A 113,029-nucleotide genomic window follows, 5' to 3' on the forward strand; every position below is an offset into this window, starting at 1 on the left:
GGGGACCCCCCCCCGTGATAGTGGATCACGTGGCCCCCCGGTGGGGGCCGCCCGGGGGGAAGAGGGGCGGGCTGTGTCGGCGGCGGCGCGGGGGGCGCCCCGGGCGCCCCCTGGATCCGCGAGATCCCCCTGTACAGCGCCTGGCTCAGCAGCAGGTTGACCGTGATCAGCAGCACGGTCGAGGTCAGCAGGAACAATCCGGAGTAGATCAGCGTGAGCCGTACCCGGACCGTCGTCACAACACGTATCCCGCGCCGGGAACCGTCTGGATGCAGGCCGGTTCGCCCAGCTTCGCGCGTAAGCGGCTGATCACCACCCGCACCACCGTCGTGAACGGGTCCACGTTCTCGTCCCACGCTTCTTCGAGCAGCCGTTCAGAGCTCACGACCGCGCCGTCCGCCCTCATCAGCACCTCAAGGACGGCGAATTCCTTGAGCGACAGGTGCAGATGCCGCCCGTCCCGCGAGGCCTGCAGCCGGTGGGCGTCGAGCACGATCCCGTGCCGCGTCAGCACCGGCGGCACCTGCGCCTGGCTGCGCCGCCCCAGCGCCCGCACCCGGGCGACCAGCTCGGCGTAGTCGAACGGCTTGGGCAGGTAGTCGTCGGCCCCCATCCCGAGACCGGCCACCCGCTCCGGCACCGCCGCGGCCGCCGTCATCATCAGGATCCGCGTACGGCTGCCGCGCGCCACCAGCTCACGGCACACGAGGTCACCGTGTATCCCGGGCAGGTCCCGGTCCAGCACGAGGACGTCGTAGTCGCTCACCGCCAGCCGCTCCGCCGCGGTGGCCCCGTCGTACACCACGTCGACGGCCATGGCGTGGCGGCGCAACCCCACCGCCACGAGATCGGCCAGATCGCGTTCGTCTTCGGCCACCAGCACCCGCATGTCGACGTTCGTACCCGAATCGGGGTAACAGCGGCGTTAACGGATCCGTTCACGGCCGTGCAATCCGCTTCCCGTCACGCTGGCGGCCATGATCAGACTCCTCTGCACCGCCGTGCTGACGGCGGCCTGCGCCCTGGCCGCGCCCGCGTCCTCGCCGGCCGCCGCCTCAGACGACCGCTGCGCCGCCGCCACGTCGCCACCGCCGCAATCGGCGCCACCCACCTCGGTGAACACCCTCCGGCAGGCTTACTTCTGTGTGCTGGACCATTACTACAGCGGTCCGGCCATGGATCCGAAGGCCCTGCTGAAGAGCGCTTTCGCCGCCTACACCCAGGACCTGATGCGGCGCGACGCCGACCGGGCCGACCTCCGGCTGCCCGAACTGACCGGGAACCGCGACACCGACTGGGCCGCCTTCGCGCAAGTCCTCGGGGCCGGTGACGTGTCCGCGCTGCGCGCCGCGATCACCGGGATGATCGCCGGACTGCACGACAACCATGCCCGCGCGGTCCGGCCGACTCCCCCGCCGGAAGGGGGGCCGACCGGAACGGGCATCGTGGGCGTGTCAGCCGCGCAGGGCCCGCAGCTCGACCCGGCCGCCAAGCCGCCGTTGTTCATCACCCGCGTCCTGCCCGGCAGCCCCGCCGCCAAGGCCGACATCAGGCCCGGCGACATCATCGTCAAGGTCAACGGCATGCCGGCGTTCATCGGGAACACCGCGAACCAGAGCATCGTCAACGCCTTCGCCGCCGACACGGTAACGCTCACGCTCAAGCGCCCTACGACGGGACGGACCCGCACCATCGATCTCAAGGAGGGCCCCATCACGGTGCAGCCTCCGGGGGTGACGTCGAAGACGCTTCCCGGCGGCGTCGCGTACATCCAGCTGCCCGGGTTCTTCGAAGGCGCCGCCGACCAGGTCATCGCCAAGCTCCAGGGCAAACCGAAGGCGGTGGTCCTCGACCTGCGCGGCAACGGCGGCGGGTCGCCCCGTGAGGTGACGCGGCTGCTCGGCGCCTTCGCCCACGGCAAGGTCACCAGCTACTTCTGCCCGCTCCAGGGAGACTGCGTGCCCAACCGGACCGACGACAGCGTCCCGCTGCTCGGCCTGCGCCTCGTCGTCCTGACCGACCGGGCCTGCGCCTCGGCCTGCGAGGACTTCAGCGCGGCCGTCAAGGACAACGGACTGGGCACCCTCATCGGGACCCGCACCGCGGGAGCCATCTCCGGCCCCGCCGAAGGCTACCTCCTCGACGACGGCAGCCTCCTGCTGCTGCCCAAGGTCCGGCACCTCGGGCCCGCCCGCGAGATCATCGACACGATCGGTGTAGCGGTCGACCACTACGCGCCGATGACCGCCCTTGACCTGGCCACCGGCCGTGACCCGGGCGTGGCGAAAGCGCTCGCGTCGCTGTAGATCCGCGAGCCCGGACGTAGGATCTGCGGCCTAGTCCTCGTCCTCGTCGGCCTCGTCCCACGCCTTGTTGCGGTCGGCGGCGCGCTGCAGGGCGCCGGCCGCCTCTTGCTCGCTCTCGTAGGGGCCCATCCGGTCCTTGTTGGGGCAGCCCTGTTCGGGCTCGACGCGCATGTGCTTGAGGCAGAACCACCACTGGCCATCGCTCACGGGATCAATCCTGCCCCGTAGACTTGCCTTTCATGACGACATTGCTCCAGCCAGGGCGAGTTTCGCCCATTCGAAAGGTCCCCGCGCACATCCAGCGGCCGGAGTACGTCGGCAAGAAGCATCCCAAGACCGGCGAATCCGACGTCAAGACCCCGGAGACGATCGAGCGGATGCGTGTGGCCGGCCGGATCGCGGCGCAGGCGATGGCCGAGGTCGCCAAGCACATCCAGCCCGGTGTCACGACCGACGAGCTGGACCGGATCGGCCACGAGTTCCTTGTCGAGCACGGCGCCTACCCGAGCACGCTCGGCTACAAGGGCTACCCCAAGTCGCTGTGCACGTCGATCAACGAGGTGATCTGCCACGGCATCCCCGATGACACCGTGCTGCGCGACGGCGACATCGTCAACGTCGACATCACCGCCTTCATCGGCGGCGTCCACGGCGACACCGACGCCACCTACCTGGTGGGCGAGGTCGACGAGGAGTCACGGCTGCTGGTGGAGCGCACCCGCGAGGCGATGATGCGGGCGATCAAGGCGGTCGCGCCGGGCCGGCAGCTCAACGTGGTGGGCCGGGTCATCGAGGCGTACGCCAAGCGGTTCGGCTATGGGGTGGTGCGCGACTTCACCGGGCACGGCATCGGCACCACCTTCCACTCGGGCCTGATGGTGCCGCACTACGAGGACCCGTCGCTGCGGGTCGAACTGGTGCCGGGGATGACGTTCACCATCGAACCGATGCTGACGCTGGGCACGATCGACTACGACATCTGGCCCGACAAGTGGACCGCCGTGACCAAGGACCGCAAACGCACGGCTCAGTTCGAGCACACGATCGTGGTGACCGACACGGGCAGTGAGATCCTCACCCTCGCCTAGGCACCACGCCGCTGACAGTGGTGCCCTCGCCCTGCGTGCCGGTGACCGACAGGCTCCCGCCTAGTTCGGTGAACGTGGCCCGCATCCGCGCGATGCCGCGGCCCGCTCTGAGCGTGGTGAAGCCCCGGCCATGATCGCGGATCGTCATCCGGAGGCCGTCCCTGCCCGAGGTCACCGCGACGGAGACAAGGCTCGCGCCGCTGTGCGCCTCGACATTGCCGAGGGCCTCCCGCATGGCGGCCAGCACGCCCGCCCCAATGCGGGACGGCACGTCGGTCGAGGGCAGCGCCCACGTCTCGACGGCGATGCCCGTGCGCTCCGACCACTCCGTCAAGTAGGTCTCCAGCGCCTCCGCCAGGCTTTGCCCCCCGCGCATGCGCGTCTCTTTCGACAACTCTGATCGCCTCTCTGAGCACATGGGGCACACACCGGCCCCCATACCGATGTCCCCATGCGCGTGCGCGCATTTCCCCCCCTCGGGCCTTACGCACACAGCTCATGAGGTTATGCCCGTCTCCCCTGCGAGCAAGGCTACCCGGCGGTTCGGTTACGCGCGGGGGAGGATAGAAGGCCGTGGCCGAACGGCTACTCGGCCCTGTCACTTCTGTTGAGCTTGGCGAGATAGGCGTTGTAGGAGGCAAGTTCGGGGTCGCCCGCGCCGCCGCGATCGGCCTTGCGGTCCGCCCGCCGTGCCTGCCGCTCGTCGTCCTGGTACCACTGCATGGCGATCGCCAGCAGCACCATCAGGGTCGGGATCTCGCCGAACCCCCAGGCGATCGCGCCACCGTTCTGCTGCTCCTCCAGCAGTGGGCCGCCCCACGTACGGCCGAGCTGGTCGTACCAGCCGGAGGCCAGCACGGTGCCGGTCATCATCAGCGCGACGCCGAAGAACGCGTGGAAGGGCATGGTGACGAAGAGGACCAGCAACTTGCCCACGTACGGCAGGCGGTGCGGAGCCGGGTCGACCCCGATGATCGCCCAGAAGAACAGCGAGCCACTGAGCAGGAAGTGCAGGGTCATGAAGATGTGCCCGAGGTGTTCCTCCATTGCCGACTCGAACAGCGGCGTGAAGTACAGCGCGTACGTCGAGGCGATGAAGATGGCCGTCGCGATGCCCGGATGGCCGACGACCTTGACGAACCCGCTGTGCAGGATCGTCGTCAGCCACTCGCGCGGCCCCCGGTCACCGCGCTTGGCGGCCGGCCTGAGCGCGCGCAGCGCCAGCGTGACGGGACCGCCGAGGACCAGGAGGATGGGCACGACCATGGAGAGCGTCATGTGCTCGACCATGTGCACGTCGAACATGACCTTGGCGTAGCGGGCCACACCGCTCTGGGTGGCCACGACCAGCAGCGCCACCCCGCCGAACCAGGCGGCGGTGCGGCCCCACGACCAGCTGTCGCCGCGCCGCATCAACCTGATGACCCCGGCGGCGTAGAGGCCGCCCAGGACGGCGGCGACCACCGCGAAGAACAGGTCGAGCCACCACAGCGAGGCCAGGTTGCCGATCGTGATCGGCGGCGGCATCGGGAACCCGAGCAGGTCGAAGGCCCGGTCGGCGGGCACGCTGACCGGCGGCGGCGCGGTGCGTGAGAGGACGACGGCCAGGCCCATGGTGGCGGCCATGAGCAGCAGCTCACCGCAGGCCAGCCGGGTGAACGCGCCATGGCGGCCGGCGCCCATCCCGGCCAGTGTGCGCTGCCGGTGCCACCAGCCCACGTAGCCGAGCAGGACGAACGCGATGATCTTCGCCACGATCAGCACGCCGTACGCCGACGTCCAGAGATCGGAGACCGAGGTCAGCCGGGCGAGCACGCTGAACACCCCGGACGCGCCGACCCCGATGTAGCACCACAGGGCGAGCCTGGAGAACCTGGCCGCCGCGATCTCCAGCTGCGGCAGCTTCCGTACGGCGTGCAGGGCCACCACGGCGAGGCCGCCCACCCACAGCGACAGCGTGAGCAGGTGCAGCGCCAGCCCCGAGGTGGCCAGGTCGTGGTTGGGCGAGGAGGAGGAGTGACCGGTGAGCGCGGGCGGCAGCAGCGTGGCCAGCGCGAGCACCAGCAGACCGGCCGCGGCCCCGGCGGTGATGGCACCGCGCGAGAACAGCGCGATCGCCACCCCGAACAGCACCACGAGCGTCAGCGCGATGCCCTGGCCGAACTGGGTGGCGAAGCCGGTCAGGTAGTTGGACTCGAAGATCTCGGTGACCGGACGGGCGAAGAAGTCGGCCGCCCCGAACATGATCGCGGCGAACGCGGCGGCGGCCCAGGACAGCGCGCTCCAGGAGGCGGCCTTGACGTAGCCGAGCGCGGTCTTGCCCAGCAGGCCCTTGTCGTTGGGCAGCAGGAGGGCGGCGGTCAGCAGCAGGCCGATGGTGACCACGCCGGCCGCGTCCATCCACAGCTTGGAGACCGGCAGCCCCCATCGGGTGATCGGCCCGGCATCGGGCAGGCCGGCGATGATCCGGGGGAACGCCGCGCCGCCGGCGACCATGGCGATCACCAGGGCGACGAGCGCCGCCCCCACCGCCGCGAGCGCGAGACGCGCGGCCCTGGTCACGGTTTCTTCTCGTCTCTGGGCGAATCTGTACGCGGCCCGGTCGGCTTCTTGTTCCGCGCGCTGAGCAGGAAGCCGATGCCGACGCCGACGAGCGCGCCGACCACGACGATCAGCCACACGGGGAACGACGTCGAGGCGGCCCCCGCCTGATCGGCCGGCACGGCCGAAGCCGGGGCCTGGGCCTGGGTTTGGGCTGCCGGAGCCTCTGTGACGGGCGCCTGCGGCTGCGCGCTCGGCGACGGCGCACTCGGCGAGGGCGAGGGCGAGGGCGCCCCCTTGACCGTGAACGGGATCTCGCCCTCGATCGGGTGCCCGTCGGAGGAGACGACGCGGTAGGCGATCGTGTATTTCCCATCGGGCAACGCGCCCTTGAGCTCCTGCGTCACCACCTTGCCGTCGGCACGGGGATCGCCGCTCTGGTGAGCGGTGCCTTCGGCGCCGCGGACGACCACGACCGGGATGCGCACGCCCGAGGTGAATTCGAGCTTGACTTCGTCGACGGACTCGACGGTGGCGCCCTTGGCCGGGTCGCTGCTCTTGAGAGCATCGTGGGCCAGGGCCGGTCCGGCGGTGCCCAGCAGGACCAGGGCGGCGATGAACGCGGTGAGAGCCGCGAACGGGGATCTCTTCATGACATCCCCAAGGCTACCGACGTCGCCGCCCGGTCCCGACCTCGCTACAGGCCCGCGCAGGCCAGCGCGCGCTGGTAGGCCTTCACGGCGTTGTCGGCGTCGCCCAGCTGCTCCATGGTCTCGGCGGCGGCGTACCAGGTGGAGGCGACCTTGCCGGTGTCGGGCAGCGGGCTGATCCACTGGCGCACGATGTCGAGCTCATGCTGCGCCTCGCCGAACCTGCCGACCCCACCGTAGGTGCGGCTGAGCATGAGGCGCAGCTCGGCGCCCAGGGTCTTGGCGGTCTCGGGCAGCAACTCGGTGCCGGCCCGCACGTACCTGATCGCCTGCTCATAGTTGCCGTCGAGGATCTCGGCGCGGCCGAGCTCCACCAGGCAGCCGGCGCGGTCGGCCGTGCTGGCGGAAGACTGGGCCAGTTCCTGGTCGGCCTTGATGAGCAGCTGGCGGGCCTCCTTGCGGGCCGACGGCCTGACCCTGAGCAGCAGCGCGGCGTACGCGTTGCGCATCCTGGCGAGGTTGCGCGGCTGACCGTACTCCGACTGGACGGCCAGCGCCCGCTCGGCGAAGCCCAGGGCCTCCTCGCCGTGTCCGGTGGTCTCGGCGACGACGGCGGCATTCCAGCAGGCGGCGACCGTCGATCTCGGCGTGCCGAGCAGGTCGGCCGCGTTCAGCAGCTCGGCGGCGAACTGGCGGGCGCGCAGCAGATCCCCGCGCAACATGTACGCGCCCAGCAGGGTGGCGCCCAGCTCGATGGTCAGGTCGGACCAGGCCGGCCGGCTCGCGCCGCCCAGAATGCCTTCACCGATCGCGACGGCCTCGGTCAGCCTGTCGCTCCTGTGATAGAGACGGCACAGGGCGATGGACACCTCGATGCGGCGGTCGGCCGGGATGTCCTCCTCGTTGATCCGATCGAGGATGGCGATGGCTCCGGCAAGGTCACCGCATGCCTCGGTGGCCAGGGCGAGCCCGAATTCGGTGTCTTGACGTAGAGACGTGAGACCTGTCAGGTTATTGTTCGCCATCAGCTCGGCGAAGCGGGTGCGGGCCTCGGAGACTTCACCGTTCTCCAGGGCCAGCCGCGCGTAGCCGAGGGCGAGTTCGATGTCCTCCATCTGCTCGGCCGTCACGCCGTTGACCAGATAGGAGAGCGAGCAGTCCAGCTTCTGAGCCAGCAACTCCAGGACGGCGGGAGTCGGGGTACGCTTGCCACTCTCAATCAAGGAGACGTAGCTATCCGAGAGTTCGGGGTGCGCAAGTTGCGCCTGCGACAGGCCACGCTGTCGCCGAACCGTCTTAATACGGAGTCCGACCAGGTCAGATGTGGTCACAGTCGCCGCTCCTTGAGATGATGAAACGCTCTACCCATAGGCGAGGGAGACCCCACATGCGTATGCGTCTTATCTTGTCCGCACTTGCTGCCATGGCTGCGACCGTACTGGTCGCAGGAAGCAATGCTACGACTGCGAACGCCCAATCGTCTCCTGCTGTCAGCTTTGATGTCCCAATATGCTGCTAGGTGATCATTGGCCGCTTAACCGGATGATGCCATCAGCAACTCAGCGTGATCACCGTGCCGCTTGTCGTAATCGCTTTCAGCCTGCCCGGAGGGCCAGGAAGAAGTCGACCCGGTCTGTCATCGTCGACAGATCGCGGCCGGTCAGCTCCTCCACCCGCTTGATCCGGTAACGGACAGTGTTGACGTGCACGTGCATCCGCTCCGCGCACGCGTTCCATGAGCCGGCGCAGTCGAGGAACGTGCCGAGCGTACGCACCAGCTCCGACTGGTGCCGCCCGTCGTAGTCGAGCAGCGGCCCGAGCAACCGATCGGCGAACGAGCGCCGCACGTCGCCAGGGGTCGTGGCCAGCAGGAGGGCGTGCGTGTAGATCTCGTCACTCGTCACCACCCCGCCGCCGCGCACCTCCGCCAGCCGCCGGGCGTGCCCGGCCTCCTTGACCCCGCCCTTCACGGCCGCCGCGCCGGTGAGCGCGCCGCTCAGTCCGACGCAGATCCGCGTGCCGGGCAGCGCGGACAGCACCTCCGCCCCGGCGCTCAGCCGCTCGGCCACCCCGCTCACGGTCGAGCCCCGCAGCGGCACCAACCCCACCGCGCCGTCGGTCCGTACCGCGTCTTCCGCCCGCACCGTGCCTTTCGCCCGTGCTGCGCCTTCCGTCTGTACCGCGCCTTCCGTCTGTACCGCGCCTTCCGTCTGTACCGCGCCTTCCGTCTGTACCGCGCCTTCCGTCAGTACCGCGGCGACGATCTCGCGGTTCAGCAGCTCCTCCACGGCCTGCCCACCCAACATCGCCGCATCCGGATCACCTGGCCGGCCCGCCGTGAGGACGGTGGCGTTCACGATCGCGTACGGCTCGGCGGCGTCGAGCCCGCAGGTGCGGAGCCTGGCGTCCAGCTCGGCCGGGCCCGCCTCCGCCAGCGCGGCCGTGACGAGCTGCTCGGCCAGCCGCCGTTCGACCCGGCGCCCCTCCTCTATCCGGCTGTGCTCGACCGCGACGCAGGCCGCCAGCTCGTAGCCGAGGTCGGGCCGGTCCAGCAGGTCGCCGTCGCAGGCCAGCACCCAGCCCGCGGCCCGGTGGCCACGCCCGACGCTGAAGATCGTGTGCTCGCCGACGCGGCAGGGCAGCCGGGACGCCGTCAGGTACGCGCGGGCCAGTCGTACCGGATCCTCGGCGGAACCCACGATCACCCGGCCGGAGGCGGAGACGACGGCGCCCGTGACGCCCAGCTCCGCGGCGGTCAGCGCGAACAGCTCAGGCAGCGCGGCGCCCTCGGCCACGGCGGTGAGCAGCCTGCGGTGACGGCCGAGCGCGTCGCGCGCGTCGCCGGACAGGCGGGGCACGACGAGCTCCGCGAGCGTACGGAAGGAGACCTCGGTGGGCACCTCCACGAGCGTCAGCCCGGCCGCCGCGCACGCCGCCACGAGGTCTTCCGGAACATGACCGAGCCACGCCTGCCCCGCGCCGAGCGCGGCCACCCCGGCCTCTGCCAGCGCGGCGACGAAGCGGGTCGCGTCGTCCGGTGACGTGCGCCACATCATCCCCGTGAGCACCAGCTCGCCGCCCGACAGGTAGCGCCCCGGCTCGGGCAGGTCGGTGATGTGCACGCCGGTGAACTCCGTGGCCGGGTCGCCGGTCAGGAGCCTGAGGCGCAGCTCGCCGATGGCCAGCAGGTCACTGATGCGCACTTGGAGGAATATACAAGTCGGCCCGCCAAGCTCTGACCGGGATTTAACGTCACACGCATAGGACCGCCGCCACGCTGGTGCTCTACTCGGAGAATGACCGAAACGTCGAGCGAGACGCGGCGGCTCGAGTCCATGGGCGTGGGTGAGAGCGCCCAGCGGCCGGACGCCACACTGAAGGTGACGGGCGAGTTCGCCTACGCCTCCGACCTGTGGCTCGATGGCATGGCGTGGGGCGTGACGCTGCGCAGCCCGCATGTCTCTGCGTGGATCCGCTCGATCGACGTGGGGCCCGCGCTGGCGATGCCCGGGGTGTTCACGGTGCTGACGCACGAGGACGTGCCCGGCGAGAAGTTCTACGGCCTGGAGCTAAAGGACCAGCCCGTGCTGGCCATCGACCAGGTCCGCTACCAGGGCGAGCCGGTCGCGCTGGTGGCCGCCGACCACCCGGAGACCGCGCGCAGGGCCGCGGCGGCGATCGTGGTCGAGTACGAGCCCCGTCCCGCCGTAACAGACCCCCGTGAGTCCCGAAATTTCGTACGACATCAGCCGGTGCGGGTGGGCGACACCTTCGAGGCGGACGTCGTGGTGTCGGCCGAGTACGAGGTCGGCATGCAGGACCAGGCGTTCCTCGGCCCCGAGTCCGGCCTGGCCGTCCCCGCCGAGGACGGCGGCGTGGACCTGTACATCGCCACCCAGTGGCTGCACGTGGACCGCGACCAGCTCGCCCCCTGCCTCGGGCTGCCGCCGGAGAAGGTACGGCTGACGCTGTCGGGCGTCGGCGGCGCGTTCGGCGCCCGCGAGGACCTGTCGATGCAGGCGCACGCCTGCATGCTGGCGCTCCGGCTGAACCGTCCCGTGAAGATCGTCTACAACCGCGAGGAGTCGTTCTACGGCCACGTACACCGCCACCCCGCCTGGATGCGCTACGAGCACGGCGCCACCCGTGACGGCAAGCTCGTCTACGTCAAGGCCGACATCCTGCTCGACGGCGGCGCGTACTGCTCCTCCTCCCCCGCCGTCGTCGGCAACGCCGCCTCGCTCGGCGCCGGCCCGTACGAGGTGCCGAACGTCCGGATCGACGCCACCGGCGTCTACACCAACAACCCGCCGTGCGGGGCGATGCGCGGGTTCGGCGCGGTGCAGGCGTGCTACGCGTACGAGTCGCAGATGGATCTCCTGGCCGAGGCGTGCGGCCTGTCGCCGGTCGAGATCCGGGTGCGCAACGCGGTTTCGCAGGGCTCGTCCCTGGTCACCGGGCAGATCATCGACTCACCCGCGCCGCTGGCCGGCATGCTCCGCGACCTGGCCGCGATGCCCCTGCCGCCCTCCCGGGAGTCCGATCTGCGCGCGCTGCCGGGCGGTGTCTCGCAGACCACCCACGGCGAGTCCGTACGGCGAGGCGTCGGGTACGGCGTGGGCATCAAGAACATCTGCTTCTCCGAAGGCTTCGACGACTACTCGACGGCCCGGGTCCGGGCCGAGCTGATCGGCGGCGAGCCGCACGTCACCGTGCACACCGCGGCGGCCGAGGTCGGCCAGGGCCTGGTGACGATCCAGGCCCAGATCGCCAGGACCGAGCTCGGCGTCGAGAACGTGACCGTGGCGACGGCCGACACCACGGTGGGCTCGGCGGGCTCGTCGTCGGCCTCGCGGCAGTCGTACGTCACCGGCGGGGCGGTGAAGGCGGCCTGCGAGGCCGTTCGGGCGCGCTTCGAGGGGCTGCCGGCCAGGGAGGCGCTGGAGAAGTACGGGACGATCGAGGAGACGCGGGAGTATCGGCACCGGCCCACGTTCCCGATGGACCCCGAGACCGGGCAGGGTGACTCGCACACCCAGCTCGCCCTGTGCGTGCACCGGGCCGTGGTGGACGTGGACGTCGAGCTGGGCCTGGTCAAGGTGGTCGAGCTGGCGGCCGTACAGGATGTGGGACGGATCATGAACCCGCAGGCGCTGGAGGGCCAGATCCACGGCGGCTCGGCGCAGGGGCTCGGGCTGGCGCTGATGGAGGAGATCCAGATGCGTGACGGGCGACTGCTGAACCCGTCGTTCACCGACTACCTGATTCCCACCATTCTCGACATGCCGCCGATGGCGCTGAAGATCCTGGAAAATCCCGACCCCGCCGCTCCGTACGGGTTGCGTGGCGCGGGTGAGCCGCCCACACTCTCGTCCACGCCCGCCATCGCGGCGGCGGTGCGGGCGGCGACCGGACTGCGGTTGACGCGCGTTCCCATCAGACCGGAAGATATCGCCTTGGTTAATGGGCGGATCGACTACGGGGAGGAATCCGATGACCAGCGCACGTGACGCGGCCAAGGCAGAGTTCGAGCGGTACGACACCGACGGTGACGGCCTGCTGTCGACCAGCGAGATCAGGCAGGTCAACGCGGCCCTCGGCGGGCACGGCGTCACCGACGCGGAGATCAGCGCGTTCATCGACGCCATCGACAAGGACGGCGACGGCCGGATCGGCCTGGAGGAGTTCGTCGGCCTGGTGGGCGGCGGCAAGCACGAGGCGTGATCGGCGCCGTGTGGGACCGGCCGGAGGGATGATCACGTTCCCGGCCGGGTAGGGCACCCGGCACTCCCCCTTGATCGCGAGGGGGAATGGCCGTGCTCGACAGGTTCTTCGAGCTCTCCGGCCGGTCGACGACGGCCGGACGCGAGGTGCGCGGCGGCATCACCACATTCATGGCGATGGCCTACATCATCCTGCTCAACCCGATCATCCTGGCCGGGGCCCGTGACGTCACCGGCGCCAGGCTCTCGATCGTCCAGCTCACCACCTCGACCGCCTTGGCGGCGGCCGTCTCGACGCTGCTCATGGCCTTCATCGGCAACGCGCCGTTCGGGCTGGCGGCCGGGCTCGGCCTGAACGCGGTGGTGGCCTACCAGGCCGCGCCCCACATGACCTGGGCCCAGGCGATGGGCCTGGTCGTCCTCGAAGGACTCGCGATCGTCATCCTGGCCGTGACGGGCCTGCGTACCCTGATCATGAACGCGATCCCGCTGGCGCTCAAGCACGCGATCAGCGTGGGGATCGGGCTGTTCATCGCGCTGATCGGCCTGGTCGACGCGGGCTTCGTGGCGGCGGGCTCCGGCACGCCCGTGCAGCTCGGCGCGACCGGGCACCTGGCGGGCTGGCCGGTCACGGTGTTCTGCTTCGGGCTGCTCCTGATGATCGTCCTGTACGTACGCAGGACCCCGGCGGCCATCCTCATCAGCATCGCGGTGACTACTGTCCTGGCCGTGGTCGTGAACTCACTGGCCACCATCGACCCCAAGACCTGGGGCGTGGTGACACCCCGGGTGCCTGCGTCGCTGGTCGCGGCACCCGACTTCGGGCTGGTGGGACGGTTCGACCTGTTCGGCGGGTTCGTGAGCGCGGGGGCGCTGACGGCGGCCGTGGTGCTGTTCACGCTGATTCTGTCCGGGTTCTTCGACGCGATGGGCACGATCATCGGCGTCAGCGACGAGGCCGGGCTGGTGGACGAGCAGGGGCGGGTGCCGCGGCTGGGCGCGATCCTGACCGTGGACGGGGTCGCGGGCATGATCGGCGGTGCGACCAGCTCGTCGGCGAACACCGTCTTCGTCGAGTCGGCCGCCGGCGTGGGCGAGGGGGCCAGGACCGGGCTGGCCAGCGTGGTGACCGGGGCGCTGCTGGGCCTGGCCCTGCTGTTCACACCGCTGGCCGGGATGGTGCCCGCGGCCGCGGCGGCGCCCGCGCTGGTGCTGGTCGGGGCGCTGATGATGACGCAGAGCAGGAACGTGCCCTGGGAGGACCTGGAGCTGGCCGTGCCCGCGTTCCTGACGATCGCGCTGATGCCGTTCACGTACTCGATCACGAACGGGGTGGGGGCCGGGGTGATCTCCTACACGCTGATCAAGGCGGCTCGGGGGAAGTTCGCCGAGATTCCGTGGCTGCTGTGGGTGGTCTCGCTGATCTTCCTGGCCTATTTCGGGATCACCGCGCTGGAGGAGCTGTTCGGGTAGTTGTTTGGGTGGGTGTCAGCGGATGTCGGCGGTGTTGCAGGCCACGTTGTTCTTGTCGAGGTCGGGGTACCAGGCGTACTCGGGGTGGACGCCCTTGGTGTACGGGCCGTCGCCGGCGGCGACGGCCGCCTTGCAGCTCGCGTAGTGGGGGTCCAGGCTGCCCCGGACGGGAGAGGTGGCACGGCTGGCCGGGGCGGAGGCGCCTGAGGTCGGCGCTCCCGCGTTGGGCACGCCCGTCGTGCCCGTAGTGCCCGTGGGGGCCTGGCCTGTGGTGGTCGGCGCTCCACCGGTCGGCGCTCCACCCGTTGGGGCTCCACCCGTTGGCGCTCCACCCGTCGGTACCCCCGCGGTCGGGGCGGCGTCGGTCGGCGCTCCGTTGGTCGGCGCTCCGCCGGTCGGCGCTCCGCCGGTCGGCGCTCCGCCGGTCGGCGCTCCGCCGGTCGGTGCTCCGGGCGACGGCGAGGAGCCGAGCAGACTCGCGGCCAGGGCCTCGGCCGCCGCCTTGTCGAAGCCCACGATGCTCAGGCTGTCGCCGTCCATGGGCTGCGTGACGATCGGTGCCGCCAGAACGGTCTTGGGCACCAGGACGACCGCCACCTGCCGCTGGTCGGTCACCAGCTCGTCGATGAGGTCCGACACCTTCTGCTTGAACGCGGGCGCGATCGCGATGCGCACCGAGTAGGTGCCGTCCTTCTCGCGTACGGCCTCGATCCGCTGTACGGCGTTGACCGTGACCCCGTCCTCCAGCAGGTAACAGGTGGTCTGCTCCTTGTCGAGCACGGCCGTGATACCCGGGCACGGCGCCGGCTTGGTGTCTCTGACCGGCGCGAAGTGGATCGGCGTCGCCAGCCGCTGCGGCGGGACGCCCCCCAGGATCGGCGCGTCGGGGCTTCTGGTCATCAGGACGGCGACCGTCCCCAGCACGCCGGAGATGAGCACGACGATCACCAGCGAGACGATCAACACGATGGTGGTGAATCTGCTGGCCTTGGGTTCTCCGGGCTCTCCGGGCTCCGCGGGTGGCGGCTCTTCCGGCTTCTCCATCGTTGGCGACCCCATCCTGACGTTCGGGCTGCGGGTGAGCCTATCGAGGACCGGCTGTAGCGGGGTAATCAGGCGAACAATCCTCATCGTCCAGCAAGAAATGGGGAAGATTGGAGAAAGAGCTACAGATTGTCGATGGATCCTCACGGCAGCCAGGAAGAAGGTGCGGCCGTGATTCTCCCCCGCCTGAGGGCAGGGGTTTCCACGCTCAAGGAGTCTCGATGAAGGTCGGCGTTCCCCGCGAGGTCAAGGACAATGAATACCGCGTCGCGCTCACCCCCGCGGGCGTCCACGAACTGGTACGGCACGGCCACCAGGTCCACGTCGAGCACGAGGCGGGCCTCGGCTCGTCGATCCCCGACGCCGACTTCGCGGCGGCCGGTGCCGTCATACTCGACCAGGTCGACGACGTCTGGGCCGAGAGCGACCTGGTGCTGAAGGTGAAGGAGCCGATCGCCGAGGAATACCACCGGATGCGCAAGGGCCAGATCCTGTTCACCTACCTCCATCTGGCCGCCTCCCGGGCCTGCACCAAGGCGATGCTCGACTCGGGCGTCACCGGGGTCGCCTACGAGACCGTACAGACGCCGAACGGCGCCCTCCCCCTGCTCGCCCCCATGTCGGAGGTCGCGGGGCGGCTCGCGCCGCAGGTCGGCGCGTACCATCTGATGCGCTCGCAGGGCGGCAGAGGCGTGCTGATGGGCGGCGTGTCAGGTGTGCGCGCGGCCCACGTCGTGGTGATCGGCGCGGGCGTGTCGGGCATGAACGCCGCCGCCATCGCGCTCGGCATGCAGGCCGAGGTGCTCCTCCTCGACAAGAACATCGACAAACTCCGCCAGGCCGACATGATCTACCAGGGGCACTGCCAGACGGTCGCCTCCAACACCCTGGAGATCGAGAGCGCCGTACGCGAGGCCGACCTGGTCATCGGCGCGGTCCTGGTGCCCGGCGCGAAGGCGCCCAAGCTGGTGACCAATGAGCTCGTCAGCCGGATGAAGCCCGGCTCCGTGCTGGTCGACATCTCGATCGACCAGGGCGGCTGCTTCGAGGACTCCCGGCCCACCACGCACGCGGAGCCGACGTACCAGGTGCACGAGTCGATCTTCTACTGCGTGGCCAACATGCCGGGCGCGGTCCCGTACACCTCGACGTTCGCCCTGACGAACGTCACGCTCCCGTACGCCCTGGCCATCGCAGACCGGGGCTGGGCACCGGCCATGCGCCAGGACCGGGCGCTCGCGCTGGGGCTGAGCACGCACGAGGGCCGCCTGACCAGCCGGCCGGTGGCGGAGGCCCACGGGTTGGCATGGACGCCATTGGAAGACGTACTGACCCGAGCATGACGAGGCGACCGCCGAGCACCTCGCGGTGCCGGACGACTCCTTCGACACCGGCCTGGCGATCCTCATGGTCCACCACTGGAGCGCCCCGACCTCCTGGACCAGGGTCACACTCCCGCGGCGATTACCAACGACTACTGACCTATACGGCCGTCGATGCGCTCGCGCAGCAGGTCGGCGTGACCCATGTGTCGGGCATACTCCCAGATCATTCCCATCGCCGCCTCGCGCAGCGACATCAACCCTCCACCACTGCCATGCTGATTCGCGGCATCGTCGGCGGTGAGGTCGAGACTGGGCGCCTCGGCCAAGAACCGCTCGGCGAAGTCCACCTCCGCACGCCATGCCTCCCACGCCTCCGCTACGACCTTGGGGTCGGCGACAGCGCCGTCGAAATCACCGTCACGGTCGCTCTCGGAGGTGAACAGCCTGGGGACGTCCTGTCCGGCCATCAGCACCCGGAACGTCCCACGCTCTACCTCGGCCAGGTGCCGCACCAGGCCCAGGAGCGACATCGTCGACGGCTCAACGGCCCGCCGCGCCATGGCCTCCGCGTCGAGATCCGCGCATTTCATCTCCAAGGTGAGGCGTGCGCAGCGCAGGTTTTCGATCAGCGTGGCGCGCTCGTCGCCCAACGTTGGCCCGTTCTCACGTGGGTCGTCGTCAGATGGCTTGCCGTCCGCTGTGAACATGTCGGCTCGTCGTGTCGTTGCCATGGCCGCCATCATGGGTGATGCGCCTGGAGACCGACAACTTATTAACGGTCCCTAGACTCATGGTCAGCAAGTCCGGCAAATCGCTGCAACTCACGGAAGGACGACAGTGGCCAAGACCGCTCTCCTGGTGATGGATGTCCAACGGGTCATCGTGGACCGCTACCCGGACCCCGCCTACCTGCCGCGCCTGCGCGAGGCGATCGACGCCGCCCGGGCCGCCGGCCTCCCGGCGATCTACGCGGCCGTCGGGTTCCGTCCCGGATATGCGGAGATCAGTCCGCGCAACAAGATGTTCGGCGCGATCGCCCGCATGGGGGGAATCGCCGGAAACGAGCAGGCCATGGAGATCCATCCGGACGTGGCACCAGAGCCTGGCGACGTCGTCGTCACGAAGAAGCGGGTCAGCGCCTTCGCCGGCAGCGACCTCGACATGGTCCTGCGGGCAGGCGAGATCGATCACCTGGTCCTCACCGGCATCGCCACGAGCGGCGTCGTGCTGTCCACCCTGCGCCAAGCGGCCGACCTGGACTTCCAGCTCACCGTCCTGTCCGACGCCTGCCTCGACTCCGACCCCGAGGTGCACCGGGTGCTCGTGGAAAAGGTGTTCCCCGGCCAGGCGGACGTCACCACCGTGGCCGAGTGGGTAGCGACGACCAAGTGATCCGAGACCACTTCCCTGGCACCTGCGTGCCGACGGCCAAGTGATTCGCGGTTGCTTCACCGACACCTGGGTCCTGGCGGCCAGTGATCCGAAGCTGTTTCCCTGACACCCCGGCGGGTACGCCGGGGTGATGCACGAGCCCATGGCAGAGCGGATACGACGACGCGCCGAGCACCTGCTGCCCGAGGAACAGGCAGCAGGAAGCGACGACACCGAGAAGCAGGCGGCAAGCATCCTCGCCGACTCCGACGCCCGCGAGGAGTACGCGGAATCAACCCCCGATCTACGGATCGACCACCGCACCTCCGAGGAGACCGTCGACCCTTGACGCGCTCTCCGGTGCGAACGCCGGAGATTCAACCTGTGCGACTGGACGGGCGCTTCCGCACGTCTCGCGGTGGTGCCGATTGGGTGGCCGATTCCTGTCGACGTCGTCGATGGCCTGTCATTCGGCCGGGCAGATGGTGCCCGGCTTGGGCAGTCTCAGGTCGGTCAGGTACGTGGTGGCGTGTTGGATGGGGCACTTCTTGCCCGACAGGTACATGACAGCTCACCGCCGATCTGCCCGCAGATCTTCACCAAGCTCGACCTGTCTCCATCGGACAACGACCACCGCCGCGTACTCGCCGTCCTGCGCTACCTGCAAGCCTGACGGTCCTGCGCTGTCTGCGGTCCTCACGATGGCGGTACGCGCTCACGCGGGTCGGCCCAAGCCGCCCGCGCGCCGTTATGTTTGCGGACGTGATCCGCGCCGTAGTGATTGATGTGGACGACACGCTCTGCCTCACCGAGGCGGTGTGTTTCGAGCTGGAAAACGAGGTTTTGGCGCGCATCGGCCGCGAGCCGATGCCCCGAGCCGTGCACCTGTCCACATGGGGGCAGCCCTTGCTCGAAGCGATGCCACAGCGCTCGCCCGGCCTTGACCTCACGGCCTTCGCCCCTGTCCATCAGGCGGTGCTCCGGGAGTACGTGGTGGCCGGGCGGCTGGATGTCGTCGCACCGGAGAACCTCCGGGCGCTCGATGAGCTTGCCGCCGCAGGACGCAGCCTCATGCTGCTGACCTCACGCACCGAAGCGGAGGTGGCGCACCTCCTGGCCCCGGACCATGCGCTCACCGGCCGGCTCGCCGCTGTCTACCATGCGGGCAACATGCGCTTCAGCAAGCCCGACGGCCGCGCCTTCGACGAACTTCTGACCACCACCGGACTGGAGCCCCGCCAATGCCTGTACGTGGGCGACTCCCCCGGTGACGCGCAGGCGGCCAACGGAGCCGGCTTGCGCTTCATCGCCTGCATGCAGAGCGGCCTCAGGCAGCGCACGGAGTTCGACGCACATCGTGTCGACGCGTTCATCGACACGTTCCCTGAAATGGTCGACGCCATAACCCACCTGGAAGAAGCTCCGCCTTCGCCACGTCCAGCGCGGGGTCACTGAGGCTGCTGTAAAGGCAGGGGTCTTGCTCGGGCTCAGCCAGTGGCCGGAAGCGCGTACCCCACAGTGGTCAGCAGGTGTCGGGGGACGTGTGCCTGCCCAGTTTCATCGCTGAGATCACACATACCAAGAACAGCGGAAGGGGAATCCAGAGATCGTTTCTCCCTGGACAGGTAATCAAGGGGCTGTTGAGGTCATTACCAGGCGTGGACGATTCAAAGGCGCGACTCACCGCGCTGTATGAGAAGCACTACCGCAGCGTGCTCAGCTACGTGCTGCTGCGAGCCGATCAGGAGACGGCCGAGGACATCGCCAGTGAGACCTTTGTGATCGCGTGGCGAAAACTCGGCCGCCTACCGGAGCCGCCGCTGCCGTGGCTGCTCAGCGTGGCTCGCAACTTGGTACGGACGCAACGCCGCACCACCGCCCGCAGGCACAGCCTGGTCGCCCGGCTCGCCGAACTCGCCCCCGCTGACGACGTGGCCGAGCAGGTGGCCGAGCGGCAGGCAGCGCTGACAGCGCTCGCGGAGCTATCCGAGTTCGATGCCGAGGCCGTACTGCTGGCCAGCTGGTACGGGCTCACGCCGGCTGAGGCCGCGAAGATCGCCGGTTGCTCGGCTCGCACCTTCAACGTGCGACTGCACCGCGCCCGGCGCCGTCTCACCCACGCGCTCAACCTTGCCCAGCCGACGTTCCTGGAGCAGTCATGAACGACCTCAACGGCCTGATCACCTCCTTGCGCCCCAGCACCGAGGACGCCTACCAGCGCCGCCGCGAAGCCGACCTCGCGCGCGCCTTCGCCACCCGTCGCCGTCGCGACTTCTCCTTCCGGCTGCGGCTTGTGGCCGTGGCCGCACCTGTCGCCCTCGCCGGCATCGTGGCCGCGGTCGCACTGGCGCCCAGGGCTGCCCCGTCACCGGATCACACTGCCGCGACGGATCATGACGTCAGTGCGGCGAGCCTGCGCCAGTTCGTTCTGATGAGCTCGAAAGAGCTGGGAGTCAGGGTCTTTCTGTGCAAGCAGGACTCCCCATGGCCCGCGTGCGGAGGCATCATGGCCGACCCGCCGGGCAGGGGCAAGGCGATCACCGAACCGCAAAGGGCGAACGTCCAGAGAAGGCTGGGCGAACTACCAGGGGTCGTGCGCGTCACCTTCGAGGACCAGGCCGGCGCACTGGCCAGATTCCGCAAATTCGCTCCTCAAATGCCGGACGTAGGGATCAAGGACATGAACGCGTCGTTTCTCGTCACCATGGAGACCGGCGCGGACTTCAGTCCAGTGATCAGCAGGGCGAAACGCATGCCCGGGGTCTCGAACGCCTTCAAACAGGTTCCTGCTCCGCAGACGCCACCGCTATCCACAAGCCGGCCAGCAGAGTGAAGCCGTCCTCACCGCGCCTGCCAGCGGCAGTCGGAAGCCGGTTCTGCAGTCGCCTAGGGTGTGTTCGTGACTGCCAGTCCAGACCGCCGTGACCAGCTCAAAGAGTTCCTGCGTGCCAAGCGGGAAGCTCTTTCCCCCGCCGACGTCGGCATGCCCGCCGGAGGGCGCCGCCGTACTCCGGGACTGCGCCGGGAAGAGGTGGCAGTGCTCGCCGGGGTGGGAGTGTCCTGGTACACCTGGTTGGAGCAGGGACGCGACATCAAGGTCTCCGATGCCGTGCTGGATGCCGTCGCCCGCGTGCTGAAGCTTGACGAGGCGGAGCGGGCGCACCTGTACGTGCTCGCCGGGCTGAATCCACCGGACCCCGCAGGCCGGCCGGGTGCGCCGGTGAGCGAGCAGTTGCGTGCGGTGCTGGAGGCATGGATGCCCAATCCGGCGCACGTACTGGATCGGCACTACAACCTGGTGGCCATGAACGACGCGGCCAGGTGGGTGTTCGGATTCGACGACGATGTCCGGAACTGCATGGTGGCGTTCTTCACCCACCCGATCTACCGCGGCAGGTTCACCGAATGGCACGAGTTCGCCCCGGACATGGTGGCCGACTTCCGTGCCAGCGCGGCCCGCTATCACGACGATCCGGTCTTCGGGCAGATCGCCGAAGAGCTGTGCGGCGCCAGTGCGGAGTTCGCCGAGTTGTGGGCCCGGCCGGACGTACGCTCCCGCTCCCAGGGGATCAAGGCGATCACCCACCCCGAAGCCGGGAACCTCACCTTCGAGTACTCGCTGTTCCGGCTGCCGGATCGTACGGACCTCAACGTGGTGCTGCACACACCGCATCCCGACACCGACACCAAGCAGAAGGTCGAAAGCCTGGTGGTGGCACACCCAGGATGAGCTGACACTGCCTTCCCGAAAGCCTTCCCACCACGATGGAAGACATGAAGGCAATCACGATTCCCGAATTCGGCAGTGCTGATGTCCTCCGCCTCGACGAGATCGAGCTCCCCGAGCCCGGGCCGGGGCAGGTCTCCATCGACGTGGCCTACGCGGGCGCCAACTTCGCCGAGATCCTCTACCGGCAGGGCGTGGTGGACGTACCGCTTCCTTTCGTGCCCGGCATCGAGGTGTCCGGCCGCATCCGGGCGCTCGGCCCCGGCGTCGAGGGGCTGCGGGTGGGCCAGTCGGTCGCCGCGCTGACGATCGTCGACAGCGGCGGCTACGCGGAGGTGGTGACCACCTCCGCCGACCTGGTGGCTCCCTTGGACGGCTACGACCTGGGGCTGGGCATCGCGGCGGCGCTGCCTTCCAACAGCACCACCGCGTTCCTCGTACTCGACCGGGTGGCCCGCATCGAACCAGGCGAAACCGTGCTCGTGCACGCCGCCGCCGGAGGCGTGGGCAGCCAGCTCGGCCAGGCCGCCCGATTGCTGGGCGCGGGCCGCGTGGTGGGCACCGTGGGCAGCCCCGCCAAGATCGAGACCGCCAAGGCGTTCGGCTACGACGAGGTCGTGCTGCGCGAGCAGGTGGCCGAGGCCGGTCGGTTCGACGTCGTGGTGGACATGGTCGGCGGTGCGGCACGACGCACCAGCCTGGACCTGCTCGCGCCGATGGGCCGGATGGTGGTGATGGGCAACGCCTCCGGCGCCGAGGACGTCGGGATCTCGGCCGACGAACTGTGGTTCACCAACAAGACGGTCTCCGGGTTCAACCTGGCCGCGTTCTCCGCCGCTTCTCCGGCAGAGGCGGGTCGGGCGCTGAATCGGGCGGTCGCGGCGGCCGCTAGCGGGGAGCTTCGGGTGCAGGTGGAGTCGCTACGGCTGGAACAGGCCGCACAGGCGCACCGCCGCATCGAGTCCGGCCGTACGACCGGCAAGCTCGTGCTCGAAGTCGAACGAATCTGACGCCACTGGCCGTGCTCCAGTCACTCGCTCGGGGCGTATGCGATGGTGCACGGCCTTTGACGCGGCCGTGGGGAGGACGGGCGGCGACCGGCCGGAAAAGCCGTGGCAGGCAGGCGCGACGGGCGACAGGATGCCTGACATGCGCTTGCACATCGACACCGACCTGGGCGGGGATCCCGACGACCTCTGTGCCCTGGCGATGGTTCTGGGCTGGCCCGGCGTGGAGATCGTCGGCATCACCACGACCGCTGACCCTGATGGCCGACGCGCCGGTTACGTCGCGCACTGCCTCCAACTGGCCGGGCGCCCGGACATCCCGGTCATCGCCGGCGCCGGAAAATCACTCACCACAGGCCGGTCCATGGGCGACTTGCTCGATCACGAGCGGTACTGGGGCGGCGTTACCGTCGCCCCCCGTCCCGCGCCGCCGGAAGCCGCGATCGATCTGCTTGAGCGCAGCATCGACCTGGGCGCCACCGTCGCGGCCATCGGGCCCTTCACCAACCTGGCTCTGCTGCACATGGCCCGGCCCGGTCGTCTTGACGGGGTGCCGGTGGTGGCCATGGGCGGATGGGTGCACCCCCTTGCCCCCGGACTGCCCGCGTGGGGCCCGGAGATGGACTGGAACACGCAATGCGACGCCCAAGCCGCCCGGGTGCTGGCCGAGCACGCCCGGCTCACCTTGGTCACCCTCCCCGTCACCGTCAAGGCGCACCTACGGGCCGCTCACCTGCCCCGCCTGGCCGCCTCTGGGCCTCTGGGCGAACTACTCGCCCGTCAATGCAGGGCTTACGCCATAGACAGCGGTATGACGGAACTCGGCCGCGCCCATGCTGGACTGCCCGATGACTTGATCAACTTTCACTGGGACCCAGTCGCGTGCGCCGTGGCGCTCGGCTGGAGCGGGGCCGTCGTCCAGGAACAGCGCCTGCGGACCGACCTCGAGGCAGAGCAGTTGTGCTTCACGGGCGACCCGAACGGGCGGCGGACGCAGGTGTTCGCCGACCTGGACGACCAAGCCTTCAACGAGACCTGGATCGACGCTGTCGAAAGGGCGCAACAGCAGTAGAGCGAACCCACTCGATCAAGCAAGGCGAGGCACGGCGACCGTCCGTCGGGATGGGCGGGCGGAATTCCTCAGGGCCGATCAGAGCAAGTCGTCGAATTCGCCGTCCTTGATACCACCGAAGAATGCCTTGAGCTCAAGATCGGTGAACGCAAGAACGGGACCGTTGGGGTTTTCGCTGTCGCGGATGAGCACCAGAGGCCCGCGGTCGGCCTTGTGGAGGGCGTCGGACGGTGCGGCGTCAGAAACTGCGACTTCCACGCACCCATTGCCTCCGTCACTGTGCCGGCTCTTCCGCCAGATGAGGGTGGCCGGGTCGATCGGGTTACTGTGCATGTTTCGCGGGTCCTCTTTCCATCTGTAGACGGTCGGCCGCCTGAGAGATCAACTCTGCCGACTCATCAGGGCTCACAGCGATCGCGCGCAGTTGATCAAAGGCAAGGCCGTATCGATGAACCTCACTGTCGTCCTCAATCCACAGGCTACTTGTGAGCGTCTCGATGTAGGCCACGTCGGGGTAATGGACCTCGGAAAGGGCCAGGATGGAGAAAGGTTTCGTCGCGCCGGGATGTGCGCCCACAGCGCTCGCGAGGATCTGAATCGTCACCCGACTTCCCCGCCGACATCGTCGAGGTCGATCTCTACCGAGTGCAACTCTGGCCACCCGAGACGGCATAAGCCGTTGCGACAGCTCGGCGCACAGTCTGGGGGCTGCCTGGGCGCACCGAGATTCGGCCTCAACCGCCGACGGCCCGGCGACCAAGCTGGCGCCCAGCACGGTGAACGCCTGCTGATCATCCGCGACGGGATCGCGTCCGGGGGTGGCGGGGGCCGGCAGGCCCCCGCCGAAAGGCGGAGCCCCAAAAGGGCAGCCCGAGCGAAGAGCGAAGACCATCTACATCAAGCAAGGCGAGGTGCGGCGGGTGCATGCCGTCCGCCGAAGTGAGCGTGCGGAACTGCCCGGACTGTCTGATCATGTCCGGTCTCGCAAAGCAGTAGACGACCTCGACGGTGACGCATGCAGCAGCGAGAGACGAGCCCTACGAACGATTGGTTTCACCGGAAGTGTCCGCTGAGTCACCAGTCACATACTTCGCCGCGTCCGCGAGTTCGGAAGCCGTCAACGAGCGGCCCGTGGTATTGACGCGCGAGAATACCGTGCTCGCCACGGAAAGAGAGCCCCCTACTACCCGGACAACCGGTACGCGGTAGTCCTTGATACGCCGCACGACGGATTCGCACTCATCAATGAGGTCGGCCAGCTCTTCCTCAGGCGCTGCCGCCGAAAGTTCCCGCATGTAAGCCAGGAAATCAATGGTCCTGAGCGCCGAGCGAACAGGGAAATAGTTGATCGGGACGTCTCTCTTCTTCCAATGGCGATAGCGATGGGACTGCCCATCGCGCTGGCCCAAGACACGGTAGACCGACCACTTCCACTCGCGCGGATTCGCGGCTCGAAGGCAGCCGAAGAGAGTGGCCAGACGCTGATGACCGTCGACCAGGTATGATATGGGCCTTCCCGGCTCAGGATCGGCGATCATCTGCCCGGCGATCTCATTCGAGCATTCGACCTGCGACTCGGTCTCCCAGACAATGAAACTCCCGATGGGAAACCCTCGCTCGAGGCTCTCGAACAGGTCGAGCATCTGGCCAGGCGCCCAGGAGAACGCGCGCTGAAATTTTGGTATGCGCAACTCACCACGGGCAATTGCCTCGATCATTTCTGTGACGAGACGCACCTCCGGATTGAATTCCATGCCCGCGTTCTGCTCTGCCACGTATGCCCTCTAAATAATTTTGCGTAGTTTCGAAAGAAGCTCGCGCAGTTCGCTCACGACCTCTGCTCCAAGTCCAGCGAAGTCGGACTCGGCGAGCCTCCCGCCAGCGGCGGCTCTCATCATGAGTTCGGTCAAGCCGGCCCCGAACCCCGGCCGGAGAAGCTCGATCGTCCGGTCAGGTACTCCGTCGTACAGGCTCCCATGCCCACGCGGCACCTGCGGCTCGCCGTCTCTCCCACCAGGGAATCCTTTCTTCATGTCAAAGTGTCCACGCTGCTTCGGGGTGAGCGACTTCAACGCCTTGATCTTCTTCGACGTTTCGTGATGCGGCCGGACCATCGCCAAGACCCGATTGGGAGCATAGTTCTCCGCCTCGCGAAGCTCCAGGACATGAACATGGGCACCGAGCGCACGGACCTCATCGGCAACCTTGTGGCAGCGAGTCACTTGACCGGGAGCCAACCTGTCGCTGTCCAGCAACAGTGCCACGCGTGGTGTACGCCTGAAGCGGGTCAACGCATCGGACGCCTGCTTCCCCGCCCTATCCTTTCCTCCGCCGTGGCGGATGTCCAGGTGCTGCCTTGCCGCCGCCTCCGCCACGTCCTCGCCGTCGAAGACGCGGCAGATGGCCAGAAGGAAGCAGCGGTCAGAGAACTCGTCCTCAACGAGGAGCACAGCAGGTTGCCGCAGATCGCACACATCGTCGCGAATGGTTGTGTGGGACACCTGCAGAGGAGCGACACCAGCGGCCTGCCACGCCTGAGCGACGCTGGCCTTGAGCGCGAGATCTGCGTAGACGGGCGCGAGTGTCGGGAAATGTCGGCCGAAGAAGGCGACAGCCGATTCCACATCCTGGGGCTTGATATGCCACTCATGCTGCACCCGTAGGAATAACTGGATCAGTTCGTGGATCTCCAAGATCTGATCGGCTCTCGTGAATATCTCGGGATGGAACTCAACCCGCATCGGCTTCCGATCGCTCAATCTGGGCGGCAGCGAGCGCCCGCGTCTCCTCGAAGTCCTCGGCGAAGACCCCGCGCGGCCAGTAGTCCAGGTTCCCGAGCTGGTCGATGCCGATACGTCGGGCGTTGGCCACGCCGCCTTCGTGTTCCACAAAATAGATCGCGACATCATCGGGGGCGATGGCGCCTTCCGCGATCCGACGCCGCAACCGGAGCATGAAGGTCTCGCTGTGAGTTTCAATGAGGAACCGAACGTTCGATTCTTGGGCGGCCGCCATGAAGAGATCGGCCAAGCGGGCGTGCGCTGACGGATGAAGGTGCAGTTCGGGTTCTTCGATGATCTCCAGAGTCGGCTGTTCGGGCGGCATCACCGCATCCACCGCACGCTGCACGAGGATGGGCAGCAACTGAGTAACGCCCGTGCCCGCGTCGGCGAGGCTGACCTCAAGCTTGCCATCGAACGTGGAACGCATGACGGCGGAATACACGCCTTCTTCGTGATGCTGGATCCCGAGCTTCCAACCTGAGATGTTGTCGTCGAGATAGCCATTGAGCCTGTTCAGCAGCCCGCTGCGCCGTCGAAGCTCGTCGTGGGCGACAATGTCCAGCGCCGATTCACCGTTGGCGCCGACGACGGTAGCCGGCCTTCTGGAGCGGAACCGGTAGACCCTGCGCGGGCGCTCGCGATAGGGGCTGAGATAACGAATGTCATCGAACTCGGAACGGATGATCGCTATCGCCTCGATCAGCTGATCAAGGTCGATGTCCTCGCTTTGGTCCAGCCGGTCCGCTTCGGTTGTGTCATAGACGGCATCGTAGGCTTGATCGTGTCGGATGGCAGGAAGAAGCCCATAAAAAGGCAGACGAATTCTCGAAACATCGTCCTCACCGTTGCTCACGAAGTAAGCATGCCCGTCCTTCAATTCGTGCCGCCGCGGCCAGTCCGCACGGTCAGGATCGTCTTCGTCCCAACCTATGTGCGTGTACTTCGAGTCAGGCTCGATGGCCAATGAGCTGACCAGCTGATAACCCCACTCGTCGACATTCTGTACCGTGGCTGACAGGCTGTGCGGACGGACGCCTTCACGTTCGAAATCGAGTCGCACACCAATGCGGCCGTGCGGATTGCGGCCGTGAACCAGATCGAGGAAGTCCGGGCCAGACTCTCCGAGTTGATCCAAATCGAAAGGAAGGGGCGACATGGTGCGAATGCCCGTTCGGAGGACCAGTGGCGCCCGGACAAGGGCACTCTTGCCCGAATTATTCTTGCCAAGCACCACGGTAATCGGGCGCAGTTCCACCTCTTGCCGAGTACGGAAACATCGATAGTTCTCGAGGACGAAGCGCGCCAGTGGCATGAGGTCGACTTTAACGCGCCTCCGTGCCACGCGGACCGATTTCCCAAACGCTGAAGGCCCTCAAGGGCACTACGACCTCGACAAGAGGGCCTGGTCTCGATCTTTCCTGCGCCGATAGAGCAGCAGGCGAAGCCGTGACGTAATGGCTGATCGTCTGTGTGTCAGCTCGTCGCCCGTTTCTGATGGCCAGTCACACGCTGCCGGTAACCGCCCCGAAGCCCCTTTGATTGCCTCGGGGCCGCTCTCCATCCCTCTGTCATCGCGAAACAACATGGCCAGGCAGCGCCAACCGTGAAGCCCCTCGCCATCTACAACGGGATCGCGTCCGGGGCGGCGGGGGCCGGAAGGCCCCCGCCGAAAGGCGGAGCCCCCAGAAGGCAGCCTGAGCGAAAGCGAAGACCATGCTTTTCGGGGGTCGAAGGGGGCGGAGCCCCCTGGGAGGCACCGCCCGACCGCCAGGGAGGCCCGAGCTTGGGGTTACTTGTTGGTGGGGCTGGGGCTGATCATTTCCGTGGGGGGCTGGCTGGCCTGGCCCTTGGGCTCCGGGGGGAGGGGGGCCTGGTCCGCCGTCGTGGTGATGGCGTCGGGGCCGCCGCAGATGGCGCCGGCTTCAGGGGTGTCCGGGCCGTTCTGGTACTTCTTGATGAACGCCGCGAGCTTCGGGTCGTCGGCCTTGTCGAGCTTCAGCTGGTGGCCCCAGGAGGATGCCACGACCGGAGCGGGCAGGTTCGGGTACGGACTGACCAGCATGTAGTCCTGCTGCCCCGTCGAGGTAGCCGTCTTCTTCAGCGCGTCGACCTGCGCCTTCGGCAGGTCGGGGCGGTAGGTGATCCACAGGGCGCCGTGCTCCAGCGAGTGGACGGCGTGCTCGTTGTGGATCGGCTTGTCGTAGACCGCGCACTGCTGCCAGTAGTTGTTGTGCTGGCCGCCGACCGGCGGGTTCTCCTTGTACGTGACCGTGTTCCAGACGTGCTGGCCCGCCTCGTACTTGTAGTTGGCCACAGCCCCCAATGACGTCTCTTTGGCCTGCTTGACCAAGTAGAAACCGACCACTCCGACGAGCAGCACGATGACGAGTCCGCCTGCCCCCCACATCAACAGCGCGGCGCGGCGCTCCTTGCTCTTCTGCTGCGCTCGCATCTTCTGCAGATGCTCGCGCCGCGCCTGCGCCTTCTCCTTCGTCATCGTTCCTCCATCGGCATGCCAACTCCGGGTCACCCTATGCCCTAGTGCAGTATGTGGAGAATAAGAGCGTCTTAAGTACCCGGGCACGCCTCGGCGATGAGATGGGTACGCTGGACGAGCCATGGAAAAGCCCGCCAAGAACTCACTGCTCATCGCCTGCGCCGTGCTCGTACTCGCCGGAGCGGTGATCTTCCTCGTATGGGGTCGTAGCGGCACCCCCGGCGACGCCTCGGCGGAGGCCGGATTCGCTCGCGACATGGCCACGCATCACGCGCAGGCCGTCGACATGTCGTTCACGATCAGGGACAAGACGCAGTCCAAGGACGTCAGAAACCTGGCCTACGACATCATCACCACCCAGTCCAATCAGCGGGGCATGTTCCAGGGGTGGTTGCAGCAGTGGGAGCTCGACCAGGCCACCGATCGCCGGCCGATGGCCTGGATGGCCGGGCACGGGCACAGCGGGTCAGGCACTTCGGCCGCCCCCGCCGCCGTTCCCGTGGGCGGGGCGATGCCGGGCATGGCCTCGCCGGATCAGCTGACCAAGCTCAAGGAGCTGCAGGGCACGGCTGCCGAGGTGCTCTTCCTGCAGCTGATGATCCGCCACCACGAGGGCGGCGTGCAGATGGCCGAGGGTCTGCTGAAGCTGTCCACGCGGGACGAGGTGGTCAGCATGGCGCAGAAGATCGTCAATGGGCAGACCGGCGAGATCAAGCTCATGACCGAGATGCTCAAGCAGCGCGGCGCGCAGCCGTACCCGACCATCCTGAAGTGAGCGCAAGGCGTCTCAGGGCAATGAGCTGGATTGAGGCGGGCCTCAAGTGGGCTCGCGGCGCCAGGGACTGAGGCGGGGATGAAGTGAGCGCGCGGCGTCACGGATTGAGGCGGCCCTGAGGTGAGTGCCGACGCCGTTGTGGTGGGGTCCGGGCCGAACGGGCTTGTCGCCGCTGTTCTGCTGGCTCAGGCCGGGCGTGAGGTGCTGCTGCTGGAGGCGGCCGATCAGTTCGGCGGGGGGCTGCGGTCGGCGGAGGTGACGCTGCCCGGGCGGGTGCACGATCTGGGTGCGACCGTGATGGCGATGGCGCTGGCCTCTCCTGCTTTCAGGGAGCTCGGCATCAGTGGATCCGGCCCCAAAGAGCCCGGTCTCCATGGGGGCGAGTCTCGTGGGGGCGAGTCTCGTGGGGGCGAGTTCGGTTCGGTTGAGTTCGTGCATCCCGCTGTCGTGGCCGCTCATCCGCTCGACGATCGCCCCGCCGTGCTCGTGCACCGTGATGCCCGCCGCACCGCGGCCGGTTTGGGGCGGGATGCGGCGGTATGGGAGCGGACGGTGGGGGCGGCGGCGCGGGCCGGGTTGCCGCTGGTCGATCTGCTGCTCAAGCCGCTCGGGCCGTGGGAGCCGCGGCCGCGGGTGTTCGCGCAGGCGGCCAGGTTCGGGGTGGCGGCGGCGTTGCCGGTCACGACACTCGGGCGGCGGGCGTTCCGGACCGTCGAGGGGCGGGCGGTGCTCGCGGGCATGGCCGCCCATTCCATGCTCGACCTGCGCTCGCCCATGACGAGCGGGTACGGCCTGCTCCTGGCGGCCCTTGGGCACCTGGTGGGGTGGCCGGTGGTGAAGGGCGGGTCGCAGGTCCTGGCCGACGCCCTGGTGGCCAGGCTCAGGGCCCTGGGCGGGGAGGCGGTCACCGGGCATCGGGTACGCCACCTGCGGGAGCTGGGCGCCGAGACGGTGGTGCTCGACGTGACCCCCCGACAGTTCCTGACGATGGCCGAGCTGCCGGCCGGGTATCGCAGGGGGTTGGAGCGCTATCGGTACGGGCCTGGGGTGTTCAAGCTGGACTGGGCGCTCGACGGGCCCGTGCCGTGGCGGGATCCGGCGGTGGCGGCGGCCGGGACAGTGCATCTCGGGGGCACGCTGGAGGAGATCGCGCTCAGCGAGGCCGAGATGGCTCACGGGCGGCACTCACCGCGGCCGTACGTGCTGCTCGTGCAGCCGTACGCGGCCGATGACAGCCGGGGCGGGCACACGTTGTGGGCCTACTGTCATGTGCCGAACGGGTCCAGGGTCGACATGACGGACGCCATCGAGGGGCAGATCGAACGGTTCGCGCCGGGGTTCCGCGACCGGGTGCTGGCCAGGCACGCGATGGGGCCCGCCGAGCTGGAGGCGGCCAACCCCAACCTGGTGGGCGGCGACATCGGGGGCGGGCTGGCGAGCCTGGGGCAGTTCGTCAGGCGGCCGGTGTGGTCGCCGGCGCCCTGGCGGACGCCGCTGCCCGGGGTGTTCCTCTGCTCGGCGGCCACGCCGCCCGGGGCGGCCGTGCACGGCATGGGCGGCTGGCAGGCCGCCCGCCTCGCACTCACCGACTGAGAGTCCTAAGCCCTAAGAGCCCGCAAGCCCTAAGAGCCCTGGGGGCCCAAAGAGTCAGCCCATCTCCTCCCGGATCGCGGCCGCGAAGGCGTCCACGTCCGCTTCCGTGGTGTCGAAGGCGCACATCCACCGCACCTCCCCCGTCGCCTCGTTCCAGGTGTAGAACCGGAACCGCTTCTGCAGCCGCTCCGTCACCTCACGCGGCAGCACCGCGAACACCGCGTTCGCCTCCACCGGGCGCGGCACCTCGACGCCGGGGATGTCGCGGACCGCCGCCGCCAGCCGCTGTCCCATGGCGTTGGCCTGGCGGGCGTTGCGCAGCCACAGGTCGCCGGAGAGCAGCGCCTCGAACTGCGCGGACACGAAACGCATCTTCGACGACAGCTGCATGAACGTCTTGCGGATGTAGTCGATGCCGCCGGCCGCCTCGGGGTTGAGCACCACGACCGCCTCGCCGTACAGCAGGCCGATCTTGGTGCCGCCGAAGGAGAGGACGTCGACGCCCGCGTCGGTGGTCAGCGCCCGCAGCGGGACGTCGAGGGCGGCGGCGGCGTTCGTGAGGCGGGAGCCGTCGAGGTGGACGAGGAGGCCGCGCTCGTGCGCGTGGGCGCAGACGGCCGCGATCTCCTCGGGGGTGTAGAGGGTGCCGAGTTCGGTGGTGTTGGAGATGGACACGACGCGGGGCTGGGCGCGGTGGACGTCGCCGAAGCCCCAGGCCTGGCGGTCGATCAGCTCCGGGGTGAGCTTGCCGTCGGGCGTGGGTACGGTCAGCAGCTTGATGCCGCCCACGACCTCCGGCGCGCCGCCCTCGTCGGTGTGGATGTGGGCGGTCTCGGCGCAGATGACCGCCTCCCATTGGGCGGTCATGGCGCGCAGGGAGACGACGTTCGCGGCGGTGCCGTTGAACACCGGCCAGACCTGGGCCCGCTCGCCGAAGTGCCGCTGGAAGACGCTCAGCAGGGCCTCGGTGTAGACGTCGTCGCCGTAGGCGATCTGGTGGCCGCCGTTGGCGTCGGCGATGGCGCGCAGGATCTCCGGGTGTACCCCCGCGTAGTTGTCGCTGGCGAAGCTCTTGAGCTGCGGGTCGTGCCGGGGAATCACTGAGTGAGGTCCAATCTGGTGCCGTTGAGCTGCGCGGCGGGCCGGTCGTAGAGGTCACCGATCGCCTCTGCCAGCGTATTGACGTCGGTGAAGCCGGTGAAACGGGCGTCCGGCCTGGCGGCGCGCATGGCGTCGTTCACCAGGGCCTTGACGACCAGGATGACCGCCGCGCTGCCGGTGTCCTTCAGGGCGTCGGCCAGGGCCAGGGTCCACGCCTCCGCGGCCGCCTTGGCGGCGGCGTAGGGAGCGCCGCCCGCCGTGGGGTGCTGGGCCGCCTTGGCGGAGACGATCACGAAGCGGCCGTTCTGGCTCTTGCGCAGCAGCGGCTCGAAGGCCAGCGAGACGTGCTGGAGCGTGCGGATCAGCAGGTCGTGCAGGGCGCCCCAGTCGTCGAGGTCGGTCTCGGCGAACGACTTCGCGCCGCGCCAACCGCCGACCAGGTGCACCACCCCGTCGACGTGGCCGTGCTCGGTGGAGATCCGGTCCGCGAGCGCTTGTACGGCCGCGCGGTCGAGAAGGTCGACGTCGTCCCTGCCGACCCCGATCACAGTGTGCCCATTTTTCCGGAAAAATCCGGAGACGGCCTGACCCGTGGGGCCGCCGGCACCCGTAACCAGAATGATCATGCCCGGATCCCCCTAGTCGATTCGACCACTTCGGCCAGCTTACGGCGCAGTGCCTCATAGAACATGCTCAGCGGGAACTCATCCGGCAGCACCGCGTCCACCTTGGCCTTCTGCTCCTCCGGCAGCGCCTGGATCCCCTTGGCCCACGTCGATCCGGGGCTCGGCTCGACGTACCCGCTCACCAGCTCGTACGCGGCCAGCCAGTGCGCCAGCTTGGACCGGTCGATGCTGTCCCGGTACAGCTTCTCCACCTCGCCCCGCAGATCGGCCACGCCGCCCGCCACGCGCTCCCAGTCGACCGTGAGCCGGTTGTCGGTCCACCGCACCACGTCGTTGCGGTGCAGGTAGGCGAAGAGCAGCTGCCCGCCGAGCCCGTCGTAGTTGCGCACCCGGTCACCGGTGATCGGGAAGCGGAACAGCCGGTCGAACAGGATGGCGTGCTGGACGTACCGCGCGTGCGGCACACCCTTCTCCTCCAGCCGTACGGCCTCGCCGAACGCCGTCAGGTCGCAGCGCAACTCTTCGAGCGAGTAGAGCCAGTACGGCATGCGCTGCTTGATCATGAACGGGTCGAACGGCAGGTCACCGTGGCTGTGAGTGCGGTCGTGGATCAGGTCCCACATGACGAAGGTGTCCTGGGCCAGCCGCTGCGACTCCAGCAGCCTGGCCGCGTCCGGCGGCAGGTCGAGCTTGAGCGTCGCCGTGGCGGCCGTGGCGACCCGCCGGAACCTGGCGGCCTCGCGGTCGGCGAAGATGCCGCCCCAGGTGAACCGCTCGGGCGCCTGACGTACGGCGACGGTCTCCGGGAAGAGCACGGCCGAGTGGGTGTCGTAGCCGGAGGTGAAGTCCTCGAAGGCGATCGGCACGAACATCGGGTTGTCGTAGCCGGACGACTCCAGCTCGGCCAGCCAGTCCGGCCAGATCGTACGGAGCCAGACGGCCTCCAGGGTGCGGTTCGGATTGCCGTTCTGGGTGTACATGGGGAACACGACGAGATGCTCCAGGCCGTCCACCCGCTGGGTGTCGGGGTGGAACAGCTCCAGGGAGTCGAGGAAGTCCGGTACGCCCAGATCCTGGGCGCTCCACTTGGCCAGGTCGGCGCGGACGGCGGCCAGGTAGGCGGCGTCCTGCGGGAAATATGGCGATATTTCGGCCAGCTGGCTGTCGATCGTAGCCACCAGCGCCTTCGCCTGGGGCTTGTCGTCGGGCACCGAGCCGTCCTTGACCTGGAGCGGACGGAGCTCCTCGACCGTCGCCTTGAGGGCGGCGAACAGAGCCGCCTTCCGCTCGTCCCGGGATCCGGTGGCGCCGTCGTCCGGCACGCGGGCCGCCCAGGTGACCACGTTCCCCCACAGGGTGCGGTGGTCGTAGTCCTCGATCGAGTCGTCGCCGAACAGGTCCGAGTCGGCGAACACCACCACCCGGCCGCGCCCGTGCCGCACCGCCACGGCCAGCGGCGCCCCCGCCGGATCCGCACCCCCCGAACTGGCGAACAACACGGTCGCGTCCACCGACGAACCCGCACCGGCCGCCCCCGCGTCCACCGACGAATCCGCGAGGGTCAGCGCGCCGGAGCGGTAGAAGCAGGCGGCCTTGACCCCGGCCAGCACCCCGTCACTCGTGGCCCGCTCGCCGAGCACCCAGGTCGCCACCCCTCGGTGAGCGTGCCCGGGATCCCGCACCGTGGCGTGCGTCACGCCCACCCCGAACCGGCCCAGCAACTCGGCCAGGTTGTTGCCGTACTTGTCCTGCTCCTCCTCCGCGAGCACTACCAGCCCGCCACCACCGGCGACGAACGCCTCCACCGCGTCCAGCTCGGCGGCGGAGAACATCGGGCTCCCCTGCCCCGTGGTGCGCTCCCACCGCTCCCCCGACGGATGCGCGATGACCAGCACGTCCTGCTCCTGGAGCGTTCCCGCGTCCAGCGATCCGGTCAGACGGGCCGTCACCGTGTGCCCCAGGCGCCGCAGCAGCTCGGCCGCGCGGGCATAGCTGTTGTCGTCGGGGTGGGCCGGATTGATGGCCTCGGCGACCTCACGTCGGATGGTCCACGACTCGCTGTGGGCCTCGTCGAACAGCACCCTGGGGAACGCCTGCATGAAATATCTCCCGCCATAAGCATCTTCTACGGGAAAATATACATATAGGGATGCCCAAAACCGACAAACATGTCCGCATGGTGAGATGTCAGGAGAGGTGGACGCTCTGCCTGACGCGGCCCTCGGTGGCGTCGTCGCAGCGGTTCTTGGCGCAGAAGTACAGCACCAGCAGCGGTTTGGGCCGGCGGTCGATGACGTAGCTGACGAAGCCGAGCCGGTTGCCGCTGTTGCGGTCGCGCAGGGAGCCGTCGTACCGGGTGGCGTCACTGTCACCGGCGCGGTCGGGTACGGGCTGGTCCACCACGATCTCGCCGGGCAGCAGCCCTTCCAGCATGGCCTTCATCTGGGCGGCGGTCGCGCTCGCGCTGAGCGCGTCGGAGACCTGCACGTACACGCCCACGGCGTTGTCGGCGTCGCCGGTGATGACCTCGTTCACCGTGGTCCAGTCCGCGGCCGCGCCGGAGACGAACATCGACTCGAACTCGGCGGCATGCGGCGAGGCCACCACGAACAGGTCGCCGTGCGTCCTGACGGTCCAGTCGGCCGGGTACTCGAAGGTGAGCGGCGCGGCGGTGGTGCTCTGGTAGCGGGCCCAGGAGTCGCCCTTCTGGGTCATGACGAGCAGCACGACCAGCGACAGCGCCGCGACGGCCGCGATCACCGTGGCCACCACGAGCGGCAGCTTGCTCGGGCCGGAGGTAGCGGAGGCCGCCTTCTGGCGCTGGCGTGCGGCCGACGACGGGGTGGGCGACGGCGCGGCGGGCTGGCCGCTGATCGCGTCGCGCAGCGCGGTGACGAACGCCGTGCACGACGGATAGCGCTGCTCGGGCGACTTGGCCAGCGCCCGCATCATCACGCCGTCGACCTCGACCGGCAACTCCGGCCTGACCTGTGACAGCGGCGTGGGCTGCTCGGCCAGGTGCGCCCAGAGCAGCGCGATGTCGTTGTCGCGCGGGAACGGCAGCCGCCCCGACAGCGCCTCATAGGCGACGCAGGCCAGTGCGTACTGGTCGCACCGCCCGTCGATGTGCTCCTTGTTGATCTGCTCGGGCGCCATGTAACGCGGCGTGCCGATGAACTGGTCGGTCTGGGTCAGCCCGGAGATCGACGTACGGTGCTTGGTGATGCCGAAGTCGGTCAGGTAGACGTGATCCCCGGCCAGCAGGATGTTGGCCGGTTTCACGTCGCGGTGGATCAGGTCGTGCGCGTGCGCGGCGTCGAGCGCGGCGGCCACCTGGGAGATGATCTGGTTCGCCTGCGCGATCGGCAGCGCCCCCCGGTCGTAGATGAGGCGGCGCAGGTCGAGCCCGTCGACGTAGCGCATGGCGATGTAGAGCACGCCGTCGGCGTCGGCGTTCGCCTCGTAGATCGGGATGATGTTGGGGTGCTCGATGCTGGCGACCGTCCGGGACTCCAAAATGAAGCGCTGCCTGAACCGGTCGTCGACGCTGAGCACCGGGTTCAGGATCTTCAACGCCACCCGTCGGCTCAGCCTCGGATCGAGCGCCAGGTAGACGACGGCCATGCCGCCCTTGCCCACGATGTCCTCGATGTAATAGCCGGCCACCTCCTGGCCCACGAGCGATCTGTCGTTCACGGGCATCACGTCTCGATGGGGTGGCCGCAGTAGCCGCAGAAGCGGTGCGCGGCCCCCAGCCGCATTCCGCACGCGGTGCAGTATTTGACCGACGGCTGGTCCTGCTCGGTGAGCACCTGCTTCTGCTGCGGGATCACCTGGAAGGGCTGCGACCTGCGGACCACGACGGTCTGGTTCGCGCCCTCGTCGAGCGGCGCCGGCGGTGAGGTCGGCGCGGACGACACCGACGAGGCCGCGGCCGCCGCCGCTGCCGCCGCGACCAGCGGTGGTGGCTGGTCCGGTTGGTCGTCAGGAGTACGGCGTCGCCGCCACAGCAGGAACGCCCCGGCGCCCGCGGCCACGAACAGCACCCCGGCGGCGACGATGAACGGCCAGAGCGGCATGCTCCTGGGCGCCGGTGCCACGGTCTGCTTGCTGCCCGCGTCCTCCGGGCCGCCCCGCTTCTGCAGGGAGGTCTGCAGCAGCCTGGCCGCCACCACGTTGCCCGGATAGAGCTCCAGCACGCGCTGGAAGCCCGGCGCGGCCTCGGTGTAGTACTTGGTGTGGTAGCGCGTCAGCGCCGCCTCGAAGGCGGCGTCGATGGCGCCACGGCGCGGCGCGACCCCGGCTTTGGCCAGCGCGGCGAGGATCTCCCTGACGCCGATCATCCTGGCTTCCTTGCCGCCGCCGATGAGCATGCCGATGACGTGGCCGTCCTTGTCGCCGATGACCGGCGCGCCGAGCAGGCCGCGATCGACCAGGGCGCCGAGCTTCACGGGCTCGTCGACCTTCTTCTCCGGGTCGGCGAAGCTCCGGCCGGCGTCCTGTCCGCCGCCGCCTTTGCCCAGGTGCGCGATCTCGACCGTCTCCTTGACGTTCGCGCCGGGCCGGTCGGTGAACCCGGCCACGTTGGTGGGCGAGCCCTGCTGGTCGGGCACCTTGTCGGCGAGGGGCGCGGTGGGCATGCCGACGCTGCCGACGGTCCGGCCCGTGGGGATCAGGACGGCGGGGCTGTCGGGCTGCGGGCCGGTCTTGACGATGTCGGCCTTGATGCCCTTGGGGTCGGCCGGGGAGACGTTCGGAAATATCGTGACGTTGGTGGTGACGTTGATGATGCAGGTCGACACGTTGGTCTTGGGCGGGTAGCACTCTTTCAAGTGGTGCTCGAGCAGGTCGTCCTTGACCTTGTGCCGCTCGAAGTCGATCGGGATCTTCACTTTGTGGTGCTCGGCGAAGATCTTGTTGGCCGCGTAGACCGCCACGTCCTTGTCGGTCTTGACCACGCGGGTGAGGGTGACGACGGCGCCATCGGGGTTGACCACGATGCCCGTTCCCACGCCTAAGGGGATGTCGTAGGACCGTTCCACATGCATCAGCTCGCCTATGTGATCGAGCAGAGTGATCTCGACGTGCGAGGAGGCTTCCACGCGAACCACGGCCGGGGTTACGAGGTCGGTGATACCGCTGGGGTGCTCGTGCGCCGCCGCGGGCAGGGCAAGCAGGACGAGTGTCGCCGCGACACCCCCGGCAAGAGCTGTGAGACGTGCCATCTCCGCTCCAATTTCGCAGTTATCGAAATAAGGGTCTCAATCACCTGCCGGAAGTCAATAGACGCGTTCATAGACAAGCGCTTGCTTGGACGTCTACGGTACCGGAATGGGCTACGCGATCGGCATCGACGTAGGCGGTACCTTCACCGACGTGGTCCTGCGCGGTCATGTGGGCGAGGTAACGGTAGCCAAGTGTTTGAGCACCCCCTACGACCCCATCGCCGGAATTACGGACGGTGTTACACGCGTGCTCGCCGGCGTGGACCCCGCATCGGTCACCCGGGTCGTGCACGCCACCACACTGGCCACCAACGCCGTGCTCGAACGCAAGGGCGTGCGGGTCGCCTACGTCACCACCCAGGGCTTCCGCTCGGTCGTCCCCCTGGGCCGGTACGCCCGGGTCGAGGAGGACCGCTACGACCTGCGCTTCACCCCGCCGCCCCCGCCGGTGGCCGCGGGCGACTGCTTCGAGGTGGTGGAGCGGGTGTCGGCGCGCGGGGCCGTACTGACGCCCCTCGACCTTGCGTCCGTACGGCGGGTGGCGGCGGAGATCGCGCGGCGGGGCATCACGTCGGCGGCGGTGTGCCTGATGCACTCCTACGCCAACCCCGACCATGAGCGGCAGGTGGCCGCGATCCTCCGCGAATCTGTCGAGAACGTGGTCGTCTCGTCCGAGGTATGGCCGGAGATCCGCGAGTACGAGCGGGCCACGACGACCATCATGTCCGCCTATATCGGACCGATCATGGCCTCGTACCTCTCCAGGCTGCGCGACCAGCTGGCCTCGCTGGGCGTGGAGGCGCCCGTCCACGTGATGGAGTCGAGCGGCGGTGTGATCTCCGCCGAGTTGGCCGCCAGGCGGGCGGTCGCCATGATCGAGTCCGGCCCGGCGGCCGGGGTGCTCGCGGCGGCGGGCAGCGGGTTCGCCAACGTCATCTCCTTCGACATGGGCGGGACGACGGCCAAGACCTGTGTGGTGCGAGACGGGCGGCCGGAGATCACGCACGAGTTCCACGTCGGCGGCAAGGGCAGCTTCGGCGGGCGGCGGGCCGGGACCGGAGTACCGATCAAGACCCCGGCCATCGACCTGGCGGAGGTGGGCGCGGGCGGCGGCAGCATCGCCTGGCTCGACGCCGCCGGAGCACTGCGCGTCGGTCCGCACTCGGCGGGCTCCGACCCGGGCCCCGCCTGCTACGGACTGGGCGGCTCCGAGCCGACGGTCACGGACGCGAACCTGGTTCTCGGCTACCTGACGTCGGCGTCGATCCCGCTGTCCGCGCCGCTCGCCGACAAGGCGCTGGAGCGGGTGGCCGGGCCGCTCGGGGTGTCCAGGGCGGCGGCGGCGCACGCCGTGCACGAGATCGTCAGCGCCTCGATGGCCGCGGCCGTGCACGTGGTGACCGTGCAGCGGGGGATCGATCCGCGCGGGTACGCGCTGGTGGCCTTCGGCGGGGCGGGGCCGATGCACGCGGCGCGGGTGGCGGAGCGGTTCGGGATCGGGACCGTGGTGGTGCCCGCCCATTGCGGCGTCGCGTCGGCGGCCGGGCTGCTGGTGGGCGACCTGTCGACGGACCGGGTGCTGTCGCGGCTGGACGCCGGGGATCCCACGGAGGTGTTCGACTCGCTGGCCTCTTCGGCGGCGGAGGATCTCGGGGTGTCGCCGACCGATCCGGGGGTGCGGGTCTCACGGTCGGTGGACGTACGGTTCCGGGGGCAGTCGCATGATCTGACCGTGCCGTGGAGTTCCTCGCGTACGGAGTTGGAGGCGCGGTTCTTCGACCGGTACGAGCGGGTCTACGGGATCTCGCAGCGGGGCGAGGTGGAGATCGTCAGCTACCGGGTCCGCGTCACCCTGCCCGCCGCCCCGGTCCCGGCGGTCACCGACGTCCCCGTGGCTTCTTCGGGGCCTTTTGGAGTGCGGTCCGCGTACTTCGCCGAGGTGGGCGGGTATGTCGAGGTGCCGATGCACACCCGCGACACGCTGGCCGTCCTGGCCGGTCCGGGGATCATCGAGGACGCCGAGTCCACGATCGTGGTGCCGCCCGGGTGGACCGCCACGCTGGGCCCGGCGCGGGCCGTACATCTGACCAGGGAGCCGCATGAATGACGTGCTGACCGCCGAGGTGCTGCGGAACGCGCTGGTGGTCGCCGCCGAGGAAGCCAGCATCGTCGTCGTGCGGTCGGCGTACTCGACGTTCATCGTCGAGGGGTCCGACGCCTCCGCCGCCGTCCTGGACGCGCGCGGGCGGCTGATCGCGCACTCCATGGCCACCACGCTCATGAACAGCATGGCGCTCAAGGTCGCCCTGCCGGAGCTCGTCCGGGACGTGCCGCTGGAGACGATGCGGCCCGGTGACGTGTACGTGCTCAACGACGCCTACCGGGGCGGCGTGCACACCAACGACCTGCTCGTCTACCGGCCCGTCTTCGTCGAGGACCGGCCCGCGTACTTCGCCGCGACCATGATCCACGTGTCGGACCTGGGCGGGCTGTCCGCCGGTGGCATGGCGCCGCTGGCCACCGACATCTTCCTCGAAGGGCTTCAGCTGCCTCCCGTACGGCTGGCCACCTCCGCCGGTCTGGAACCGGCCGTGGAGGCCATCCTGCGGGCCAACAGCCGTACGCCGGACAAGGTCATGGGCGACGTACGGGCGCTCGTGGCGGGCACCGCCGTGGCGGCCGCCCGGGTCGGGGCGCTGGTGGCGGAGTACGGGGCGGCGGGGCTGGCGAGCGGGATCGACGATTACCTCGACTACACGGAGGCCAGGACGCGGACCGCGCTGGCCGACCTCCCGGAGGGCCGCTTCGAGGCGTCGTACCCGATCGACGACGACGGAATAAGTCCCGAAAAATCGCATGATGTCCGGGTGGCCATCACCCTGGAACGCCGCTCCTCCGATGGCGGGCGCGTCGAGCCAAAGGCGCCCGAGACTCGGACGGACAGCGAGCCGCAGGTGCCGGAGATGCGGGCTGTGGTGGACTTCGCCGGGACCGGTGCCCAGGTGCCGGCGGCGATCAACGCGTCCGCGTCACAGTCGCTGGCCGCCGCCGTGTTCGCGGTGCGCTGCTTCCTCGATCCGACGATCCCCATGAACGACGGCTGCCTGCGCGCGATCGAGGTACGGCTGCCGGAGGGCTCGCTGCTCAACGCCCGCTCCCCCTACCCGTGCGGCGGACGGTACGTACCGATCTACGCGGCCATGGAGGCCATCTTCCAGGCGCTGTCGGACGCCGTCCCGGAGCGGGCCATCGCGCCCAGCGGCATCCTCCAGCCGTTCTCGATCGCGGCCGTCGGGGCGCCGTACTGGATCCATCTGTCGTACGACTTCGGCGGCGTCGGCGCGCGGCGGGGGCTCGACGGGCCGGACGCGACAGGCGTGCACTTCGGCATCGGCCGCAACTCGGTGCCGCAGGCCGAGCCGGTGGAGAGCCGCTGCCCGCTGATCGTGGAGTCGATCGAGACCATCCCCGACTCCGGCGGCCCCGGACGGCATCGCGGCGGGCTGGGCTCGCGGACCGTGTACCGGTTCCTGGCGGATTGCCACGTCACGACGCGCGGCGACCGGCTGCGCCTGGCCCCGCCGGGCCGCGACGGCGGACTGCCGGGACGGGTCGGCGGCTTCTTCAAGCGCCACCTGGACGGGACGGTCGAGCGGCTGGCGTCGAAGGTGAACAACGTACGGTTCGCCGCCGGTGAGGCGTTCGTGGTGGAGACGACGGGTGGGGGCGGAATGGGCTCCCCGTACGAGCGGGACCGCGAAGCGGTACTCGCCGACCTCGACGCGGGCCGCGTCACGGAACGCGGCGCCCAGGAGGACTACGGCCTCACCCGCTGATCCGGCGACTGCGGACGTCCGCTCTTCCCCGCCCCCAAAGGGGGTATCCCTTCACAAGGACCTCAGCCACCACGGACCGTCAAAGGAGATCGAGACGGTCGTGGGACGCCCATCGTCCTAGCTCCGGGGCCGCCAGGAGGCCGCGCCCTGGTGGACGGCGGAGTGGACGGCGCGGGCCAGGCGGGCGCCCCAGGTCGAGCGCGGGCCGCCGAAAAGCTCCTGCGGCCCCTCAGCGCGTACGGCCAGGCACAGGGCGTCCGAGGCGGTGCCGGTGCACGGGAAACCCGCTTCGATCAGCGCCTGCGACTTGGCCTCCGTCATCGTCATCACGGCGTTGACCAGGGCGGCGTCGGTCATCGCGACCGGCAGCACGGCCATCAGGTTGATCGTCCCCACAGGCGGCGCGAGGGTGCTGAGCATCGGGGCCAGCTCGGGGTCGGTGGCGCCCTCGGGGGCGGCCGCCCAGGTGGGGACACGTAACCCGACCGTCGCCACGACCTCCGCGCCGCCGTCCACCGCCCGCGCGTAGCGCTCCACCGAGGCCGCGGTCATCATCCCCACCCCGCTACCGTCAGGCCCGAGGTCGAGCAGGTGCTCGACCGGGTCCATCCGCGAGTAGCCCGCCACGACCTGCGCGTTCAGCACCCACGTACGCTCCCCGATCCCCCCGCCCAGGAGCGCCGACGAGATCATCCGCCATCCCGGCCCGAACTCCCACAGCAGCGACCCGAGCCGCGCTCCGTCCTCGACCCGATACGTCAGCTCCACGAGACCCCCTTCAGGACGACGCCCTCGACCCGATAGGCCGGCGCCACTTTCACGAGCCACCCCTGACCAGGTGCACGACGGGCCGGCCTCCGGGACCCGGCGCGATCTCCACCCGGGCGTCGAAGTGGGTGCCGACCAGCGCCTCCGTGAGCACCTGTCCCGGCTGCCCGGCGGCGACGGCCCGGCCGCCGGCGAGCAGGAGGAGCCGGTCGGCGTACTGCCCGGCGAGGGTCAGGTCGTGCAGCGTCGTCACCACGGTCAGCTCGTCGGCGAGCCTGAGCCGGTCGACCAGCTCCAGTACCTGCTGCTGGTGCCCGAGGTCGAGCGCGGTCGTGGGCTCGTCGAGCAGGAGCGCGGGCGCCTCCTGGGCCAGTGCCCTGGCCAGGACCACCCGCTGACGTTCGCCGCCGGACAGCTCCCCCAGCCGGCGCGCGGCGAACTCGGTGAGGTCGAGACGTTCGAGCACCGACCTGGTGACCTCCTTGTCGTGGCGGCTCTCGCTGCCGAGGTAAGGAATGTACGGGGTGCGGCCGAGCAGGGCGTAGTCGTACACGGTGATGTCGGGGGGCAGCGAGGGCGTCTGGGGGGCGTAGGCGACCAGCCTGGCCCGGTCCCTGGGCCTGAGCGTGTTCGCGGCCCGGCCGCCGACGGTGACGTCGCCCCGGTGGGCGACGACGCCCATGACGGCTTTGAGCAGGGTGGACTTTCCGGCGCCGTTCGGGCCGATGATCGCCAGCCATTCGCCGCGCCGTACCGAGAGGTCGACGTCGGTGAGCACCTCGCGCTCGCCGAGCCGTACGGACAGGGCGCTCGTCTCGATCATCCGGGCCGGCCGGGCCGTGTCGGCCTGCCCGGCCGTGGCGGCGGTCACATGGCGGTCTGCCGGCCCCGTAGCGGCGGTCATGTGGCGGTCTGCCGGGTCATGCGCAGGACCGCCACGAAGAACGGCGCGCCGACGAACATGGTGACCACCCCGATGGGCAGTTCGGCGGGGGCGATGACGGTGCGCGCGACCAGGTCGGCGAGCACGAGGAAGGCGGCGCCGCCGATCAGCGACAGCGGCAGCACGATCCGGTAGGAGCCGCCCGCCAGCCGCCTGACCACATGCGGAATGACGATGCCGACGAACCCGATGAGCCCGCTCACCGCCACTGCCGCAGCGGTGGCCAGGGAGGCGGCGAGCAGTACCGCCAGCCGTACCCGCCCGGCGCGGACGCCGAGGCTGGTGGCTTCCTCGTCCCCCACCGAGAGCACGTCCAGCATCCGCCCATGCGCGAGCAGCAGTACGGCCGAGACGGCGGCGTACGGCAGGACCAGCCAGAACTGGTCCCACCCGCCGCCCACGTCGCCCAGGATCCAGGAGTAGATGCGCTGCAACTGCTCGACCTTGAACTGCTGAATGAACGTCTGGATCGCGGTCAGGAACGAGGTGACGGCCACCCCCGCGAGCACCAGCGTGGCGGTGCCGCCCGAGCGCCCGGCGGTGTTGCCGAGCACGTACGCGAGAAACACCCCGCCGACCGCACCCGCGAAGGCGGCCACCGGGATGCCGACCGCTGGGGTCGGCACGAGCACGATGACCACAGTGGTGGTCAGCCCGGCTCCGGCCGCGGCGCCCAGCAGGTAGGGGTCGGCCAGCGGATTGCGGAACACCCCCTGGTAGCCGGCCCCCGCGATGGCCAGCAGCCCGCCGACCACGGCCGCCACCAGCACCCTGGGCAGCCGCAGCTCGAACAGCAGCCCCTGCTCCACGGGTGCCAGCCCCGAGTCCACGTGTACGTACGGCAGCCAGTCGAGCACCTGGAGCACCACCTGCCACGGCGAGATGTCGGCGGCCCCGCCGAGCAGCCCGGCGACCATGGAGACGGCGAGCACGGCCAGCGCGCCCGCCGTCCACATCGGTCTGGACCTCACTGGCGGGTGGCCGCCTTGCCGACGGCGTCACTGATGGTCTGCGCCAGGTCGACGACCCGCGGGCCCCAGCGCGAGGCGATGTCGTCGTCGAGCTGGATCACCTGGTCGCCCTTGACGGCCGACAGTCCCTTCCAGCCGGGGCGCTTGGCCAGCGTGTCCTTGCTCTGCTGGCAGCACTTCACATCCGCCAGGAAGATCAGGTCCGGGTCGGCCTGGGCGACGAACTCCGCCGACAGCTTGGGGTAGCCGCCCGCCGGGTCCGGCGCCTTGTCGGCGATGTTGGTGAGGCCGAACATGGCGTAGATCTGCCCGATGAACGTGCTGGACGTCGCCGCGTAGGGGGTCTGGTCGATTTCGTGGTAGTAGGTGAGCTTCTTGTCCTTGGGGGCGCTCGCCGAGAGCTTGTCGAGGGATGTCTTCATGCCTGTCACGACTTGTCCGGCCTTTTCGGTGTTTCCGGTGGCGGCGCCGAGGTCGGTGATCTCGTCGTACGCCTCGTCGAGCTTGGTGGCGGCGGGCTCCAGGAGGACCGGTACGTTCACCTTGCCCAGCTTGGCGACGATGCCGTCGATGTCGTTGGAGACGATCACCAGGTCGGGCTTCTGGGAGACGATGGCCTCGACGTTCGGCTTGAAGCCGGACAGGTCGGTCTTGGGGACACCGGCCGGGTAGTTGGACTGGTCGTCCACCGCGATGACCTGGGGGCCCGCGCCGATGGCGAAGAGCGTCTCGGTGTGGCTGGCGGAGAGCGAGACGATTCGCTCCGGCTTTTTGGCGATGCTGACCTTGCCGTTGCCCGCCTCGACCGTCACGGGGAAGGCGGCGGAGCTGGTCGAGCCGGTCGTACCGGTGGAGCCGGTGGGGCTCGCGGGTGACGGGGTGGTGGTAGTGCTGGTCTGACCACATCCGGCCAGAACAAGCGTTCCCAGCAGCGCGCCCGCGAAGGCCGTGCGTACGGGCCTCACGAGAAGTCCTTTCACACTGTCGGAACCGAGAGACCCGCTTGAGAGCGACGGATCACCCTTTTCCACGAGGGTTGATGACGTCAGCGCGGAGGCAGGCGACCTGGCTATGACAGTTGCGGGACAGCGCCGGACTCGCACCGGACTTCGCTGCAACTCTGCGCGTCGGACAGACGCTATCAATGCGCCAGATGGGCGTTAAGTCAAGGGGTGCCCAATTGGGCTTCCGCCTCAGCGATGATCTCTTGCAACCTGAGCCCGTGGGCCGCGTCCAGCGGGTGGCCACCGCCCTGGCGTACGGTCCGCGCGAACTCCTCGGCGATGGTCTCGAACGGATCGTCGTCATCACTGGGCAGCAGCGTCACGCTGCCCGTCCTGCCGTACACCGCGACGCTGGCGGGCGGCAGGTCGCCGGCGGCGGCCATGCACAGCGACGCCTCGCTGGCCGCGCCGCCCTCGTGATCGAGCAGCAGTCCGGTCCAGCCGAGCGGGTTGCCGTGCGCGCGCACGCCGGTCACCCGGCCGAGCGCGGCGTCGAGCAGGTCGACCACGTGCGGCCCGACGTCCAGGAGCGCCCCGCGCTCGAGCCGCCACGGGGTGCCGAAGAGGTGGCCGCCCAGCAGGACATTGGAGATGTTCGCGGCGTGACCGCCGAATGCCTCGATTTCCGCGCAGCGCGCCAGGAACTCCCTGACCTGCTTCATATAACGCATGCTGAGCACCATCTGGGAGGGCACACCGGCCTCACGCACGGCGTCGGCGAGCCGCCGCGCGTTCTCCAGCGAGTCGGCGAGCGGCTTCTCCAGCAACAGCGCCTTCCCGGCCTTCGCCGCGCGCACCCCCAATTCGGCCTGTACGCCCGGCGGCACGCAGAACGCCACGGCCTCGCACGCCTCGAACAACTCCTCGACCCGCTCGAACACCGGCGCCCCCAGCCGAGCGGCAGCCTCCGGGCGCCGGGCCCACACGCCGGCGAACCGGAGATGCGGGCTGTTGACCAGCATGGGCGCATGCGCGCGCTCCGCCCACGGCCCCGCCCCGACCAACCCGACCGACACCGGTTCCATTCATCCCCCTTGATCCGCCATAACCCTAATGCGGTTCCTAGGAATGTTCTGCGGGTATCCGGTCTTCCACTCCCCCGCAGGGTGTCCCCTCCAGGGGGCTCCTGCCACGACAGACCGACTTCCTCCGCACCCCGGCGCCCTCCAATTCTTCCTCGTCCCCGGAGGGGGTATTTCTCCCAAGGACCCCAGCCACGACAGACCGTCACAGGGATCGAGACAGTCGTGTGACGAACCACGCCGGGGAATCCCGATGGTCACCCCGCCGCGTCGCGCCATTGGCGCAGGGCGTGTTCAGGGCGGTGGGCCACCGTGCCGGAGTCAATGACGATGGTCTGTCCCGTGATGCATCGCGACTCACCCGAGGCGAGGAAGGCGACGAGGTCGGCCACGTCGTCCGGGGTGCAGGCCCAGGGCAGCAGCCGTTCGGCCGCCTTGTCGGCCAGCCGCTCCCGGCCGAGGGCCTGCGCGGCCGCATCGGTCAGGACCAGCGCGGGCGCGACGGCGTTGCAGCGGATGCCGCGCGAGCCGTACTTGGTGGCCACGTAGCGCACGAAACCGGTCAGCGCCGCCTTCGAGGTGCCGTACGCGACGTGCGCGACGTCGCCCAGCAGGCCAGAGACCGACGAAGTGACGACGAACGCGCCGCCGTCGGCCATCACAGGGGCCGCGTGCTTGACCATGAGCAGGCAGCCACGCAGGTTCACCGCCATCGTGCGGTCCCAGACGGCGACATCGAGGTCCTCAAGGTCGCGATCACGGCCGTAGGTACCGGGGTCGAGCGCGGCCGCATTGGAGTGGACGACGTCCAGGCGGCCGAACGAGGTGACCAGGTCGCCGATCGCCTCGGCCACCTGCTTCTCGTCCGACACGTCACAGACGAGCGCTGCGGCCGTGCCGCCCCTGGCGCGGATGGCGGTGGCGACCGACTTGGCGCCCGCCGCGCGCACGTCCAGGACGCCCACGCAGGCGCCCTCGGCGGCCAGGCGCGACGCGCACGCCGCACCGATGCCCGACCCCGCGCCCGTCACCAGGGCCACCCGCCCATCGAACCGACCCGGCGCGGCACTCACCACGTCACCTTCCCGTCAAAAAGGCCCGACGCCACGCTCACCACGCCACCCGCCCGCCAAACCGGGCCCAGCACGGCACTCACCACGTCACCCGCAGGGCCGTCAGTCCCCGGCCCACGATGGACTTGCGGTAGACGATGGGCTCGTCGGCGAGTCTGAGCGAGGGCAGGCGGCGGCCGAGCACGTCAAGCGCCGTCCGGAGCTGCAGCCGGCCGAGCGCGGCGCCCACGCAGAAGTGGATGCCGTAACCGAAGACCATGTGGGCGTCGGCGTTGGCCCGGTCGATGACGAACCGGTCCGGGTCGGGGAAGACGGTCTCGTCGTGGGCGGCGGAGTCGGTGGAGAGGAGCACCAACGACTTCTCCGGAATTATCACGTCGTGGAGTGAAATATCGGTGGTGGCGTACCGGAACGACCCGAGGGAGGCGCCGTCGATGCGCATGCACTCCTCGACCGCGTTCTGGATCAGCGGCGGCGCGACCGGCCAGGCGTCCTCGCGCAGCAGCCGCAGGACGCTGTTGGCGAGCTGGTTCGGCACGGTGTCGTTGCCGCCGAGCAGGATCGTGGAGATCAGCTCCACCACCTCGCGATGGCTGAGCTCGGAGCCGATCAGCGAGGTCATGAGCGAGGTGAAGTCGTCGCGTGGCTCCTTGGCGCGGCTCGCGACCAGCCGATCCACGTAATCCAGATAGGTCAGGAAACTGTCGGCCAGTTCGAGCTGGCGGTCTGGCGGCTGCGGCGACAGGAAGAGCTGGAACCAGTCCTTCACATGCGCCTGTACGAACCCCTCGTCCGACTCGGGCACCCCGATGAACCGGGCGGTCAGCTTGATCGACGGCTCGTGCCCGATCTCGGACACGAAGTCGGCCTCGCCCCTGGGCGCCACGCGGTCGAGCAGGTCCTCGTTGAGCCGCCGGAAGTGCTGCTCCATGGCCGAGACCGCCCGTGGCGTGAACGCCTTCGACACCGAACGCCGCAGCCTGGTGTGGTCGGGCGGATCGACGTTCGCCACGAAGCTGGACAGGAACGACCCATGCTCGCCCAGCCTTTCGCGCGTCTCACGGGTGAGGCTGCGGGAGATGGTCAGCGAGCCCTCCGAGGAGAACCGCCTCGGGTCGCCGTACGCCGCGCGCACGTCGGCGTGCCGGGTCAGCACATAGGCGCCGAGATGCTCGCTGCGGAACACCGGCCGCTCCCGGCGCAGCCTGCCGAGGAACTCGTACGGCGAGGCGACGTGCCAGTCCGAGCCGACGTCGAAGTCCTCGATCGCGTCCCCGATCGTGCCGTTGGTCGCGTCCTCGATCGTGCCGCCGGTCGTCCAGCCGGTCGTGCCGTCGGTCGCGTCCTTGAACGTCCCGTCGGTCGTGCCCTCGATCATGCGAAGATCCTCCGGGGATTGTCGACGAGCATCTGGTGGATCTGCTCCTCGGTGACGCCCCTCTTGCGCAGCTCGGGCAGGACGTCGCGGGAGATGTGCAGGAGGTGGTAGTTCGGGTGGCGCTGCCGTACGACCTCAGCGTCGAACCGATCGTTGAAGCAGTACGAGTCGTGACTTAGCACCATTTGGTCGGCGTGGCCGCGCGCGCACATCGTCGCCACGATCGACACCCGGTCCTCGAACGGCGAGAGCGTCTCGATGCCGAAGCGGTCCATGCCGAGGTAGGAGCCGTTCGCGGCCAATTCCTCCAGGTAGGCGACGTCGGTCGAGTCGCCCGCGTGCCCGATGACGACCCTGGTGAGGTCGACGCCGAACTCGCCGAGCACCCGCTGCTGATCCAGGCCGCCCCTGGAGGCGCTGTGGGAGTGGGTGGTGATGGGCACGCCCGTCTCCAGATGCGCCTCCGCGACCGCACGGAAGACCCGTTCGGTCCCCTTGGTCATGCCGAGATGGTCGGTGGCGCATTTGAGCATGCCCGCCTTGACCCCGGTCCGGCCGATTCCCTGAACGATGTCCCGTACGAAGAACTCCGCCAACCGATCAGGCCCGCCGAACAGCGAGCCGGGACCCCGGTTGCCGAAGTACGGGGGCAGGGCGTCGTAGGTGTAGAGGCCGGTGGCGGCGACGATGTTCACGCTGGTCAGCTCGGCCACCCGCTGGACGGCGGGGATATACCGGCCGAGCCCGATGACGGTCAGGTCCACGATCGTGTCGATGCCCTCGGCCCGGAGGTCGTCCAGTTTGGCCGCCGCCTCCCTCGCCCGCCGCTCGAGGTCCCACCCTTCCGGGATGTCCGGCCAGTTCCAGAGAATCTCCGGACTGAGCCCGAACACGTGCTCATGCATGAGCGTGGCGCCCAGCTCGCCCACCGGCCCTCTCACGGTCTCAGGCATGCGCGTCTCCCACCTGCGCCCCTCTCACTGCGGCGTCTCTCATCTGTAGGTCTGGGGCGCTCACACGCACGGGAACCTCGGGTGGTCGAACGGCCGGTTCACCTCTAGGTCGAGCCCGTCCGTCTGCTGGTACGGCGTGCCGGTGTAGAGGGCGTTGGCGTCGAAGTACGTGACGGTGAACGACAGGCGCGGCTGGTCACGGTGATTGGCGGGTGCTCCGTGCACGGTCAGGGCGTGATGCACGGTCGCGTCGCCCGCCGCGAGGTCGAGGGGCGGCGACAGCTCCAGTTGCTTGAGCCACGGGTGCTGGCTGAGCTGATCGTCACCCGTCCGGGTGAAGCTCCGCCCGAGCAGTCCGTACCGGTGCGAACCGCTGAAGAAGCGCAGCGACCCCATGTCCGCCGGTACGTCCACCAGCGCCAGCCAGACGGTCAGCATCGCCGAGCGGTCCATCGGCATCCACGGGAAGTCCTGGTGGAACTCGGTCGCCGCGTGCTCCCCGGGCTCTTTGACGAGCAGGTTCGTGACCTGCACGCGTACGGCCTCCACACCGTGCAGCAGCCGGGTCGCGTTCTCGCCCATGGCCGGGTTCAGGGCCAGCGTCCGAAACGCCTCGTCGCTCTCGGCGATGTCGCGCGACTGCCCGAACGCCTGGTCCACCAGTGTCCGCCGCTCCTTCGCGCGGGCTGCCAGGTAGCCGGTCGCCCGCTGCCTGAGCTCGGCCACGGCGCCGGGAGGCACGAGGGCAGGCAGCCGCACCCATCCGTGCTCGTGAAAGAAGCCCGCCTCGTCGTCCGACGCGGCGCGCACGGGGATCTCCATGTCCCACAGTCTTGCACCTGAGCAAGCGCTTGGTAAGTGCCCTTGCCCCTTCGGTCAACGCGTGTCCTCAAATACGGAAGGGGAACCATAAAACGGATACACGGCCATAAAAGTGGGCAGGGAACTCTTGTTCGTCGCGCGCGGGGGAGGCGTTCGACGTCCGCGATATGGGGGAGGAATCATGACCGTTGCCCAGTCTCGAGCGCGTTCGTCCAAAGAACTAACGATTGATCTGCCGATGATGAGCGTTCAGGTCCATCCCCCGGATCTGCGGATGCCGCACGTCGAGATGCCACATCTGGGGTTGCCGCGTCTAGGGCTACCGCGCCTTTCCCGGCGGGAGCTCGGTCACGCCGTCGACGTGGCACGGACGTTCCTTCCGCCGCCCGAGCGCCTCGCGTACTACGGCGCGCTCGGCGCGCTCGCGGCGTTCGGCGTGCTCGACTGGCCGGTGGCCGCCGCCATCGGCGCCGGTGCGCTGATCGCGCGGCGCGGACAGCAAGGGGAGAGCGGGACACCCGCCCGCGGTACGCAGGCGTCCCCGCCCGCCACCGCCCGCGCCACGACCTCCGGCGCCCGCGGCCGCGCCACGACCCCCGCCCGTGGTCGCGCCACGACGTCAGGCACCCGCAGCCGTGCCACGACCTCCGCCGCGCGCAGCCGCACCGCGACCGCCGCGACCGCCACGCCGAAGAGCGAAACCGAACAGAAGAGCGCCACCACGTCCAGGACCACCACCTCCAGGAGCGCCACCACACCGAAGAGCACCGCTGCCTCCCGGAGCTCGGCCGCACCCAAGAGCACCACCAGGTCCAGGACCACCGCCACACCAAAGAGCACCGCCTCGGGAGGGACCGCCACCTCGGGTCGGCGTACCGCTTCGGGCAGGCGCAGCACCTCCTCGACGAGCGCCGCCGCGACCACCGGCTCCTCGAAGAGGGCCTCCTCCCAGCGCAAAACGGCCTCCTCCACCACGTCACGGGGTGCTCGGGCGAGCACCACCGGGCGTGCGCGGTCGGGCCGGTGAGACCGGGTTGCCACGTGTACTGAGTAGCCTGCGCGCCGTTCGGACGGTTCCGCTGAGGGGACGACATGTGGCCGTTCTCCGCTGACACGGTCCTGAGCGTGCTCCCAGAGCCGGTACGGAGCATGCTCCCCCGCCCTCGCCGGATACAGAAGTGCGCGGGTGGCGTTCGCATCGAACTGCGGCACGTCGGCGGTCCCGGCACGGAGTCGGCCGCCCGCGTCCTCGAAGACCGGCTGCGCGCGGCCGGAGTGGACCGGGCCGAGGTGAACGGCGCGCTCGGCTGTGTGTTCGTGAGCTGCGACGCGGCCACGGCCGATCTGGACAAGCTCGCGACCATCGTCGACGAACTCGACGTGACCGGCATCGGCACCGGTGGTCCGGTGGCGCTCGACGGCGTGCAGCAGCAGGCCCGCGCCGCGATGAGCCTCGGCCTGCACGTCCTGGGCACCGGGCTCGCGCTGGCCGGCCGGGTCGCCCGCCTGCCGAGCCTGTCGCCGGCCGTACCCGCCGTCCTGTCGCTGGCCGAGCACACCCCGCGGATCCGGCGCGAGCTGGAGCGGTACATGAGCGTTCCCACCGCGGAGGCGGTGGTCGCGTCCACTCGCCTCGTCTCCCAGACGTTGGCGGTACGGCCCGTGTCGATGCTCGTCGACTCCGTCGCGGCGGCCATCCGCTTCGTCGACTCGTGCGCCGGGCGGCGGGCCTGGGAGCTGCGCGAGGAGGAGTTCGCCGACGCCGACGGGGCGTACCGGCACATCAAGGTCGCGGAGCGGCCTCGACCTGTTCCGCTGCCGCACGGGCCCGTCGAGCTGTACGCCAATGCCGCGAGCACCGCCACGGTGGTGACGCAGGCGGTCACCACCGTGGTGGGCGGCGGCCACGAGCGGGGGCTCTCCGTACTCATCACGGGGATCCCGAAGGCCGCGCACTTCGGCAGGGACGCCTTCACCAGCGTTCTCGCGCGCGCCCTGGCCAACCGCGGTGGAATGGTGCTCCACCGCCGCGCGCTGGGCCGTCTGGATCGCGTCGACACGGTCCTCCTCGACGCCGCCGCGCTGACCACGGGCGGGTGGACGATCGACGGCATCGTCCCGCTCGGCACAGACCATGGCGCGAACCTCGGCACGGACCACGGCGCGGACGGGAACTCGGGCGGGAGCCTGGACGAGCTGCACGCGCGGATCTACACGCTGCTCGACCTCACCGATCCGGCGGCCCGGCGCGAACGGGACGGCTGGTCGGCGGGGCCGTACTCGGCGACGCGCGATCCCGCGGAGGTGCGGAAGTGGCGCCGTCAGGGGATCCGGCCGATCAGCGTCTCTCGGCAGGGGATCCCGGTCGCGCTGGTCGGGGTGGCGCCGGAGCTCCACCCGCTGGCCGAAGCCGTGGTCGCCGCCGCGAAATGCGCGGGCGACGTGGTCCTGGCCGGTGGGGAGGCGTACCTCGGCCCGCGACTCGGTGTGGACCGGGTCGTCAACGGCGGCTCCCGGCTGGTCGCCGCGCTTCGGTCGCTGCAGTCCGAAGGACACGTCGTGGCCGTGGTGTCCCGTACGTCGAGGCGCGGCCTGCGCCAGGCGGACCTGGGCATCGGCGTGCTCCGAGGGGCGCGGCGCGTGCCATGGGACGCCGACGTGATCAGCGACCTCGACGGGATCCACCTGCTGCTGCGCTGCGTCCCGTACGCGAAGAAGGCCAGCAGGCGCAGCGTGCGGGTGGCCGCCGCGGCGGGGGTCGTCGGCGCGGGCCTGGCCGTGCTCGGCCCGGCCCCGACGGCGGTGGCGCGGGCGCACCTGGTACGCGACTGTACCTCCGTGGCCGCCCTGGTCACCGGGGAGTGGGTGGGACGGAACGTCAGACGGACGGCGCCGCCGGTGCCCGCCGATCGCACGCCATGGCACGCGATGGCGGTGCCCGACGTCCTCGCCCTGCTGCGTACGTCACCGCACGGGCTGAACAAGAGGGAGGCCGAGCGCCGCAGGACGAAACCGGCGCGGCCGGATTCCGCCGGGCCCACCTCCCTGGTCATGGCGTCCCTGGAGGAGCTCGCCAACCCGTTGACGCCGGTCCTGGCGGCGGGCGCGGGGCTGTCGGCGTCGGTCGGTTCGGTCCTGGACGCCGTACTGATCGGCGGCGTGATGGTGGTCGACGCCGTCATCGGCGGGGCGCAGCGGCGTGGCGCCGACCGGGAGGTGCACCGGCTCACCGAGGTCACCGCCGTCCGGGTCCGGCTGCGCAGGCCCGGCGGCGGCGTCTCCGGCGTCGCCGACGACCTGGTGAAGGGGGACGTGATCGAGCTGCGCGCCGGTGACGCCGTACCGGCCGACGGCAGGCTGATCCAGGCGGTCAACCTGGAGATCGACGAGTCCACCTTGACCGGCGAGTCGCAGCTCGTGTCCAAGACCGCGGCGCCCACCGTGGCCGCCGCCGTCGCGGATCGCCGGTCCATGGTGTACGAGGGCACTACGGTGGCGGCCGGACACGGCCTGGCCGTGGTCGTGGCGACCGGGGAGGAGACCGAGGCGGGCCGGACCGCCGGACTGGCCGCCGAGGGGCCGCCGGTGAGCGGTGTGGAGCTGCGGCTGCGCAGGCTGAGCCGCCGTATCCTGCCCGCCGCGATCGGGTCGGGCCTGGTCCTGATGGTGACGAACCTGCTGCGCGGCTCGCCCCTGTCCGCGGCCCTCGCCCCCGCGGTGAGCCTGGCCGTTGCCGCGGTCCCCGAAGGGCTGCCCTTCATCGCCACCGTGGCCGAGCTCGCCTCCAGCAAACGGCTCTCCCAGCGCAACACGCTGGTCCGCAACCCGTCGACGATCGAGGCCCTGGGCCGGGTCGACGTGCTCTGCTTCGACAAGACCGGAACGCTGACCGAGGGCCACATCAGCCTGCGCCAGGTCTCGGACGGACGCCACGCCCGGCCGGTCGAGACGTTGACGCCGGAGCTGAAGGTGATCGTCGGCGCGGCGCTCCGGGCGGGTCCCCGCTTCGAGGGCGGGCGGGCCATCCCCCATCCGACGGACCGCGCCGTCGTGGACGGCGCCGCCAAGCTCCACGTGGCGCCCAAGGACGGCCTTCGGGAGTGGCACCGGGTCGACGAGCTGCCGTTCGAACCCGCGCGCGGCTACCACGCGGTGCTCGGCCTGTCCGAGTCGGGTCACCTGCTGAGCGTCAAGGGAGCCCCCGAGGTCGTCCTCGACCGCTGCACCCACCTGGTCCGCGGCGGCGAGCAGGTACCCATGGGCCCGAGGACCAGGCGTGAGCTGGAGAAGGAGGTGGAAAGGCAGGCGTTGCAGGGCTTCCGCGTGCTCGCCGTCGCCGAGCGTGAGGCGTCCAGCCGCGCCGATCTCGACGAGGCCCGCATCCAGCGCCTGTGCTTCCTGGGCTTCCTCTGCCTGGCCGACCCAGTACGGCCCACGGCGAAGCGGAGCGTCGAGGGGCTGATGCGCGCCGGCGTGCGGGTCATCATGATCACTGGTGACCATCCGAGCACGGCCGAGGCCATCGCCGCCGAGATCCACGTTCTGAACGGCCAGCGGGTGATGACCGGACCCGAACTCGAAGGGCTGGACGACGACGCCCTGGTCGAGGTGCTGCCCGAGGTGGCGGTGTTCGCGCGTACCACGCCCGAGCACAAGGCCCGCATCGTCTCCTGCCTGCGGCGGGCCGGCAAGGTGGTGGCCGTCACGGGTGACGGCGCCAACGACGTCCCCGCGATCCGGCTCGCCGACATCGGCATCGCCCTCGGACCGCGTGCCGTCCCGGCCGCCAGGGCCGCCGCCGACATCGTGGTGATCGACGATCGCATCGAGACGATCATCGACGCGATCTCCGAGGGCCGGGCGATGTGGGGCTCCGTCCGCGACTCGCTCGGCATCCTGCTCGGCGGGAACGTCGGAGAGATCGCCTTCACGGTCGGATCTAGCCTGCTGTCCAGGCGCAGCGCGCTGAACGCCCGCCAGTTGCTCCTGATCAACCTGCTCACCGACATGCTGCCCGCGATGGCCGTGGCCGTTCGCCCGCCGAACGCCGAGACCCCGGAGAAGCTGCTCGCCGAGGGGCCGGAGGTCTCGCTCGGCACCGCCCTGACCCGGGACATCTACGTGCGCGCGGTCACCACCGCCGCGGCGGCGACCGCGGCGTGGCTGCTCGGCCGGATGACGGGCACGCCGCGCCGCGCGTCCACCGTCGGGCTCATCGGCCTGGTGGGAGCGCAACTGCTGCAGACTTTGTCGGTGGGGGACGGGGATCGGTTGGTGTTCCTCGCGTCGGTGTCGTCGCTGGCGGCCCTCATGGTGATCATCTCCGTCCCGGGGCTCAGCCAGGTCTTCGGCTGCCGTCCGGTCGGCCCGTTCGGCTGGGCCATCGGGCTGGGCTGCGCCGGGGCGGCGGCGCTGGTGGCGGGGCTGATGGAGCGGGCGAGCGCGGAGCAGTCATCAGCGGTTCACCATATAGACACCTGATTTGTTGCCTTATCGCAACTTTTGTGGCTGATTATCCTCATAACGGTAGGTTTACTGATGTGAGGTACTCGGTGTCTGAATTTCTGGCCTCTGTGCTCGCGAAGGCGGGCATGATGCTCCTGGAAATGCTGATCGCGCGGCTCATCCAGGCGCTGGTCACCTCCCTCGCCGGCCGCGCCGCCTTCCGACTGGCCTGATCTCGCCGCGCGCGCCTTGCGGTCAGGGCCTTTGCTTCCTGTACGGCACAGCCGCCCCACCCGCCACCCGCCGCACATGGCTGAGGGCCTCCAGGAAAACGGCCGCTGAACCCGCACATGGCCGGGCGCCGTTACGTGCGCATAGTTGACCATCTCCGTGGTTTCGCGGCGTGATCGCCTCTAAGCTGGCAGGCGTACGTACACAAGCGCTTGCTCAAGCGAGGAGAAGCACGTGCGGCGGTTCAGGTTCGGGGCGGTGGTGCGGCAGGCGGAGTCGGGCAAGGCGTGGGCGGACAAGGCCAGGCGGCTGGAGAGTGCCGGGTTCGACGTGCTGCTCGTGCCCGACCACCTGGTCGGCCCGCGATTCGCCCCCGTGGCGGCGCTGGCCGCCGCCGCGAGCGTGACGACGCGGCTTCGGGTGGGGACCCTCGTGTTCGCGAACGACTTCCGGCATCCGGCCGTGCTGGCCAAGGAGACGGCGACCCTCGACGTGCTGTCCGACGGGCGGCTCGACGTGGGGCTCGGGACCGGCTGGATGGCCGAGGACTACCAGCGGGCCGGCCTGCCGTTCGAGCCGCCCGGGGTGCGGGTGGACCGGCTGGCCGAGGCCGTGGCCGTGCTGAAGGGGCTGTGGGGCGACGGGCCGTACACCTTCGACGGGGCGCACTACCAGATCCGGGCGCTCGACCAGCAGCCCAAGCCCGTACGGCGGCCGCACCCGCGGCTGCTGCTGGGCGGCGGCGGGCCGCGGATGCTGCGGCTGGCCGCCCGGGAGGCCGACGTGGTGAACCTGGGGATGCGGGTACGCGCCGACGGCACCGGGCCCGACGGGAACGACGGCGGGCGGCAGGCGTTCATGGACAAGCTGCGGACGGTACGCGCGGCCGCCGGCGACCGCTACGACCGGCTGGAGCTGGGCACGAGCGTGGTGCAGGTGGGCGTGCGCAAGCCGGAGGAGACCTGGAGCGCCGCCGACACCTCACAGCTGGACGAGACACCGCAGGTACTCCTCGGCACTCACCACGACATCGTCGACAAGCTCCGCTACTGGCGGGATGAGCATGATATTTCGTATTTCGTGGTGCACCACGAGCGCGACCTCGACGCCTTCACCCCGATCGTCGAGGAACTCGCTAAGGGATGAGGATCACCTTGCCCATGGTGTTCCTGCTCTCCAGCGCCGCATGGGCGGCCGCGGCCCGCTCCAGCGGGAAGGACTGGACGGCGGGCGTGAGCTCGCCGCTCGCCGCCGCCTCCAGCGCTCGGTCCCGCAGATCGTCCATGCCGCCCTGGCGGCCGAGCAGGTAGCCGATGCCGTCGCACGAGGTCACGCCGCGGGCCTTCAGTTCGGCCTCCTCAGGATGGAACCACTCCCCCGACGCCTGCCCGAACACGACCTGCCGCCCACCCTCAAGGAGTTCGAAGGCGGATCTGCCGAGTTCGCCGCCGACCCCGTCGAAGACGATCGTGACGTCGCCGGCCGACTCCCGTACGACGTCCGTCCAGCCGGGTGTGCTGTAGTCGACCGCCAGGTCGGCGCCCAGCGAGCGGACCCGGGCCGTCTTGGCGGGACCGCCCGCAGCTCCGACGACCGTCGCGCCCACCCGGTGGGCGTGCTGGACGAGCAGCGTACCGATCCCCCCGGCGGCGGCCATGACCAGCACGACGTCCGAGGCCGTCACGGGTGCGAGCTCCAGCAGTCCCAGCGTGGTGGCGCCGGTCGAGTGCATGGCGACCGCCGCCCCGTACTCCAGCCCGTCGGGCAGCATCGTCAGACCGGCGGCGGGTGCGACGGCGAGCGAGGCGTAGCCGCCCGAGGTCACCTCGCTGGTCACCACGCGACTGCCCAGCAGGTCGGAGCCGACGCCCTCACCGACCGACTCCACCACCCCCGCCACCTGTTGGCCGAACGTCGTGGGCAGGTCGGGCGCAGGGTGCGGGCCGATCGGGATGCCCCGCCTGAACAGGGTCTCGATGAAGTGCACACCGACGGCGTGTACGGCGATGCGGATCTCGCCGGGGCCCGGCAAGGGATCGGGGACGGACTCATAGCGGAGGTTCTCGGCAGGACCGTAGGAATAGAGCTTTATCGCGTGCATGCCGCCCAGCCTGCTACCTGAACCACGGTTGAGGTCAACCGTGCCGGATGATGGAAGTCATGGACGAGATGGTGTTGCTCAGGCACGGCGCTACAGAGTGGAGCAAGGCGGGCAAGCACACGGGCCGCACCGATGTGCCGTTGCTGCCCGAGGGCGAGGAACAGGCGCGAGCGCTGGCGCCGCTGGTCAAGGAGATGACGTTCGACCTGGTGCTGGTGTCCCCCGCCCAGCGGGCCCGCCGGACGGCGGAGTTGGCCGGGCTGGAGGCGTACGAGGTGGACGCGGATCTGTGGGAGTGGGACTACGGCGGCTACGAGGGGATCACCACGCCCGAGATCCGGGAGACCCGGCCGGGCTGGTACCTGTGGCGTGACGGCGTGACCCCCGGCGACGCCGAGCATCCCGGGGAGAGCGCGACCGACGTGGGCGCGCGCGCCGACCGGGTGATCGCCAGGGCGAAGGCGGCCGAGGGGCGGGTGGCGCTGGTGGCGCACGGACACTTCCTGCGCGTGCTGACGGCCCGCTGGCTGGACCTGCCACCCACCGACGGCCGCCTGTTCAAGCTCGACACCGGCACGTACTCACGGCTGGGCTACGAACACGCCGAACCCGTGGTGACGACCTGGAACGCACCGGTCTCCTGACCCCGGCGAGCAGCCCGACGCTAACCCGATGTGCCTCCGGGCGCCAGACGGCTGCCGGGGAAGGGCGACAGGAGGGTCTCGCGCCACGGCCCGTCGAGGAAGTCGCGGGCCCGCTTGGCCCAGTCGAGCAGGCGCGGGTCCGGCGGCACCTCGTCGTCCAGCCCGAGGGCGGCGTCCCGGGCCCGCTGCGTGCGCAGGTGGTCGTCGAGCGACACGCCCCAGACCGTGACGGCCTCGGTGTCGCAGAACAGCACCTCGTACAGGCCGACCAGGTGATGCCCGTGCTCGGCCAGCAGCGGGGCGCGTTCGGTGCGGACCGCCTCCAGGTAGTCGAGGGCGGCGCCGGGTCGTACGCGGGCGCTCTCGAACACGTAGAACTCGGCGGTGGCCACCTCGCTCAGGTCCGGGCAGCCCGGCACGGCGCCGAGCGGGCGAGAGAAGGCGGAGAAGCGCAGGTCGTCGATGTCGGACAGGAACAGACGGTCGTCCACCCCTCGGTAGATCTCCATCATCTGGCGCCAGCCGCCGTCCCAGCCGCCGTGGCAGTCCCACAGCGTGACCGCCTTGAACTGCGGGTGCCCGGTGATGCCTACGGCGTAGAAGGCGCCGGCCAGGTCGATCTCGCGGGACCTGATGGACATGCCGGAGGTCAGCGTGGGCGCCTGGCGGGCCTCGTCCTCGCGCTTGTAGCGGGTCAGCCAGGTGAGGTACTCCATCGGGCGCCGGGAGTTCATCGGCCGGAAGTCGACCTCTTCGAGAAGGTAGATTCCACGCCGCATCCCGGGCTCCTTTGACCAAGCGATTGCTCGGCCTCAACCCTAGCTGATCAAGCGACCGCTTGGGTAGGCTGCGGCCCTCTCCCCGTCAGCCACTCCAGCACCCTGCGGTGCCCGGAGGTGGCGTCCTCGAAGTGTCCCCAGTGCCAGTAGCGCGGCTGGTCACGGAGTCCCGTGACCCACGTGCGATAGGAAACGGCAGCGCCGGAGGGCGCGACGCCGTAGGTGCGGATCACGACCTTGCCGCCGGGTGCGAAGAGCACGTCGTCGGCGATCGGATAAAGGGTCATCTGGTCGAGCATGTGCTGATCATGGAGTCCGCAGGAGGCGGGGCGGTTACACCTCCGGCGCGCCCCCGTTAAGGGGGCCCGCCGGAGGTTAACAGCCTGTTACACCAGGAGACCGTCGAACTCCCCATCCTTCACTCCGAGCACGAGGGCTCGGATCTCGTCGCGGGTGTAGATCAGGGCCGGGCCATCGGGGAAGCGCGAGTTGCGCACCGCCACCCCGCCGTCGGGGAGCTTCGCGAGTTCGACGCAGTTCCCCTGTGAGTTGCTGTAGTGGCTCTTGCGCCAGGCGACCTGCTGCAGGTCGGTCGCGGGCATGCCGTTGTAGGTCTGCTTCATCTACATCTTTCTGAGAAGACCGCCGATGAGCTCGACGGTGCCCCCTGGCGTGGTGCTCTCCACGCATAACTGCTCCATAGCCGTGAGATATGGATCGATGTCCTCACGCTTGTCCAGGTACAGGGCACCCCAGAGCTGCTCGACATAGACAACGTCCGACAAGTCGGACTCGGGAAATCGCAAGATGCTGAACGCGCCACCTTCAGCGGCGTGCATGCCATATCTGAAGGGCATCACCTGAATGGTGATATTGGGAAGGGCAGCGACTTCCAGCAAGTGCTGAAGCTGCTCGGACATGACCTCCCGCCCGCCGATGGTCCTCTTGAGGGTCGCTTCGTCGATGACCGCCCACAGCCGCGGGCCGTCCTTCTGCGTGAAGCGCTCTTGTCGCTGCATGCGCAGATGCACGCGGCGCTCGATCTGCCCAGGGGTCTCATCGGGGTTGCCGAGTTGGTATACCGCGCGTGCGTATGCGGCCGTCTGCAACAGACCAGGCACGAACTGCACCTCATAGGTACGGATCACGCTGGCTGCTTCCTCTAGCCCCACGTACGTGGTGAACCACGCGGGCAGAACGGCTGAATACTTGTGCCACCACCCGGGGGTGTTGGCTTCGCGGACCATCTCCAGCAGGGCACGGCGCTCGGCGTCGTCGACGACGCCGTACAGGGTGAGCAGGTCCTCCACATCGCGTGTCTTGAATCCGACGCGACCGAGTTCCATACGGCTGATCTTCGACTCGGACGCCCGGATGTGGAATCCGGCCTGGTCGCGGGTGAGCTCGCTGGCTTCACGCAGCCGCCGCAAACTGGCGCCAAGCATGATGCGCCGAACGGTCGAACCTGAACCGGGCGGATCGAGGGACACGTGCTGCTCCTTGGTCGTTTCCTTAGCACACAGTCTGTCACTCCACGGCCGAAAGATCATATGCCGCGGACAAGATCCCCTTTCCCACTGATTGACCTTTTGGGGCAACGGTAGCGCTTGCACACGGTGTCTGCACGTGCATTCGCTCTTGCACCTGCACGAGAGTTTGCTCCAGAATGATCAACGTGCAATCCACCACGGCGACGCAGGGCTCGTGGACCACGTTCGACTGGTGGCCCCCGGTCGGGTGGTGGCCGGAGGCCGCGCGTGACCTGCTGGTCCCAGGCCCGGCCTCGAGCGCCACGTTCGTCCTCCCGCCCACGGCGTCCTCGATCCACTCCGTCCGCAGCTTCACCAACGGCACCCTGACGGGATGGGGCCTCGGCGAGCTGATCGAGAACATGGAGCTGGTGGTCTCCGAACTGGCCACCAACGCGCTGCGACACGGATTACGCCTGGCCGAGCCGCATTGCCACCGCCCGGTCCACATGTCCCTGGTGCGCCGCGGCGCGCTGGTTACCAGCGCCTTCACCGATCCAGGCTCATCGGTGCCCGTGCTGAGATACCCTGGCCCTCTCGACACCGGCGGCCTCGGACTCCACATCGTCGAATCGCTCAGCCACCGATGGGGCTGGTCCGCACTCGCGCCCCACGGGAAGATCGTCTGGGCAGTCCTCTCCTGACCGGGGGTGATCTGCATTACCGTGGATGCTTATGGCTCACGGTGAGTCCCTGCGTGCGACCCCATGAGAGTGCTGACAGATGGATGATCACCTGCTCGGCTGGCTACGAACACTTGACGAAGACAGGCTGGGCCGCATCCTGGCGACCCGGCCCGACGCTATCGCGGCCCCCTGGCCGCGGCGGCTCGACACCCTTGCCCAACGGCTCGGCAACGGATTCGCCGTGATGGAGGCCCTGCGCGGCCTGCCTCTTCCCTGCCTTGAGCTGGCTCAGGCGTGCCTGGTCGTGCGGCACGCCACTCCCGAGCGGCTGGCGGCCTTCCTCGGCGTGCCGGCCGAGGAGCTGACCCCCTGGCTCGACCTCCTGCATGACCACGCGCTGGCCTGGCCCGACGGCAAGGGCGTCATCCGCCTGGCCGAGCCCGTGTCGCGGTGGTGGACCGCGCCCCTCGGCCTGGGCGAGCCGCTCGACCACTACCTCAACTCCTGGACGATCAGCAACGACACGCTGCGCTCGCTCGCCAGAAACCTGGGGCTCCCGCCCGACGGCAACAAGCGCCGCACGGTCAGCCGGGCCAGCGAGGTGCTCGGCGACCGGGCCCGGCTCGACGCGCTGCTGCGCACCGCCCCCGAGGGCACGATCCGGCTGCTGGACAGCTTCGCCTGGGAGGGCCCCGTACGCGACGTCGACGGCGGCCGGTTCGTCATGCCCGGCACGCCGGAGAAGTGGTCCGCCGACCACGGGCTCCTCTACCGGCCGAGCTGGCACGTGGCCGAGATGCCCCGCGAGGTGGCGCTCGGCCTGCGCGGTAGCGACTACCACCCGCCCTTCACCCCCGAACCGCCCGAGGTGGCCACCATCCCGATCGACCCGGAAGAGGTCGACCACCTGATGACGCTGGCCGCTCCGCACGTGGTGGAACGGTGCGCGGCACTCCTCGACAACGCCTCCAAGACGCCGCTGCCGCTGCTCAAGACCGGTGGCGTGGGCGTACGCGAGGTACGCAGGATGGCCAAGGAGACCGGCTGCGACGAGGACGAGACCCGGCTGCTGCTGGAGATCTGCACCGTGGCCAGGCTGCTGGCCTGGGACGAGCCGTCCGGCGGCATGATCCCCACCGAGCGGTTCGACCGCTGGCGGCTCGACGAGGGCTCGGCCAGGCTGCGGGTGCTGCTGTCGGCCTGGTGGCGCATGGAGCGCTCGTCACTGCGCAAGATCGACGGCAAGTACGGCACCGTGCTGGGCGACGATCAATCGGGCGCCGCCGTGGCGCGCGTGCGCCGGGCGGTGCTGTCGGTCCTGTCCCACCTGCCGGCCGGCACCGCCTTCGCCGATCGCGCCGGCCTGGTCCGCAACGTCCACTGGCACTCCCCGATGCTCGAGCAGGACCTGCTGGCCGAGTGCGCCTCCGCGGTGCTCGTCGAGGCGCGGCTGCTCGGCCTGCTGGCCAACGACTCGCTGACCGACCTGGGCAGGGCGCTGGCCGGGCTGGCCGCCAAGGCGGGCGAGGAGAGCGACGACGCGGTGCCGCTGGTCGAGCACGACCCGATGCTCGCGGAGGCGGCGACCAGGGCGCTGGCCAGCGTACGCAGGAGCGCGCTGTTCGGCCCCGACCTGACCGCGGTGGTGACGGGACCGCCGTCGGCCGAGCTGGCCGCGCTGCTCGACCGGGTGGCCGAGCGGGAGTCGCGGGGCGCGGCCTCGGTGTGGCGGTTCACCACCGAGAGCGTGCGCCGCGCGCTGGACCACGGCTACGAGGCCGACGAGCTGCTGGAGGAGCTGTCCGGCGTCGGCACCATCCCGCAGCCGCTCGAATACCTCGTACGCGACGTGGCCCGCAGGCACGGCGAGGTGACGGTGACCACGGTGGGCTGCGTGGTGCAGGCCTCCGACCCGACCCTGCTCGCCGAGATCGCCGCTCACCGGCGGCTGAGCCGGCTCGGCCTGCGGCTGCTCGCGCCCACCGTACTGGTGAGCTCGGCGGGCGCCGAGCGGACACTCGCCGCGCTGCGCGAGCACGGCTACTCCCCCGTCCCCGTCGCCGACGGCGGCGAGATCACGATCCGCCGCACCCGCGTCGAGGAGCCCCGCAACGGCAAGCTCATCCTGCTGCCCGGCGGCCAGGTGGCCGAGCTGTCGGAGCTGGCGGCGATCGGCGGGGCCGAGGCGATCCCGCACATCATCGCCGACCCGATCCCCGACCCGCACGAGCACGCCGCCCGCCTGATCACCGCCAGCCGGGCGGCGAACGACCGCGCCGGGCGCACCTGGGCCGTCATCGGCCGGATGGCGACCAGGCTGCCCACGGCGCAGCAGTCGCTGCTGGGCTTCGTCGTGGACCGGGGCGTGCGGGCCGGCATCACGCTGACCGACGGCCTGACCGCGACGATCAGCCACGGCGAGCTCAAGGGCGGCGCCCTCGACGCCTGGTGCGAGGAGGCCGGCGACTACCTGGAGTTCCCGCTGGCCGAGATCGTCGAGGTCACGGGAGCTTATTAGCCTTCTTCAGGTTGGCCACGAGGCCCTCCACGAAGTCGGCGTAGCCCTGGTAGCTGTAGGGGGCCTCGGCGCTCCACGGGTAGAGCTGCCCGGCCTTGACGGCGGGCAGCTTGGCGAAGGTGGGCTTCTTCATCATCTCGGCGGGCTTGAGCGACTGGGTGCGGGTGTCGTAGAGGATGACGTCGGCGTCGTAGGTGTCGGCGTTCTCCCAGCTCAGCGTCTGGAAGAAGCCGCCCTCGTCGATCTTGGCGGGCGTGACGACGGTCAGGCCGTTCTGGGTGAGGTGCACGATGTCCGGATACTCCGGCGGGTTCACCACCCACATGGCGTCGGGGCCCGCCGAGACCATGAGGATCTTGAGATCCTTGAACGCGGCCAGCTCTTTGCTGGCCGCCGCCAGCCGGGCCTTGGCCTCCGGCACCCCCTGTAGGTCTGCGCCCAGCGACGTGGCCAGCTCCTCGTACTTGCCGATCACCTCCATGGCACTGCGCCCGGTGAGCATGATGCCGGCCGTCGGGGCGACCTGCTCGATCGTGGCCTTCGACTTCTCCGGTACGTACCAGAGCGTGCCCTTGATGTACATGCTGCTGACCAGCAGGTCGGGCTGGAGCGCGATGTACTGCTCCACGTTGAACTCGTCCCAGACGTTGCCCAGCCCCGTGACCTTGGCGATGTCGACGTTGCCCACCTGGGGGTCCCTGGCGCCGTCCTTGAGCTTGTGCGGGCCGAAGACGCCGACCGGGCGCACGCCGAAGTCCCACAGCGCCGCCGCGGCGCCGACTTGGGCGACCACCCGGGTGGGGCGCTTGGGCAGGCTGAGCTTCTTGTCCCGGTCGTCGGTGAACGTCCACGCGCCGGCCGCGCCCGACGCGCCGGTCGGGGCCGCCTTGATGGCGGCGCCCTCGTCGCCGCAGGCCGCCAGCGTCAGGGCCGCCGCGACGCCCGCCGTGGCCGCGAAAAAGCCCCTGCGAGGCAGTACCGGTCCCGACATGTCCATCTCCTAAGGTTAGGCTTGCCTTGGTTGTGGGGCTTTACCTTAGCCTCGCCTAAATGTGACCGTGACGAAAGGGGTGCGGGTTGCCCGCGGTGAAAGAGCGCCCGGCCGATGTCGAGCCCGAGGCGTCCCGGGGGCGTCCGGCGGCGCTGGCCGGTGGGCTGGTGGTCGTGTTCGGCGTGCTGGTGCTGGTGGCGATGGCCAGCGTGGCGCTGGGCGCGCGGTCGGTGCCGCTGTCCACGGTGCTGGACGCGCTGACCGCCCCCAACGGGTCCGGCGACCACACGGTCGTCCGCGAGCTGCGCGTCCCGCGAACCCTCCTGGGCATCGGCGTGGGGGCCGCGCTCGGGCTGGCGGGAGCACTGATGCAGAGCCTGACCCGCAACCCGCTGGCCGATCCGGGCCTGCTCGGCATCAACGAAGGTGCCGCGCTGGGCGTCACCCTCGCGCTCGGGCTGTTCGGGCTCACGGACCCGGCCGTCTACGTGTGGTTCGCCTTCGGCGGCGCCGCCGTGGCCTCCGTCGTCGTCTACGCACTGGGCTCGGCCGGCCGCTCAGGCGCCGGTCCGGTACGCCTGGCGCTGGCCGGCATCGCCGTGGGCATGGTGTTCACGGCGGTGGCCTCGGCCATCCTGCGCATGGACCCGCAGACGTTCGACCGGATGCGGTTCTGGCTCACCGGCTCGCTGGCCGGGCAGACCTCCGACGTACTGCTGCGGATCGCGCCCTTCATGGTCGTCGGCCTGGTGGTGGGGCTGCTGCTGGCAAGGCCGCTGAACATGCTGGCGCTGGGCGACGACGCCGGCAAGGCCCTGGGCGTGGCCGTCACCCGCACCCGGGTCCTCACGGCCGTGTCGGTCACGCTGCTGTGCGGCTCCGCCACGGCCGCGGCCGGGCCGCTGTGGTTCGTCGGGCTGGCCGTGCCGCACGCCGTACGCGCGGTGGTGGGTCAGGATCAGCGGTGGGTGCTGCCGTACACGGTGCTGGCCGCGCCGGCGCTGCTGCTGGCGGCGGACGTGGCCGGGCGGCTCATCGCCCGGCCCGGCGAGGTGCAGGTGGGCATCATGTGCGCCGTGGTCGGCGCGCCGATCTTCATCCTGATGGCCAGGCGCAGGAGGCTGACCGCGCTATGAGCATCCGTCTCGGTCCCTGGTCCGTACGGCTGGCGCCGCGGGCCCTCGTCGTCGCCCTGGTCCTCGTCCTGATCGCGTTCGCCGTGACCGTGGCGGCGATCTCGACCGGCGAGTTCACCGTGTCCGTACCCGATGTGCTGAGCGCGCTGTTCGGCCAGGGCACGCCCGTCGCCGAGCTGATCGTGAGCAAGCTGCGCGCGCCCCGGGTGGTCACCGGGCTGCTGGTGGGCGCGGCGTTCGGCCTGAGCGGCGCGATCTTCCAGAGCCTGACCAGGAACCCGCTCGGCAGCCCCGACTTCATCGGCTTCACCGCCGGCGCCTCCACGGGCGGCATCCTCGGCGTGATCGCGGGCGGCACGGCGCTGCAGATCGCGGGCGGCGCGCTGGCGGGCTGCGTCGGGACCGCCGTGCTGGTGTACGCGCTGGCCCATCGCGGGGGCGTGCAGGGCTACCGGCTGGTCCTCGTCGGGATCGGCGCGAACGCGCTGCTCCTGTCCGCCAACTCCTACCTGCTGACCAGGGCCAACATCAACGACGCCGCGACCGCGGGCGCGTGGCTCACGGGCAGCCTCAGCGGGCGCGGCTGGGACCACGCGATCCCGGTGGCGGTGGCGCTCGCGGTGCTGCTCCCGGTCTGCGCCGCCGTGTCGCGGCCGATGCGGATGCTGGAGATGGGCGACGACTCGGCGCGGGCCATGGGCATCAGGGTCGAGGCCGTACGGGCCACGGCCATCACCGTGGGCGTACTGCTCTGCGCGGTCGCCACGGCCGCCGCCGGGCCGGTCATCTTCGTCGCCCTGGCGGCTCCGCAGCTGGCCAGGCGGCTGACCCGGTCGCCCGGCGTGACAATGGGAGCTTCGGCGCTCATGGGCGCCGTCCTGCTGACCGGCGCCGATCTGGCGGCCCAGCGCGCACTCGCCCCCACACAGCTGCCCGTCGGCGTGCTCACGGCCGCGATCGGCGGCGCCTACCTCGCCCTGCTCCTCCGAAGGGACCGCCACTGATGCTCCTCCGAAAAGCCCGACACTGATGCCCGCGCGAAAGGACCGCCACTGATGGCACTCCCCCAGTCCGAGTCCGCCCGGCTGTCGGGCAGCGACCTCACCCTCGCCTACGACCAGCGCGTCGTGGCGGCCGAGCTGGACGTGACGATCCCCGACGAGTCGTTCACCGTGATCATCGGCCCGAACGCCTGTGGCAAGTCCACCCTCCTGCGCGCCCTGGCCAGAATGCTCAAGCCCAGGAAGGGCGCGGTCCACCTCGACGGCAGCGTGATCACCTCGCTGCCGTCGAAGGAGGTGGCCAGGCGACTCGGCCTGCTGCCGCAGAGCTCGATCGTGCCCGACGGCATCACCGTGACGGACCTGGTGGCCCGCGGCCGCTACCCGCACCAGAAGCTGATGCGGCAGTGGTCACGCGCGGACGAGGTCGCGGTGACCGAGGCGATGCGCGCCACCGACGTGTCCGAACTGGCCGACCGGATCGTGGACGAGCTGTCCGGCGGCCAGCGGCAGCGCGTGTGGCTGGCCATGGCGCTGGCCCAGGAGACGCCGATCCTGCTGCTCGACGAGCCGACGACGTTCCTCGACATCTCCCACCAGATCGAGGTGCTGGACCTCTGCGCCGACCTGCACGAGGCCGGACGCACGATGGTAGCGGTCCTGCACGACCTCAACCAGGCGTGCCGCTACGCCACTCACCTCATCGTCATGCGCGACGGCGCCATCGTGGCCGAGGGCGAACCGGCCGGGATCATCACGCCCGACCTGGTCGCCCAGGTGTTCGACCTGCGCTGCGAGATCATCGAAGACCCTCAGTCGGGCACTCCGCTCATCATCCCGGAGGCACGCCGCCAGGTGAGAACGACGGCCTGATCCACCGGCTCGCCCCTCTCATCCCGCTCTCACCCCACCAGGGCCCCGACCAGGGCGGTGATCGCGTCGCGGGCGCGAGCCTCGCCGTACTCCTGCCTGAGCACGCCCGCCACCTCCGCGGCGGTCGCCGCCAGCAGCGCGTGGGACAGGACGTCCGCGTCGGACCCCGGGCGCGAGGCCGCCAGCAGGATGGCCGCGTGGCGGTGCCAGAAGCGGTAGGCGCCGATCCGGTAGCGGGCGCCCGGACTGGCCGTCTCGGACATGCGTACCAGGTCGAGGTGGGCGAACAGGTAGTCCAGATAGGCGTCGACGAAGGCGGTGAGCCGGTCGCGCGCGGGCGCACCGGGGCCCAGCGGCGGCGGGCCGGACAGGATGCGTTCCTGCAGCACCCGCTCGCGCTCGTCGAGCAACGCCACCGCCAGCCCCGATTTATCCCCGAATCTGCGGAACAACGTGCCCTTCCCCACCCCGGCCTCCGTCGCTATCGCATCCATGGAGACCGCTTCGACACCCTTCTCAGCGAACAGCCTGGCCGCGGCGGCAAGGACCTTCTCCCTGTTGCGCGCCGCGTCCGCACGTTCGTTGACCGGGCCCGCGCGAAGCAGTTCCAGTCTCTGTCTTGACGAACCGGACCGCGGTCCGTTAGCTTTCGAGCCATCCACAAACCGGACTGTAGTCCATTTGGACCGGAGGCCACAATGACCATCACCCGCGACGAGCTCCGAGCGGCACTCGGCACGGTCACCGTGCTCGACACGCTCGGCGGCGCTTACTACGAACAGCAGCACCTGCCGGGGGCCATCGCGCTGGTCGAGAGCGAGGTCGTCGAGCGCGCGCCCGCGCTGCTGCCCGACAAGGACGCGCCGATCGTCACCTATTGCTCGAACCCGGCCTGCAACAACAGCAAGGCCGTCGCCCGCCGCCTGACCTCCCTTGGCTACACGAACGTGCGCAGGTACGTCGAGGGGATCGAGGACTGGGTGACGGCGGGCCTGCCGGTGGAGTCCTCGTAGAACATCCCGCTTCCACGCGGCGGCGCACGACGCGGACCTGGCCAGGCACTTCCTCCGCGTATCGAACCTGATGGACGCGCCGCCGTCGCTGATGGGCCCGGGGGCGCTGCTCAAAGTGTTCCGCAACGGCGCACCACGAGCGTTGCCAGCGCTCGTGTGACCTCGCGCAGCTCCCGCAGCTCGACCTGCTCCCTGGGGGCGTGCGCGTACCGTACGTCGCCGGGGCCGTAGTGCAGCGCCGGGATCCCGCCGGCCGCGTAGAGCCGCAGGTCGCTCCCGTACGGCGCGGCCTTCTCCATCGGCCGCGCGCCCGTCGTGTCGGCGATGGCCCCGGTCACCTCCGCCAGCAGCGGGTGCGCCTCGGGCAGCCGCCCGCTGGCGAACTGGCCGCCCGGCCAGGTGATCGCCGGTGGGTGGTCGCGCAGCCACGGGTGCGCGACCGTCAGCACCGCCTCCTCGAACGCGGCCCGCGCCGCCGCCGGGTCCTCGTCGAGCCGGACGCCCATCCGGCCCTCCGCGACGAGCAGGTCGGGCACGCTGCTGGCCCAGTCGCCCGCCCGCACGGTGCCGACCTCGATCGGGTACGGCATCGCGTTCCCGGCGAAGACGGCCGGCACGTCACGGTTGCGCTCGGCCTCCAGTCGCCGGATCGCCTCGAACACCGGCCAGAACACCTCGACCGCGTTGACCCCCTCGTACCGGGTGGCCCCGTGCGCGGCCCGGCCCACCACCTCCAGCCGGAACGTCAGCGCCCCCGCGTTGGCCGTGATGACGGCGCCACTGGTGGGCTCGGTGATGACCGCCGCCTCCGCCGTGTGGCCCCTGGCCAGCGTGGCGAACGCGCCGAGGCCGCCGTCCTCCTCGCTGATCACGCAGTGCACAGCAAGCGGGCGGGCCAGCCGTACCCCGGCCTTCTTGAGCGCGCGGACGACGGCGAGGTTGGCCACCAGCCCGGCCTTCATGTCGCAGGCGCCGCGACCGTGCAGGGTGTCGCCGGTGATCCTGGCGGCGAACGGGTCGTGCCCCGCCCACTGGGCCGGGTCGCCGATGGGCACGACGTCGACGTGGCCCTGCAGGGCCAGTGCCGGCGTGCCTTCGCCGCCGGTCACGGCCACCACGCCGTAGCCCTCGGCCCGGGGCGCCTCGGTGCCGGGGAAGCCCGCGCGGCGGCCGAGGTCGTCGAGGTCCAGCTTCCAGACGTCCACGTCCAGATCGGCCTCGGTGAGCACGCGGGCGACGCGGTGCTGCAACTCGGACTCCGCGTCGGTCCCCGTCACGCTGGGCACTCTGACGGTCTCGGCCAGCAGGTTCACGGTGTCGGTGTCGTCGATGGCCTGGAGGACCCTGGCTTCCGCGTCGCGCATGGAGCCCACCATCTCATGGCGTGAACCTCTGTGATGATTCGTGGCGATACATGGGAGGAGGTGCGGGTGCGAACTTTGGTGAGCGTTCTGGTGTGGTTGGTGGTGACTCCGCTCGCGGTGTGGGCGGCGCTGCGGGTGAGTCCGTACGACGGGTTGTGGCCGTGGGTGCCGATCGTGGCGTTCACGCCGTACGCCGCGGCGGCCTCCGTACTCGCCCTCGTCCTGGCCGGGGCGCTGCGGCGGTGGGTCGCCGGGGCGGTCGCGCTCGTCACCGTGGCGGCCCTGGCGCTGGCCGTACTGCCTCGCTGGTTCGCCGACGGAGAGCCGGTGGCGGGCGGCGGGCCGGTCGCGGGCGGCGGGCCGGTCGCGGACGGCGAGTCGGTCGCGGGCGGGCGGACGTTGCGGGTGCTGGCGGCCAACCTGATGGTGGGCTCGGCCGACACTGCGGGGCTGATGGACCTGGTCGCCAGGCTCCGGCCGGACGTCCTGACGCTGCAGGAGCTCACCCCCAAGGCCGCGGCGGCCCTGGACCGGGCGGGTCTGCGCAAGGTGTTGCCGCAGGCCGTGGTCCGGGCGCTGCCCGGTGTGGGCGGCTCCGGCGTCTACTCGCGCTATCCGCTCACGGCGGGGCCGGCCATCCAGTTCGGGGCGTTCGGGCAGGCCAGGGCGGTGCTCGCGGAGCCGGGCGGGACGAAGATCGAGGTGGTGTCGGTGCATCCGTGCGCGCCCAAGTACGAGGGACGTACGCCCTGCTGGCGGCAGGGGCTGGTCGCGCTGCCTCGTGGCGGTGGGGCCGCGCGGGTGCTCGCCGGCGACTTCAACGCCACGCTCGACCACGTACCGATGCGCGACCTGCTGGCCGCCGGCTACCGCGACGCTGCGGACGCCACCGGACGGGGGTTCACCGCGACGTACTGGCCCAGCGGCGGGCGGGCTCCCGGCGTGGTGATCGACCATGTGCTGGCCTCCGCCGGGATGGGGGTACGCGCGTTCTCGGTCGAGTACCTGGGCAACACCGACCATCGGCCCGTCTTCGCCGAGCTCACACTGCCCTGACGTCGCCATTGCCGGTTCGCGGGAGTCCGGATGACCGTAAACTGAGCGCGTGGTAGCACCCAAGTTCGAGATCCAGATGCTCAACGACCGGGTGATGATCCGGCTTGAGCAAGAGACCGAGGAGCGGCGCAGCGGCTCCGGGATCGTCATCCCCGCGACGGTCAAGATGGCCAACCGGCTGGCCTGGGGCGAGGTCTGCGGGGTCGGCTCGAACGTACGCGCGGTCAAGGTGGGCGACAAGGTGCTGCTCAACCCGGAGGACCAGTTCGAGGTGGAGTTGCACGCGCAGGTCTACCTCGTCATGCGCGAGCGCGACCTGCACGCCGTCGCCACGCAGGAGACCGACCACGGCACCGGCCTCTACCTGTAGCCGCCGTCAGCGTGCGGTCCGGGCGAAGGTCATCCAGAGGCGCGCCTTCCACGTCTGGGACGGGATACCGGCCAGCACCCGCGTGACCTTGCCCGTCAGGTCGACCACCGACAGCCGGTAGGCGCCCTGGTGGGCCATGACCGCGATGACATGGCTGTCGTCCCACCAGCCCCAGAGCATCTCGGGGCTGACGGCCACCCGGCTCGCGATCTTGCCCGTGGCCGGGTTCACCAGGCAGAGCTGCTCCTTGAAGCGGGTGGGGCACCACGTGGTCAGGCGGCCGCCCGACGGCGAGTAGGCGTCCTCCGGCCCGGTCGGCAGCCCGACGCCCACGAACGTGCGCAAGGCCGCGCCGTCACTGGCCCGGTAGGTCCGCAGGCCGCCGCCGAACCTGGCGACGAGGTCGCCGCCGGGGCTCCACCAGAAGTCCGCGCCCCCGTCGAGCCCGGCCGGGCGGACCGTACGCGCGGTGCCCGCCACCACGTCGACGACGGTGAAGCCGACGGTCCGCCACTTCCCGCCGGACTTCTGCTCGACGGTGAGCGCCACCCGCTTGCCGTCGCGCGACCATGAGATGTACGAGGCGGCCAGGGGTTTCTTGACCGTACGCACCCGCCTGGTCTGGCCGCTGGCGCGGTCGGTGAGCAGGAGGGAGTCGTAGCCTGCCCGGTAGGACTTCGGGACGCCGGCCACCGTGGCGGCGTCGGGTGAGACCGCCGCCTCCGACAGGGTCGGCTGATTGGCGAACGTGTTGCCGGTCTTGGCCCTGAGGTAGGTGCTCTTGGTGCCCAGGCCGTAGCTGCTGAGCCGTACGGGATCACCCGCTTTTTCCTGATATTTCACACTGACGCCGGGAAGGGGCAGTGCGTCCGCTTGGGCGGTCGGGAGCTCGGCGGTACCGGCAGTGTCTGCGGTACCGGCGGGCGAGGCCGGAGCGAGCAGGGCGAGCGACAGGGCGACGGCGATGTGGGCGATCACGCCCCGCAGAATAGGCACCGGATGGCCCGAATTCCGGCAGCGATAACGACCCGGTCTAGATAACGCGCTGGGCCAGCGCGATCAGATCGATGCCGAGCGTTCTGAGCCCGATGTAGACGATCACGGCCGCGACGGCCACGGTCACGATGAGCACGATGACGCGGACCGTCCAGCCCTGCCGTTTGTACCATTCGGTCCAGTCGTGCAGCACCCGCTTGCCGAACTCCAGCGCCCGGCGCGCCCAGTGGAACTCGGTGGCCAGCACGGCCAGCCCCGCGAACACGACCAGCCAGCCCGGCCCGGGGAACGGCACCATGATCAGGCCGCCCACCACCATGATCGCGCCGATGGCGCCGATGACGATCTTCAGCGTGAGCGCGCCCGCGCGGGTGGACCGGATGCCGTCCAGCCAGCCGTGGATGCCCGACCGGCGCTCGGGCATGCTGGAACGGTCTGCCGACTCATCCTTGATCGCGTCGGCGTCTCCGGTCTCGGAGTCCTGGATCGGCAACGTACTCCCCCGCACGGTCGATGTGCCCCCCAGGATACGGCCCAGCGGCCCTGAAATAGGTTGCCTTACCAACCCGACAACCCGCCAAATCGACAAACCGCTCAAAACGTAAAATTTCATGCTTTTATAGGCGACTTCGGGCAAAAATCGGTTACCGTCTCCTATGCCCGAGGCCATGCTTCGTACCGTCACCGGTCCCGTACCCGCGACCGCCATCGACGGCGCCGTCCTTCCCCGCGAGCACCTGCGCACCGACATGCGCTGGGCGACCGGCATCGACTCCGACCCCTATCGGTGGCTCGACGAGGACCAGACCGTCACCACCGAACTCCGCGAGGTGCGCCAGTCCGACCACCTCGGCTTGATCATCGATCTTACCTGCCTGGGCATGGGCCGCGACGCCGCCGCCCTGGCCCGGATCGCGATGGGCAGCCGGGTTCCGGTGATCGCCTCGACCGGCCTGTTCGCCGGACCGTTCAGCGGCCCCCGCGACGCGGACGTCGAGACGCTCACGAAGCGGCTGATGAGCGAGATCTCCGACGGCCTCGACGACATCGGCGTGTTCCCCGGCGTGATCGGCCAGGCCGGCTGCTGCGGCACCGAGCCCACCCCGGCCGAAGAACGCGGCCTCATCGCCGCCGCCCGCGCCGCGCTGGCCTCCCGCCTGCCCGTGGCCACGTACGGGCACAACGGGCTGGCGATGCTGGAGATCCTCCTCGCCGAGGGCCTGTCCGGCGACCGGGTGAGCGTGGGCTACACGGGCAGCGACCCGGCCGTCGCCCGCAAGATCGCCGAGGCCGGCGCGTACGTCAGCCTGGGCTCACTCAGCCTCGGCACGGACCAGTCGGCCAGGATCGCACTCGCCCTGATCGAGGACGGCCACGCCGACCGCCTCCTGCTCAGCACCGGCGTGAGCCGGATCGCCCAGGTCAACCGGTACGGCGGGCCCGGCTACGCGCACCTCTTTCACACGCTGCTGCCGCGCCTGCGCGAGTCCGGGGTGACCGAGGACACGATCCGCCTCGTCACCCGGGACAACCCGCTGCGCTGGCTCACCAGCGGAGCCGCCTGACCTGGACGGCGTTGCAGGTGGCCGGCCGCGCTCCAGGCGGAGTCGCTTGACCCGAACCGCGCCCCAGGTGACCGGGGTTGCCACGGCGGCTGACCGCCCACCACAAGATCGTCTCGTGGGGGTCCGGGCGGTCCGGCCGCCAACCGGAGGGCCGGAAACTGGCTAGGATTATGGGCTGAGCGAGCCTGGCCAGGTGGGGGGACGGTGACCGAGCACACGCACAGCGGTGACGGCCCGCGCGGGCCGTTCAAGGCGCTGTCCCGTATGGCCCGGCTGGGTGACGTCCCGGTCGTGATCATGCTGGCCTGGGCCGGCTGGCTGGCCGTCCCGTGGTCCTTCAGCGGCCTGGCCCAGGCACGCGCCGCCGCTGCCGCGGCCGCCGCGGAGGCCGAGCCGCCGCCGGTCATCTCCACGGGCACGGCAGGAGCCGGCACTTCCACCGATGCGATACGGGTCGGCACCACCGCCGATGCCGTACGAACCGGCACCACCGCCGACGCTGCACGAGCCGGTGTCACCGCCGATGCCGTACGAACCGGCTCGCTGGCGACCGCGACGCCCGCCAGGGCCTGGGGCATCCCGGCGGCCCACAGCCTCGCCCCGCCACACCGCACGATCCGCGCCCTCCGTGACGACGCCCCCTGTGACGACGCCCTCCACGCCGATGCCCTCCGTGGCGACGTCCCCTGTGACGGCGCAGTGGGTGACGCCGCATCTGGTGGCGGGCCCCGGGAGAATGTGCTCGCCGCCGAGCGGGCGCGGATCGCCGGGGAGGTGCACGACGCCGCTGGGCACGGGCTGGCGGCCATCGCCCTGCAGGCCGGGCTCGCGCTCGTCACGCTCGACGACGACCCCGAGCAGACGCGCGCCTCGCTGCTGGCGATCAGGGAGACCAGCACGACGGCGCTCACCCAGCTACGCGCCGCACTCGACCGGCTCGACCCGCGCGACAGCACCCATGACCCGCACGCCAGCGCCAATGACACGCGGGACGGTGCCCACGACCTGCCGAGCCTCATCGACGGGGTCCGGGCTGCGGGGCTCGCGGTGGACATGGAGCCCGCCGACCCTGTCGTGCCCGCCCACCTCAGCGCGACCGTCTACGGGGTGGTGCGAGAGTCGCTCACCAACGTCCTGCGCCACGCCGGCCCCACGCAGGCGCTCGTCCGGCTGTCCGGCGACCCGGCCGGTCCGCTCGTCCTGGAAATCGCCGACCGAGGCGCCCTCCGAAGCACTGGTCAAGGCGCCGACCGGCTAGGAGCGGCCGAGGAGCGCGGCCGGGCAGGCATGACCGAGGGCCGGGGACTGGCCGGGATGCGGGCCAGGGTGCTCGCCGCAGGCGGACGCTTCACGGCGGGCCCACGGGACGGCGGCGGCTTCAAGGTCCTCGCCACATTTCCGCAGCAACCCACATTCCAGAACGGCTCAGCTCACCACAACACCGCCGACTCCCCGGCAGACCTCACGTGACCCCCGCCTCAGCCGAGGGACCCGCGGAAGCCAAGGAAGCCGCAGAGGGGCCGGTGATCCGGGTGGCCGTCGCCGACGATCAGGCCGTCGTACGGATGGGGCTCAGGGCGTTGCTGGATCGGGAGCCGGGCCTGGAGTGCGTGGGCGAGGCGGCAGACGGCGCGGCGGCGCTCCAGCTCATCCGCCGCACCCGTCCCGATGTACTCCTGCTCGACATCCGCATGCCCGGCATGGACGGCCTGGCGACCCTGCGGGCCATCGCCGGTGACCGCGAGCTGAGTGGCACCAGGATCGTGGTGGTGACCACGTTCGCCGTGGACGAGTACATCTTCGCCGCGCTCCAGGCCGGAGCCAGCGGATTCCTGCTCAAGGACAGCGCCCCCGACGAACTGGTCGGCGCGGTCCGGGTGGTGGCCGCGGGCGAGGCGCTGCTGTCGCCCGCGATCACCAGGAAGGTCATCGGCCTGTTCGGCCGCCACGGCACCGAGCCGGTCGAGGGCCTCGACACCCTCACGCCGCGCGAACGCGAACTGGTCGCCTGGGTGGCCACCGGCCGGTCCAACGAGGAGATCGCCAAGGAGTTGGTGATCAGCCCCGACACCGTCCGCACGCACGTCAGCCGGGCCATGGTCAAGCTGCGCGCCCGCGACCGCGCCCAATTGGTCGTGTTCGCCATGCGCGCCGGCCTGGCCGTGCCAACATAACCAGCCGACCTGGCCGTACACCAAGGTAGCTATTTCCTGAGAAAGCCCTCGTAGTTGCGCTGCTGAAGCTGCGCCTCGATCTGTTTCACCGTGTCGAGCCCCACCCCCACCATGATCAGAATGCTGGTCCCCCCGAACGGGAAGTTCTGCTGGGTGCTCGGATCCCGCAGGATCGCGAACGCGAGCAGCGGCAGCAGCGCCAGCACCCCCAGGTAGACGGCCCCGGGCGCGGTCAGCCGCGACAGCACGTACGCCAGATACCGCGCGGTCGGCGCGCCAGGGCGGATGCCCGGCACGAACCCGCTGTACCGCCGCATGTTGTCGGCCACCTCGACGGGATTGAAGGTGATCGACACGTAGAAGTACGCGAATCCCACGATCAGCAGGAAAAATCCGATCATGTAGAGCGGGTGCGTGCCGGCGGTGATGTTCCGCGACACCCAGCCGCCCACCTCATCACCGAGCAGTGGAGCAGCGAGCGTCGGCAGGTACAACAGCGACGTGGCGAAGATGACCGGCACGATCCCCGCCTGATTGACCTTCAGGGGGATGTAGGTGCTGCTCCCGCCGTACATCCGCCGCCCCACCGCCCGCTTGGCGTACTGCACGGGGATGCGCCGCTGCGCCTGCTCGATGAACACCACGGCCGCCACCAGGAACACCCCGGTCACCAGCAGCATGCCGAAGGCGAACGGGCTGAGCACGAAGATGGTCGACATGTACGACGGGAAGAAGGCCACGACCTGGGTGAACATCAGGATCGACATCCCGTTCCCGATCCCCCGGTCGGTCACCAGCTCGCCCAGCCACATCACCATGCTGGTCCCCGCCACCAGGGTGACCACCACCACCGCGACGCCCAGCAGGCTCTCGTCGCGCAGCAGCGGCTTGGCGCACCCGGGCAGCAGTTGCCCGCCGCGCGCGAGCGCGACCACTGTGGTGGCGTTGAGCACGGCCAGCCCGATGGTCAGGTAACGCGTGTATTGGGTGATCTTCGTCTGCCCCGACTGCCCTTCCTTCCTGAGCGTCTCAAATCGCGGCACGACGACGGTCAGCAGCTGCATCACGATGCTGGCGGTGATGTACGGCATGACGCCCAGCGCGAAGACCGACAGCTTCAGCATCGCGCCCCCGCTGAGCATCTGCACCATGTCGAACAGCCCGCCACGCGCCGTACCCAGGCACTGCTGGACCGCCACGACGTCCACCCCCGGCGCCGGCAGGATCTGCCCCAGCCGGAACAGCCCGATGACGGCCAGCGTGAACAGTAACTTCTTACGGAGATCCGGCACCCGGAACGCCCTGAACAGCACGGTCAGCATGAGCCGAGTCTGTCGGCGCCCCGGCCGCCGGTCGTCCGCCGAGCCGCGTCACCCGCGTACGCAGATCCGCGTACGCGAAACTGACCACATGAGCACGCTTTGGGTGATCAGCGGCCCGCCGGGCGCGGGCAAGTCCACCGTCGCGGCGGCGCTGCTCGCCCGCCTCGACCCGCCGGCCGCCCTGCTCGACAAGGACACCCTGTACGGCGACATCGCCGCCGAGATCCTCCGGGGGTACGGCAGGCACCACGGCGAACGCGAGGGCCCGTGGTACGACGAGCACATCAAGGTGCACGAGTACGCGGGCATGACCAGGACGGCCAGGCAGATCCGCGAGCACGGCTGCCCGGTGCTGCTCGACGGCCCGTTCACGGCGCAGGTGCACTCGGCGCGGCTGTGGGAGCGCTGGGTCGGCGAGCTGGGTGGTGACCCGGTCAGGCTCATCTGGGTCCGCTCGGACGGGCCGACCCTGCGCGAGCGCCTGGTGGCCAGGGGGCTGGAGAAGGACGCGGGCAAGCTGGCGGCGTTCGATGCGTACCTGGCGGCGATCCGGGTGTCCGAGCCGCCGGCCGTACCGCACCTGGAGATCGACAACCGCCCTGGCGCGCCGCCGGTCGGCGAGCAGCTGACGAGGGCCGGCATCCCACCGCGCCTGGATAAATCAGGTTAAGGAACTCGATACTCGTCGTCGCGCGCGTCGATGATCGCCATGTGGCCCGGCAGGTGGCCGATCGCGAAGTCCACGCCGCTGGCCATGATCACCGCCTGCGGCGTCACGCCGCAGGCCCAGAACAGCGGCACCTCGCCGGCCCGCACCTCCACCGGATCGCCGAAGTCGGGCCGGCCGAGGTCGGCGATCCCGATCGCGGCCGGGTCGCCCACGTGCACGGGCGCCCCGTGCACCTGCGGATAGTGGCCGCTGACCTCGATCGCGACGTCCACGAGCGCCACCGGGACCGGCCGCATCGACACCACGAGCGGGCCCGACAGCGGGCCCGACGGGCGGCAGGGCACGCTCGTCCGGTACATCGGCACGTTCGTCCCCAGCTCCAGATGCCTGATCGGCACCCCGGCCCGCAGCAGCGCCTGCTCGAAGGTGAAGCTGCAGCCGATGAGGAAGGCCACGAGGTCGTCACGCCACTCGGCGACCACGTCGTCGAGGTCGGCGACCGGCCGCCCGCCGCGATAGAGGCGGTATCCCGGCAGATCGGTACGCAAGTCGCCCGGGAACAGGGCGGTGGACCAGGCCCCCGGCTCCCCCACGTCCAGCACCGGGCACGCCTGTGCGTTGAGTTGCGCGAACAGCAGCAGCTCGTAGCCCAGCTCCTTGGGCACGGCGATCAGATTGGCCTGCGTCCAGCCGGAGCACCAGCCCGCGGTCGGCACCCGCTCGCCCGCGCGGAAGCGCTCGCGCGCCTGCGCCGGGGTCAGGTCTGCGACATCCACACCTCGAGATTACGCCCGGTAACTGGGCCCGCAATCGCCGACATACTCTGACTTTTCGGGGTAGTACGGAACGCCGTGCGCCTTGATGTGAACCTCCTCGACTACGCGCTCATCGCGATCTACTTCGCGACCGTGCTCGGCATCGGCTTAGCCGCCAAGCGGCGGATCAGCTCGAGCCTCGACTTCTTCCTGGCCGGCCGTGGATTACCCCCGTGGATCACCGGGCTGGCCTTCGTCTCGGCCAACCTCGGCGCGATCGAGATCCTCGGGATGGCGGCCAACGGCGCCCAGTACGGCGCCATGACCGTGCACTATTACTGGATCGGCGCAGTGCCCGCGATGGTGTTCCTCGGCATCGTGATGATGCCGTTCTACTACCGCTCGAAGGTACGCAGCGTCCCGGAGTTCCTGGGCCGCCGTTTCAACGGCGCCACCCAGCTGCTGAACGCCCTCTCCTTCGCCGTGGCCCAGATCCTCATCGCCGGGGTCAACCTCTACGCGCTCGCGCTGGTCATGGAGGCCCTGCTGGGCTGGCCCCTGCCGGTGTCGGTGGTGGTGGCGGCGGTGATCGTGCTGTCGTACATCACGCTCGGCGGGCTGTCGTCGGCGATCTACAACGAGGTCCTGCAGTTCTTCGTGATCCTGGCCGGGCTGATCCCGCTGACCATCCTCGGGCTGGCCAAGGTGGGCGGCGTCTCCGGGCTGTTCGACAAGGTACGGCAGAGCGCGCTCGGCGAGGCCGGCCTGCACACGTGGGCCGACAGCGCGGGCAAGAACCCGATGGAGGCGCACTGGCTCGGCATCGTGTTCGGCCTGGGCTTCGTGCTGTCCTTCGGCTACTGGACCACGAACTTCGCCGAGGTGCAGCGGGCATTATCCGCCCGCAACACCAACGCCGCCCGGCTCACCCCGATCATCGCGGCCTACCCGAAGCTGTTCATCCCGCTGGTGACCGTACTGCCGGGGTTGATCGCCCTCGTCCTGTTCAAGGACCTGGGCAAGGGCCAGGCCTACAACAACGCGATCCCGCTGCTCATGCAGGACCTGCTGCCCAACGGCGTGCTCGGCGTGGCGGTGACCGGGCTGCTGGCCTCGTTCATGGCCGGGATGGCGGCCAACATCAGCGGGTTCAACACCGTGTTCACCAACGACATCTGGCAGGCGCACCTGGCCAAGGACCGCGACGACGGCTACTACCTGCGGGTCGGCAGGATCGCCACCGTCGCGGGCGTCGCGCTGGGTGTCGGCACGGCGTTCATCGCGGCCGGCTACTCCAACATCATGAACTACCTGCAGGCGCTGTTCTCGTTCTTCAACGCGCCGCTGTTCGCGACCTTCATCCTCGGGCTGTTCTGGAAGCGGATGACACCGTGGGCCGGCTTCTGGGGCCTGCTCGCCGGGACCGCCTCCGCGTTCGCCTCGTACATCGCGTACAAGGCCGGAATGCTGGACTTCGGCACCGAGCTGAACGCCAGCTTCTGGGGCGCGGGCGTGGCCTTCGCCGTCGACCTGCTCGTCTCGGTGGTGGTCACGCTGGTCACCACGCCCAAGCCGGTGGAGGAGCTGCGCGGGCTGGTGTACGGGCTCAGCGCCGTCGACCTGGCGGACGACGCGCTGGCCGGTGACAAGAAGTGGTACCGCTCGCCCGTGATCCTCGGGACGGGCGCGATCGTCCTGGCCGCCGCGATGTACGGGGTGATCCTGTGAGCGACATCAGAATGGTGATCGGCGGACTGTTCCTGATCTACGGGGTGATCCTGATCATCGCCGGGGTGGTGGGGGCGGCGGTCAATCTGTGGACCGGGCTGGTCATGGCGGTCTTCGGCGGCGCCTTCGTGATCTGGGCCCGCGTCAAGCGCATCTGACGCCGGGGGGCGGCCGGCCCGCATCCGACGCCGGGGGGCGGCCGGCCCATCGGCCCGCCGCCCCCTGTCGAGGTTTTCAGTAGTCGAGCCCGAACGTATGAGCGCCCAGGCCGAACCCGTTCCCCCGCGGCACCACGTGCCCCTGCTCGATCAGCGTGGCCACGCTCCGCCGTACCTCTTCCTCCTCCAGACCGGTCGCGCGGATCAGCGCGCCGAGCTCCGCGCCGCCGGACTCGACCGCCTGCGAGGCCACCGCCTCGTACACGTGGATGTCGACGTCGGACAGTGCCTGCACATCGTGATCTCGGGCCATCAGCGTCGCCTCGCTCCCTCTCTGAGCCGCCCGGGGTCGATGTCGCGCTCCGGGTAGCGGCGCAGGTATTCGCTCTCCAGTTGGTTGGTCCGCGTGGTGTGGCGCGCGAGCGCGTCGTCCGAGCCGTGCAGGAAGGTGTCGGTCCGCGTGGTGTGCAGTTGCCGCAGCTCACGCAGCAGGTCGTCGTCCTGGAGTTGCGCTGGATCGATTCCCATCATCGTCATGAAGTAGCCCCTACCCCAGAAGGCGCCCGACAATATCTGTCACATTTCCTGACATAAGGGCATTGTCGGGAGGAGATCACCGCTTTACCTTCCCGTTATGGACCTCGAGCTCAGGCACCTCAGGATCGTTCGCGCGGTCGCGGACGCGGGAAGTGTGAGCAAGGCCGCGTCCCTGCTCGGGCTGGCGCAACCAGCCCTCACCGCACAGCTCAAACGTATCGAGCGGGTACTCGGCGGCACCCTGTTCGAGCGCGACAGGCACGGCGCCCGGCCCACCCGGCTGGGCGAGCTGGTGCTCGCCCGCGCCCGCGTGCTCCTCCCGGCGGCCAAGGAACTGCAGGACGAGGCCGTACGGTTCGCCCAGGCCCCCTCCCCCGGCTTCCGCATCGGCGCCACGAACGGGCCGATACTCGGCGGCCTCGTCGACCGGCTCGCCGCGGAACGGACGGTGAGCACGTACACCTCATGGTCGGCCGACGAGCTCACCGCCATGACCGAGCTCGGCCGGCTCGACTACGCGCTGACCGGCGCCTGCGGCGACGGCGGCACCCCCACGGGCTCGCTGCGATGGGAGACGATCAGCTATGACCCGGTCTTCACACTGCTCGCCGAGACCCACCCGCTGGCCGGCGAGAAAGAACTGGACCTGTCCGAACTCGCCCTCGAAAGCTGGGCCGTCACGCCCGGCGACGGCTGCTTCGCCGACTGCTTCGCCACCGCCTGCGCCCGCGCCGGCTTCACCCCGGGAACGATCTATGAGACCGACGTGGCCACCTGCGCCCACCTCGCCCGGGTCGGCCGGGCCGTGGCACTCTGCCAGGCCACCCACCAGCCCGCCCCCGGCCTGGCCGTGGTCCCGCTCGCGGGTGCGCCATTGCGCTGGCGGCAACTCCTCGGCCACCACCCCGCCGCCCCGGATGCCGCCTGGGTGGCGGAACAGGCCAAACAGACCCACGCGGAGGTGGTACGGCGAAGCACGGTCTACCAGGACTGGCTGGTACGGAACACCGGCTTCGGCACCGCTCCCTAACCTGCCCTGATGTCCGACCTCCGCGCTGGGCCGCGATCTCGTAAGTGAGGGCCGGGGAGCCACGCCTCCCCGGGCCCGCTAGGGAGCTCTTTGGGGCTTTTGGGGGCTCTAGGCGCTTAGGCCAGGGTGTACTCCCACCCCGGCTTCCATTCGAACGGAGCATCCACAAGCTCCTCCAACGCCACGCCCTCAAGCAGATTCTGCAGCGCCCACCGATTGGCCGAGTGCGAGATCACCAGCACCGTACGCCTCTGCCACTTGTCCATCACCTCTTCAAGAAACGCCGCGGTCTCCGCCACCACCTGCCGATAGCTCTGCCCCCCGGGCCACGGCATCTCAATGAACCGCCGCCGCAACCTCGCCACCTCACTGACGGGCCGCCCGTTGTAGATCCCGTAGTCGCACTCCCGCAACCGGGAGTCGAGCCGAATCTCCCGCCCATCCCCGAACGCGACCTCCGCCGTCTGCACCGCCCGCCGCAGATCAGAGGCGTAGACCACATCCACGTCCCGCCGCCGCACCCCCAACTCCACGGCCAACTCCCGCCCAGCCTGGGACAACTCCCCCGGCAACCAGCCGGTGGCGATCCCCGTCTCGTTGTCCACCGTGAGGGAATGCGTCTCGTAGATCAGCTTGACCGCCATGGGCCGACGCTACCCACCAACTCCGGTGTCTGGCGTACGCGCTGAGTGAACGAGGACGATCTATGCTGGCATGAGGGCTCAGGTGTGGAAGACTGCATGTTTGCAAGGGGCGGTAGCTCAGCCGGTCAGAGCATCGGACTCATAATCCGTGGGTCGTGGGTTCAAGTCCCACCCGCCCTACTCTTCCACCCTAGGCTCCACCTGCGGGTTCCTTGATCCTGCCGAATCCGTAGGTCGGCGGTCATCCAATTGGGAGACCGAAGGGAGACCGCCGGTTTCGGGCGCCTCCCCCACAGTCACCGCCCGAGGCACCAGAACGGCAGTCGCTTCGGCTGCTTCCCGCGCGACTTCCGGCAGCACCGTCGTGTAAAGATCGGCCGTGATCGACACGCTCGAGTGCGGCAGCATCGCCGACGTCGTCTTCATGTCGTTGCCGGCCGCCAAGGACAGCGTGGCCGCACCGTGGCGAAGGTCATGCAACCGGATCGGCGGCAGACCGGCCGCGAACGTCAGCCGCTCCTCGTTCTGCCGCGCCTTGTGCGCCCGCAACACGGCGACCGTGACCTTGTCCAGCGCGACTCCCGCGTCCGACGACTCCGTCTTCGGCGATCCCTCCTTCACCTCCCCACCGACGTTGGTGAGCTGCTCGGCCGTGGCCAACAGTCCCTCGTCCAACTCGCTGTCGGCCCAGCGCGCGCCGCACGCTTCGCCGCGGCGCAGCCCTCGGAACGCGATCAGGTGGTACAGGGCGTACAGCCGGTCGGCTGCGGCGTAGTCGAGGAAGGCGCCAAGCTGAACCGGTGTCCGCACCATCACCGGCGACGGCCGCGGCGTCGCCAGCCACACCTTGAACCTCTTCAGCGGCTTCTTCGGCTGGACCGGCGCCGCCCGCTCGGCGACAAGACGCTTCTCGTACGCGACGTTGAACGCCTTCACCCGCACCCTCGTCCAGACCACGCCTTTGGCCTTCTTCCCCGCATCCAGCTTCACCAGTTCGGCGGCGTTGAAGGTGACGACGTCGATCAGCACGCCCCGCTCCAGTTGGCAGGCTGACAGAGCCCTCACCTTTCTCCGAATGATCACGTTCGGGCTCTTGTTCGGGCTCGTGCCCGGGCTCATGTTCGTGTTCACGGTCGGGCCCGGGCAAGCGTAATCGATTACTTCGCGCGGTGTTTCATGCACAGGCGCGAAGGCAGGTCTTCGAGGAGGATGCGTGCGGGAATTGGCGCTGGGCGGGCGATCTTCGTTCGATGCCTGAGCGTGCCTGACGCCGACAGCCGTTATCGATTCGGTCCGCCCGGATGCCTTTCCTCCTCGGCGGGTTATCAGACGTTGACGGCTGCGTGCTCGTCGACGAACGCGTCCCACATGGGGAACCGCACCCGGCTCAGGCTGCCCTCGTACCCCTCGCCGATTGTAGGCCGGCCAGGCACGCGAAACTCATCGGTCCATCCTGCCCCCGATGATGCTCGCCTGCCCCACGGCTCGCCCGTCGAGGCCCGAAGCGCCGTAGTAACCCTTTTGTGGCTGTCATCCGGTTTCGTTTGGGTGGCTTCGCCGGGTGCCGTCGGCGATTATCGACGCGACGTGACCGCGCTGCGAAAGGATCGGGTATGACGTGGTATCCGTGGAGACGGGCGTTCCTCACGGCGGGGGCGGCCGTGGTCGGCTTCGACCCGTCAACGCGCACATGGGTCACCGACACCGCCCAGTCTCAGGGGATGGTCGACCTGCCGCCGCTGAAGGGCAAGGTGGTGACCGATCCCGCCTCGCGTGGCCAGGCGGCCGACGACTTCGGGCACCTGGTCCATCGGACCCCCGGGGCCGTGCTGGAGCCCGGCGCCGTGTCGGACATCATGCTGATGATGAAGTACTGCCGGACGCACAGCCTGCAGGTGGCCGCGCGCGGCCAGGGACACGCCACCTTCGGTCAGGGCCAGGTCGCGGGCGGTCTGATCATCGACATGACCACGCTCAACGCGGTTGAGGTGCGGGAGGACACGGCCGTCGTGGAGGCGGGCGCGCTCTGGAGCAGCTTGGCGCAGGCGACCCTGGCCCACGGCCTGACCCCTCCGGTCTTCACCGACTACCTGGAGCTCTCGGTCGGCGGCACGCTCTCGGTGGGCGGTGTCGGCGGCCAGACCCACCACCACGGATCCCAGGCGGACAGCGTCGTGGAGCTGGAGGTCGTCACGGGGGAGGCCAGCCTGAGGAGGTGTTCCGCGCGGCTGCGCCCCGACCTCTTCCGCGCGGCGCTGGCTGGAAGAGGACAGTGCGGCATCATCACCAAGGCCACCGTGCGCCTGCTGCCCGCCCCCGCGTTGGTCCGCCACTACCTGCTCTCCTACCCGAGCGTCGCCGCGCTGACCGCCGACCAGCGGCGCGTGGTCAACGACGGCCGCTTCGCCTACGTGGAGGGAGAGCTCGGGCTGCCGACCGGCTCCGCTGGCTGGAGTTACCAGCTTGAAGCGGTCGCCTTCTTCAACGGCACGACCCCGCCCGACGACGCCAGGCTGCTCGACGGGCTGGGCGACCAGCCCGGCGACCGGCAGATCCAGGACATGTCCTACTTCGACTTCCTCAACCGGCTCGCCGCGGGCGTCGCCTATCTGAAGTCCACTGGCGAGTGGTACCGCCCGCACCCCTGGTGGAACATGTTCCTGCCCGCGAGCCGCACCGACGCCTTCGTGGAGGCCGCCATCAAGGACCTGACCGAGACCGAGGTCGGCGCCAGCGGCGTGGTCCTGCTCTATCCCTTCCCCCGCGCCCGCCTGCACCTGCCCTTGCTGCGCATGCCCGACGAGGAGACGGTCTTCCTCTTCACACTGCTCAGAACCGCCTCGCACGGAGCCGAGAGTCCGCAGGACATGGTGGAGGCCAACCGTTCCCTCTACCTGCGCGCCCAAGCCGTCGGGGGTTACCAGTACCCGGTCGGCTCCATACCCACCACGCCTGAGGAGTGGCGCACCCACTACGGCCCTTCATGGGCCGCCTTCGAGGCGGCCCATGAACGGTACGACCCCGACGGAATCCTCACTCCGGGTCAGGGCGTCTTCCCTCCGAGACCGTGAAGTCCGCAGCCGGATCACCCGTGCCGAGTTTCGCCGCCAGGCGAAGGGCGCGGTGTTGCAGGGGGACGGCCGGTCGGGTCACCCCGGGCGTTTCAGCCCGGGGTCGGGTAGGACCGCCGCATCGCTGCGGCGGTCAGGCTCGGCATGCTGAAGCCATCGTGACGCTGGCCTGCGCCGTGTTCCGGCCTGTGGCTGACCGCGGCCCGGACGCCGCGGGCTATCCCGGGCGGCGTCCCCATGCCGAGATCAGCGGCGCGAGGGTGAGGTCGAGCTCGCCGGCATCGATGGCGGCCAGGTGCGCGTCGATCTCGGCGTCGTTGGCCAACCCAGCGGCGAGCAACTCGGCGCGGACCATGCGCACCGTCGCGGTCTCCAGCCGGTCGCAGGCTACCCCGCCGACCGGGAAGCAGCCGGCCGCCGTGACATCGACCAGGCCGGCCGCACGCAACGCCCGCGGCAGCGTACGGCCGTAGCGCAGGTCGGCGCCGCGGCGGGTCATCAACTCCCGAACGGCGCGCCGCAGCCGGTTGGCGCGCTGCTGTGCCGGGCCAACCTCATCGAGGCAGGCCAGCGGCTGCAACTCGGTATCGGCGTCCTCGACCAATAGCCGGCCACCGGGGCGCAGCGCCGCCACCATCGTCGCCAACGCCCGGGCACGGTCGGGCACGTGGACGAGCACGAGCCGGGCGTGTACCAGGTCGAACGTGCCTGGCTGCGGCGGCGGGTCTGCGACGATGTCGTGCCGGAGCACCTCGTACCCGCCGTGCGGGTCCAACCAGGCCGGATTGATGTCCGTGGCCAGCACGTAACCGGTTGGTCCGACGGCCGTGGCGAGTGCCTCGGGAATGTTGGGGCCTCCGGCGCCGACTTCCCAGCAGCGCCAGCCCGCCTTCACCCCGAGCCGGTCGAAGTGCCCCCGTGTGACACCGTCGAACAGCTCGGCCAGCCAGGTGAACCGCTCGCCCGCCTCCACCCGGGCGTTGTCGAGCAAGTAGCGGTGATCCGGGGCAGACCCAGGGGTGTGCGGCGATGGGGGGCCGGACCCCGCGCCAGCAATATTCACCGCCCCGCCTGCTGTCGTGTCCGGCTCGGACCCAGGGTCGGTGAGGGGTTGCGATGAACTCATGCCTACATCCTCATGACCTTCCACGTGCTGTGTCAGCGCGACATGGAATGAAACCAGACGGCCTCCGAGACTGGAGGATCGGACCGGATATTGGCGCCGCGCCACTACCAAACGAATGCGGTCGAAGTACGCCAAAGACGCGCCGCGTGGCGTAGGCCCCAGTTCTCAGGTGTGCTGCCTCGCTACTACCGGCCTGAGCGGGCGGTGGCGGTCGACAAGTCGGTGCAGTGGGTGGTGGTTGATGAGGACCTGGACTTACACGCCGAGGCGTGCGCATGCCTGGCGGGGCTCCGCGGGGCGGGCCGGGCGTTCAACGCCGAGAAGACGTACGCGAGTCGGAGCGCCTTTACTTGTCGTACTGCCAGGGCTACGGGGTGGATTGGTCGAGGCCGAGTCTGACGCAGCTGATAGCGATGACGCGGTGGCTGGTGGGCTCTTGGCCAGATATCGGGGTCTACGCCATGACCCAGGTGTGAACACGCGCAAGGACGGGTCCAGCCCGTAGTAGCTCATTGCGATCGCGCCCCTGCCCGCTACGGCCTCGCTCGGCCTGCTGTTGTACGCCGGCTGCCTGACTCCATGCCTCCTGCCCGGCGTGGTTGGCCCCGGCGGCAGCAGCGTCGACCTGCTCGCAGGTCTTGATCCACCGCAACTCCAGACAGGCGCTGAACAGAACCCCTCTCTCTAGGAACGGTCGCCCGTGGAGCACCTCCTGTTTTCAATACGCCATTGTGGCGGCCGTCAAGGGTGTCGGGATTAGAACGTTCGACGACAGGTGTAGTGGGGCCGTGGTGGCGGACGCGGTCAGACTATGCGGGTGCAGAGGGTGCGGCCTCGGACCTCCCAGTGGACCCTTCTGCCGCCCGGCGGGCAGGCACCGCTGGTGAACGCGGTGATACGGAGGACGAAGTCGTACTCCCCTGGAGCGGAGCCGGCCCCGCACGGCCACGACGTCATCAGATCCGTGTTGTTGATGGTGACCGAGTTCTCGTTCTCACCCTTTGTGGCCAGGAAACAGTCACCCGTGCGGAACTGCCGCTGCACGCAGAGGGCGATCTCGTTCGCCTCCTCGTCGTAGCTCCACCACAGTTCCCCGTCCAGATCGGCGCCGTGCCTGATGCACTCGGAGGAGTCGTCGACCACCTTGAGCACCTTCAGGTAGGCGTCGGAGCGGCCGCAGCCGACCGCGCGCGGCTTGCTCCTGCTCCACTTGCCGGACGGACGCTCGTAGGCGTCCAGGCAGTCGCCCGCCGAGATCTTCTCGAACGCCTTGCGGGTGGGATCGGATGTGGGGGTGGGGGTGGCACTGTCGGTGGCGCTCGCGGTCTCGAACGGCTGAGGCGCGGGTGTCGGGGAAGTCGGGGTCTGCTGGAGAGTGGCGATGGCCTTGGAGGTGGCCGGTGCGTTTCCGTCGTCCCCGATGGCCCAGGCGGCGAAGGCGACCAGCAGGACGCCCACGACCGCGGCCACCGGGAGCTTCATTCGTCCGAGCGGCGGAAACCGCCGGCCGTTCCCCGGCGCGTCCTGCGGCGGGGGCGCCAGCACCTCGGTCTCCGCCACCCGCGTGGCGATCATCGTGCTGACGGGCTCCGGCAGCGGAGCGTCCCCGCCCTCGGCGAGCGCGGAGCAACGTTCGAGGAAGGCGTCGAGGCCGGGCCGGTCTTCCGGATCCTTCTCCAGGCCGGACGCGATCAGCGGGAGCAGCGACTCCGGCACGCCGGTCAAGTCGGGTTCCTCGTTGACGACGCGGTAGCCGAGGGCCTCGACCGGGCCCTCGCCGAAGGGCCGCCGGCCGGTGGCGGCGAAGGCCAGCACGGCAGCCAGGCAGAACACGTCACTGGCCGGCCCGACCTCGCGGCCCCGAAGCTGCTCGGGCGACATGAACCCGGGCGTGCCGACCACGCTGGTGCGGATGGTCTGCGAGGTGGCGTCGAGCGCGCGTGCGATGCCGAAGTCGATGATGCGGGGCCCGTCCTGGGCGAGCAGCACGTTGCCGGGCTTGAGGTCCCGATGGACGACACCCCGCTCGTGGATCGCCATCAGCCCTTCGGCCAGGCCCGCGCCGAGCCCCGCGACCGCCGCTGCGGAGAACGCGCCGTGCTCGCCGACGGCCTCGTGCAGCGACGGCCCCGCGATGTACTCGGTCACGAGCCAGGGCGGATCGGCGTCGGCGCGGGCGTCCACCACCTGCACGGTGTGGATGCCCCCGACCCGCCGCACCGCAGCGACCTCCGCCTCGAACCGCCGCCGGAACTGCGCGTCCTCCGCCAGGTACGGGTGGATCACCTTGACCGCGACCGGTCGGCCGCCCTTCGAGCGGCCCAGGTAGACGCGACCCATCCCGCCCGCCCCCAGCCGCGCCAGCAGTCGGTACCCACCGACCTTCTTCGGGTCGCTCGCCTCAAGCGGCTTCAGTTTCTCGCTGGACACCCGCACGTCCTCCCACACCCACTGCTGATCTAGAACGCACCCTTCCACACAGAACGACGGGCCGGGGACGCCCCGCTCAGGCCGGCTCGTAGGTGCCGTCGCGGTGTTCGTAGACGGGGTCTGCCCAGGACCCGTTCCCGATCGGCGAGAGTCGCCTCGTGCAGCGGGATGGCCCGGCCCAGATCCCCCGCCACTTGGTAGGTGTAGGCGAGGTTGCTGCGGGAGCCCAGGGTGTCGGGGTGGCCGGCGCCCAGGACCCGCTCGAAGTCGGCCAGCGTGGCCTCCAACAGTAGGACGGCCCGGCTGAGATCGGCCAGATCTGTCAGGTATTGGCCGCACCAGGCGCGCAGCGTCAGCAGGTCAACCGGGAGGTCATCATCGCTGGAGATGTGCCGGTAGAGGGTGTCGGCCAGGTCGGCGAGCATCTCCCGGAGGCGCACCGGGCCGCCGTCAGTGCCGCCGAATACCGCCAGCGGGACGCCGGCCGGGGACAGCACCGCAAGGATCGGCAGTAGTTGCCCGGCGAAGGGCAGGCGGCCTCGGCCTGAGTGACCAACAGCAAGATCGCCAACCAGTACGGCACCCGCATCACTCTCGCCCACGACGCGTCCATGACAACGTTTCCGTGGAGGGGAGTGGCCATGCATTCTCGGCCGGGAGAAGGCCGGACCGTTCGCACTTGGCGGCAAGCGCTCCGGCGGGATGGCACGTGAAAGTTTCAGTTCGAAAATCCCAGGATGAGCCCCTGATCGGGAATGGCAGCAGGCGAAGCCGTGGTCGGTGCGCAGGCTCGGGGCGCAGGCCGGTTCCCGCATTGACCCCGGTCTTCCAAGAGAGGTACCTCCGAGGGGAAGCGTTCCTCGGTGCCGGGCCGTGCCCGCTCCTGCCGAAGGGTTGGTCATGCCGAGACGACGTACATCGCGGTTGGCTCGGGTGACGGCGGCTCTCGCCGGAGCGATCGTATTGATCGCCACGTACGCCTCCCCCGCGCAAGCGACGATCATTGCGTGCGAGTGGGAGAAAGTCAGCTCGTGGACCAACGGTTTTCAGATCAAGGTCACCCTCATCAACAACGGGATACCGGTCGACGGCTGGACGGCCACCTGGACGTGGGACGACGGCACCAAGGTCACCAACGCGTGGGATGCGATCGTGACTCAACCAGGCCTGAGCGTGTCGGCCAGCAACCAGTCGTACAACGGCTATGTCCCGTCGTTCGGCCGGGTGAGCTTCGGCTTTCTGGCCACCGGCGTCAGCGACGGCCACGGCGGCGGCCTGAAGGTCAACGGCGGACCCTTGCTGCCGTGCTGAGCTGCCGCACCGGCAGCTCGTCGCGAGCCTGCATGACCGGTTCCATTGCGGCGCACCGCAGCACTGGCGAACAGTAGCGTCGTCCCAGCAGCTGGCGGCTTCCCATGCGGCCGACGCTTGCGCGGCGATGTCGTACGCACCGTCGTCCAGCCCGGCGGCGTTGTCGGGCAGCACGAGGTCGGGGACGTCGACGTGCGACTCGTCCCAGTCGATCAGCGCGACTTGATTCGCGGTCATGCGGACGTTGCCAGGGTTATTGGGTCGCCGTGGACGATCGCCAACCTGGGCGCTGCGGCCGGCCCTGCGTCAACCGATGCAGCTCGCGGACGGGGATGGCTTGGCACGGTGGGATGTGATCCCCGCCGGTGAGTGGCAAGGATCATGGTCTTTGATCGTCCGGCAAGGGCCGCGGTGTGCTCCAGCCAGACTCCGTTGCAAGCCAGCCTCGTGGCGCATGTGTCGTCGGCTTTCCGGGTACCCACACATCAATCCCCGGCCGGGTCGGGCGAAAGACGATCTCCCCCGTCGCGCGGGCGGGGAGAATAGTGTGAGGTAATGGATCGACGCATCTTCGGTCTGGAGAACGAGTACGGCGTCACGTGCACCTTTCGGGGTCAGCGCAGGCTGTCTCCGGACGAGGTGGCGCGCTACCTGTTCCGGCGGGTCGTGTCCTGGGGCCGGTCGAGCAACGTGTTCCTGCCCAACGGCGCCCGGCTGTATCTGGACGTGGGCAGCCATCCCGAGTACGCCACCCCCGAGTGCGACAACGTCGTGGAGCTGGTCACCCATGACAAGGCCGGTGAGCGGATCCTGGAGGGGCTCCTGGTCGACGCCGAGAAGCGGTTGCGCGAAGAGGGCATCGCCGGCGACATCTACCTGTTCAAGAACAACACCGACTCGGCCGGCAACTCCTACGGCTGCCATGAGAACTACTGTGTGGGCCGGCACGGGGAGTTCGGGCGGCTGGCCGATGTGCTGATCCCGTTCCTGGTCACCCGGCAGATCATCTGCGGCGCGGGGAAGGTGCTGCAGACCCCGCGGGGGGCGGTGTACTGCGTGTCGCAGCGCGCCGAGCACATATGGGAGGGCGTGTCGTCGGCGACGACCCGGTCCCGGCCGATCATCAACACCCGGGACGAGCCGCACGGCGACGCCGAGCGGTTCCGCCGCCTGCATGTCATCGTCGGCGACTCGAACATGAGCGAGACCACGATGTTGCTCAAGGTCGGCGCGACCGATCTGGTGCTGCGCATGGTGGAGGCTGGGATCGTGATGCGCGACATGAGCCTGGAGAACCCGATTCGGGCGATCCGCGAGGTCTCGCACGACATGACCGGGCGGCGGCGGGTCCGGCTGGCCAACGGGCGTGAGGCGTCGTCGCTGGAGATCCAGCAGGAATACCTGGGCAAGGCCAAGGACTTCGTGGACCGGCGGGGCGGCGACGTGATCGCGCGGAGGGTGCTGGAGCTGTGGGAGCGCACCCTGCGGGCGGTGGAGACCGGCGACCTGGACACGGTGTCCCGGGAGATCGACTGGGTCACCAAGTACCAGCTCATCGAGCGGTACCGGAAGAAGTACGACCTGCCGCTGTCGTCGCCCCGGGTGGCCCAGCTCGACCTGGCCTACCACGACGTGCACCGCAAGCGCGGGCTGTTCTACCTGCTGCAGCGGCGCGGCGCAGTGGAGCGGGTGGCCTCCGACATCAAGATCTTCGAGGCCAAGTCGGTGCCGCCGCAGACCACTCGGGCGCGGCTGCGCGGCGAGTTCATCCGCAAGGCGCAAGAGAAGCGGCGCGACTTCACCGTCGACTGGGTGCACCTGAAGCTCAACGACCAGGCGCAGCGCACCGTGCTGTGCAAGGACCCGTTCCGCAGCGTCGACGAGCGGGTGGACAAACTCATCGCCAGCATGTGACCGAGTGGAGCCAAGGAACCAAAACCACACCGGCGGGCGGCAGTCCGTCGTTGAGAAAGTTCGTCGATCTTCACGTACAGGGCGGTGAGAAGGGTCGCCATGTCGTTCGTGGTGATCAATTTCGTTCGGCAGTACCAGCGGCAGCAGGGATATGACCCGCGCCCGATCGGCATGACCATGCAATTCCCGGTGGCCGACCAGACCCTGGTCAACGCGCCCCTGTTCGACGGACCCGCCGACTGGATCTCGCCTGGCTACGACGACGAGATCTACCGCGAGGGCGGTCACCCGTCCGCCCCGGGCGGCACACCGTCGCGATGGCTGGACAACCCGCCGCCCGCCGACGGCCGCAAGGTCCTGCTCAGCGACACCGACCACTTCGCCCCTGGCCAGGGCGACGCCCTCTGGGTGTGGAAGGCGTTCCTGCGCGGCCATAACCCGATCTTGATGGATTACGGCCTCATCGACGGTGTCCCGTCGTCACAGGACGCCTTCGAACCGGCCCGCCAGGCGATGGGCGACACCCGGCGCTACGCCGAGCGGATCGACCTCATCGGCATGCCCCCTCGCGGCGACCTCACCTCCACCGGCTACGCGCTGGCACACCCCGGCAAGGAGTACCTCATCCTGCGGCCGGCCGGGACCAGCGAGGTGTTCACCGCCGAGTTGTCGGCCGGCGGCTACACAACCGACTGGTACGCCATCGACGAACGGACATCCCTGCCCGGCGACGAGATCACGGTGCCGAGCGACGGCCTGGTGAAGTTCACCGTACCGTCCACGATCCACGGCCCGGCCGTGCTGCATCTGGCGGCCACCACCATCCGAGACCAGTGACCGACATGTGGGAACTGGTTCCCCGGCTGCTCGCCGACAGCCGCTACCTCGTCCTTGCCACCGCCGATCACCAAGGGCGGCCGTGGGCCACACCCGAATCGACCGCGACGCACCTGACCTACGACATCCTCTGCCGACATCCTCTGCCGACGTCGTCGCGCGCGGTGGCTCTTTCGCCATCCCCAGAGCTCAGGTGCCGAACCAGCGCATCGAGAACCACCAGGTCTTCCCCCGGCTCGATCGTCTGCGGGTTCAGCGCGATCGCGTCGTCGGGTACGCCGAACACACCGACCGCGATCCGCGGGTCTCCCTCCCACAAAGCCCGCACCAACCCGTCCCGGGTCCAGCCGCTGGTTGCCAGCAATCGGACAACCGCTCGCCCGTGCGGCTGGCCCGCCTCACTCGGGTACCCTCGCTCGGCGACGACACCCGGCACTCCGCGCAAGCCGACGATCCACCGGTCGACAATCTGCTCATAGCTCGCGAGCAGTGCCTCCTCGTCCTGCTCCAGCGTCCACTCGACCGCGGCGTACAGCCCGAGCAGCTCTTCCTTCCCGACCTTCATCCCGCGCCCGATCTGCTGATTCGGCGACGCGTGCGCCCGGCACCTGTCGACAATCCACCGTTTCCCCAGCACCAGCCCGCTGGACTGCGGGCCGCGCAATCCTTTTCCACCGCTGAGGATCACGGCATCCGCACCGAGCTCCGTGGTGAATCTCCACAGCGAGGAGACTGGTGGAATCTGGGCCGCCGCATCCACGATCACCGGCACAGCCGGTGGACCTGTGAGGCCCGGGGTGCCGGCGAAGGTCAGGCCGGTCGAGGCGAGTTCCCGGGCGACTCGGATCACGTCCTCGATCGGCAGAGCATCCGCCGCGTAGTGGGCGCCGGCGAACCACAGTACGCAGGCGGGGCGTCGTACCAGGGCGGCTCGTAGCTCCTCGATCGACGGACCGACTTCTACGATGCGGGCGCCGGTCAGGCGGGCCGCGTAGTCGTAGCCGTTGCGCTGGCCGGTGAACATGACGACCTCGGCATCGGCCGGGAACGCCTGCGCGGGCTCACCGACACACGACGCGACCGTCAGGGTGATCGCCGCCGCGGCGCCAGACGTCACGCAGGCCGCCTCGTTGCGGGTGAGCGCGGCCAGGCGCTCACCGACGCGGTCGTGGAGTTCGGGCAGGTCGACGAAGTGGGCCGCCCCCTCCGTCATCGCCTTCAGCGCCGAGGGCGGCATCAGCGAGCCGCCCAGTGCGGTGAGTGTCGCGGAGGCGTTGATGACGGGCCGGACCCCGAACGGATTGGTCATACGAGGAATCTCGACATCGGTGGTACCCCGGAGAGTTCGGCCAGCCAGGCATCCAGGAAGTCGTTGTCGGTGCCGTCGAGGTGGGTCAGCTTGTAGACACTCGCGGCAGGCAAGGCCCCGATCAGTGCGGCGCACCAGTCGGGGTCGTCGACGGCGAGCAACGTCCGAGCGGTCACCGCGGACCCATGCCGGACCGGGTCGAAGTAGGCAAGAGCCTTGTCAATGATCCGCGCCGACGAGCCGGCGCGGAGGTGATCGTTGAGCTCCTCGAGCGGATAGCGGCTCGACTTCAGTCGTGCCTCTGCCGCCCGGTAGAACAGCAGCTCCGAGAGCAGGACCGCGCTGAACCCGGGCCGCCGCGCGGCCGTCAGCAGCGCCAGGTCGTCCCCGCTCACGGCCACCCGCGCCGGATCGACCTCCTCCAGGCTCATCAGGAACTCCGCGGCCCGCAGGCAGTCCGCCGCGATCCCGCGATAGACGTACGACGCCGGGTCGTCGATGCCCATCGTCAACAATCCTGGGTACGCCGCCGAGAACCCTTCGTCGGCAAGCCTCTGACCACGGTGCGTCAGGGTGAACACGACGTACCGGCGCCGATCGTTCGGGTGCGGCACGAGGTTGACGCTCCCGTGGCGCGGCGTCTGCAGGAGCGCGGGGAACGGCCCGTCACCGGCCGGGATGCTGAGATGACCGAAGACGCGGTACGGCCCGGTGCTGGTGAGCCGCACGGTGTAGCTGGTCGCCTCGTCCGTCGTCCGCGCCGGCACCAGGTCGAGCCCGGGCCGAGCGGAGATCGCGGCCAACTCCTCGTCGACGGCGGACCAGTAGCTGTCGAAGTCCATCGGTTCACCGTCCCGGCGTGAGGTGTTCGGCAAGGAAGTCCTCCACGATCCGCAGCACGCCCGGCAGCCCGGCGTGGTGCGCGCAGTGCGGGTAGGCGTGCAGGGTGGTCTCACAGGTCAGCACCCGCCGCAGCGCGAACCCGGTCTCCGGCGGGCACACGTCGTCCTCGAGCCCGAGGTACAGCAGCGTCGGCGCCCGCACCTTCGGCGCGAAGTTGAGCCCGTCGTAGTACGCGACCGTCTCCCGCACCCGGTCGACGTCCTTCGGGTGCACCTGCAAGTACTCGTTGATCTCCTCGTACGGATACGACCGGGTCAGTGTCGGCGCGGTCATGATCCCGCACAGGTACGGCGCTCCCACCGCGACGCACCGGATCACATCCGGCATGAGCGCGGCCGTCGAGATCCCGAGGCCACCGCCCTGACTCGACCCCTGCAGTCCGATCCGCAGATCATCGACTTCCGGACGATCGAGCAGTACCTCGACCGCCCGCACCACGTCGAGGTAGAACCCGCGATACCCGTAGGTGTTGTGGTCGATGATGTTGTGCGTCAGCAATCCCGGATAGCCCGGGTTGAACACGTCGTTCGACCGCAGCTTTCCGCGCGGCGCGACCGCGAGCGCGGCGTACCCGAGCTCGGACCATTCCTTCGGGATCGTCGGCTCGGAGATGTAGCCGGGGATCGTCACCAGCGCCGGGTGCGGGGCCGGCCGATCGCGCGGGACGGTGTACCAGCCCGCGATCCGCAGACCGCCATAGCTGGTGTAGCGCAGATCGTGGACGATCGCCTTCTCCGTGGACAGCGATGGCATTTCGGTGAGGACCGGGTCCAGCGGGTACGACGCGCAGTCCGCCAGGCCGGCCGCCCAGAAGTCGTCGAAGTCGTCCGGCAACTCGACCTCGACGATCGCGTTCTCGGGGTCTCTCAAGAGTGTTCCTCTCGATGGGGGGCGTGCAGCGCGGTGCCGTCGGAGGCCTTGAACAAATGCAGGCGGTTCTGGTTGAAGCCGACGTACACCGTGCTGTCATGACCCAGCCGGAACGGCACCGGGACGCGGGCCTTCAGCAGCTCGCCGTCGATCCGGACCGTGACGAGGACATCCGGACCGAGCGGCTCGGACACGAACACCTTCCCGGGCTGGTAGCCCGCGACCGGGGTCGGCGACAACGTCACGTCCTCCGGCCGGACGCCCAGGACGACGGCCGGGTCGTCCGGCGAAACGTCGTACCGGCCCAGCTCCTGACTCAACGCGCCGCTGCGGAAGGTCCGGACGCCGTCGACGTCGGTCAGTTCACCGGTGACGAAGTTCATCGGCGGCGAGCCCATGAACGACGCGACGAACCGGTTCGCCGGTCGTTCGTAGATCTCCCCCGGCGTCGCGCACTGCTGGACGACGCCTTCGCGCATCACCGCGATCCGGTCCGACATCGTCATCGCCTCGACCTGGTCATGGGTGACGTAGATGAACGTCCGGGCGACATCCACGTGCAGCCGCTTGATCTCCGCACGCATCAGCACCCGGAGCTGCGCGTCCAGGTTGGACAGCGGCTCGTCGAGCAGATACGCGCCGGCGTCCCGTACGATCGCGCGACCGAGCGCGACCCGTTGCCGTTGACCACCGGACAGCTCGCGCGGCTTGCGATCCAGCAGGTCCTCGATGTCCAGCGTCCGGGCCGCCCGCAGCACCTGCTCGTCGATCGTCGCCTTCGGCACCCGCATCATCTTCAGCGCGAACCCGATGTTCTGCCGGACCGTCTTGTGCGGGTAGAGCGCGTAGCTCTGGAACACCATCGCGACGTCGCGCTTGTTGGCCGGCAGCCAGCTGACCGGCTTGCCGTCGAAGAAGATGTTGCCCTCGGAGGCCCGTTCCAGGCCGCAGATCATGCGCAGGGTCGTCGACTTTCCACAACCGGACGGGCCGACCAGGGTGAGGAACTCCTGATCCTCGATGGTCAGATTCAGGTCCTTCACCACGGTCTTGCCGCCGAACGACTTGGTGACGCCTTCGAGTCGAACCTCTGCCATCTGTCAGCCCTTCACGGATCCGGCGGCCATGCCCTGAACCAGTTTGCGCTGGAAGAGCAGGGCCAGTACCAGGGGTGGGACGACCGCGAGCACGCCGGCCGCGGCCATCACGGTGAACTGGGTGTTGAAGTCGGTGGCGAAGTTCGCCGCCACCACCGGGATCGTCTTCGCCGCCTTCGTGCTGGTCAGGAACAACGCGAACATGAACTCGTTCCACGCGGTCATGAACGCGAACACCGCCGCCGCGACCAGCCCCGGCGCCGCGACCGGCAGGAACACCGACCACATGGTCCGGAACCAGCCGCACCGATCCACCCGGGCCGCCTCCTCCAGCTCGCGCGGCACCGAGCGGAAGAAGTCCTTCAGAATCCAGATCGTGATCGGCAGCGCGAACGTCGTGTACGAGAGGATCAGCGCCAGGTAGGTGTCCAGCAGCCCGATCGTCCGCATCAGCAGGTAGAACGGGATGATGATCGCGATCCCCGGCACCATCCGGGTGAGCAGGTAGAGCATGAGCAGCACCTGACTGCCACGGAACTTCAGCCGCGAGAACGAGTACGCCGCGAACGTGGCCAGCGCGAGATTCAGGACGGCCGTCGAGGTGGCGACGATCAGACTGTTGCGCAAGGAGTACGGCGTCTCGTCGATCGCCCGGCCGCCGACGAGTTGCTGGGCCTCACTCGGATGAATGAAACCGAGATAGTTCTCCAACGTCGGGCGGTCCGGGATCCAGTGCGGCGGAACGGAGATCGCATCCACCTCGTGCATGAAGCTCATCGCGACGATCCAGTAGAACGGCAACACCAGATACAGCGCGAACACGACCGCCAGCACGTACAGGACGATCTTCTTCCAGGGGATTCGGTAGCGCAGGGGAACCTTCACCACGGTGCTCATATCTCGAAGGCTCATACCTCGAAGTCCCCCTTTCGGTAGAGCAGGCCGATGTAGCCGACCGAGATCAGCAGAGTGATCGCGGTGATCACCCAGGCGTAGGCGCTGCCCAGGCCGAAGTCGGTGAAGGTCAGGACGGTCTGCACGTCGAGCAGGGCGATGGTGGTGGTCGCGTCACCCGGTCCGCCACCGGTCAGTACGTAGATGGTGTCGAAGGCACGGAACGCGTTCATCGTCTCGAGGATCAGCACGATCAGCAGTGGGTGCAGCAACCACGGCAACGTCACCTGGACGAACCGCTGCACCGCACCCGCTCGGTCGACGGTGGCGGCGTCGTACAACTCTGAAGGGATTGTCGACAATCCGGCGAGCAGAATGATGACCGAGAACGGGAGCGTGTTCCACACCTGGGCCAGTGCGGTGAACAGGAACGCGCCGGTCCCGGACGTCAGCCACGCCTGATATTCGGCGATCAGTCCGAGTTGCGTCAGCAGACCGTTCAGGGCGCCGGTCTTCGCGTCGAAGATGGTCCGCCACATCAGGCCGTTCACCACCCCCGGCATCGCCCAAGGCAACAAAGCCAGGCTGAGCAACAGACCGCGGCCGCGGAACCGCTCGTTCAGCACCAGCGCCAGGATCAGCGCGAGTACGACGGTCAGCCCGAGCACCAAGAGGACGAACAGGGCCGACACCTTCAGCGCGGACAGGAAAGCCTGGTCGCTGAGCAGGGCCTGGTAGTTGTCGAAGCCGATGAAACTCTTCGCCCGCGGGCGCTTCAGGTTGTTGCGTTGCAGGCTGACCCAGAACGAGTACGCGATCGGGTAGGCGACCAGCAGGGCGATCACGATCATGGCCGGCGCGTTCAGCGCCCAGGCCTTGGCGTTGTCGCCCAGCGGCCGGCGTTCGGCTTGGACGGCCATCCTCAGCTGTACTTCTTCTTCAGCGTGGCAGCGGACTGCGCCAAGCTCGCCACCGCCGCGGACGGCTGCGTCTGGTTGCTCAGCACGCCCTGCACGACCTTGTGCATCTCGGTTTCGAACTCGGTGTACCACGGCACGCCGAGCACGTTGCGCGGCTTGGCGATCTCGCCCAGGTGGGCGTAGATCGCCGGGTCGGCGAACTTCTTCAGCGACGCGGTGATCTCCGGGTCGGTCGCCATCGACCGGTAGGCGAACCCGAGACCACGCTGCAGGAACCAGAACTTCGCGGTGTACGGCTGCTTGTTCGCGTCGAGTCCGCCCAGGTAGGTGAGCAGCTTGAACGCGTTGTCCTTCACCTCGGTGTCCTTGGCCAGCGCATAGAGCCGGGTGTTGCTGACCGTCCCGTGCACCTGACCGTCGAGGCTCGGGATCAGCGCCATCCGGATCTTGCCCGCGGCCTTGGACTTGGTCGCGTCGTTGTAGTCGCGGCTCGCGTAGCGCGCGCCGATCGTGTACGCGTACCGGTTCGCCTTCATCGCATTGTCGATCGGGACCGCCAGCAGTTGCAGGCAGGCCGGGTCGATCACCTTCGACTTGTTCGCCGCCTGCTGCAGCCAGGCGAAGACGTCCTTCACCACGGTGTCGGTGGTGTTCATGATCGGCGCCTGCTGGTCGTCGAACATGTTGCCGCCGCTGCCGAAGACCAGCGCCCACACCCAGGACCACCAGGTGTCGGACAGTTGCGCCGGTACGCCGATCGGGTATTTCAGGAGGCCGGCGTTCTTGATCTTGACCGCCTGCGCTTCCAGTTCCTCCAAGCTGGCAGGGGGTTTCGTGATCCCGGCCTTGGCGAGGATGTCGGCGTTGTAGGTCAGGCAGTTGGAGTCGGTGTAGTACGGCAGGCCGTAGCGCTTGCCCTGGTACGTCATCGCGGACGCGTTGCCCGGGTAGATCGCGGCGTACACTTCGTCGACGCCGGCCATGCCGTCGAGCGGCTGCAGGTAGTCCCCCTCGACCCAGCCCGCGAGGGAATCGTCGTAGACGTAAAGGGCGTCCGGGCCGCCGCCACCGGTGAACTCGGCGACTACTTTCTGAACGTACTGCGCACTCGTGACCGGGGTGTAGTTGACCTTGATGTTGGTGGTCTTGGTGAAGTTGTCAAGGTTCTGCTGGACGAGTGCGGCCTCGTAGTCCCAGCCCTCGAACTTCACGCTGCCGTCGCCGGAGCCCGCGGACTTGTCGTTGGAGCAGGCGGTCAGGAGGGGCGATGCGGCGGGCAGGGCCAGCCCGAGACCCGCGTACTTCAGGATCTGGCGGCGGTTGAGCTCCATGGTTGTCCCTTCAACGCGATGAGCGCAGTAACGCTTGGGCGATGCGTAGCCGGTACAGACGCGTCGGGCGTCCTTTCGGATGGCGCTGAGCAGTGCCTTCGACGCTCACCAGGCCCCCAGCGTCAAGTGTGCGGATCAGCCGGCGGCCGCTCTGATCCGTGATGCCGAGATGGTCGGCGAGCTCACCGGGCGAGATCGCGCGACCTTCCAGCTCGTGCTCCAGTGCCGCCAGGCGGGAGACGGTCGCGGCACTGAGGCCGACGGACTTCGCGAGCTGTTCGACGTCGTCGCCGTGCTCGCGGTAGGAGTAGCTGAGCGCCACCCGAACCGGACCCATCGGCCCGATGATCACGCCGCTGTCCTCGATCAGGTAGCCGCATGGCTCGCTCTCCCGCTCGGCGCGGGCGGCCGCTTGTTCGGCCAGGGCCACACAGCCGCGGGCGGACGCGCCGACGCCGAACCCGGCCGAGACCTGCGCACCGAGCGCCGCGGCCGCCTCGGCGAGCGCGGGTACGGCGACCCAGTTGCGGGTGATGCGCTCGAACAAGGCCTTGTGGGCGAAGACGACGACACCGCGCCGGCCGCGGTCCTCGATCCACGCGCCGGCGAACTCGGGGGTGTTGAGCAACAGATTCATCAGGCCGATCCGGGCCCGTTCCTCGTCCTGCGACTGCGAGATCAGGAAGACTCCGGCGGCGAAGCGTTGTGCGCTGGCTCGCTCGGACTCGATCCGGAGCGCGAGCTCGTGCAGCTCGGTCCGGATCGTCGCCGGCACCGGCATGCCGCTCATGATCGGGATCTCGCCGGACAGTCGCTCGCGGACGGCGGCGCGGACGCTGATCACGTAGCCGCGCTCGCCGAAGCGGTGGTACGCGGAACGGTGGAACTCGACGATGTCCTCCACGGATTGCGTGGGGGCGTACGGCAGGCAGTCGATGGCGTCGGCGTCGAGCTCGAGCGCGAGGGCGACCGCCTCGACCGCCTCGGCGGGAAAGGTGTCGATGCTGACCGGGGTGCGGCCCCAGCCACGCTCCTGGGCGCGGTAGAGCGCGAGGGTCAGGTCCAGCGCCGACGAGCGGATCACGCCGACCGGCAGGCCGGGTGGGAGGAGTTCGCGGCTGGCCGTGTACGGGACCGGGCCGGCCAGGAAGCCGTCGAGCCGGGTCGTGCTCAGGAACTCGGCGACCTTGGCGCGGATCTCGTCCTCGTGGTCGTAGCTGACCCACTCCAGGTCGACCCCACCGAGGGTGTTCGCGGCTTCCCGGAACAACTCGCCGTGCATCGAGTGGGTCACCACTCCGATCACAATGGCCACGACACCCCTTTACGAACTAGGTTCGTAAATGACTCGTAAATCCGATTCTGACCAAACTCTCCCCTCCCAGGGGTCCAGGTCAAGGGATCAGCCAAAAAGAAATTCCCCAGTAACAAGCCGGCCGCCGAAGGCCGATGGTGTACCGAAGGACCTCTCGCCGAACCCGCCGTGCGCCTCTCAACGCAATCAGCAGCCCGGCCGCCGTCCAGCCGGGAACGACGAGGTGGACCAGGCGCATCAGGAGCGGCAGCCCGGGGAAGAACACGGGCGCCCTCGAAGACCTCGCCTCCGCCGTCAGCAGGTGCCCCCGCGGGCGGAGTGACGGAGACACCGCACGATCCGGTGGACGAGTCACTGCGCGGCCATCACGCGGCCCTCGCCCACCGAAGCGGCCGGGCCGCCACGTACTTGCCGGACCGTGATCAGCTGGGCCGGTTGCCCGTCGGAATCACGATCTTGGTTTGTGCCCCCTTGGTGAGGTAGTACGTGGTCCACTTCTTGACCATCTCGTCGAGGAGCCAGGCGGCGGCGGGCACCAGCGGCAGCCCGATCAGACCCTCCCGGAACCGCACCAGTAGCGGCCACGCGGTCTTGACCGCCGGGTCCCACAGCGGCTCGCGCCGGATGCCGTTCCAGTCGGCCACCTGGTCGCCGGTGAGGTACCTGGAGAACGCGTTGACGAGAGGCTTGTCGAGGCCGCCGGGGCTGGTCAGCTCCGCGAGCATGCCCCGCAGGATGGCGTTGAGTTCCACCCCCTCCGGGGTCGGCCCCATGTTCCTGGGCAGGACCAGATCCGACTGGGTGTAGGAGGAGTCCCAGGTGGCGGGGAGGAACTCGTCCCTGATGCCGAGCATGTGCCCCAGCATCTGTACCGAATGCAGGTACGCCGCGGCTTCAGTGGAGGAGATACGCACCTGCCACTCCCGCATCCCGCGCATGGAGTAGGTCGCCAGGGTGTGCCACGTGACGAGCATGTCCTCCTGGCTGATCGGGACAGGGCCGGACCAGTGGGGAGACGACTTCAGCAGGTGCCGCACCGCCGCGTGCACCAGCCGGGTCTTCACGGCCTCGACCACGGCCGTGCCTCCGGCACCCCAGGCGTTCTGGGGTCTGACCGCGTACGCCAGGATGTTCGTCTTGGCGATCCGGTCTTTCAGATCCGCGCCGCCCGCGGAGTAATAGACAGCGCGTGCCTCCTTGGGGATGGCGGTGGCCAGCATCCCGGCACCGACAATGGTGAGGACGACGATGTAGTTTCCCTTGAGCGCGTGGAAGCGCCCCGCGGCGTCCAGCATGGCGGGGTCGGCCCACGACGGCAGCTGACGTGCCTGCTCGATGAAGGCCCGCAGATCCTCCGGCAGCCCCGCGGGCAGGGGCTGGTCGTTGCGGTTCCAGCCGTCCAGCAGCCGGTTGACCTCGGGTATGACACCGCGGTCGAGCAGGGAGGAGAGGAGCGGATCGGCCACGTCGTCCCACACCCATCGGGGGTCGGCGCCGCTGCCGGAACCGGCGATCGAACCACTGGCCGGCCAGCCCCAGTCGCCGGACAGGGAGTCCGCCTGGGCCGGGGAGACCATCCCTAACGCGCCGAGTGCCCCCAAGGCGGTGCCCGACATCAGTACCTCGCGCCTGCTCAACTCTGCCATGCTCCGCACTCCTTCGAGGTGGGGGGTTCTGCTCAGGGCATGCGAGAAATGGTTGATACGGAGAAACAAGTCATGAGTCTGTGTATCATCATCAGAGCACAGTGTGACGGGCATCACAAGACGGCGTTTGAGGCAGAATTCCCCTAGGAGGTGATCGTGGAGTCTGTGCTGTCCGGATTCATGGCGCCGTCGGACTCGAATTCGTTGCTGGAGCGCGCCTATGTCGATGCCGTCGAGCGCGCTGACGACAGCGACGAGCTACGGGCGCGCATCCTCGACGCGGCGTACGAGCAGTTCTGCCGGATGGGCATCAGGCGCTCCACCATGGAGGACGTCGCCCGGCTGGCGAAGGTGTCGCGGATCACGGTCTACCGCCGGTTCGACACCAAGGACACGCTGATCGAACACGTGGTGCGCCGGGAGTTCCGCCGCTATTTCGACCAGTTCCTCATCGACATAGAACTAGCCGGCACCGCTGCCGACAGGGTGGTACTGGGCTTCGTAACCTCATTGCGGGCAATTCGCGGCAACCCGCTGATCGGCGGACTCATCGCCACGGAACCGGACCTGCTCGTCCCCTCCATGACGGCCGACGGGGGTCAGACCCTCGCCACCGTGCGGCATTTCGTCGCCGGTCAGCTCCGCAGCGAGCAACGCGCGGGCAACGTGTCGAGCGGCCTTGACGTCGATCTTGTGGCCGAGATGATGGTGCGGATCTCCACCTCTTTCCTGACGATCCCCAGTGCCATCATCAACCTGGATGACGACCAGGAACTGGCCGCGGTGGCCCGGCGGTTCCTCGTGCCCATGCTGGAGCCACCAGCCGGGACGTCAGCGGCCGGATCCGTCTGAGTAGCGCCTACTCATGCGGCTCACGCGGTGGCCGATGATAGTGGCCGCATGCAGATCAAGCCAGCAATCCGCTACGCGGTCGCGCTGGTCGTGGCGTTGGCCGGGGTGTTCGTGACCTCGCCGCCGGCCACGGCCGAGACGGCCTTCCAGCCGCTGACCTTACGCGTGCTCCTGGTGAACTGTGTGGCCCCGTGCCGCAACGAGGGCCTGGAGGCCGCGGACGAGAGCGCTCCGGACTTCTATGCCGAGATCACCTTCGACGGGTTCGACACCTACACCACGCCCAGAGCGCCGGACGACCAGGTCCAGGTCGCACCGAACTGGTCGCTGACCAAGCAGATCCCGACCACCAAGACCGAGCAGAAGATCAGCGTCCTGATCAAGGATCACGACGACACCAGCCCCGACGACTGGGGTGACGCCTCACCGCGCCACGACGACCCGTACGCCCGTTTCACCGTGAACCTCATCCACGGCACCGTCACCGGCGACCTGACCTCCTCGACGGGCTGCGTGGCGGGCAACGGCGAGCCCGGCGGCGGCATCTTCGGGCCGGACCCGAAGCCCTCTGTCCAGGTCTGCGTGGACATCACGCCGTACCCCAGCGCGGACACCGACGGGGACGGGTTCACCGACTACGAGGAGTACCGGGGCCGGGACTTCAACAACGACAACGTGGTCGACCTGACGCTGCCGGGCGCGGACGCCGAGCGCAGGGACGTCTACGTCGAGGTGGACTGGATGCAGGGCCAGGCCCCGCAGACGGGCGTGCTGCAGGACGTCGAGGGTGTCTTCAACAACGCGCTCGTGATCAACGATCAGCACCGGACGGGCATCGGACTGCACCTGCTGGCCGACGAAGCGGTGCCACACGTCGCCTCGCTGGAGTTCAACAACCATCTCACCGGCACTCTGGACGACTTCGACGACCTCAAGCTCGGCAACCCGGAGCGGGCGTGCGGTCCCACCGCCACCGGTCACTTCGGCACCGCGCAGGACAGGTCCAGCCCGCTGTGCGATGACATCCTGCTGTTCAAGCGGCTGCACTTCCGGTACGGGATGTTCATCGACTCGCTGCCCACCTTCGCCTCGGGCATGGCGGAGCTGGACGAGCGCGGCAGCAACGACTTCGTGGTGGCGGTGAACGGCCTCGGGAACTCGCTGATCAACACCCTCGGGGGCAGGAAGGTGGCCGAGGAGTCGACGTTCCTGCACGAGCTGGGCCACACGCTCGGCCTGGGGCACGGCGGCCGTTTCGACAACGGTGACCTCGACCCGCACAACTGCAAGCCCAACTACCTGAGCGTGATGAACTACCTGTACCAGTTCCCCGACGTCGACACCACGCGCCCGCTGGACCTGGCCACGGTCGCCACGGACACGCTGACGGAGAACGGCGGGCTCGACGAGATCAGGTCGCCCGCGCTCGCTCGTGCCGGCTCGCGGCTGATCGTCCACGGCGTGGGCGGCAAGTCCGCCAACCACCCGGCGAACAAGGCCATCCATTGGGCCGGCGAGGACGGCTCCTACTCCGACCACGCCACCGAGGACGTCAACTTCATCCCCGCCTACGGCCCTGAATGCGCCACCGCCAGCCCCGGCGACACGCTGCTCAGCCACACCGACTGGGACCGGCTCCAGTTCAACTTCACCAGCAGCAGATACTTCTCCGAGGGCGCGCACGGTCAGGCCATCGACGAGCTCACCAAGGCAGACCTGGAGCGCGTCCATTCCATCGACCTGGCCGTGACCAAGACCGTGGACAAGAGCGACGCCCAGGCCGGCGACACGCTCACCTACACTGTGCGAGGCACGAACAAGTCCGCCAACGAGGCCTCCTCGGTCACCCTCACCGACACGCCGCCGAGCGGCGAGCCGATCACGAGGTCCGTCGGCGCCCTGCCCGCCACCGAGACCTTCACCTACCAGGTTCCCTGTACGGCGGTGGACGGCAGCACGCTCACCAACACCGTGAAGATCTCCGGCCGCAACGCCGCCGGCGAGCCCGAGGTCGAGTCGACCCTGGCGGACAACACCGCCACCGCCTCGACCACCGCCCACGCCCCGGTCCTGACCCTGTCGCAGACCGCGACGCCGTCGGCCGAGCCCGGGGAGGCGATCACGTACACGCTGGCGTACCGCAACACCGGCAGCGCCCAGGCGACCGGCGCCACGCTGACCCAGACGCTGCCCGCCGGCCTGTACTACAGCCAGGCCCTGGACAAGGGCTCCGGCCCGCGCCCTGGAACGGTCACCCGCAACGCCGACGGCACCACCACGCTGGCCTGGACCGTGGGCGCCCTCGCCCCGGACGCCACGGGCAGCGTCACCATCACCGCCCGGCCGAGCCTGCTGACCCCGCCGGAGCCGCTCACCGTCCAGGCCGCCCTACGGTACGGCGGGCAGAACGGCTGCGCGTTCACCCCCGCCACCGCCCAGGCCACCACCCAGGTCACCCAACCGGCGCCCACCAAGAACCCGCAACTCACCACGGTCTGGGCGCTGCGCGGCGACCTCCGTACCCCTGAGGTGCTGGCCCGCGTCCAGGCGACGGACACCCGCTTCGACGGGGCCGACGGCAGCACCCCGGACGGGGCGCTGTCCCAGGCGGAGGCCACGGCCGTCCTGACGCTGCCGGTTCTGCAGCCGCGCACGCTGCGGGCCGAACTGCTGGCCACCGCGCTCAACCTGGCCACCCACCGGATCAACGCCGGCACGGCCATCCGCACGATCACCATCGAACGGCTCGGCCTCCACACGGTCGCCGACGCCTACCGCTTCACGGCAGCCACTCTGGCGCTGCCCGTCCTGCCGAACGCGATCCGCTACACCGACAACACACTGGCCCTGACCGAGATCAACTCCAACCTCGCCGAACGATATTGACCGCCTCTCGCGCGTGGCACGTGTGGTGAGGGCGCTCGGATCCGAGCCCGCCCGGGGCGGGCTCGGTCATCGCGAAGCACGAGCGGACCTCGCCCGCGGCGAGTGGCCGCAGGTAACGTTCCTTCTGCTCATCAGTGGCGATGGCCTCAAGCATGTGCATGTTTCCCTCGTCGGGCGCCGCGTTGTTCAGCGCGAGGGGTCCGAGCAGGGCGTAGCCGGCCTCCTCGAACACGGCGGCTCGGCCGCGCATGTCGAGCCCGAGCCCGCCGTACTCCCGCGCGACGTGCGGGGCGAAGACACCGGCCTCCTTCGCGGCCTGCTGCAGCGTCCTGCGGACCTCCTCCGACCGCCCGGCGGCTCGCCACCTCCAGCCGATCGGCGAATTGGATCCTGTGCAGGCCGCCCCGCTGTCCGATGCCGGCCTGACGCCCTACCACGCCATCCAGCAGTGCCGGGCGTCCTTGGACGACCAATCCACGGTCACCGTCATCGGGGTCGGCAGGCTCGGGCACCTGGCCATTCAGCTCCTCCGCGCGTTGACGCCGAGCCGGGTGTTCGCCGTCGACGTGCGCGAGGAGGCCCTGGCCGTCGCCGACAGGTGCGGCGCCCACCTGAGCACCCGCCTTTCGCCGGACACCGGCCGCGTCCTGCGCGCGGCGAGCGGCGGCAGCGGCGTTGACGTCGTGCTCGACTTCGCGGGCAGCCAATCAACGGTCGATCTGGCCGCCGCCAGCCTGCGCGCCGGCGGTGACCTCGTCATCGTCGGCAACGGAGGCGGGCACCTGACCGTCCGCAAACCGGGCCCGCTGCCCCCAGGCGGCCGGATCTCACTGCCGTTCTGGGGCACTCTGCCCGAACTCGCGGAGGTGATCGGCCTTGGCCGCTCCGGGGCGCTGCACGTCGAGGTCGAGCGGTTTCCGCTGTCCGCCGCCCATGAGGCGCTGATCCGGCTGCGCGCCGGAGAGCTCAGGGGACGCGCCGTCCTGACGCCCGACTAACGCGTCACCCGACTGGGCCATCGCGGAGTACGCCACGCACGACGTCGAGCCGTACCCTCGGGTCGAACTCCGGCAGCCACCAGGTCGCCCCGGCCTTCGCGTACGGCTCGGGATCGACGCCGAGCGGCAGACCGACGGCGATGTCGTACGAGTCCATCTCACCGTGGCGCAGTTCGGTGAGGGTGGCGACGACCTCGGCGAGCTGGTCGGGGTGCTCGAGATTGGCCGGGAAGAAGCCATCGAGCCGAGCCGCAGCCGCTCGGTCGCCATCGCGATCGCCGCCAGCGCGGCAGCCAGAGCGCCGACCGCAGCCGGTTCATGAACGGCCTTCTTCCGGGTTGCCTTCTTCCGTGTGCCGTACCAGGGCCGACACGAGGTCATCCCATACCGGCCCCGGCAGATCGTGTCCGGCCCCTTCCAGGACCAGCAGCTCGGCGCCGGGGATGGCGTCGCGGAGCGCCTTGCCGTGCGGCAGCGGCAGGAGTGGGTCGTGGTCGCCGTGGGCCACGAGTGTCGGGGCCGCGATGTCGCCGAAGCCCCCTTGGGTCGGCTCGTCGAACTCGATGGCGTAGTGATTGGCCAGAGTCGAGGCGTAGTTCCTGGCGCGCGCCACGTCACGTTCGGCCAACGCGCGGATCGCGGCCTCGTCGAAGTACGGCGAGCCACCGGCGCAGGCCCTCGCGCCGGCGACCACGTACTCGACGAGCGCGGCCGCGTCGGAGGAATCCGGCTCGGCCGGCATGGCCAGGTCGCTTGACGGCGGCGGCAGGTCGTCGGCGCCGGTCGAGGTCGAGACGAACGTCAGCGACGCGACCCGATCGGGATGGTCCACACCGAGAATGAGTCCGATGCCGCCGGACATCGACTGACAGACCACGTGGGCGCGTTCGATGCCCAGGGCGTCCTGAATGCCGAGCACGTCCAGGGCCAGGTCGGTGAGGGAATAGGTGGGCTGTCCCGGCGGGTAGCAGGTCGACCGGCCGGTGTCTCGATGGTCGTACCGGACCACGAACCGGCCACGAGCGGCGATGCGTTCGCACAGTTCGGCGTCCCACCACAGCATCGAGGCCCCCGCCCCGGCCACCAACATGATCGCCGAGGTCGCGCGGTCTCCGAAGGTCTCCACGCACAGCTCGACGCCGTTGATCGACAGGAGCTGCTCGCCATGGGATTGATGAGCGTTCATGCCTGGAAGGCTAAGTACCGCTACTCCATCGTGAAAAGCGATGATTATCGATCAATATGATCGCCTGTAGCGATGTTCACAGAATCTGGCTGGCCAGCTCTTTGGCGCCTTCGGCGGCGATGGCGATGGCTCGGGTCGCGAGCGGCGACTGAGTGCGGCCGGCCGGCCAGTACAGATACCACGTGGTAGCGGGCGATGGTCGCAGTTGGTGGATGCTGAGCCGGTCGTCGGACCAGGCATCGGATCCGTGAAGGGCGAGCCACGGCAGCACCGCCGACCCGATGCCCGCCCGCACCATCGACACGATGGTTTCGTGGCCGGCGGTTCGGAACACGATCCGTGGCCGCGCGCCGGCGCCGGCCAGCTCCCGCTCCAACCATGTTTGGTGATAGGTGGGAGGCCAAGCGACCATCGGAGCATCGTCGAGCAGCTTCACCCGTACCGGACCATCGGGGAACGCGCCGACGCCGGCCACCAGGAGATAGGGCTCGTCGAGCAGCTCGACGTGCTCGACGTCGCCTTCGATCCGGCCGTAGTGGAACAACAGGTCAAGATCTCCGATCTGTGGATCCTCCGGTTCCACCTCGGACAGCCTGATGTCGCAGCCGGGGTGCTCGCTCAGCAGCCGGCGCACGACGGCCGGCAGGATCAGGTTGGTCGCGCCCTGAAAGGTGCCGATGTCGATCCGGCCGTTACCCGTCCTGAAGCGATCGACGGCGTCGGCCAGCGCCTCCGCTCGTGTGAGCAGATCGCGTCCGTGGGCCAGGACAACCTCGCCAAGGCGAGTGATTCGTACCGGCCTCGGACCTCCGGGCCGATCGAAGACGGCGCCACCGACGGCCTTCTCCAGCGCGGCGATCTGCTGGCTCACCGACGATTGGGTGTAGCCAAGCCGGAGCGCTGCCCGCCCGAATGTTCCTTCCTCGGCTATGGCGGCCATGGTCCTCAGGTGGCGTAGCTCGAAGTCGGCCATGACGTCGAGCATAGCGAACGGCGATCGACTTGAGAGGAAATAATCGCTTCCCCTAATGTTTCGACGTTTCTGGGCGCGCGGCCTGTCGTTACGGGTCGGGGTCGGTGACCAGCTCGAAGGTAAGACCGGATTTCTTCGCCATATTGAAGATGTACGTCAGCGATGACCAGTAAGACGTTTTGCCGGCCCAACAGCCCAGCCCTGCGGACCCATGCAGAATCCCGTAGGCCTTGTTGTCGACCTCACTGTAGAGCGGGCTGCCGCTGTCCCCGGACTGGGTGCAGATGTTCGACTGGAAGCCTCCATCCTTTTTCGTGATGTCGCCGCACCTGGTGTTGTTCGACCGCGCGCCGGTCGAACACACCACCCAGCCGACACGGACGTCGCCAAACGTCCACATTCCGAATATCGGGAATGCCTTGGCGCTGTAGTGGATCACCGTGTTATACGGCCATTTCGCCCAGGTTTTCACGTATTCAGTGAAGCCCCTGGTGACGAACGGCATGAGCGCTCCATCCGCCGGATATTCCGAGTTCCTGGTTGAGACTTCGCGACGGCCGACGAAGACGTCAGTGTGCTTCGTGTAATAGCTCTCACCGATGAGACAATGTCCCGCCGTAAGCGTGTACTTCCACCCGTTCGAGCCCTTCACATTGAAGCCGCTGGTGCAGAAGTCGCCCTTGAGCTTGTTGTAGTTCACGTCGTAGAGGTCCAGCCGCAAGCCGCCGCGCATCGGGGGGAAACACGCCTGGATCTCGCACGGGCCCCGCTGGGGCGTGATGGTCGGCGGATCGATCACGGTGACGTCCAGGTCGCCGGCTGTGGCGAGCCGGCTGGCCGAACCGCGTACCGCGGCCGCGGCCTGGTTGTGCAGTTCGACGCGGTTCTTCTGCTCGTTGATCACCGGCGCCTGCTCGGGCGTGAGCCCGAGACGGGCACCGACGTCGGCGGCCTTCACCTCCAGCTCCTTGAGGGAGTGCCGCGCGGCCGCGACGCGGACGTGGTTCCGGTCCGGGATCGCGCTCAGCGCGGGGGTCAGCGCGTCGGCGGCGGTACTCGCGATGACCAGCACGCCACCGTGCTCCTGGTCGATCCAGGACCCCGCATAGGTGTCGGCATAGTCGCGGGCGAGCACGGTGTGCAGGGCCCCCGAGGTTCGCTGCAACTCCAGCCGGCGCATCGCCTCGTCGACACTGATGCCGTATTT

The 113,029-nt window shown here is 69.4% G+C and carries 109 protein-coding genes, 1 tRNA gene, 1 pseudogene and 1 riboswitch (1 of these 112 cut by a window edge); of the genes and pseudogenes, 47 read left to right on the top strand and 64 right to left on the bottom strand.

Annotation, left to right across the window (positions count from 1 at the left end):
• Together AB0L53_RS28375 and AB0L53_RS28380 are read right to left on the bottom strand one after the other, a co-directional pair.
• Positions 1–239 (bottom strand): annotated as a pseudogene (locus AB0L53_RS28375) (hypothetical protein); the annotation flags it as partial.
• A complete protein-coding gene (locus AB0L53_RS28380; protein ID WP_363999851.1) occupies positions 236–889 on the bottom strand; it encodes a response regulator transcription factor in 654 nt (217 codons plus the stop codon). The gene AB0L53_RS28380 and the pseudogene AB0L53_RS28375, both read right to left, overlap by 4 nt.
• An 88-nt stretch (positions 890–977) precedes the next feature.
• On the opposite strand from AB0L53_RS28380, the gene AB0L53_RS28385 reads away from it, so the two are divergent.
• Positions 978–2,306 (top strand): S41 family peptidase, encoded by a 1,329-nt coding sequence (locus tag AB0L53_RS28385; RefSeq protein WP_363999855.1) that lies wholly within the window; start codon positions 978–980, stop codon positions 2,304–2,306.
• 30 nt (positions 2,307–2,336) lie between these two features.
• On the opposite strand, the gene AB0L53_RS28390 is transcribed toward AB0L53_RS28385, so the two are convergent.
• Positions 2,337–2,513, bottom strand: coding sequence for a hypothetical protein (locus tag AB0L53_RS28390; RefSeq protein ID WP_358450280.1), 177 nt, complete (start codon positions 2,511–2,513; stop codon positions 2,337–2,339).
• A gap of 32 nt (positions 2,514–2,545) precedes the next feature.
• Between AB0L53_RS28390 and map the strand changes: the two genes are divergently transcribed.
• Positions 2,546–3,394 carry a type I methionyl aminopeptidase gene (map, locus tag AB0L53_RS28395; protein WP_363999858.1) on the top strand — a complete coding sequence of 283 codons (849 nt, stop codon included), beginning with the start codon at positions 2,546–2,548 and terminating at the stop codon, positions 3,392–3,394.
• Here the strand turns inward: map and AB0L53_RS28400 are convergent.
• From AB0L53_RS28400 to AB0L53_RS28420, 5 genes are all read right to left on the bottom strand, one after another.
• Positions 3,381–3,770, bottom strand: coding sequence for a hypothetical protein (locus tag AB0L53_RS28400; RefSeq protein ID WP_363999861.1), 390 nt, complete (start codon positions 3,768–3,770; stop codon positions 3,381–3,383). The two genes, map and AB0L53_RS28400, sit on opposite strands and share 14 nt — an antisense overlap.
• A 209-nt stretch (positions 3,771–3,979) precedes the next feature.
• Entirely contained in the window at positions 3,980–5,956 is a 1,977-nt protein-coding gene (locus tag AB0L53_RS28405) for a cytochrome c oxidase assembly protein (protein WP_363999863.1), read from the bottom strand.
• Positions 5,953–6,588 (bottom strand): copper resistance CopC family protein, encoded by a 636-nt coding sequence (locus AB0L53_RS28410; protein ID WP_363999866.1) that lies wholly within the window; start codon positions 6,586–6,588, stop codon positions 5,953–5,955. The genes AB0L53_RS28405 and AB0L53_RS28410 overlap by 4 nt, the downstream gene beginning before the upstream one ends.
• Before the next feature lie 44 nt (positions 6,589–6,632).
• On the bottom strand, positions 6,633–7,916 hold the full coding sequence (locus AB0L53_RS28415; RefSeq protein WP_363999869.1) for a helix-turn-helix transcriptional regulator: 1,284 nt from the start codon (positions 7,914–7,916) through the stop codon (positions 6,633–6,635).
• A 264-nt stretch (positions 7,917–8,180) separates the two neighbouring features.
• Positions 8,181–9,788, bottom strand: coding sequence for a helix-turn-helix domain-containing protein (locus AB0L53_RS28420; RefSeq protein ID WP_363999872.1), 1,608 nt, complete (start codon positions 9,786–9,788; stop codon positions 8,181–8,183).
• Positions 9,789–9,881: 93 nt separating this feature from the next.
• Here AB0L53_RS28420 and AB0L53_RS28425 point away from each other — a divergent pair, with 93 nt between their 5' ends.
• The 3 genes from AB0L53_RS28425 (at position 9,882) to AB0L53_RS28435 (ending at position 13,781) form a co-directional block, all read left to right on the top strand.
• A complete protein-coding gene (locus AB0L53_RS28425) occupies positions 9,882–12,095 on the top strand; it encodes a molybdopterin cofactor-binding domain-containing protein (RefSeq protein WP_363999874.1) in 2,214 nt (737 codons plus the stop codon).
• Entirely contained in the window at positions 12,079–12,309 is a 231-nt protein-coding gene (locus AB0L53_RS28430) for an EF-hand domain-containing protein (protein ID WP_363999876.1), read from the top strand. The genes AB0L53_RS28425 and AB0L53_RS28430 overlap by 17 nt, the downstream gene beginning before the upstream one ends.
• Before the next feature lie 86 nt (positions 12,310–12,395).
• Positions 12,396–13,781 carry an NCS2 family permease gene (locus tag AB0L53_RS28435; RefSeq protein WP_363999878.1) on the top strand — a complete coding sequence of 462 codons (1,386 nt, stop codon included), beginning with the start codon at positions 12,396–12,398 and terminating at the stop codon, positions 13,779–13,781.
• A 15-nt stretch (positions 13,782–13,796) separates the two neighbouring features.
• Here AB0L53_RS28435 and AB0L53_RS28440 read toward each other — a convergent pair whose 3' ends face one another.
• The gene (locus AB0L53_RS28440; protein ID WP_363999880.1) at positions 13,797–14,825 is read right to left on the bottom strand and encodes an excalibur calcium-binding domain-containing protein; all 1,029 of its coding nucleotides are present in this window, start codon (positions 14,823–14,825) and stop codon (positions 13,797–13,799) included.
• 221 nt (positions 14,826–15,046) lie between these two features.
• On the opposite strand from AB0L53_RS28440, the gene ald reads away from it, so the two are divergent.
• Complete coding sequence (ald, locus tag AB0L53_RS28445) at positions 15,047–16,168, top strand: alanine dehydrogenase (protein WP_363999883.1); 1,122 nt, start codon at positions 15,047–15,049, stop codon at positions 16,166–16,168.
• A 131-nt stretch (positions 16,169–16,299) separates the two neighbouring features.
• Here ald and AB0L53_RS28450 read toward each other — a convergent pair whose 3' ends face one another.
• Positions 16,300–16,893: a DinB family protein gene (locus AB0L53_RS28450; protein ID WP_363999886.1), complete on the bottom strand. Its 594-nt coding sequence runs from the start codon at positions 16,891–16,893 to the stop codon at positions 16,300–16,302.
• A 94-nt stretch (positions 16,894–16,987) separates the two neighbouring features.
• Between AB0L53_RS28450 and AB0L53_RS28455 the strand changes: the two genes are divergently transcribed.
• From AB0L53_RS28455 to AB0L53_RS28495, 9 genes are all read left to right on the top strand, one after another.
• Positions 16,988–17,542 carry an isochorismatase family cysteine hydrolase gene (locus tag AB0L53_RS28455; RefSeq protein WP_363999889.1) on the top strand — a complete coding sequence of 185 codons (555 nt, stop codon included), beginning with the start codon at positions 16,988–16,990 and terminating at the stop codon, positions 17,540–17,542.
• A 130-nt stretch (positions 17,543–17,672) separates the two neighbouring features.
• Complete coding sequence (locus AB0L53_RS28460) at positions 17,673–17,870, top strand: hypothetical protein (RefSeq protein WP_357961263.1); 198 nt, start codon at positions 17,673–17,675, stop codon at positions 17,868–17,870.
• 183 nt (positions 17,871–18,053) lie between these two features.
• Positions 18,054–18,194, top strand: coding sequence for a hypothetical protein (locus AB0L53_RS28465; protein ID WP_363999892.1), 141 nt, complete (start codon positions 18,054–18,056; stop codon positions 18,192–18,194).
• Between the two features lie 89 nt (positions 18,195–18,283).
• Positions 18,284–18,976 carry an HAD hydrolase-like protein gene (locus AB0L53_RS28470; protein WP_363999895.1) on the top strand — a complete coding sequence of 231 codons (693 nt, stop codon included), beginning with the start codon at positions 18,284–18,286 and terminating at the stop codon, positions 18,974–18,976.
• Between the two features lie 203 nt (positions 18,977–19,179).
• Entirely contained in the window at positions 19,180–19,683 is a 504-nt protein-coding gene (locus AB0L53_RS28475; RefSeq protein ID WP_363999898.1) for a sigma-70 family RNA polymerase sigma factor, read from the top strand.
• The gene (locus tag AB0L53_RS28480; RefSeq protein ID WP_363999901.1) at positions 19,680–20,354 is read left to right on the top strand and encodes a permease-like cell division protein FtsX; all 675 of its coding nucleotides are present in this window, start codon (positions 19,680–19,682) and stop codon (positions 20,352–20,354) included. Before AB0L53_RS28475 ends, AB0L53_RS28480 begins: the two co-directional genes overlap by 4 nt.
• 66 nt (positions 20,355–20,420) lie before the next feature.
• A complete protein-coding gene (locus AB0L53_RS28485) occupies positions 20,421–21,251 on the top strand; it encodes a helix-turn-helix transcriptional regulator (protein WP_363999904.1) in 831 nt (276 codons plus the stop codon).
• A gap of 44 nt (positions 21,252–21,295) precedes the next feature.
• Positions 21,296–22,258, top strand: coding sequence for a zinc-binding dehydrogenase (locus AB0L53_RS28490; RefSeq protein ID WP_363999907.1), 963 nt, complete (start codon positions 21,296–21,298; stop codon positions 22,256–22,258).
• A gap of 139 nt (positions 22,259–22,397) precedes the next feature.
• Positions 22,398–23,327, top strand: coding sequence for a nucleoside hydrolase (locus AB0L53_RS28495; protein WP_363999910.1), 930 nt, complete (start codon positions 22,398–22,400; stop codon positions 23,325–23,327).
• 78 nt (positions 23,328–23,405) lie between these two features.
• Here AB0L53_RS28495 and AB0L53_RS28500 read toward each other — a convergent pair whose 3' ends face one another.
• From AB0L53_RS28500 to AB0L53_RS28525, 6 genes are all read right to left on the bottom strand, one after another.
• Positions 23,406–23,660 carry a DUF397 domain-containing protein gene (locus AB0L53_RS28500; RefSeq protein WP_363999913.1) on the bottom strand — a complete coding sequence of 85 codons (255 nt, stop codon included), beginning with the start codon at positions 23,658–23,660 and terminating at the stop codon, positions 23,406–23,408.
• Complete coding sequence (locus AB0L53_RS28505; RefSeq protein WP_363999916.1) at positions 23,650–23,931, bottom strand: Scr1 family TA system antitoxin-like transcriptional regulator; 282 nt, start codon at positions 23,929–23,931, stop codon at positions 23,650–23,652. Before AB0L53_RS28505 ends, AB0L53_RS28500 begins: the two co-directional genes overlap by 11 nt.
• Before the next feature lie 433 nt (positions 23,932–24,364).
• Positions 24,365–25,102: a DUF262 domain-containing protein gene (locus tag AB0L53_RS28510; RefSeq protein WP_363999919.1), complete on the bottom strand. Its 738-nt coding sequence runs from the start codon at positions 25,100–25,102 to the stop codon at positions 24,365–24,367.
• Between the two features lie 9 nt (positions 25,103–25,111).
• On the bottom strand, positions 25,112–26,068 hold the full coding sequence (locus AB0L53_RS28515; RefSeq protein WP_363999922.1) for a hypothetical protein: 957 nt from the start codon (positions 26,066–26,068) through the stop codon (positions 25,112–25,114).
• The gene (locus AB0L53_RS28520; protein WP_363999925.1) at positions 26,058–27,422 is read right to left on the bottom strand and encodes a DUF3696 domain-containing protein; all 1,365 of its coding nucleotides are present in this window, start codon (positions 27,420–27,422) and stop codon (positions 26,058–26,060) included. The genes AB0L53_RS28515 and AB0L53_RS28520 overlap by 11 nt, the downstream gene beginning before the upstream one ends.
• 477 nt (positions 27,423–27,899) lie before the next feature.
• Positions 27,900–28,607, bottom strand: a complete 708-nt coding sequence (locus tag AB0L53_RS28525) for a DUF3105 domain-containing protein (protein WP_363999928.1) — start codon at positions 28,605–28,607, stop codon at positions 27,900–27,902.
• Between the two features lie 121 nt (positions 28,608–28,728).
• On the opposite strand from AB0L53_RS28525, the gene AB0L53_RS28530 reads away from it, so the two are divergent.
• A complete protein-coding gene (locus AB0L53_RS28530; protein WP_363999931.1) occupies positions 28,729–29,382 on the top strand; it encodes a DUF305 domain-containing protein in 654 nt (217 codons plus the stop codon).
• A gap of 120 nt (positions 29,383–29,502) precedes the next feature.
• The gene (locus tag AB0L53_RS28535; RefSeq protein WP_363999934.1) at positions 29,503–30,975 is read left to right on the top strand and encodes an NAD(P)/FAD-dependent oxidoreductase; all 1,473 of its coding nucleotides are present in this window, start codon (positions 29,503–29,505) and stop codon (positions 30,973–30,975) included.
• 54 nt (positions 30,976–31,029) lie between these two features.
• On the opposite strand, the gene AB0L53_RS28540 is transcribed toward AB0L53_RS28535, so the two are convergent.
• The 5 genes from AB0L53_RS28540 to AB0L53_RS28560 all read right to left on the bottom strand — a co-directional run bounded on the left by AB0L53_RS28540 (position 31,030) and on the right by AB0L53_RS28560 (position 37,927).
• A complete protein-coding gene (locus AB0L53_RS28540; protein ID WP_363999937.1) occupies positions 31,030–32,076 on the bottom strand; it encodes a low specificity L-threonine aldolase in 1,047 nt (348 codons plus the stop codon).
• On the bottom strand, positions 32,073–32,702 hold the full coding sequence (locus AB0L53_RS28545) for an SDR family NAD(P)-dependent oxidoreductase (RefSeq protein ID WP_363999940.1): 630 nt from the start codon (positions 32,700–32,702) through the stop codon (positions 32,073–32,075). Before AB0L53_RS28545 ends, AB0L53_RS28540 begins: the two co-directional genes overlap by 4 nt.
• Entirely contained in the window at positions 32,699–34,801 is a 2,103-nt protein-coding gene (locus AB0L53_RS28550; protein WP_363999943.1) for a DUF6421 family protein, read from the bottom strand. Before AB0L53_RS28550 ends, AB0L53_RS28545 begins: the two co-directional genes overlap by 4 nt.
• Before the next feature lie 88 nt (positions 34,802–34,889).
• On the bottom strand, positions 34,890–36,404 hold the full coding sequence (locus AB0L53_RS28555) for a serine/threonine-protein kinase (RefSeq protein WP_363999946.1): 1,515 nt from the start codon (positions 36,402–36,404) through the stop codon (positions 34,890–34,892).
• Positions 36,404–37,927, bottom strand: coding sequence for a hypothetical protein (locus AB0L53_RS28560; RefSeq protein WP_363999949.1), 1,524 nt, complete (start codon positions 37,925–37,927; stop codon positions 36,404–36,406). The genes AB0L53_RS28555 and AB0L53_RS28560 overlap by 1 nt, the downstream gene beginning before the upstream one ends.
• Positions 37,928–38,033: 106 nt before the next feature.
• On the opposite strand from AB0L53_RS28560, the gene AB0L53_RS28565 reads away from it, so the two are divergent.
• Positions 38,034–40,034 (top strand): hydantoinase/oxoprolinase family protein, encoded by a 2,001-nt coding sequence (locus tag AB0L53_RS28565; protein ID WP_363999952.1) that lies wholly within the window; start codon positions 38,034–38,036, stop codon positions 40,032–40,034.
• The gene (locus tag AB0L53_RS28570; protein WP_363999955.1) at positions 40,027–41,763 is read left to right on the top strand and encodes a hydantoinase B/oxoprolinase family protein; all 1,737 of its coding nucleotides are present in this window, start codon (positions 40,027–40,029) and stop codon (positions 41,761–41,763) included. The genes AB0L53_RS28565 and AB0L53_RS28570 overlap by 8 nt, the downstream gene beginning before the upstream one ends.
• Positions 41,764–41,880: 117 nt before the next feature.
• Here the strand turns inward: AB0L53_RS28570 and AB0L53_RS28575 are convergent, their stop codons facing one another.
• The 10 genes from AB0L53_RS28575 to AB0L53_RS28620 form a co-directional block, all read right to left on the bottom strand.
• Positions 41,881–42,531 (bottom strand): adenosylcobinamide amidohydrolase, encoded by a 651-nt coding sequence (locus tag AB0L53_RS28575; RefSeq protein ID WP_358551036.1) that lies wholly within the window; start codon positions 42,529–42,531, stop codon positions 41,881–41,883.
• Positions 42,532–42,580: 49 nt separating this feature from the next.
• Positions 42,581–43,435, bottom strand: a complete 855-nt coding sequence (locus AB0L53_RS28580; RefSeq protein ID WP_363999958.1) for an ABC transporter ATP-binding protein — start codon at positions 43,433–43,435, stop codon at positions 42,581–42,583.
• Entirely contained in the window at positions 43,432–44,430 is a 999-nt protein-coding gene (locus AB0L53_RS28585; RefSeq protein WP_358551224.1) for an iron ABC transporter permease, read from the bottom strand. Before AB0L53_RS28585 ends, AB0L53_RS28580 begins: the two co-directional genes overlap by 4 nt.
• Before the next feature lie 11 nt (positions 44,431–44,441).
• Positions 44,442–45,410, bottom strand: coding sequence for an ABC transporter substrate-binding protein (locus tag AB0L53_RS28590; RefSeq protein WP_363999961.1), 969 nt, complete (start codon positions 45,408–45,410; stop codon positions 44,442–44,444).
• 72 nt (positions 45,411–45,482) lie between these two features.
• A riboswitch (cobalamin riboswitch) is annotated at positions 45,483–45,603 on the bottom strand.
• Between the two features lie 7 nt (positions 45,604–45,610).
• Positions 45,611–46,474, bottom strand: coding sequence for a Gfo/Idh/MocA family oxidoreductase (locus AB0L53_RS28595; RefSeq protein ID WP_363999964.1), 864 nt, complete (start codon positions 46,472–46,474; stop codon positions 45,611–45,613).
• Positions 46,475–46,728: 254 nt separating this feature from the next.
• Positions 46,729–47,544, bottom strand: a complete 816-nt coding sequence (locus AB0L53_RS28600) for an SDR family oxidoreductase (RefSeq protein WP_363999967.1) — start codon at positions 47,542–47,544, stop codon at positions 46,729–46,731.
• A 79-nt stretch (positions 47,545–47,623) separates the two neighbouring features.
• Positions 47,624–48,922: a cytochrome P450 gene (locus AB0L53_RS28605; protein WP_363999970.1), complete on the bottom strand. Its 1,299-nt coding sequence runs from the start codon at positions 48,920–48,922 to the stop codon at positions 47,624–47,626.
• Positions 48,919–49,875 (bottom strand): phosphotriesterase-related protein, encoded by a 957-nt coding sequence (locus tag AB0L53_RS28610; RefSeq protein ID WP_363999973.1) that lies wholly within the window; start codon positions 49,873–49,875, stop codon positions 48,919–48,921. Before AB0L53_RS28610 ends, AB0L53_RS28605 begins: the two co-directional genes overlap by 4 nt.
• Positions 49,876–49,935: 60 nt before the next feature.
• Positions 49,936–50,697, bottom strand: coding sequence for a phytanoyl-CoA dioxygenase family protein (locus tag AB0L53_RS28615; protein ID WP_363999976.1), 762 nt, complete (start codon positions 50,695–50,697; stop codon positions 49,936–49,938).
• Positions 50,698–51,099: 402 nt separating this feature from the next.
• Positions 51,100–51,738: a hypothetical protein gene (locus AB0L53_RS28620; protein ID WP_363999979.1), complete on the bottom strand. Its 639-nt coding sequence runs from the start codon at positions 51,736–51,738 to the stop codon at positions 51,100–51,102.
• Positions 51,739–51,789: 51 nt separating this feature from the next.
• On the opposite strand from AB0L53_RS28620, the gene AB0L53_RS28625 reads away from it, so the two are divergent.
• The 3 genes from AB0L53_RS28625 to AB0L53_RS28635 all read left to right on the top strand — a co-directional run bounded on the left by AB0L53_RS28625 (position 51,790) and on the right by AB0L53_RS28635 (position 57,519).
• Entirely contained in the window at positions 51,790–56,178 is a 4,389-nt protein-coding gene (locus AB0L53_RS28625) for a cation-translocating P-type ATPase (RefSeq protein ID WP_363999982.1), read from the top strand.
• A gap of 71 nt (positions 56,179–56,249) precedes the next feature.
• Positions 56,250–56,375, top strand: a complete 126-nt coding sequence (locus AB0L53_RS28630) for a hypothetical protein (protein ID WP_363999985.1) — start codon at positions 56,250–56,252, stop codon at positions 56,373–56,375.
• Positions 56,376–56,607: 232 nt separating this feature from the next.
• The gene (locus tag AB0L53_RS28635; protein WP_363999988.1) at positions 56,608–57,519 is read left to right on the top strand and encodes a TIGR03621 family F420-dependent LLM class oxidoreductase; all 912 of its coding nucleotides are present in this window, start codon (positions 56,608–56,610) and stop codon (positions 57,517–57,519) included.
• Here AB0L53_RS28635 and AB0L53_RS28640 read toward each other — a convergent pair.
• Positions 57,509–58,474 carry a zinc-binding dehydrogenase gene (locus tag AB0L53_RS28640; protein WP_363999991.1) on the bottom strand — a complete coding sequence of 322 codons (966 nt, stop codon included), beginning with the start codon at positions 58,472–58,474 and terminating at the stop codon, positions 57,509–57,511. The genes AB0L53_RS28635 and AB0L53_RS28640 overlap by 11 nt on opposite strands.
• Positions 58,475–58,533: 59 nt before the next feature.
• Here AB0L53_RS28640 and AB0L53_RS28645 point away from each other — a divergent pair, with 59 nt between their 5' ends.
• Positions 58,534–59,118: a histidine phosphatase family protein gene (locus AB0L53_RS28645; protein ID WP_363999994.1), complete on the top strand. Its 585-nt coding sequence runs from the start codon at positions 58,534–58,536 to the stop codon at positions 59,116–59,118.
• Between the two features lie 20 nt (positions 59,119–59,138).
• Here AB0L53_RS28645 and AB0L53_RS28650 read toward each other — a convergent pair whose 3' ends face one another.
• The 4 genes from AB0L53_RS28650 to AB0L53_RS28665 all read right to left on the bottom strand — a co-directional run bounded on the left by AB0L53_RS28650 (position 59,139) and on the right by AB0L53_RS28665 (position 61,342).
• The gene (locus AB0L53_RS28650; protein WP_358448247.1) at positions 59,139–59,897 is read right to left on the bottom strand and encodes a hypothetical protein; all 759 of its coding nucleotides are present in this window, start codon (positions 59,895–59,897) and stop codon (positions 59,139–59,141) included.
• 47 nt (positions 59,898–59,944) lie between these two features.
• Positions 59,945–60,196 (bottom strand): hypothetical protein, encoded by a 252-nt coding sequence (locus AB0L53_RS28655; RefSeq protein ID WP_357960055.1) that lies wholly within the window; start codon positions 60,194–60,196, stop codon positions 59,945–59,947.
• An 87-nt stretch (positions 60,197–60,283) separates the two neighbouring features.
• Positions 60,284–60,520, bottom strand: a complete 237-nt coding sequence (locus tag AB0L53_RS28660; RefSeq protein ID WP_225299640.1) for a DUF397 domain-containing protein — start codon at positions 60,518–60,520, stop codon at positions 60,284–60,286.
• Positions 60,521–61,342 carry a helix-turn-helix transcriptional regulator gene (locus AB0L53_RS28665; RefSeq protein ID WP_225299863.1) on the bottom strand — a complete coding sequence of 274 codons (822 nt, stop codon included), beginning with the start codon at positions 61,340–61,342 and terminating at the stop codon, positions 60,521–60,523.
• 221 nt (positions 61,343–61,563) lie between these two features.
• On the opposite strand from AB0L53_RS28665, the gene AB0L53_RS28670 reads away from it, so the two are divergent.
• Together AB0L53_RS28670 and AB0L53_RS28675 are read left to right on the top strand one after the other, a co-directional pair.
• Entirely contained in the window at positions 61,564–62,070 is a 507-nt protein-coding gene (locus AB0L53_RS28670; RefSeq protein WP_357960052.1) for an ATP-binding protein, read from the top strand.
• Positions 62,071–62,149: 79 nt separating this feature from the next.
• Positions 62,150–64,570, top strand: coding sequence for a helicase-associated domain-containing protein (locus AB0L53_RS28675; protein WP_363999999.1), 2,421 nt, complete (start codon positions 62,150–62,152; stop codon positions 64,568–64,570).
• Here the strand turns inward: AB0L53_RS28675 and AB0L53_RS28680 are convergent.
• Entirely contained in the window at positions 64,554–65,561 is a 1,008-nt protein-coding gene (locus AB0L53_RS28680) for an ABC transporter substrate-binding protein (protein ID WP_364000002.1), read from the bottom strand. The two genes, AB0L53_RS28675 and AB0L53_RS28680, sit on opposite strands and share 17 nt — an antisense overlap.
• A 95-nt stretch (positions 65,562–65,656) precedes the next feature.
• Here AB0L53_RS28680 and AB0L53_RS28685 point away from each other — a divergent pair, with 95 nt between their 5' ends.
• Genes AB0L53_RS28685 through AB0L53_RS28695 form a run of 3 tightly spaced genes read left to right on the top strand, consistent with a single transcriptional unit; the run spans position 65,657 to position 68,571 of the window.
• Entirely contained in the window at positions 65,657–66,697 is a 1,041-nt protein-coding gene (locus AB0L53_RS28685) for an iron chelate uptake ABC transporter family permease subunit (RefSeq protein ID WP_364000452.1), read from the top strand.
• Positions 66,694–67,701: an iron chelate uptake ABC transporter family permease subunit gene (locus tag AB0L53_RS28690; RefSeq protein ID WP_364000005.1), complete on the top strand. Its 1,008-nt coding sequence runs from the start codon at positions 66,694–66,696 to the stop codon at positions 67,699–67,701. The genes AB0L53_RS28685 and AB0L53_RS28690 overlap by 4 nt, the downstream gene beginning before the upstream one ends.
• A 51-nt stretch (positions 67,702–67,752) precedes the next feature.
• Complete coding sequence (locus tag AB0L53_RS28695) at positions 67,753–68,571, top strand: ABC transporter ATP-binding protein (RefSeq protein WP_364000008.1); 819 nt, start codon at positions 67,753–67,755, stop codon at positions 68,569–68,571.
• Between the two features lie 29 nt (positions 68,572–68,600).
• Here the strand turns inward: AB0L53_RS28695 and AB0L53_RS28700 are convergent, their stop codons facing one another.
• Positions 68,601–69,182: a helix-turn-helix domain-containing protein gene (locus AB0L53_RS28700; RefSeq protein ID WP_364000455.1), complete on the bottom strand. Its 582-nt coding sequence runs from the start codon at positions 69,180–69,182 to the stop codon at positions 68,601–68,603.
• 87 nt (positions 69,183–69,269) lie between these two features.
• Between AB0L53_RS28700 and AB0L53_RS28705 the strand changes: the two genes are divergently transcribed.
• Positions 69,270–69,584, top strand: a complete 315-nt coding sequence (locus tag AB0L53_RS28705; RefSeq protein ID WP_357960031.1) for a rhodanese-like domain-containing protein — start codon at positions 69,270–69,272, stop codon at positions 69,582–69,584.
• A gap of 110 nt (positions 69,585–69,694) precedes the next feature.
• On the opposite strand, the gene AB0L53_RS28710 is transcribed toward AB0L53_RS28705, so the two are convergent.
• A complete protein-coding gene (locus AB0L53_RS28710; RefSeq protein ID WP_364000011.1) occupies positions 69,695–70,948 on the bottom strand; it encodes an ArgE/DapE family deacylase in 1,254 nt (417 codons plus the stop codon).
• A gap of 66 nt (positions 70,949–71,014) precedes the next feature.
• Between AB0L53_RS28710 and AB0L53_RS28715 the strand changes: the two genes are divergently transcribed.
• The gene (locus AB0L53_RS28715) at positions 71,015–72,004 is read left to right on the top strand and encodes an endonuclease/exonuclease/phosphatase family protein (protein WP_364000014.1); all 990 of its coding nucleotides are present in this window, start codon (positions 71,015–71,017) and stop codon (positions 72,002–72,004) included.
• A gap of 49 nt (positions 72,005–72,053) precedes the next feature.
• Positions 72,054–72,374 carry a co-chaperone GroES gene (locus AB0L53_RS28720; protein WP_219533268.1) on the top strand — a complete coding sequence of 107 codons (321 nt, stop codon included), beginning with the start codon at positions 72,054–72,056 and terminating at the stop codon, positions 72,372–72,374.
• 6 nt (positions 72,375–72,380) lie between these two features.
• Here the strand turns inward: AB0L53_RS28720 and AB0L53_RS28725 are convergent, their stop codons facing one another.
• Positions 72,381–73,352 carry a hypothetical protein gene (locus tag AB0L53_RS28725; protein WP_364000017.1) on the bottom strand — a complete coding sequence of 324 codons (972 nt, stop codon included), beginning with the start codon at positions 73,350–73,352 and terminating at the stop codon, positions 72,381–72,383.
• 55 nt (positions 73,353–73,407) lie between these two features.
• Positions 73,408–73,863, bottom strand: a complete 456-nt coding sequence (locus AB0L53_RS28730; RefSeq protein WP_357960017.1) for a TIGR02611 family protein — start codon at positions 73,861–73,863, stop codon at positions 73,408–73,410.
• A 175-nt stretch (positions 73,864–74,038) separates the two neighbouring features.
• Between AB0L53_RS28730 and AB0L53_RS28735 the strand changes: the two genes are divergently transcribed.
• The 3 genes from AB0L53_RS28735 to AB0L53_RS28745 all read left to right on the top strand — a co-directional run bounded on the left by AB0L53_RS28735 (position 74,039) and on the right by AB0L53_RS28745 (position 77,109).
• Complete coding sequence (locus AB0L53_RS28735; RefSeq protein WP_364000020.1) at positions 74,039–74,935, top strand: aryldialkylphosphatase; 897 nt, start codon at positions 74,039–74,041, stop codon at positions 74,933–74,935.
• A gap of 204 nt (positions 74,936–75,139) precedes the next feature.
• Entirely contained in the window at positions 75,140–76,405 is a 1,266-nt protein-coding gene (locus AB0L53_RS28740; protein WP_364000023.1) for a histidine kinase, read from the top strand.
• Positions 76,406–76,458: 53 nt separating this feature from the next.
• Positions 76,459–77,109, top strand: coding sequence for a response regulator transcription factor (locus AB0L53_RS28745; RefSeq protein ID WP_358551220.1), 651 nt, complete (start codon positions 76,459–76,461; stop codon positions 77,107–77,109).
• A gap of 29 nt (positions 77,110–77,138) precedes the next feature.
• Here AB0L53_RS28745 and secY read toward each other — a convergent pair whose 3' ends face one another.
• On the bottom strand, positions 77,139–78,431 hold the full coding sequence (secY, locus tag AB0L53_RS28750; protein WP_364000026.1) for a preprotein translocase subunit SecY: 1,293 nt from the start codon (positions 78,429–78,431) through the stop codon (positions 77,139–77,141).
• 88 nt (positions 78,432–78,519) lie between these two features.
• Between secY and AB0L53_RS28755 the strand changes: the two genes are divergently transcribed.
• The gene (locus AB0L53_RS28755) at positions 78,520–79,101 is read left to right on the top strand and encodes an ATP-binding protein (protein WP_364000029.1); all 582 of its coding nucleotides are present in this window, start codon (positions 78,520–78,522) and stop codon (positions 79,099–79,101) included.
• On the opposite strand, the gene AB0L53_RS28760 is transcribed toward AB0L53_RS28755, so the two are convergent.
• On the bottom strand, positions 79,098–79,877 hold the full coding sequence (locus AB0L53_RS28760) for a putative hydro-lyase (RefSeq protein ID WP_364000032.1): 780 nt from the start codon (positions 79,875–79,877) through the stop codon (positions 79,098–79,100). The genes AB0L53_RS28755 and AB0L53_RS28760 overlap by 4 nt on opposite strands.
• Before the next feature lie 75 nt (positions 79,878–79,952).
• Here AB0L53_RS28760 and AB0L53_RS28765 point away from each other — a divergent pair, with 75 nt between their 5' ends.
• Both AB0L53_RS28765 and AB0L53_RS28770 read left to right on the top strand, forming a co-directional pair.
• On the top strand, positions 79,953–81,584 hold the full coding sequence (locus tag AB0L53_RS28765) for a sodium:solute symporter family protein (protein ID WP_364000035.1): 1,632 nt from the start codon (positions 79,953–79,955) through the stop codon (positions 81,582–81,584).
• Positions 81,581–81,742 carry a hypothetical protein gene (locus AB0L53_RS28770; RefSeq protein WP_357959995.1) on the top strand — a complete coding sequence of 54 codons (162 nt, stop codon included), beginning with the start codon at positions 81,581–81,583 and terminating at the stop codon, positions 81,740–81,742. Before AB0L53_RS28765 ends, AB0L53_RS28770 begins: the two co-directional genes overlap by 4 nt.
• Positions 81,743–81,818: 76 nt before the next feature.
• On the opposite strand, the gene AB0L53_RS28775 is transcribed toward AB0L53_RS28770, so the two are convergent.
• The gene (locus tag AB0L53_RS28775) at positions 81,819–82,055 is read right to left on the bottom strand and encodes a hypothetical protein (protein WP_358448204.1); all 237 of its coding nucleotides are present in this window, start codon (positions 82,053–82,055) and stop codon (positions 81,819–81,821) included.
• Entirely contained in the window at positions 82,055–82,279 is a 225-nt protein-coding gene (locus tag AB0L53_RS28780; RefSeq protein WP_357959988.1) for a DUF6158 family protein, read from the bottom strand. The genes AB0L53_RS28775 and AB0L53_RS28780 overlap by 1 nt, the downstream gene beginning before the upstream one ends.
• Before the next feature lie 97 nt (positions 82,280–82,376).
• On the opposite strand from AB0L53_RS28780, the gene AB0L53_RS28785 reads away from it, so the two are divergent.
• Complete coding sequence (locus AB0L53_RS28785) at positions 82,377–83,309, top strand: LysR family transcriptional regulator (RefSeq protein ID WP_364000040.1); 933 nt, start codon at positions 82,377–82,379, stop codon at positions 83,307–83,309.
• A gap of 116 nt (positions 83,310–83,425) precedes the next feature.
• Here the strand turns inward: AB0L53_RS28785 and AB0L53_RS28790 are convergent, their stop codons facing one another.
• A complete protein-coding gene (locus AB0L53_RS28790; protein WP_364000043.1) occupies positions 83,426–83,953 on the bottom strand; it encodes a histidine phosphatase family protein in 528 nt (175 codons plus the stop codon).
• 106 nt (positions 83,954–84,059) lie between these two features.
• On the opposite strand from AB0L53_RS28790, the gene AB0L53_RS28795 reads away from it, so the two are divergent.
• A tRNA-Ile gene (locus AB0L53_RS28795) sits at positions 84,060–84,133 on the top strand.
• Here the strand turns inward: AB0L53_RS28795 and AB0L53_RS28800 are convergent.
• Positions 84,131–84,982: a site-specific integrase gene (locus tag AB0L53_RS28800; RefSeq protein WP_364000046.1), complete on the bottom strand. Its 852-nt coding sequence runs from the start codon at positions 84,980–84,982 to the stop codon at positions 84,131–84,133. The two genes, AB0L53_RS28795 and AB0L53_RS28800, sit on opposite strands and share 3 nt — an antisense overlap.
• Positions 84,983–85,566: 584 nt before the next feature.
• On the opposite strand from AB0L53_RS28800, the gene AB0L53_RS28805 reads away from it, so the two are divergent.
• Positions 85,567–87,024: an FAD-binding protein gene (locus AB0L53_RS28805; protein WP_364000049.1), complete on the top strand. Its 1,458-nt coding sequence runs from the start codon at positions 85,567–85,569 to the stop codon at positions 87,022–87,024.
• 217 nt (positions 87,025–87,241) lie between these two features.
• Here AB0L53_RS28805 and AB0L53_RS28810 read toward each other — a convergent pair whose 3' ends face one another.
• From AB0L53_RS28810 to AB0L53_RS28820, 3 genes are all read right to left on the bottom strand, one after another.
• Positions 87,242–88,015 carry a methyltransferase domain-containing protein gene (locus AB0L53_RS28810; RefSeq protein ID WP_364000052.1) on the bottom strand — a complete coding sequence of 258 codons (774 nt, stop codon included), beginning with the start codon at positions 88,013–88,015 and terminating at the stop codon, positions 87,242–87,244.
• A gap of 939 nt (positions 88,016–88,954) precedes the next feature.
• Positions 88,955–90,580: a serine/threonine-protein kinase gene (locus tag AB0L53_RS28815; protein WP_364000055.1), complete on the bottom strand. Its 1,626-nt coding sequence runs from the start codon at positions 90,578–90,580 to the stop codon at positions 88,955–88,957.
• A 29-nt stretch (positions 90,581–90,609) separates the two neighbouring features.
• Positions 90,610–91,182: a tetratricopeptide repeat protein gene (locus AB0L53_RS28820; protein ID WP_364000058.1), complete on the bottom strand. Its 573-nt coding sequence runs from the start codon at positions 91,180–91,182 to the stop codon at positions 90,610–90,612.
• 331 nt (positions 91,183–91,513) lie between these two features.
• Between AB0L53_RS28820 and AB0L53_RS28825 the strand changes: the two genes are divergently transcribed.
• The 3 genes from AB0L53_RS28825 (at position 91,514) to AB0L53_RS28835 (ending at position 94,642) form a co-directional block, all read left to right on the top strand.
• Positions 91,514–91,891: a cellulose binding domain-containing protein gene (locus AB0L53_RS28825; protein ID WP_364000061.1), complete on the top strand. Its 378-nt coding sequence runs from the start codon at positions 91,514–91,516 to the stop codon at positions 91,889–91,891.
• 555 nt (positions 91,892–92,446) lie between these two features.
• On the top strand, positions 92,447–93,805 hold the full coding sequence (pafA, locus tag AB0L53_RS28830; RefSeq protein ID WP_364000064.1) for a Pup--protein ligase: 1,359 nt from the start codon (positions 92,447–92,449) through the stop codon (positions 93,803–93,805).
• 99 nt (positions 93,806–93,904) lie between these two features.
• A complete protein-coding gene (locus AB0L53_RS28835) occupies positions 93,905–94,642 on the top strand; it encodes a hypothetical protein (protein WP_364000067.1) in 738 nt (245 codons plus the stop codon).
• A gap of 118 nt (positions 94,643–94,760) precedes the next feature.
• Here the strand turns inward: AB0L53_RS28835 and AB0L53_RS28840 are convergent, their stop codons facing one another.
• The 9 genes from AB0L53_RS28840 to AB0L53_RS28880 form a co-directional block, all read right to left on the bottom strand.
• Entirely contained in the window at positions 94,761–95,951 is a 1,191-nt protein-coding gene (locus tag AB0L53_RS28840) for a hypothetical protein (RefSeq protein WP_364000070.1), read from the bottom strand.
• Positions 95,948–96,793 carry an acetylxylan esterase gene (locus AB0L53_RS28845; protein ID WP_364000073.1) on the bottom strand — a complete coding sequence of 282 codons (846 nt, stop codon included), beginning with the start codon at positions 96,791–96,793 and terminating at the stop codon, positions 95,948–95,950. Before AB0L53_RS28845 ends, AB0L53_RS28840 begins: the two co-directional genes overlap by 4 nt.
• 4 nt (positions 96,794–96,797) lie before the next feature.
• Positions 96,798–97,724 (bottom strand): acetylxylan esterase, encoded by a 927-nt coding sequence (locus AB0L53_RS28850; RefSeq protein ID WP_364000076.1) that lies wholly within the window; start codon positions 97,722–97,724, stop codon positions 96,798–96,800.
• Positions 97,721–98,821, bottom strand: a complete 1,101-nt coding sequence (locus AB0L53_RS28855) for an ABC transporter ATP-binding protein (RefSeq protein WP_364000079.1) — start codon at positions 98,819–98,821, stop codon at positions 97,721–97,723. Before AB0L53_RS28855 ends, AB0L53_RS28850 begins: the two co-directional genes overlap by 4 nt.
• A 3-nt stretch (positions 98,822–98,824) precedes the next feature.
• The gene (locus tag AB0L53_RS28860) at positions 98,825–99,718 is read right to left on the bottom strand and encodes a carbohydrate ABC transporter permease (protein ID WP_364000082.1); all 894 of its coding nucleotides are present in this window, start codon (positions 99,716–99,718) and stop codon (positions 98,825–98,827) included.
• Positions 99,719–99,729: 11 nt separating this feature from the next.
• Positions 99,730–100,635 carry a sugar ABC transporter permease gene (locus AB0L53_RS28865; protein WP_364000085.1) on the bottom strand — a complete coding sequence of 302 codons (906 nt, stop codon included), beginning with the start codon at positions 100,633–100,635 and terminating at the stop codon, positions 99,730–99,732.
• Between the two features lie 2 nt (positions 100,636–100,637).
• Complete coding sequence (locus AB0L53_RS28870) at positions 100,638–101,966, bottom strand: extracellular solute-binding protein (protein WP_364000088.1); 1,329 nt, start codon at positions 101,964–101,966, stop codon at positions 100,638–100,640.
• A 10-nt stretch (positions 101,967–101,976) separates the two neighbouring features.
• Positions 101,977–103,281, bottom strand: a complete 1,305-nt coding sequence (locus tag AB0L53_RS28875; RefSeq protein WP_364000091.1) for a hypothetical protein — start codon at positions 103,279–103,281, stop codon at positions 101,977–101,979.
• 422 nt (positions 103,282–103,703) lie between these two features.
• Entirely contained in the window at positions 103,704–104,927 is a 1,224-nt protein-coding gene (locus AB0L53_RS28880; protein WP_364000094.1) for an oxygenase MpaB family protein, read from the bottom strand.
• Positions 104,928–105,107: 180 nt separating this feature from the next.
• Between AB0L53_RS28880 and AB0L53_RS28885 the strand changes: the two genes are divergently transcribed.
• Both AB0L53_RS28885 and AB0L53_RS28890 read left to right on the top strand, forming a co-directional pair.
• On the top strand, positions 105,108–105,779 hold the full coding sequence (locus tag AB0L53_RS28885) for a helix-turn-helix domain-containing protein (RefSeq protein WP_364000458.1): 672 nt from the start codon (positions 105,108–105,110) through the stop codon (positions 105,777–105,779).
• Between the two features lie 48 nt (positions 105,780–105,827).
• A complete protein-coding gene (locus AB0L53_RS28890) occupies positions 105,828–108,665 on the top strand; it encodes a DUF11 domain-containing protein (protein WP_364000097.1) in 2,838 nt (945 codons plus the stop codon).
• On the opposite strand, the gene AB0L53_RS28895 is transcribed toward AB0L53_RS28890, so the two are convergent.
• Positions 108,637–108,990, bottom strand: coding sequence for an acyl-CoA dehydrogenase family protein (locus tag AB0L53_RS28895; RefSeq protein WP_364000461.1), 354 nt, complete (start codon positions 108,988–108,990; stop codon positions 108,637–108,639). The two genes, AB0L53_RS28890 and AB0L53_RS28895, sit on opposite strands and share 29 nt — an antisense overlap.
• Between AB0L53_RS28895 and AB0L53_RS28900 the strand changes: the two genes are divergently transcribed.
• Positions 108,914–109,663: a zinc-binding dehydrogenase gene (locus AB0L53_RS28900; protein ID WP_364000100.1), complete on the top strand. Its 750-nt coding sequence runs from the start codon at positions 108,914–108,916 to the stop codon at positions 109,661–109,663. The two genes, AB0L53_RS28895 and AB0L53_RS28900, sit on opposite strands and share 77 nt — an antisense overlap.
• Before the next feature lie 4 nt (positions 109,664–109,667).
• Here the strand turns inward: AB0L53_RS28900 and AB0L53_RS28905 are convergent, their stop codons facing one another.
• Positions 109,668–109,820 carry a hypothetical protein gene (locus AB0L53_RS28905; RefSeq protein WP_364000103.1) on the bottom strand — a complete coding sequence of 51 codons (153 nt, stop codon included), beginning with the start codon at positions 109,818–109,820 and terminating at the stop codon, positions 109,668–109,670.
• Between the two features lie 6 nt (positions 109,821–109,826).
• Here AB0L53_RS28905 and AB0L53_RS28910 point away from each other — a divergent pair, with 6 nt between their 5' ends.
• A complete protein-coding gene (locus tag AB0L53_RS28910; protein WP_364000105.1) occupies positions 109,827–109,985 on the top strand; it encodes a hypothetical protein in 159 nt (52 codons plus the stop codon).
• Here the strand turns inward: AB0L53_RS28910 and AB0L53_RS28915 are convergent.
• The 3 genes from AB0L53_RS28915 to AB0L53_RS28925 form a co-directional block, all read right to left on the bottom strand.
• Complete coding sequence (locus tag AB0L53_RS28915) at positions 109,980–110,849, bottom strand: alpha/beta fold hydrolase (RefSeq protein ID WP_364000108.1); 870 nt, start codon at positions 110,847–110,849, stop codon at positions 109,980–109,982. The genes AB0L53_RS28910 and AB0L53_RS28915 overlap by 6 nt on opposite strands.
• 76 nt (positions 110,850–110,925) lie before the next feature.
• Positions 110,926–111,822 carry a LysR family transcriptional regulator gene (locus tag AB0L53_RS28920; protein ID WP_364000111.1) on the bottom strand — a complete coding sequence of 299 codons (897 nt, stop codon included), beginning with the start codon at positions 111,820–111,822 and terminating at the stop codon, positions 110,926–110,928.
• An 88-nt stretch (positions 111,823–111,910) separates the two neighbouring features.
• Positions 111,911–113,029: the 3' portion of a S1 family peptidase gene (locus AB0L53_RS28925; protein WP_364000114.1), read on the bottom strand. It continues 39 nt past the right edge of the window; 1,119 of the gene's 1,158 nt are visible here — the last part of the coding sequence; the start codon falls outside the window, past its right edge — the gene reads right to left on this strand; it ends in the stop codon at positions 111,911–111,913.

Source organism: Nonomuraea sp. NPDC052129 (genome assembly GCF_040680095.1).
Lineage (GTDB): Bacteria > Actinomycetota > Actinomycetes > Streptosporangiales > Streptosporangiaceae > Nonomuraea.

Bases quoted from the DNA above. Each gene is read 5' to 3' on its own strand.
- AB0L53_RS28490 (WP_363999907.1), top strand. From the start codon at position 21,296: ATGAAGGCAATCACGATTCCCGAATTCGGCAGTGCTGATGTCCTCCGC.
- AB0L53_RS28870 (WP_364000088.1), bottom strand. From the start codon at position 101,966: ATGGAGCTCAACCGCCGCCAGATCCTGAAGTACGCGGGTCTCGGGCTG.
- secY (WP_364000026.1), bottom strand. From the start codon at position 78,431: ATGCTGACCGTGCTGTTCAGGGCGTTCCGGGTGCCGGATCTCCGTAAG.
- AB0L53_RS28780 (WP_357959988.1), bottom strand. From the start codon at position 82,279: ATGACGATGATGGGAATCGATCCAGCGCAACTCCAGGACGACGACCTG.
- AB0L53_RS28650 (WP_358448247.1), bottom strand. From the start codon at position 59,897: ATGCGGCGTGGAATCTACCTTCTCGAAGAGGTCGACTTCCGGCCGATG.
- AB0L53_RS28775 (WP_358448204.1), bottom strand. From the start codon at position 82,055: ATGGCCCGAGATCACGATGTGCAGGCACTGTCCGACGTCGACATCCAC.
- AB0L53_RS28670 (WP_357960052.1), top strand. From the start codon at position 61,564: ATGATCAACGTGCAATCCACCACGGCGACGCAGGGCTCGTGGACCACG.
- AB0L53_RS28660 (WP_225299640.1), bottom strand. From the start codon at position 60,520: ATGAAGCAGACCTACAACGGCATGCCCGCGACCGACCTGCAGCAGGTC.
- AB0L53_RS28695 (WP_364000008.1), top strand. From the start codon at position 67,753: ATGGCACTCCCCCAGTCCGAGTCCGCCCGGCTGTCGGGCAGCGACCTC.
- AB0L53_RS28560 (WP_363999949.1), bottom strand. From the start codon at position 37,927: ATGGCACGTCTCACAGCTCTTGCCGGGGGTGTCGCGGCGACACTCGTC.
- AB0L53_RS28530 (WP_363999931.1), top strand. From the start codon at position 28,729: ATGGAAAAGCCCGCCAAGAACTCACTGCTCATCGCCTGCGCCGTGCTC.
- AB0L53_RS28845 (WP_364000073.1), bottom strand. From the start codon at position 96,793: ATGGACTTCGACAGCTACTGGTCCGCCGTCGACGAGGAGTTGGCCGCG.
- AB0L53_RS28655 (WP_357960055.1), bottom strand. From the start codon at position 60,196: ATGCTCGACCAGATGACCCTTTATCCGATCGCCGACGACGTGCTCTTC.
- AB0L53_RS28705 (WP_357960031.1), top strand. From the start codon at position 69,270: ATGACCATCACCCGCGACGAGCTCCGAGCGGCACTCGGCACGGTCACC.
- AB0L53_RS28610 (WP_363999973.1), bottom strand. From the start codon at position 49,875: ATGCCTGAGACCGTGAGAGGGCCGGTGGGCGAGCTGGGCGCCACGCTC.
- AB0L53_RS28755 (WP_364000029.1), top strand. From the start codon at position 78,520: ATGAGCACGCTTTGGGTGATCAGCGGCCCGCCGGGCGCGGGCAAGTCC.
- AB0L53_RS28550 (WP_363999943.1), bottom strand. From the start codon at position 34,801: ATGCAGGCGTTCCCCAGGGTGCTGTTCGACGAGGCCCACAGCGAGTCG.
- AB0L53_RS28880 (WP_364000094.1), bottom strand. From the start codon at position 104,927: ATGGCAGAGTTGAGCAGGCGCGAGGTACTGATGTCGGGCACCGCCTTG.
- AB0L53_RS28400 (WP_363999861.1), bottom strand. From the start codon at position 3,770: ATGCGCGGGGGGCAAAGCCTGGCGGAGGCGCTGGAGACCTACTTGACG.
- AB0L53_RS28680 (WP_364000002.1), bottom strand. From the start codon at position 65,561: ATGTCGGGACCGGTACTGCCTCGCAGGGGCTTTTTCGCGGCCACGGCG.
- AB0L53_RS28380 (WP_363999851.1), bottom strand. From the start codon at position 889: ATGCGGGTGCTGGTGGCCGAAGACGAACGCGATCTGGCCGATCTCGTG.
- AB0L53_RS28710 (WP_364000011.1), bottom strand. From the start codon at position 70,948: ATGCGCGACGCGGAAGCCAGGGTCCTCCAGGCCATCGACGACACCGAC.
- AB0L53_RS28385 (WP_363999855.1), top strand. From the start codon at position 978: ATGATCAGACTCCTCTGCACCGCCGTGCTGACGGCGGCCTGCGCCCTG.
- AB0L53_RS28545 (WP_363999940.1), bottom strand. From the start codon at position 32,702: ATGATCATTCTGGTTACGGGTGCCGGCGGCCCCACGGGTCAGGCCGTC.
- AB0L53_RS28690 (WP_364000005.1), top strand. From the start codon at position 66,694: ATGAGCATCCGTCTCGGTCCCTGGTCCGTACGGCTGGCGCCGCGGGCC.
- AB0L53_RS28835 (WP_364000067.1), top strand. From the start codon at position 93,905: ATGTCGTTCGTGGTGATCAATTTCGTTCGGCAGTACCAGCGGCAGCAG.
- AB0L53_RS28580 (WP_363999958.1), bottom strand. From the start codon at position 43,435: ATGACCGCCGCTACGGGGCCGGCAGACCGCCATGTGACCGCCGCCACG.
- AB0L53_RS28605 (WP_363999970.1), bottom strand. From the start codon at position 48,922: ATGATCGAGGGCACGACCGACGGGACGTTCAAGGACGCGACCGACGGC.
- AB0L53_RS28520 (WP_363999925.1), bottom strand. From the start codon at position 27,422: ATGCCACTGGCGCGCTTCGTCCTCGAGAACTATCGATGTTTCCGTACT.
- AB0L53_RS28640 (WP_363999991.1), bottom strand. From the start codon at position 58,474: ATGCACGCGATAAAGCTCTATTCCTACGGTCCTGCCGAGAACCTCCGC.
- AB0L53_RS28855 (WP_364000079.1), bottom strand. From the start codon at position 98,821: ATGGCAGAGGTTCGACTCGAAGGCGTCACCAAGTCGTTCGGCGGCAAG.
- AB0L53_RS28460 (WP_357961263.1), top strand. From the start codon at position 17,673: ATGCACGAGCCCATGGCAGAGCGGATACGACGACGCGCCGAGCACCTG.
- AB0L53_RS28915 (WP_364000108.1), bottom strand. From the start codon at position 110,849: ATGAACGCTCATCAATCCCATGGCGAGCAGCTCCTGTCGATCAACGGC.
- AB0L53_RS28515 (WP_363999922.1), bottom strand. From the start codon at position 26,068: ATGCGGGTTGAGTTCCATCCCGAGATATTCACGAGAGCCGATCAGATC.
- AB0L53_RS28665 (WP_225299863.1), bottom strand. From the start codon at position 61,342: ATGCTTGGCGCCAGTTTGCGGCGGCTGCGTGAAGCCAGCGAGCTCACC.
- ald (WP_363999883.1), top strand. From the start codon at position 15,047: ATGAAGGTCGGCGTTCCCCGCGAGGTCAAGGACAATGAATACCGCGTC.
- AB0L53_RS28840 (WP_364000070.1), bottom strand. From the start codon at position 95,951: ATGACCAATCCGTTCGGGGTCCGGCCCGTCATCAACGCCTCCGCGACA.
- AB0L53_RS28645 (WP_363999994.1), top strand. From the start codon at position 58,534: ATGGACGAGATGGTGTTGCTCAGGCACGGCGCTACAGAGTGGAGCAAG.
- AB0L53_RS28860 (WP_364000082.1), bottom strand. From the start codon at position 99,718: ATGAGCACCGTGGTGAAGGTTCCCCTGCGCTACCGAATCCCCTGGAAG.
- AB0L53_RS28785 (WP_364000040.1), top strand. From the start codon at position 82,377: ATGGACCTCGAGCTCAGGCACCTCAGGATCGTTCGCGCGGTCGCGGAC.
- pafA (WP_364000064.1), top strand. From the start codon at position 92,447: ATGGATCGACGCATCTTCGGTCTGGAGAACGAGTACGGCGTCACGTGC.
- AB0L53_RS28525 (WP_363999928.1), bottom strand. From the start codon at position 28,607: ATGACGAAGGAGAAGGCGCAGGCGCGGCGCGAGCATCTGCAGAAGATG.
- AB0L53_RS28425 (WP_363999874.1), top strand. From the start codon at position 9,882: ATGACCGAAACGTCGAGCGAGACGCGGCGGCTCGAGTCCATGGGCGTG.
- AB0L53_RS28565 (WP_363999952.1), top strand. From the start codon at position 38,034: ATGGGCTACGCGATCGGCATCGACGTAGGCGGTACCTTCACCGACGTG.
- AB0L53_RS28450 (WP_363999886.1), bottom strand. From the start codon at position 16,893: ATGATGGCGGCCATGGCAACGACACGACGAGCCGACATGTTCACAGCG.
- AB0L53_RS28430 (WP_363999876.1), top strand. From the start codon at position 12,079: ATGACCAGCGCACGTGACGCGGCCAAGGCAGAGTTCGAGCGGTACGAC.
- AB0L53_RS28805 (WP_364000049.1), top strand. From the start codon at position 85,567: ATGACGTGGTATCCGTGGAGACGGGCGTTCCTCACGGCGGGGGCGGCC.
- AB0L53_RS28595 (WP_363999964.1), bottom strand. From the start codon at position 46,474: ATGGAACCGGTGTCGGTCGGGTTGGTCGGGGCGGGGCCGTGGGCGGAG.
- AB0L53_RS28440 (WP_363999880.1), bottom strand. From the start codon at position 14,825: ATGGAGAAGCCGGAAGAGCCGCCACCCGCGGAGCCCGGAGAGCCCGGA.
- AB0L53_RS28675 (WP_363999999.1), top strand. From the start codon at position 62,150: ATGGATGATCACCTGCTCGGCTGGCTACGAACACTTGACGAAGACAGG.
- map (WP_363999858.1), top strand. From the start codon at position 2,546: ATGACGACATTGCTCCAGCCAGGGCGAGTTTCGCCCATTCGAAAGGTC.
- AB0L53_RS28585 (WP_358551224.1), bottom strand. From the start codon at position 44,430: ATGTGGACGGCGGGCGCGCTGGCCGTGCTCGCCGTCTCCATGGTCGCC.
- AB0L53_RS28885 (WP_364000458.1), top strand. From the start codon at position 105,108: ATGGCGCCGTCGGACTCGAATTCGTTGCTGGAGCGCGCCTATGTCGAT.
- AB0L53_RS28410 (WP_363999866.1), bottom strand. From the start codon at position 6,588: ATGAAGAGATCCCCGTTCGCGGCTCTCACCGCGTTCATCGCCGCCCTG.
- AB0L53_RS28615 (WP_363999976.1), bottom strand. From the start codon at position 50,697: ATGGAGATCCCCGTGCGCGCCGCGTCGGACGACGAGGCGGGCTTCTTT.
- AB0L53_RS28555 (WP_363999946.1), bottom strand. From the start codon at position 36,404: ATGCCCGTGAACGACAGATCGCTCGTGGGCCAGGAGGTGGCCGGCTAT.
- AB0L53_RS28905 (WP_364000103.1), bottom strand. From the start codon at position 109,820: ATGGACTCGTACGACATCGCCGTCGGTCTGCCGCTCGGCGTCGATCCC.
- AB0L53_RS28495 (WP_363999910.1), top strand. From the start codon at position 22,398: ATGCGCTTGCACATCGACACCGACCTGGGCGGGGATCCCGACGACCTC.
- AB0L53_RS28920 (WP_364000111.1), bottom strand. From the start codon at position 111,822: ATGGCCGACTTCGAGCTACGCCACCTGAGGACCATGGCCGCCATAGCC.
- AB0L53_RS28500 (WP_363999913.1), bottom strand. From the start codon at position 23,660: ATGCACAGTAACCCGATCGACCCGGCCACCCTCATCTGGCGGAAGAGC.
- AB0L53_RS28890 (WP_364000097.1), top strand. From the start codon at position 105,828: ATGCAGATCAAGCCAGCAATCCGCTACGCGGTCGCGCTGGTCGTGGCG.
- AB0L53_RS28900 (WP_364000100.1), top strand. From the start codon at position 108,914: ATGTCGAGCCCGAGCCCGCCGTACTCCCGCGCGACGTGCGGGGCGAAG.
- AB0L53_RS28865 (WP_364000085.1), bottom strand. From the start codon at position 100,635: ATGGCCGTCCAAGCCGAACGCCGGCCGCTGGGCGACAACGCCAAGGCC.
- AB0L53_RS28790 (WP_364000043.1), bottom strand. From the start codon at position 83,953: ATGGCGGTCAAGCTGATCTACGAGACGCATTCCCTCACGGTGGACAAC.
- AB0L53_RS28735 (WP_364000020.1), top strand. From the start codon at position 74,039: ATGCTTCGTACCGTCACCGGTCCCGTACCCGCGACCGCCATCGACGGC.
- AB0L53_RS28480 (WP_363999901.1), top strand. From the start codon at position 19,680: ATGAACGACCTCAACGGCCTGATCACCTCCTTGCGCCCCAGCACCGAG.
- AB0L53_RS28570 (WP_363999955.1), top strand. From the start codon at position 40,027: ATGAATGACGTGCTGACCGCCGAGGTGCTGCGGAACGCGCTGGTGGTC.
- AB0L53_RS28625 (WP_363999982.1), top strand. From the start codon at position 51,790: ATGTGGCCGTTCTCCGCTGACACGGTCCTGAGCGTGCTCCCAGAGCCG.
- AB0L53_RS28435 (WP_363999878.1), top strand. From the start codon at position 12,396: ATGGCCGTGCTCGACAGGTTCTTCGAGCTCTCCGGCCGGTCGACGACG.